Raw genomic sequence first — 111,766 nt, forward strand, 5'->3', positions numbered from 1 at the left:
CTTGGTCGTCCCCCAGCGTGTCGAGGACGGAGGTCTTGTGCAGGAATCCGTCCTGCGGGCTGACGGAGACGAGCATGCGCTCCCCCGCCAGCAGCACCGGCTGGCGCAACTGCCCGTCCCAGGCGCGGAAGGACAGGGCCTGGCCCTTGAAGGCCGCCAGCTCGAACTCCGGCCCGCGGATATAGGCCGATAGCTGCTCCGGGTCGGTGGACTTGGTGCGGCTCGCCGCCTCCCCGATGGCGCGCACGGCCACCCAGGCGGCGTGGTCGCGTTGGGTCATCCAGCGGCTGGCCAGCTTCTCGAACCGGCTGTGGAGCTGCGTCGCGCCCCATGCCTCCGTCACCCGGGACCAGGCGGTGGGGACAAGGCCATGGGTGCCCGCCACGGGGCGCGGCGACCAGGTGCGGTAGGGCAGGTACTCACCGAAGATGTCCCGCTCATCCGCCACCACCAGGATCTGGTGGTCATCGCCCTGGGTGGCCGTGGGCACCAGGGACTGGACCGTGGTGTGGCCGCTGTCGGAGCGGCGGTTGCCCTCCTCGAAGGTCCACTGCTTCTCCTCCACGATCCTCGCGCCGAACTTCTTGGCGGCGCGGCGCAGGGCGTCGGCATAGGCCTGGTCCTCCGGGTATTTCCCGGCCACCAGCATCCAGCGGTTCCACTTCTTCCAGACCAGGTACTGGGCCAGGGCATCGGCCAGCAAGCGGCGGCTGGGGATGGTGTGCAGCAGGTTGGCGCGGCAGCCCTCGTTGCGCAGGACGTCGTCCGTGGCGCGGGCGTTGAACACCAGCATGCCCTTGGCCGCCGGCTGGTCCAGGGCCTGGGCCAGCCGGTCGGCGGGCAGGTCGGCCACCAGCAGCTTCACCCCCTGGGACTGCAGCTCCCCCAGCTTGGTGGCCAGGTTCGCCGCCGGGTCGCCGGCGCGGGGGACCACCGCCTCCACCAGCCTGAACTCCTGCTTCAGGAAGCGGCCGGTCGTGTTGTTGTCGTTGATGCCCAGCCGGGCGCCCTGCACCCCCTCGTCCCGCAACTCGGGCGCCAGGAAGGTCAGGGGCGTGCGCGGCGGCTCCTCCTGCCCAAGGTAGCCCACCAGCACGGCCTGCGCCTGGGCGGGCGGCGGTGGATTGCCGGCGGGTGCCCCGGCAAGGGCCGGGGCCATGGAGACGGATGAAATGACGGCGAGCGCCGCGAGCCGCAGCACCTTCCCCATATGGACCTTCCTCCCCGGGCCGCGCGTTGGCGGCCCAAACAGCGGATGACGGTACTTTGCCGTCCTGCCTTTGTTTCCAATAGTTTGCCGGGTCGGGCCTACCCCTTCAAGCCAGAAGCGTCCCATACCCCCCATGGGGCGGCAGAAATAACCGTAAGGGGCGGGATGGATGTCCCGCCCCGGCCCACCCCATTTCGGGGCTGGGACAGGCGGGCCACCTGTGCGCACACTTCTTCGGCGACCGAACGGGGTGACCATGCCACGCCTTGCCCTGACGCTCCTGCTCCTGTTGCTGCTGCCCGGCCCCGCCTGGGCCGTGGAGCCCCTGCCGGTAACGGAGGTGGCGCCGGGCGTGTTCGTGCACCGGGGCGTGCATGAGGAATCCGGCCCGGCCAATGGCGGGGACATCGCCAACATCGGCTTCGTGGTCGGGCGGGACGCGGTGGCCGTGGTGGACAGCGGCGGCACGCCGGGGATCGCCCGGCGGCTGCTGGCGGCGGTGCGGGCGAAGACCGACCGGCCCGTGCGCTATGTCATCAACACCCACATGCACCCGGACCATGTGCTGGGCAACGGCGCGCTGGCGGGGGAGGGGGTTACCTTCGCCGGCCATGCCAACCTGCCCGCCGCCCTGTCCGCCCGGTTCGAGACCTATGTCTCCCGCGCCAAGGACCATCTGGGGGAGGCGCCGGTGCTGGTGCTGCCGACCCTGCTGGTGAAGGACCGGGCGGAGATCGACCTGGGCGGCCGGGTACTGGACCTGGCGGCCCACCCCACGGCCCACACCAACAACGACCTGACCGTGCTGGACCGCCAGACCGGCACCCTCTGGGCCGGGGACCTGCTGTTCCGGGAACGGCACCCTTCCCTGGACGGCAGCGTCAAGGGCTGGCTTGCGCTGTTGGACAGGTTGGTGACGGTGCAGGCCACCCAGGTCATCCCCGGCCACGGCCCGGTGGCGGAGTGGCCGGAGGCGGTGGAGCCCTTGCGCGCCTACCTTGCCCAGGTGGTGGGGGAGGTGCGCGCGCTGCAGAAAGAAGGGGTGGGGATCGCCCATGCCGTCCCCCGCGTGGCCGTGGAGGCGAAGACGCGGTGGGAACTGTGGGAGACCTACCACCCGCAACTGGTCACGGCGGCCTACGCCGAGCTGGAATGGGAGTGAACGCCATGAAGACCCGTACCTTGCTGCTGGCCGGCCTGCTGCTGGCGCCCCTGCCAGCCTATGCCCAGGAAGCGCCGACGCCCGAGGACCAGGAGCGTTGGGCCTATGTGCGGGAAACCCTGTTCCCCGGCCGAAAGGCGGAACCCGCCGGCGACCGCCTGGCGCTGGAGGCGCCGAACCGCGCCGCCGATGCGTCCATCGTGCCAATCGCGGTGACGGCCAAGGATGACCCCGCCGACCCGGTGACCAAACTCCACCTGTTCATCGACGACAACCCGGTGCCCCGCGCCCTGTCGGCCACCCTGGGGCCCGCCGCCGCCCGGCCGGCGCTGGAAACCCGGGTACGGGTCAACGAATACACCTGGGTCCATGCCGTGGCGGAGACCAAGGCCGGCCGCCTGCTGGAGACGGGCCGCTTCGTCAAGGCCAGCGGCGGCTGCTCCGCCCCCGCCCTGAAGGACCCGGCAGAGGCCGCGGCCCGGCTGGGCAGGATGAAGCTGAACCTGCCCGCCGACTTCCGCCCGGGGGAGCCGGTGAAGGCCCAGATCCTGGTCAGCCACCCCAACAACAGCGGCCTGCAATTCGACCAGGTCAGCCGCACCTACATCCCCGCCCATTACGTGGACAAGGTGCTGGTCCGCTACAACGGGCAGGAAGTGGCGACGGTGGAGGCCGACATCTCCCTTTCCGAGGACCCCAGCCTGCACTTCGCCTTCACGCCCGAACCCACCGGCACCCTGGAGGTGGAGGTCACCGACAGCAAGGGCGCCAGCTTCAAGCAGTCCTGGCCGGTGGCCGCGCGGGGGAGTTGACGGGGGGCAGGGCACCGATGTCACCCCGGCCTTGAGCCGTGGCCCTTGGGAAAGCGGACGTGCCAAGGAATGGCAACGGGGGACAGAATCAAGGACAACAGGGGCTTTCGGTGCTTTGCATCGACCGTTCCCGAGGGCCCCGGGTCAAGCCCGGGGTGACCTCATGTGCCTTGCACTGTTTTTCCCCTCACCGCGCCGCGTGGTCGCGGGAGAAGCATTCCAGATCGGCGTCGAGCTGGGCCTGGCGGAAGCGGTCCATCAGGTCCTTGACCCAGTTCACGTCGCGCAGCGCCCCGGCCCGCTCGCCCGGCATCTGGGCCAGGGCCATGGCGGTCTCCACCGACGTGTAGTCCTCATAACTGATCTGGCTGGCGATCACGTCGATGCTGCACGAGCATTTGCGCACGGCCTCGTGCGACTTGCCGTTGGTGGCCATGCAGCCCAGCACGTAATCCACCCGCGCCTCGGTGGGATAGTCGTTGGCAAGGGCGGGTGCCGCGGGGGCCGTGGTCGGGCCCGTGGCGGTGGCGGGGTTGGGATCGGCTGCAAGGGAAGGAACGGCCAGGAGCAGCAGGGCTCCGGCGGCGGCACTCAGCATCCTGGGCATGTCTCACTCCCGGCGGGGCGGGCGTGGGCGCCCGCCCTTCTTGTTAGACCGACCAGTCTGGGCGCAGCGGGGGCGGCTGGCAACTAGCTGTTCGGGCCCGGGCCCCCCGACCATCGGATGATGCCCCGGGAACCCAAGGGGGGTCTGCGGAGTTTTCCAGGTCCCGCCGGCAAGAGAAACCGCCGGCATGCCGCAGATGTCAGGGCAGGGCCGCATGTCTTCCGCCGTGCACCGCATATCCAGCCTTCCTAATGAACTGGTCTCCTTTATCCGAAACCCCGCTTTCCCTTGCGTGGCCGCGAAAAGTGCCGTGAGCCGGGAGCAGGTTGACATCATGGAGGCCGGGAATCTGCTGGATGGGCAGTATGACCTGGACATCCTGGCGCGCATCGGCGGCTTCGTCCGGAACTACCGCCGCCGCCGTCCCCTGTTCACCAGCTTCGCCGTGCTGTTCCGCCAGCCCACCGACCTGACGGAGGTGGCGTTCGAGAAGGCGCTGTGGCGGCGGCTGGCGGGGCTGCATGAGCTGGACCGCCGCCGCCATGGTTGGGACCCCTCGGTCAGCAGCGATCCCGCCTCGCCCGATTTCAGCTTCAGCCTGTTCCGCCAAGCCTTCTTCATCATCGGCCTGCACCCCAACAGCAGCCGCCGTTCCCGCCGTTTCCGGCGGCCGGCCCTGGTGTTCAACCTGCACGACCAATTCGAGCGGCTTCGGGCCAACGGCAGCTTCGGCCGGATGCAGACGGTGATCCGGGAGCGCGACGCCAGCTATTGCGGCCGGCCCAACCCCATGCTGGCGAACTTCGGCGACCTTTCGGAGGCGCGGCAATACAGCGGCCGCGCCGTGCCCAGGGGCTGGACCTGCCCGTTCCGCCCGCGCACCGACACGGGTGAGAGGGAGGCCGCATGAGCGACGGCATGGTCCAGGTGATCCCGCCCCGCAGCGCGGCGGCGATCGAGCTGAAGGCGGGCCAGCACCTGAAGGTCATCGACCCGGAGGGCGAGCAGGTGGCCGACCTGCTGGCCCTGAACCGCCATGACATGGCGGAGGTGCTGTCGTCCGGCCGGACCCTGGACTACCAGGAAACCATCTACCTGACCCGGGGCGACATCCTCTGGTCCAACCGCAGCCGCCAGATGCTGGCCATCCTGGAGGACACGGTGGGGCGGCATGACTTCCTGCTGACCCCGTGCAGTGCCGACACCTTCCGCATCATCTATGGACACGCCCATCCGCACCGCGGCTGCCAGGGGAACCTGCACGCCGCGCTGGCACCCTATGGGGTGGCGGCGGAGGGGCTGCCGGCCTGCTTCAACGTTTTCATGAACGTGCCGGTGGACGCCCAGACCGGCCGGCTGAAGGTGCTGCCGCCCCTGTCGAAGCCGGGTGACCATGTGCTGTTCCGGGCGGAGATGGACCTGCTGGTCGGCCTGACCGCCTGCTCGGCGGAGCAGTCCAACAACTACCGCTTCAAGCCCATCCACTATCAGGTTCTGGATTAGGGGGTGTTCGTGGACACCCGGTGCCGGCGCCGGGTGAACATGCAAAGTTCCTGATAATGATTTCCCCAGGAAAATAACGGCGATCAGGGGGTTTGACGGTTGCGGGCCGTGCCCCCACATCCCGCGGGAAGGCCATACTCCTGGGAGGTCCTTGCCGATGCGTACCCCGGTTTCCCGCCGCCGTTTCCTGGCCGGCACCAGCACCCTCGCCCTGGGCGGCGTCGCCGTCGCATCGGGCGCCGCCAGCCTGATCCCCGCCCCGGCCTTCGCCGCCGCCGGCACGGTGGGCCAGCCCGCCCCCGCCTTCAGCCTGAAGGACGTGGATGGCAAGACCGTCAGCCTGGCCGACCACAAGGGCAAGGTGGTGGTGCTGGAATGGACCAACCATGGCTGCCCCTTCGTGCGCAAGCACTACGACACCGGCAACATGCAGGCCCTGCAGAAGGAAGCCACGGGCCAGGGCGTGGTCTGGCTGACCATCGTCAGCTCTGCCGAGGGCCAGCAGGGCTATGTCACGGCGGATGAGGGCAAGAAGCGCATGGCGGAGGAGAAGTGGGCATCCTCCCACCTGCTGCTGGACCCCGCCGGCACCGCGGGCCGCGCCTATGATGCCAAGGTCACGCCCCACATGTACGTGATCGGCAAGGACGGCACCCTGCTGTACAACGGCGCCATCGACGACCGCCCGACCACCAAGAAGGAAGACGTGGCCGGCGCCACCAACTTCGTCCGCCCGGCCATCCAGGCGGCCCTGTCCGGCCAGCCCGTGCAGAACGCCACCAACAAGGCCTATGGCTGCACCATCAAGTACAGCAAGGCGTCGGCGTAAGCCGGTCCCGTTCCGATCGCGTGGATTGGCCCCTCCCCGGCTTCGCCAGGGAGGGGTTTCACTTTTTGGGCGCTTGCTGAAGGCAGGCGGCTTCGGCACCGTCCCACCCGTTGCCATCCAGCACGGACCATCCCATGCACATCACCCACGTCGCCCTCTGGACCCCCGACCTGGAGCGGGCGCGCGGCTTCTATGAGCGGTGGTTCGGGGCGAAGGCCGGGGAGAAGTACCGGAGCGCCTCCCGCCCCTTCGAGAGCTATTTCCTGTCCTTCCCCGATGGCGCCCGGCTGGAGCTGATGACCGCCCCGGACGTGGGGGGCACCCCGGCCAAGGCGGGTTGGGCCCACATCGCCATCGCGGTGGGGTCGAAGGAGACGGTGGATGCGCTGACGGCAGAAATGCGCGCCGCCGGCGTCCCCGTCACCTCGGGACCCCGCACCACGGGCGACGGCTATTACGAGAGCACCGTGGAGGACCCGGACGGGAACGTGGTGGAGATCACCGTGTAGGGTCGGGCAAGCGGCGACACCCCCTCACCCCGAGGGGGTGAGGGGGAAAGCCCCAATCCGCAGGGAAATGCTCGCCTCAGAACCCGAACATGTGGTCCAGGCTGAACGCCCCGTCGGCGCCGTCGCGGACCAGGCCGTGGTAGCCGAACAGGCGGCAGGTGGTGTCGCGGATCAGGATGTAGGCGTGCTCCCCGCCGCCGCCAGCTCATCCTCGGCGAAGGTCAGGCTGGCGCGGAAATGGTAGCTGCCGTTGCAGGCGATACGCACGCTGCGGCGCGCGATTTCCTGCCCGTCCCGGCGGGTCAGGATCAGGTGGGTGTCGCTTTCCCGGTGCCAGGGCGTGCTGGCCGGGTAGATCAGGTGGCAGAGCGTGTCCGCCCCGTCCACGCCGGTGCGCAGGAACAGCCGGGTGGTCAGGCCTGGGGCCCGGCCGGCATAGGATTGCGGCTCGTCCTTGTAGGTCAGCACCGTGTTGAACATGTGGGCGCCGAAGCTGGTCTCCGCCCCATGGCCGGTTTCCGTGTCCTCATACCGGAACAGGGCGTGCAGCCAGCCGTCCGCCTCGTCCCCAGCGGCGAAATCATAGACCAGTTCCATGTGGCCGTAGCCGGACTCCAGCCCGTGGCCGTTCACCAGCTCCGCCGCGTCCAGGGCGGTGGCATGGTCGCGGGGCAGGCTTCCCAAAGACTTGCGCGCCACCTCCGTGCCGTTGGCGTCATACAGGATGGCGGCCAGGGGCAGGGTCTGCTGGTTTCGGCCCATGGGGGTGGGCAGCGCGATGCTGCGGAACCGGTCCACCGGCAGCACGGGCGCGGGCAGGATGTAGCCCTTGCCCATCAGGTTGCCCAGCTCCGCCAGCTTCGGGTTGGTCTTCAGATCCGTCCGCTCCACGTTGGGGTGGGCGATGCGGCGGCGCTCCGGCTTGCCGGGGGCGGTGCTGACGATCTCATAGCGCGGGCGGACGAAGTGCTTGCCGGCGCGGACCTCCACCTGTTGCGGCCATTTCAGGTCGGGCAGTAAGTCAGCCACGTCCAGCGCCAGGGTGCCGAAGGCGGGCACGCCCTGTGGCAGGGCCACGGCGTCACCGTCCCGGCCCATGGGGTTCAGGGACACGGCGCCGGCGGGGATCGGGGTGGGGAAGCTGTTCTGGACCCAGAGGATCACCCGCTCCCCGTCCTGCGGCGCGGGCAGGCCGGCGTAGAAGTCGGCGGGCCAGGCGTTGGCGTCGTGGGTGCAGGACAGCACGTGCGGGTCGTCGCCATAGGTGTCCAGCGCGTACTTCACCACGTCATGGCCGGCGGCGCCGACCACGTGGATGAAGAGCTGCCCCTCGAAGTCGCCCAGCTCGAAGCGGCGGCGCACCTCGGCGCTGTCCACCACCACGGTGCCGCCGGCGGCGGGCAGGTCTTCCGTCCACTGGGCCAGCACCTCGCCCCGGGCGTCGAACAGGCACAGCCAGAACTTCGGGGCGCGGGCGCCGTAGCCGGACCAGTAGTTGGCGGTCACCACGCGGGTATGCAGCCCGTCCTTGTCCCGGAAGAAGGCGAAGTTGGTGGCCCAGTTCAGCGGCGTCAGGTAGCCGCGCGTGTCGGTCAGCAGGGTGTCCGGCAGCTTCAGGCCGTCCAGCGTGACCACCTGCATGCCCGCCGGGATCAGGTGGCGGACCTGGGCCACCAGCTTGTCCGCGTCGAAGCCCATCACCAGCAGGGACTTGGCGTCGCTGTCCGGCAGGGCGGTCACCGGCTCCGCCTCCCGGCCCAGGGTGGTGCGGCCGATGCGCTCCACGTCCTGCACGAACAGGCCGGTGATCCGCAGGGACGACAGGGGGTACAGCTCGGCGAACGCCTCTGCCAGGTTCAGGGGTCGTAGACGGCCACCGTGCCGCTCTTGCGCAGCCGGTCCAGAAGCGTCGCCGCCTTGGACGCCACCAGGGGGTGGCCCAGCGCCTTGAAGGTGCTGTTGCCGCCCGTGACGTTGCTGAAGGTCTCGATCCGCAGGGCCATGGGAATGCCGGTCTCGATCTCGATGTCGGGGTTGGGGCCTATATAGACCGCGATGCCCCCGTCAACACGCGGCGATCCTGCATGCCCCCGCGCCCCCCGCCCGGCGCATGGCCGCTGCCAACGGGGGGCGGGGCGAGGGTCACCTCACCCGAAGCTCAGCAGCTTCTTCACCTTGGACGAGATGCCATGCCGGAACTGCTCCCGGCGGACCACGCCCTCATCCGTCACCCAGTTCAGCTGGATGGCGCGGCGCGGTCCCTCCACGCTGGTGTGGCCGTGCCAGGCGGTGGGGCCGTTGCGGAAGGCCAGCAGCGTGCCCTCATCCGGGGGGACCTCCACCACGGGGTTCTCCAGGCTGTCCGGCGTGCGCAGCAGGCGCAGGCGGCCGTCGCTGCTTTCCCAGCTCGGGTTCATGTAGATCAGCACGGTGATCAGCTTGGTCTTGCTGTCCGTGTGGATCTGGCCGTCCTTGGCGCGGGCCATGCCGCGCACCGTGACCATGGTGGGATGGCCGGTCAGGTCGATGCCGAACTTCTCCTCGAACGCCCGGGTCATCTCCGGCCCCTGGATTTCCTCCATCAGTTTCTGGAAGACGGGGCCGAAGCGCAGTTCCGGCAGCGGGTGGCTGCCCGGCTTGTCAACCTGGGGATAGTCCTGGTGGATGGCGTCCCGGGCCGCGGCCTGGATGAAGCCGGGCACCACCAGATGGTCATAGGGGTCCGACGCCAGCGGGGTGGCGCGGAACTTGTCCAGGTCGATCAGGGTGGCGGTCATGGGTTGCTCGTTCGGTTGGTCCGGAAATAGCTGTCCCCAAACCATGTCCCGATCAAGGCGCCTTCCCGTGACCCCCCGTCCGGGCTGCCATGCGCCGACGCACCTCTTCGGCGATGCGGGGGGTGTCGTCCAGGGGGGCGTAGGTCCAGTGCCCCAGCTCCCCCTTGAACGGCCGGGCAACGCCGTCGGCATAGAGGTCCTCATGGAAGCGGCGGAACTTGGGCGACCCGCCCTCCAGCTCGATCACATAGACCGGCTTCCCCGTGCTCGCGGCCTCGGAGATCATGGAGACGCTGTCGCAGGTGGCCACCACGGCGTCGGCCAGGCCAAGGTAGCCGAAGTAGGGGTTCGGCCCCGTCCCGTCCCAGACCACGGCGGGCAGGTCGCGCAGGCGGGCGCGCAGGATGGCCTCGTTGTCCTCCCCGTCCGGCGGGACGGGGTGACCATCAGCCCGGCCCCGTGGCGCTTGGCGATGTCGGCCAACTGCTCCGCCACGTCGGCCATGACCGTGGGCGTCAGGCGGTAGACGCCGTTGCTCCCGCCCACCAGCACGGCGATGCGGGGGTGGGGCAGGTGGGCCAGCGTCGGGGCGAAGGCCTCCGCCTCCCGTTTCAGCCGTTCCGCCGTCACCCGGTGCAGGGCGCCGCGGGTCTGCAGCACGTTGCGGCCGGCCTTGCCGTCATGCCGGGGCAGGGCCACCAGGTCCACCCATGCGAAGGGGATGCCCGGGTCCTGGATATGGACCCAGAAGGTGCGGCCGCGGCTTTTCCGCCGGATGGCCAGGGCCGGGCCCACGGCCTGGCGGCCGCTGGTCACCAGCAGGTCGGGCCAGGGCGGGTCCAGCGGGTCGCTGTTGCCGGCCAGGGCCAGGGGCAGGGGTGTGGGCAGATAGGGGCTCAAGGACCGCCAGGGTTGGCGCAGGGCCACCCGCTTCGCCTGGGGTGCCAGCCCCACCGCCTCTGCCAGGCCCAGGCATTGGTTCTCCATCCCCGGCTTGCCGTCGGTCACCACCCAGCAGGTCTGCCTGCCCATTCCCGTCTCTTCCCACGTTGCGGACGGTCTTATCGAAAGCACGGTTCGGGCAAGCGGTGAACCCTTTGCTACGGAGGGGCAGCCGTGTAATATCCTTTCTCGACAGCCCCCTTTCGACCCCCTGGAGCATCTAGATACCACCATGCGGCGGGTTAAACTCGACCGGATCGACCGGCGCATCCTGCGCGACCTGCAGGCCGATGGCCGGATGACCAACGTGGAACTGGCCCGCCGGGCCGGCATTTCCGCCCCACCCTGCCTCCGCCGCGTCCGCGCGCTGGAAGAGGCCGGATACATCCGCGGCTACCATGCCGACATCAACCCGGAAGCCATGGGCTTCCACGTCACCGTCTTCGCGCAGGTGGGCCTGTCCTCCCAGGCGGAGGCGGACCTGAAGCGCTTCGAGTCGCTGGTCAATTCCTGGCCGGAGGTGCGGGAGTGCAACATGCTGGCGGGGGAGACGGACTTCCTGTTGAAGGTCGTCGCCGCCGACTGGGACAGCTACCAGAAGTTTCTGACCTCCAAGCTGACCGCAGCCCCCAACGTCAGCCACGTGAAGTCGGCCCTGGCCATCCGCCAGTCCAAGTATGAGCCGGGCGTTCCTATCGACGTGGAGATCGGGCCGGAGTCCAAGGACGAGGACGACGAGGAGGAGTGACCCTCCCCCTCGGTTTGTAGAGCCAGGAACAAGGGCGGGACGGCACGGGCCTCCCGCCCTTTTCGTATTTATGGGCGTGTGCCAGCCTGCCCGGAGGCGGCGATGCCGTGGTTTAAAGTACGCCCCTCACCGCCGCCCACCCCAACCCCACAAGCGCCCCCGCCAGCACCAGCCAGTGGACGGCGACCTTGAAGCGGACCAGGGCCACCAGCCCGGCGAGGGCAAGGACGACGGCGAACCAGTCCAGCACCCCCGGCTGCGGCATCAGCACATGGATGCCCAGGAAGACGCCCAGGTTCAGGATGACGCCCACCACGGCCGCGGTGATGGCGGCCAGGGCGCCGGATGCGGCGCGGTTGTGGATCAGCCGCTCCACATAGGGGGCGCCGGCGAAGATGAAGAAGAAGCAGGGCAGGAAGGTGACGTATAGGGTCAGGGCGCTGCCCAGGGTGCCGGCCCAGAAGGGGGACAGGCCCCCGGGGTTGTTCCAGCCGGCGAAGAAGCCGACATATTGGGTCACCAGGATCAGGGGGCCCGGCGTGCTCTCCGCCAGGGCCAGGCCGTTGACCATGTCCGCCGGGGTCAGCCAGCCCAGGGCCACGCCCCGCTCCGCGATGTAGGGCAGCACGGCATAGGCGCCGCCGAAGGTGACGAAGGCCGCCTTGGTGAACAGGGTGGCCACGGCCTGCCAGGGCTCCGTCCCGAACAGGGCCAGCACGGCCCCCACCGGCACCACCAGCAGCACCAGGAACAGCAGGGCCAGCTTCGCCAGGTGGCCCAGGCCCTTGGGCGGCTTCGTCTCCGCCACCTCGCCCTCGGCCCCGCCGCCATGCCCTGCCGGGGCGAACAGGTGCAGGCCGGCGCGGGCCGCCAGCCAGCCCAGCACACCCGCCCCCAACACGATGACGGGGAAGGGCACCTTCAGGAAGTACAGGCCGACGAAGGCCGCCGCCGCCAAGGCCACCGGCGCCCAGCCTTTCAGAGTCTTGGTGCCCAGCCGCCAGACGGCGGCGGCGATGATGGCCACCACCACGGGCTTCACCCCGTCGAACAGGGCATCCACCCAGGCCAGGTCGCCATGCTCCACCGCCAACCAGGACAACAGCCACAGCACCAGGGCGCCGGGCAGGATGAAAAGCAGCCCCGCCGCCAAGCCCCCGGCCACCCCATGCAGGCGCCAGCCGATATAGGTCGCCAGTTGCTGCGCCTCCGGCCCCGGGAGCAGCATGCAGAAGTTCAGCCCGTGCAGGAAGCGTGGTCCGTCGATCCAGCCGCGCCGGTCCACCAGCTCATGCTGCATCAGCGCGATCTGCCCGGCCGGCCCGCCGAAATTGATGCAGCCCAGCTTGGCCCAGAAGCGCAGCGCCTCCCCAAAGCCGGGCCGGGCCGGGCCGGGGACGTCGTCTGGGGACAGGGGCGGCGTGGTCATCCGGCGGCTCTCCTCATGGCGCGTCCGGGCATATGTCGGCTTGGTGGGGTGCTTGACAAGCCTGTCGCCCAATCGCAATGTCACCAGTGGCGACATTAAGAGCCGACACATGCTCAAACTCGCCCTTCCAATCCTGTTCAAGGTGAGGCCCGCCATGGTCTATGAGATGATCCGCAAGCAGATGGCCGGCAGCGTGCCCTATGCCACCCACACCGGCGTGGAGCTGGTCAGCATCGGTGACGGAAGGGCGGAAGCCCTGTTGCCTGACCGGCCGGAGGTCAAGAACCACATCGGCAGCCAGCATGCCGGCGCCCTGTTCACCCTGGGGGAGACGGCCAGCGGTGGCGCCATGGCCGGGGCGATGGCGCCGGTTCTGCTGTCGGTCCGCCCGGTGGCGGCCAACGCCCGCATCGCCTACACCAAGGTGGCCAAGGGCCCGATCCGCGCCTTGGCCCGGGTGGACGCGGACAGCGCCGCCCTGCGCGCCACACTTGAGGCGGACGGCAAGGTGCGCTTCGATGTGGCGGTGGACCTGCTGGACGAGGGCGGGGAGACGGTGGCGACCATGGCGGTGGAATGGCACGTGAGCAAGAAGCGGGGCTGACCCCGGCCCGGGACAGCTTCCACCATGGCAACCTGCGCGCCGCCGCGCTGGAGGCGGCGCGTCGCATCGTCGAGGAGCAAGGGCCGGAGGGGCTGAGCCTCCGCGCGGTGGCGGCGGCCACGGGCGTGAACCACCGCGCCCTTTACCGCCACTTCGCCGACCGGGACGATCTGCTGGCCGCCGTGGCGGCGGACGGGTTCGGGTTGCTGCGGGACGGCATCGCCGATGCTTTCGCCGGGGCGGGCGCGACCACGCCCCTCGCCATGGTCACCGGCTATGTCGACTTCGCCCTGGGCAACCCGCGGCTCTATGCCCTGATGTTCGGCATGGGCGGGCAGGCCTTCCTGACCCACTCGGTGCTTGCCCCCGCCGTGGCCGGGGTGACCGACCTTGCGGCAGAGGCGTTCCGGCAGCCGGGCGACCCGCCGGGCTTCAGCCTGGCCCTGCGCGACCGGGTCATGCTGGCCTGGGGCAGCGCCCACGGCCTGTGCGACCTCTGGGCCCGCGGAGCCCTCCGCGCCAAGGGCCCGGCCGAGGCGCGGGCCTATGTGCTGGGGCTGTTGGCAGGCCGGTTCGGGTAAGCTTGTCCGGGGGACAAGGTTCGAGGTGACAGGCTTGCTCACCTGACGCATCACATTCTTTCTGTTTCCCCTGCGAAAGCAGGGGCCCACAGTTCTTCAGCGGCAGTTACGTTGGAGACCGGGTCAAAAACAGTGGGCCCCTGCTTTCGCAGGGGAGGCAGTTTCTCTCGACCTGACGAAGCCAACCCCATGTACACGCCGCCCCACTTCCGCGAAGACGATCCCGCCGCCCTGCGCGCCATCATCCGCGCGGCACGCCTCGCCACGCTGGTGACCATGGGGGAGGGCGGGTTGACCGCCACGCCGCTGCCGCTGCTGGCAGAGGAAGGGCCGGAGGGCCTGCGCCTCATCGGCCACCTAGCCCGCGCCAACCCACAATGGCGGGGTTTCGACCCGGCCATCCCGGCCCTTGCGCTCTTCCAGGGGCCGGAGGCCTATGTCTCGCCAAGCTGGTACGCGACGAAGGCGGAGACCCACAAGGTCGTCCCCACCTGGAACTACGTGGCCGTCCACGCCTATGGGCGGCTGGAGGTGGTGGAGGAGCCGGACGCCCTGCATGCCATCGTCAGCCGCCTGACCGACCACCACGAATCCGGCCGCGCCACCCCCTGGGCCGTCACCGACGCGCCACCCGACTTCATCCGCGCCCAGTTGAAGGGCATCGTCGGCGTGGTGCTGCATGTGGACCGGTTGGAGGGCAAGCGCAAGCTCAGCCAGAACCGGAACGAGGCCGACCGGGCGGGGGTGCGCCAGGGCTTGTCGGCCAGCGCGGACCCAAGGGACAGGGCGGTGGGGGAGATGGTGTGAGGAGGGCACCCTGCAGGGCCCTGGAGGTCACCCCGGCCTTGAGCCGGGGCCCTTGGGAAAGCCGTCGTGCCAGGGTGCGGCAGCGGGCCCCAGGACCTGCACGAGACACGACTTTCGACTTCGAAAAATGGAGCAGAACAAGGGAAAACAGGGCTTTCGGTGCCCTGCACCCGCCGAACCCGAGGGCCCCGGGTCAAGCCCGGGGTGACCTCCTGTGCCTTGCAGGGTTCGCGTTTACTTGAACGCGATCCCGACGATCTCGTAGCTCTTGCTGCCGCCGGGGGTGGTGACCTCGACCGTGTCGCCCACCTGCTTGCCGATCAGGGCGCGGGCCAGGGGGCTGGTGATGCTGACCAGGCCCTGGCGGATGTCGCTCTCATCCTGGCCGACGATCTGGTAGGTCACCTCCTCGTCGGTGTCCTCATCGGCCAGGGTGACGGTGGCGCCGAACTTGATGGCGTTGCCGGACAGCTTGGTGGGGTCGATCACCTCCGCCCGGCTGATCTTGTCCTCCAGCTCCATCACGCGGCCCTCGATGAAGCTCTGGCGCTCCCGGGCGGCGTGGTACTCGGCATTCTCGGACAGGTCGCCATGCTCCCGCGCCTCGGCGATGGCGCGGATCACCGCGGGGCGCTCGACCCCCTTCAGGTGCTTCAATTCTTCCTGGAGCCGGTTGAAACCCCGGGCCGTCATCGGAACTTTTTCCATCGCACCCACTTCTCGCGAACTGGTTGGCCGCTGTGCCGGGAACGCGCCAGAGCCCGTCCCGGCCCTTCCCATGGAACAAAAGGCCCGGGCCGGCGCGGTCTCCCGCACCCCCGGGCCGCCTGACGGTCAGTAGGTCCCGCTCAGGTAGGACTGCAACGGGGCCACCTGCACCTCGCCGGTCCGGAGCGCGGAGATGGCTTCCACAGCCGCCCGCGCCCCCGCAACCGTCGTGTAGTAAGGGATGTTATTGGTGAGCGCCGTGCGGCGCAAGCTGAAGCTGTCCGTCAGGGCCTGGGCCCCTTCGGTGGTGTTGAAGACCAGGTGGACATCCCCGTTGATCATGGCGTCCACGATGTGGGGCTGGCCTTCCACCACCTTGTTGACGGGGGTCACCTCGATGCCCTTGGCCACCAGGAACTGGGCGGTGCCACGGGTGGCGATGACCTTGAAGCCCATCTCCAGCAGGCGCTTCGCCACCGGCACCATGGCCGGCTTGTCCCGCTCCCGCACCGAGATGAACACCGTGCCCTGCCGCGGCAGGTGGACATTGGCGCCCATCTGGCTCTTGGCGAAGGCCATGGCGAAGTCCTTGTCCAGGCCCATCACCTCGCCGGTGCTGCGCATCTCCGGCCCCAGCAGGATGTCCACGCCGGGGAAGCGGTTGAAGGGGAACACCGCCTCCTTCACCGCGGTGTGCGGCGGGAAGGGGCCGTTCAGGGTAAAGGCGGACAGCTTCTCCCCCGCCATGACCCGGGCAGCGATCTTGGCGATGGGGGTGCCGGTGGCCTTGGCGACGAAGGGCACCGTGCGGCTGGCCCGGGGGTTGACCTCCAGGATGTACACGTCGAAGCCGGCCGGGCCGGTCCCGTTCGGGTTCAGCTTCACCGCGAACTGCACGTTCATCAGGCCCACCACGCCCAGCCCCTTGGCCAGCTTCACCGTCTGCGCGGCGAGCTCGTCCACCACCGGCTTCGGCAGGGTGTAGGGGGGCAGGGCGCAGGCGCTGTCGCCGGAATGAATGCCGGCTTCCTCGATGTGTTCCATGATGCCGGCGACGTACACCGTCTCCGCATCGGCCACCGCGTCAACGTCCACCTCGATGGCGTCCTGCAGGTAGCTGTCGATCAGCACCGGGTTCTTGCCGGACACCTTCACCGCGGTGCCCATGTAGCGGCGCAGGCCGGCCACGTCGTTGACGATCTCCATGGCCCGGCCGCCCAGCACATAGGACGGGCGGATGACCACGGGGAAGCCGATCCTGTCGGCCACCGCCTCCGCCTCCTCCAGGGAGCGGGCGAGGCCGTTGGCCGGCTGCCGCAGGCCCAGCTTGTGCAGCAGCTGCTGGAACCGTTCCCGGTCCTCCGCCAGGTCGATGGCGTCGGGGGTGGTGCCCAGGATGGGGATGCCGGCGGCCTGCAGGTCATGGGACAGCTTCAGCGGCGTCTGGCCGCCCAGCTGCACCACGCAGCCCAGCACCGTGCCCTTCTGCTGCTCCTTCCGCACCAGCTCGATCACGTCCTCGGCCGTCAGCGGCTCGAAGTACAGGCGGTCGGCGGTGTCATAGTCGGTGGAGACGGTCTCCGGGTTGCAGTTGACCATGATGGTCTCATAACCGGCCTCGCGCAGGGCGTAGACGGCGTGGACACAGCAATAGTCGAACTCGATGCCCTGGCCGATGCGGTTCGGCCCGCCGCCCAGGATGACCACCTTCTTGCGGTCGCTGGGATCGGTCTCATCCTCCGCCGGCTCCAGCCCGTTCCCCTCATAGGTGGAGTACATGTAGGGGGTGCGGCTGGCGAACTCCGCGGCGCAGGTGTCGATGCGCTTGAACACCGGCGTGATGCCCAGGGCGCGGCGGGCGGCGGCCACCTCGGCCTCCGTCGTGCCGGTCAGGGTGGCCAGGCGCGCGTCGCTGAAGCCCATGGCCTTCAACCGGGCGAACTCCGGCGCGTCCAGGGCGGACAGGCCCTTGGCCCTGACATCGGCTTCCGTCTGCACGATGGCCTGGATCTGGCGCAGGAACCAGGGGTCGTACTTGCAGTACTCGTAGATCTGGTCAACGGTCATGCCGTTGCGGAAGGCCTGGGCGACGATCAGCAGCCGCTCCGGCGTCGGCGTGGACAGCTTGGCCGGCAGGGTGTTCAGGTCCAGCTCCGGCAGGTCGTCGAAGCCGGTCAGGCCCGTCTCCATGCTGCGCAGGGCCTTCTGCATGGATTCGGCGAAGGACCGGCCGATGGCCATGGCCTCACCCACCGACTTCATGCTGGTGGTCAGGGTGGGGTCGGCGCCGGGGAACTTCTCGAAGGCGAAGCGGGGGACCTTGGTCACCACGTAATCGATGGTCGGCTCGAAGCTGGCCGGGGTGGTGCCGGTGATGTCGTTGTCCAGCTCGTCCAGCGTGTAGCCCACCGCCAGCTTGGCGGCGATCTTGGCGATGGGGAAGCCGGTGGCCTTGGACGCCAGGGCCGAGGACCGCGACACGCGCGGGTTCATCTCGATCACCACCATGCGGCCGGTGTCCGGGTTGACGCCGAACTGCACGTTGGACCCGCCGGTGTCCACGCCGATCTCACGCAGCACCGCCAGGCTGGCGTTGCGCATGATCTGGTATTCCTTGTCCGTGAGCGTCAGCGCCGGGGCGACGGTCATGCTGTCGCCGGTGTGCACGCCCATGGCGTCGATGTTCTCGATGGAGCAGACGATGATGCAGTTGTCCTTGCTGTCGCGGACAACCTCCATCTCGTACTCTTTCCAGCCCAGCACCGACTCCTCGATCAGCACCTCACCCACCGGGCTGGCGCGCAGGCCGCCGCGGACGATGTCCTCGAACTCGATGCGGTTGAAGGCGATGCCGCCGCCGGTGCCGGCCAGGGTGAAGCTGGGCCGGATGATGGCCGGCAGGCCGACCACGGCCAGGGCGTCCAGCGCCTCGCCATAGCTCTTCACCACGCGGGACTTGGGGCTTTCCAGCCCGATCTTGTCCATGGCGTCGCGGAACTTCAGCCGGTCCTCGGCCTTCTCGATCACGTCGGCCTTGGCGCCGATCATCTCCACGCCCAGCCGGTCCAGCGTGCCGTCGCGGAACAGGGCCAACGCCGTGTTCAGGGCCGTCTGGCCGCCCATGGTGGGCAGCAGGGCGTCAGGGCGCTCCTTCTCCAGGATCTTCGCCACCACGGCCGGGGTGATCGGCTCGATATAGGTGGCGTCGGCCAGGCCCGGGTCGGTCATGATCGTCGCCGGGTTGCTGTTCACCAGCACGACCCGGTAACCCTCCTCCCGCAGGGCCTTGCAGGCCTGCACGCCGGAGTAATCGAACTCGCAGGCCTGTCCGATGACGATCGGCCCCGCGCCGATGATGCAGATGCTCTTGATGTCGGTGCGCTTGGGCATGGATTCAGGCCGTGGATCAGGGGATGGGGGTCGCTCTGGTCGCACGAAAACGCCCCCGGACCCACAAGGGGTGCGGGGAACGCCCGGCTGAGGCGCCTATATAGAGGGTCGATGGACCCTCGGGAAGCGCGCATCCCGCCGCGCTGGGATGCGCGGGGCGGGACGGTCTTTGTGCGCCCCCAGGCGCCGGGCACGGTCTCCGGCCGCATGCCCACCTCGGGTGCAGGACGTCCCCCGCCCCGCCCGGCCCCAAGAATGTCACAACCTCGCCGCCGAACGGTCCCGCGGACCCCCTGTTGGGGCATGCGTGTTGCAAGGCCCCTGTCGGCCTGCCGCAGACGGAGCCGAATCCATGGCCGAACGCCCGGACGCGTCGCTGTTCCCCAAGGCCCAGCACCATGCCACGACCACCCGCGAGGGTGGGGCCGTGCGTGGGGTGCCGGATGACGTCACCGAGGCCAGCGTCGAGCGCCTGTCCGCCGCCGGGGAGGAACTGCGCGTTCCCCTGGTGGAGGAGGAGGTGAGGGTCACCACCCGCAGGGTGGAGACTGGCCGAATCCGTGTCTCCAAGACCGTGATCGAGCGGGAGGAGATGGTGGAGGCCGCCCTTCGCCACGAGGGGGTGGAAGTGACCCGCGTGCCCATCAACCGGCCCGTGGACGTCGTCCCGCCCGTGCGGGAGGAGGACGGCGTCATGGTCCTTCCCGTCGTGGAGGAGGAGTTGGTGGTCAGCAGGCGCCTCGTCCTGCGGGAGGAGGTGCATGTGCGCCGCACCGCCGGCGTGGAGACGGTGCGCGAGCCCGTCACCGTGCGGCAGGAGGAAGCCACGGTGGAGCGGCTCCCGCCCCGCGGCACGACAGACCCGGCCTGACGAAACCCAGAACAAACCGAGGAACGGACCCATGACCGACAAGACCATCCTTGCCCTGTATGACGACTTCGCCAACGCCCGCCGGGCCCTGGAGCGGCTGCATGCGGAGAACGTGTCGCAGCAAGAGATCAGCGTGATCGCCGCCGACCGGGACGAGGCGGTGTCGAAGCAACTGGTCACCGCCGGCGCGTCCTCCGGCGGCAGCGGCATCCTCGGCGGGCTGCTGGGCGGCGCCAAGCCGCGGCCGGTCGGGGGGCTGGGCTCGGTCATGGCCTCCGGCCCCATCGCCGCCGGGGCGCACGGGCCGGGTGGCATCGTCCAGTCGCTGGTGAAGGCCGGTGTGCCCAACGACGATGCCCACGCCTATGCCGAGGGTATCCGCCGCGGCGGCAGCCTGGTCAGCGTCCACGCCCATGATGCCGACGCCGCGCGCATCATCTCCATCCTCCAGGCCGAGGGCCCGGTGGACATCGACCACCGCCGCAGCACCTACATGTCCAGCGGCTGGTCGCGCTTCGATGAGAATGCCGGCCCCTATACCGGCCCGGTGGGCGAGGCCCGGGTGGGCAGCGGCCTGACCGGCGCCGCCGGCGCCCTGCGCGACACGGACCGCACCACCACGACCGGCAGCACCACCTCCCGCACCACCGCCACGGGCGAGGAGCACATCCCCGTCGTGGAGGAAAGCCTGGCGGTGGGCAAGCGCGCCGTGGAGCGCGGCCAGGTCCGCATCCACTCCCGCGTGGTCGAGACGCCGGTGGAAGAGACCGTCAACCTGCGGGACGAGAGCGTGCATGTGGAGCGCCGCACGGTCAGCGACGCCTCCGGCGTGGTCCCGGAGGACGCCTTCCGCGAGCGCACCGTGGAGTTCACGGAGACGGACGAGGAAGCCGTCGTCAGCAAGCAGGCCCGCCTGACCGGCGAGGTCGTCGTCTCCAAGGACGTGGAGACCCGTGAGGAGGTGGTGCGCGACACCGTCCGCAAGACCGAGGTGGAGGTGGAGGGCGACCCGGCCACCCGTGCCAAGTCCACCACGACCAGCACCAGCACCACGAAGAAGGCCTGACCCGGGGCCCGCCCGGCGGTCACCGCCGCCGGGCGGCTCAGGGCGGCACGAACCAGCCGCGCAGGGACTCCAGCGTCGCCGTCAGCACGGTGCAACGGCTGGTGTCATGGTCGCGGAAGAAATAGACAGTGTCCCCGCGCCGCAGCCGGCCGGGGTCAACCAGGTTCGTCGCCATGTACCCGAAGGCCACGCCCAACGGCCGTTCCCCCGGCCCGAAGGCGCGGTAGCGGAAGGCGATGCGCTGGTTGAAGCGGCCCCGGCGGCACTGCGCCGTCAGGGCCGCGTCCGCCGCCAGCACCTGCGCCGCCGGGCGATCGAAGGCATAGACGATCCGTTGCAGCACCTGGTACGGCGCCCTTGGCGCCGCCCGGGCCGGGTCCCCGTCCGAATTGTAGGGCAAGGTCCCGAAATGCGCCGGGTCCGTCCGCGCCGGCGGGGGCCGGTCGTCGGCGGAGGCCGGGAGGGCGATGACGGCCGCGGCCAGGGTCAAGGCTATGATGTGGCGCATCATCCCTCAACGGTAGCACCGTTCCCTCTCCCTGGGGAGAGGGTGGCCGCGCAGCGGCCGGGTGAGGGAGGTGGGAACAGCGAAACGTGCCCCCTCTCCCCACCGGGGAGAGGGTCGGGGTGAGGGGGAAGTCGCAGAAAGACGATTGGTCCCTACGCCCACCTCCCTCACCCGCCTCGCTCCGCTCGGCACCCTCTCCCCAGGGAGAGGGAACCACGTCACTCCGCCGCCACGGCGACGGTGACCGGCACCTTCAGGCGGGATAGCATCTCCTTCGGCACCACCTGCCAGAAGCGGCCGCGGACCAGGTCCCAGTCGTTCAACAGCTGGGCGGCCCAGCGGCTCTGGGTCTCCACCACATGCTGCTGGATCAGGCCCAGCAGCTGCTCCTCGTAGAAGGGCACCTCGATGCGCTGCCAGATGACGCTTTCCGGGTTGACGTAGAGCGGGAAGGTCCCGTCCGCGTCATAGACGAAGGCCATGCCCCCGGTCATGCCGGCACCGAAATTGTCGCCCACCTTGCCCAGGATCACGGCGGTGCCGCCGGTCATGTACTCGCACCCGTTGGAGCCGCAGCCCTCCACCACCACGGTGGCGCCGCTGTTGCGCACCGCGAACCGCTCCCCCGCCTGTCCGGCGGCGAACAGCTTGCCCGCCGTGGCGCCGTACAGGACGGTGTTGCCGATGATGGTGTTCTCGTTGGTCTTCAGCGGACTGGCGGTCATGGGGCGGACGACGATGGTGCCGCCGGACAGGCCCTTGCCCACATAGTCGTTGGCGTCGCCGAACACCTCCAGCTTCAGCCCCTGCACCGCGAAGGCGCCCAGCGACTGGCCGGCGGAGCCGCGCAGCCGCACGGTCACGTGGCCCGGCTGCAGGCCGGTCATCCCGAACTTCCGCGTGATCATCGCCGACATGCGGGTGCCGATGGCGCGGTAGGTGTTCTGGATGTTGTAGGCGAGCTGCATCTTCTCGCCCTCCTCGAACAGGGACTTGGCGTCCCGGATCATCTGGGCGTCCAGCGTGTCCGGCACCTCGTTCCGGCCGACCTGGGTGCAGAAGCGGGCATACTCGCCCGGGTCGGCCTGGGCCAGCAGGGGGTTGAGGTCGAGGTCGTCCAGGTGCGCCGCCCCGCGGCTGACCTGGTGCAGCAGGTCGCTGCGGCCGATCACCTCCGTCAGGTTGCGGAAGCCGAGGGACGCCAGGATCTCGCGCACCTCCTCCGCGATGAAGCTGAACAGGTTGACGACCTTCTCCGGCGTGCCGGTGAACTTCTTGCGCAGCGCCTCATCCTGCACGCACACGCCCACGGGGCAGGTGTTGCTGTGGCACTGGCGGACCATGATGCAGCCCATGGCCACCAGGGCGGCCGTGCCGATGCCGAACTCCTCCGCCCCCAGCATGGCGGCCATCACGATGTCCCGGCCGGTCTTCAGCCCGCCGTCGGTGCGCAGCACCACCCGGTGGCGCAGCCGGTTCAGGGTCAGCACCTGCTGCACCTCCGACAGGCCCATCTCCCACGGAATGCCGGCATACTTGATGCTGGTCTGGGGGCTGGCGCCGGTGCCGCCATTGTGGCCGGACACCAGGATCACGTCCGCGCCCGCCTTGGCCACGCCGGCCGCGATGGTGCCGATGCCGCTGCGGGCCACCAGCTTCACGCAGACCTTTGCCTCGGGGTTGATCTGCTTCAGGTCGTAGATGAGCTGGGCCAGGTCCTCGATGGAATAGATGTCATGGTGCGGCGGCGGGCTGATCAGCATCACGCCCGGGGTGGCGTGGCGCAGCTTGGCGATCAGCTCGGTCACCTTGAAGCCGGGCAACTGCCCGCCCTCGCCGGGCTTGGCGCCCTGGGCCACCTTGATCTCGATCTCGCGGCACTGGTTCAGATACTCCGCCGTCACGCCGAAGCGGCCGGAGGCCACCTGCTTGATGGCGCTGTTCCAGTTGTCGCCGTTGCGGTCCGGCTTGAAGCGCTCGGGCACCTCGCCGCCCTCGCCGCTGTCGGACTTGGCGCCGATGCGGTTCATGGCGACGTTCAGGGTGCCGTGCGCCTCCGGCGACAGGGCGCCCAGGGACATGCCGGGGGTGACGAAGCGCTTGCGGATGCTGGTGATGCTCTCCACCTCATCCAGGGCCACGCTGCCCTTCTTCGCCGGGCGGAAGTCCAGCAGGTCGCGCAGGGCCATGGGCGGGCGCTTGTGCAGCGCTTCGGAGTACTTCTTGTAGCCGGAGTAGCTGTCGCTCCCCACCGCCGACTGCAGCATGTGGATCAGCCCGCCCTCCCAGGCGTGGCGGTCGCCGCCCTTGCGGAAGCGGTAGAAGCCACCCACCGGCAGGGCCACCAGCTCCTCGTCGAAGGCCAGCCGGTGCTGCTCCACCACCTCCTCCTGGATGCCGTTCAACCCTAAGCCGGAGATGCGGGACGGCATGCCGGGGAAGAACTCCGCCACCAGGGACCGGGACAGGCCGATGGACTCGAAGTTCAGGCCGCCGCGGTAGCTGCTGATGATGCTGATGCCCATCTTGGACATGACCTTCAGCAGGCCGTCATTGACCGCCTTCTTGTAGCGCTTCAGGCAATCCTCAAGGCTCATCTGCCCGAACAGGCCGCGGCGGTGGCGGTCGGCGATGGCTTCCTGGGCGATATAGGCGTTGACCGTGGTGGCGCCCACGCCGATCAGCACCGTGAAGTAATGCACGTCCAGGCATTCTCCCGACCGCACGTTCAGGGAAGTGAAAGTGCGGAGCTGCTGGCGGATCAGGTGGGTGTGCACGGCCCCGGTGGCCAGGATCATGGGCATGGGCGCGCGGCCCGGGCCCACCTTCTCGTCCGTCAGGATCACGTGGGTGGCGCCGCCGCGGACGGCGTCCTCCGCCTCCTGCCGGATGCGGCGCAGGGCGTCGCGCAGGCTGTTCTCTCCGCCGTCGGCCGGGAAGGTGCAGTCGATCTCCGCCGCCGTCTCCCCCATGTAGCCGCGCATGGCCCGGAACTCGGCCGTGGTCAGCACGGGGCTGTCCAGTTGCAGCAGCCGGGTCTGGCTGGAATCCTCGTCCAGGATGTTGCCGAGGTTGCCGAGGCGCGTCTTCAGGCTCATCACCCGCGTCTCACGAAGCGAGTCGATGGGCGGGTTGGTGACCTGGGCGAAGTTCTGGCGGAAATAGTGGTGCAGGCCGCGGTACTTGTCCGACAGCACCGCGATGGGGCTGTCGTCGCCCATGCTGCCCACGGCCTCCTTGGCGTCCTCCACCATGGGCTGGAGGATCAGCTCCAGGTCCTCCATGGTGATGCCATAGGTGGTCTGGCGGCGACGCAGCTCGTCCTTGCCCAGCTCCGCCGGCTCCACCGGGGCCTGCTTCACCAGATCGTCCAGCACGGTGATGTTGCGCACCCAGGACCCATAGGGCCGCTGGGCGGCCAGCAAATCCTTCACCTCCCGGTCGTGGTACAGCTTGCCGGTGGTCAGGTCGACGGCGATCATCTCCCCCGGGCCCAGGCGGCCCTTCTCGATGACGGAGGATTCGTCCACCTTGACCATGCCGGTCTCGGAGCCCGCGATCAGCAGCCCGTCGCCGGTGACCACATAGCGCATGGGGCGCAGGCCGTTGCGGTCCATGCCGCCCATGACCCAACGGCCGTCATACAGGGCCAGGGCCGCCGGCCCGTCCCACGGCTCCATCACCGCGTTGGCATAGGCGTACAGGTCCCGGTGGGACTGGGGCATCAGCTCCTTGTTGGAATAGGCCTCCGGCACCAGCATGGTCTTGGCCATGGGGGCGCTGCGGCCGGCCTTCACCAGCAGCTCGAACACGGCGTCCAGGGCGGCGCTGTCGGATCCGCCCACGGGGATGACCGGCTTCAGATCCTCCACCCAGGACCCGAAGGCCTCATGGTCCATCCGGGTCTCGTGCGCCTTCATCCAGTTCAGGTTGCCGCGCAGCGTGTTGATTTCCCCGTTGTGGGCCAGGCAGCGGAAGGGCTGGGCCAGGTGCCAGGTGGGGAAGGTGTTGGTGCTGTAGCGCTGGTGGTAGATGGCGAAGTTGCTGACGAACCGCTCATCCAGCAAATCCGGGTAGAAGCTGGTCAGCTGCTCCGCCAGGAACATGCCCTTGTAGATGATGGAGCGGGCGGACAGGGTGCAGATGTAGAACGCGCCGATCTGCTCCGCCGCCACGGCCTTCTCGATGCGGCGGCGGATGATGTACAGGTCGCGCTCGAACTGGTCCTCGGCCACGTCCTTGCCGTGGCCGACCAGCACCTGCTCGATCTCCGGCCGGGTGGCGTTGGCCTTCTCCCCGATGATGGAGATGTCGACGGGTACCTGGCGCCAGCCATAGATGCTGTAGCCCCAGTTCAGGATCTCCGTCTCCACAATGGCGCGGCAGCGCTCCTGCGCGCCAAGGTCGGTGCGCGGCAGGAAGACCTGGCCCACGGCGATCAGGCCCTTGGGCTCCGGATGGCCGGTGCGGGCCACGTATTCCTTGAAGAAGTCCTGGGGCACCTGGACATGGATGCCGGCGCCGTCGCCGGTCTTGCCGTCCGCGTCCACGGCGCCGCGGTGCCACAGGGCGGACAGGGCCTCCACCGCCTTGGTCACCACCGACCGGCGGGGCTTGCCGTCCAGGCTGGCGATGAAGCCCACGCCGCAGGCGTCATGCTCCATGGTGTCCACATGGGCGGTGGTGTCCAGCAGGGCCTTGTTGGCGGCATAGTCGCGCGCGAACAACTCACCGGCGTTCAGGATGGCGTCGGTCATGGCAAGGCCCTTTCAAGCGAGCGTGGCGGGGTCGTACGGCACGTCCGTGCCGACCCGGTCGGTGATCAGGATGTGGTTGGGCTGCTGGGCGAAGCGGTCGATCCAGCGGCAGACGGCGGGGTAACCGCCCAGGTCGAACCCGCCCTCGTCCGCCACATGGGTGTAGGCGTACAGGGCGATGTCGGCGATGGTGCAGTGCTGCCCAACCAGCCAGTCACGGTGGCGCAGATGGTCGTCCATCAGCTTCAGCGCGGCGTGGCCCGCCTCCCGCTTCAGCACCAGGGCGTGCACCCGCTCCGGCGTCATGGGCACCTTGTGGGTGATCCAGAACCGGGCGGTGGCGATGTTGGGCTCGTGGTTGTACTGCTCCCAGAACAGCCATTGCAGCACCGCCGCCTTGTCCCGCCGGTTGTCCGGCCAGAAGCTCGTGCCCTCCGCGATCCAGCGCAGGATGGCGTTGCTCTCCGCCAGGTAATCGCCTGGACATAAGCGCAGCAGGGGGATGCGGCCGTTGGGATTGATGGCCAGGAAGGCCGGCGTCCGGCTCTCCGCCTTGTCGATGTCCACCTCCACCCGCTCGAACGGCATGTCGAGCTGGGTCAGCAGCCAGCGGCACTTGTACCCGTTGCCGGAGGTGATGTTGTCGTAGAGGCGGAGCATGGGTCGTCCGTGGCTAATCCTGTTCCCTCTCCCTGGGGAGAGGGTGGCGCGTCAGCGCCGAGTGAGGGAGGTGGGCGTAAGGACCAACGGGAACCCGGGCGTTTCGCGGAACCCGTCTCCCTCACCCGTCCCGGCCTCGCGGCCGGTCCACCCTCTCCCCAGGGGAGAGGGGGAGGGGTGGCCTACTCCGCCGCCACGGCCACCGGGGCGGTGACCTGGGCCTGGATGTAGCGGTGGATGCCCTCGGCGGCGTCGCGGCCGTCCTTGATGGCCCAGACCACCAGCGAGGCGCCCCGCACGATGTCGCCGGCGGCGAAGACGCCGTCCAGGTTGGTCATCATGGTCCCGTACTTCACCTGCACGGTGCCCCAGCGGCTGACCTTCAGGTCCGGCACGCCGAACAGGGTGGGGACGGGGTCCGGGTCGAAGCCCAGGGCCTTCACCACCAGGTCCGCCTCCAGCATGAACTCGCTGCCCTCGATGGGGCTGGGGGTCTGGCGGCCGGTGGCGTCGGCCACGCCCATGTGCATCTTCACCGCCCGCACGTGGGTGACGCGGGCATCGCCCAGGAAGGCCTCCGGAGCGGCCTGCCAGACGAACTCCACGCCCTCCTCCTCGGCATGGGCCACCTCGCGCTGGCTGCCGGGCATGTTCTTGCGGTCGCGGCGGTACAGGCACTTGACCGACTTGGCGCCCTGGCGGATGGCGGTGCGGACGCAGTCCATGGCCGTGTCGCCGCCGCCGATGACGACGACGCTCTTGCCCTTGGCGTTCAGCTTGCCGGTCTCATAGTCCAGCACCGTGTCGCCCAGCCCGTGGCGGTTGCTGGCGGTCAAATAGTCCAGCGCCGGCACGATGCCCTCCAGGCCCGAGCCGGGGCCGCCCAGGTCGCGCGCCTTGTAGACGCCGCAGGCGATCAGCACCGCGTCGTGCTGGGCCCGCAGCACCCGCATGTCGGTGTTCCGGCCCAGCTCCACGCCCAAATGGAACTTGACCCCCGCCTCCTCCAGCAGCTTCCAGCGGCGGAGCACCACCTCCTTCTCCAGCTTGAAGCCGGGGATGCCATAGACCATCAGGCCGCCGACGCGGTCGTACCGGTCATAGACATGCACCTGGTAGCCCTTCTTGCGCAGCTGGTCCGCCGCGGCCAGGCCGGCCGGGCCGGCGCCGATGATGGCCACGCTCTGGGGGCGCTCATGCAGCGGCGTCACCGGCTTGACCCAGCCCCGCTCCCACGCCGTGTCGGTGATGTACTTCTCCACCGCGCCGATGGTCACCGTGCCGTGGGTGGACTGCTCGATGGTGCAGTTGCCCTCGCACAGCCGGTCCTGCGGGCAGATGCGGCCGCAGATCTCCGGGAAGTTGTTGGTGGCCTGGGAGATCTCATAGGCCTCCTCCAGCCGCCCCTCCGCCGTCAGCTTCAGCCAGTCCGGGATGTTGTTGGAGACGGGGCAGTGCACCTGGCAGAAGGGCACGCCGCATTGGGAACAGCGGCCCGCCTGCTCCGCGGCGCTGGCATCGCTGAAGCGGGCATAGATCTCATCGAAGTCCTGTTTGCGCAGGGCGGCCGGCCGCTTGTCCGGCATCTTCTGCCCCGTGTGCACGAAGCCGAGCATCTTTCCCTGCGCCATGGTCCGCGTCCCTCTGGTCCCACCGATCCCGCGGCGCAGCATGGGCCGGCCGCTGAAAAGCCCGCCGCGAGTAGGGAAATTCCCTTATCCCGGCGGGCTCTTCGGTGGTCATCCTGGGCAAAAAACCAGGGCCTGTCAGCACATTTTTCACTTTAGGTCAGCACAACTGACCTATGTCATGGGCGCGGGTCGATTTGCGCTCGCTCAAGCCCGCCGCATTTCCGGGCAACAAAGATCCATTAGGTCCGAAATGGGACTAATCATCCGTGTCTCGGATCGGGAAGCGGAATTCCTTCGGTGTTTTCAAGCCTTTGGCAGCCGCCTCCTCGAGCAGCCTCGCCGTCAGTTCCGGGTCGGGCCGGAACAGGGCGCTTTCCCGCAGCTCCGGTTCCAGCACCATGGCCCGCCGCACCGCGGCGGCGGCCTTGCCCGCCGGGGTCTCGGAAAAGGCCGCGGCCTCCGCCAGGGCGGGGGTGGGGACGTACCTGGCCAGGGTCTCGGCCAGGGCCTCCCGCACCGCGGGGCGGGCGATGTCCTGCAGGCTGGCGGAGGCGGCGTCCAGCTTGGCCTTCACGGCCGGGTCCAGGTCGGCGGGGATGCGCTTGCCCTGGGCCGCGGCGATGCCCTCCGCCGTGAATTGCAGGTCCAGGTTCAGCAGATTGTTGGCCGCCAGATAGCGCGCCGCCACGGCCATGGCTTCCGGCGAGGGCTTGGTTTCCGCCAGGGCGGGGGTGGCGAGGAAGCTGAGGGCCAGCAGGCCGGGGATCAGGGAACGCATCTCACTCCTCCTCCTCGACGATCTTGGCCTCGCGCAGCAGCTTGCCCAGCTCCCGCCCGCGACTGGCGAGGGAAAACATGTCGCCCAGGCCCAGCCGGTCCCGCAGGGCCTCATTGAAGTCCTTCCCGAACTTGGGCGTGTCGGTGTTGGTGGTCAGCGCCTTGCCGGCCTCGCTCCGCCGGAAGTCCAGCAACTGCCGCAGCTCCTCCGCCGACAGGGACTCGGCCAGGAAGGTGGCCTGGCGTTCCAGCAAGGCTGCCTGCCGTTCCTTCAGGGCGGGCAGGGCCACCGTGTCGAACAGGGCCTCCACCTCCGCCCGGCGGCCCTTGTTCTGCTTCTCCCAGGCCTTGACGAAGGCTTTGCGCTGGGCCTCCACCTCCCGGTCGAAGCGGGTGGTGCCGCCCTCGGCCACGATGCTTCGGGCGATCTCCATCTCCCCCGGATCGAAGCTGCCGGCCCCGGCGGGCCCGGCCATGAGCAGGGCCAGGAAGGGCAGGGGAAGCAAGGCGCGTGCTGTCATGGCGCATCCATAATGGGGGCCGGGGGCGGCCGGCCTGGTTGTCGAAGGCCCCCACTCATGCACGCGTGCCGCGGGTAAGGCTGTGACCGCCGTCGCACCCCCACCGGCCGCCTGTCGCCCGACGGGGCTTGCTGCTATAAGCGGCGCGCCCGATACCACTGCCAGGGACTGCGGACCTTGACCGACCTCGCCACCTACCTCGACGCCGTCATCCTCGGCATCGTCGAGGGCCTGCTGGAATTCCTGCCCGTCTCCTCCACCGGGCACCTGCTGCTGGCGGGCAAGCTGATCGGGTTCGAGGGGCCGCCGGGCATGGTGTTCGAGGTGGTGATCCAGCTCGGTGCCATCCTGGCGGTGCTGGTCACCTATTTCGGCCGACTCTGGAAGGTGCTGGTCGGGCTGCCGACGGATCCCTATGCCCGCCGATTCGCCGGCGTCATCCTGCTGGCCTTCCTCCCGTCGGCCCTGATCGGGGCCAAGCTGCACGGCTTCATCAAGGGGGTGCTGTTCGACCCGGTGGTGGTGTGCGTCGCCCTGATCGTGGGCGGCATCGTCATCCTGCTGGTGGAGAAGCGCCTGCCGCCCACCAAGGTCTGCGCGGTGGAGCAGTTCAGCTTCCCCCTGGCCCTGAAGATCGGCTTCTTCCAGTGCTTGGCCATGATCCCGGGCGTTTCCCGCTCCGGCGCCACCATCATCGGCTCCCTGCTGATGGGGGTGGAGCGCAAGACGGCGGCGGAGTTCAGCTTCTTCCTGGCCATCCCCACCATGCTGGGGGCCGCCACCTACGACATCTACAAGAACCGCGACGTGCTGACCGTGGACAGCACCGGCCTGATCGCCGTGGGCTTCGTGGTGGCCTTCATCGCCGCCCTGGCCTCGGTCCGGCTGCTGCTTGGCATCGTCAGCCGCTACGGCTTCGCCCCCTTCGCCTGGTACCGCATCGCCGCGGGCAGCCTGTTCCTGGCGGGGCTGTATTTGTGGGGGTAGGCCCAACCCCCAGCCGCCGAAACAAAAAGGGCCGGTCAACCGACCGGCCCTTCTGCATTCACTGGATCGCTTGCAACCTCACACCGCCCCGCCACGGCCGGTCGCGTCCGGCTTGGTGGCGAAGGGCGCGCTGGGGCGGGCGACCTGCGGGCTGGACTGGGCATAGCGGCCGCCGATGCGGAACTTGTCCAGGTAGGTGGGCAGGATCACCTCCGCCGCCGTGGGGTCGATTCCAAGGTCCGGCAGGCCGGGATAGCGGCCGGACACGACGTTGTCCGTCTTCAGCAGCTCCACCTGGTCGGGGGTCAGCAGCTTGCCCGGCAGGTATTGCAGGATGGCGCCCTGGAGCTTGGCCAGGCCGAAGGGGATGTTCAGCATCCACTTCTTGGGCTTGCCGATCTCCCGCACCGTCAGCTGCAACAGCTCCTTGAAGCTGTAGGTGAAGGGACCGCCCAGCTCATAGGTCTTTCCCTTGCTCTCCGTCGTGGACAGGGCGGCCATCACCGCGTCGGCCACGTCACCCACATAGACCGGCTGGAACCGGGTATGCCCGCCGCCGATCAGGGGCAGGAAGGGCAGGACCCGTGCCATGTGGGCGAAACGGTTGAAGAAGTTGTCCGACGGCCCGAACACGATGGAGGGGCGGAAGATCGTCGCCTCCGGGAAGGCGGCCAGCACGGCTTGCTCCCCCGCCGCCTTGCTCCGGGCATAGGCGCTGGCGGAATTGGCGTCGGCCCCCAGGGCGGACATGTGCACATAGCGCTCCACGCCCGCGGCCTTGGCGGCGCGGGCGATGCGGGCGGCGGCCTCCGCCTGCACGGCGTCAAAGGTGTTCTTCTTGCCGGACGGGGCCAGGATGCCGATCAGGTTGATGACCAAATCGGCCCCCTCCACCGCGGCGGCCACGACCTGGTCGTCATGGATGTTGGTGGCCAGCGGCACGATCTGGCCGGGCACGCCCAGGGTGCGCAGGTGGAAGCCGTCGGCCGGGTGGCGGGAGGGCACGCGGATGACGCAGCCGGTCTTGGCCAGGCGCTGGATGATGTGCCGCCCCAGGAACCCCGACCCGCCGAAAACCACCGCGCCCCGATACCGGTAGACCATCGTCTTCCTTGCCCCCTTCGCCACCCCGACGCCGCCCCTACGGCCGGCAAACCCCAGATACGCCGGCACAACAGCCGGCAGGCCGCACCGGCCCATGGGCGGCGGCGGCGGGCTGTGGTTATATACAAGGGATTAAGGCCTTTCCAGCGTCGGGACTGACGCAGGACCAAGGGGCAGGGAAGCGGCGGGGACAGGCCGCCCGAAAAATGCAAAATCGGTGTTGACTCGCCTGGGGCGCCTCTATAAACACCCCGCTCACCGGACGACGCCCAGGTGGCGGAATTGGTAGACGCGCAGGTTTCAGGTACCTGTGCCGCAAGGCGTGGAAGTTCGAGTCTTCTCCTGGGCACCACTCCGTCGTCAGGTAACGCAAGTCGGGCCGCCGGTCATCGCGCGGCCCGATGCGTTTATAGAGTAGAGAGCAAGCGTATGGGTTAAGGGCCCCCGGGCCCGCTTGGCGACGCCCAGGTGGCGGAATTGGTAGACGCGCAGGTTTCAGGTACCTGTGCCGCAAGGCGTGGAAGTTCGAGTCTTCTCCTGGGCACCAACGTCGTCAAGTCATCGCGTTTCAGGCAAGGCCGCCGGTCCCCCGGCGGCCTGAAATGTTTCCGGGCCCTGCTTTCCCTGGCATGGGATTTGGGACCCGAGGGCTGACCAGACGGGGGAGCATGCCATGCCCATCGACCTTTACGACGGTGACCTTCCGGACGGGCTGGACCTTGGCCCCGTCGTCGCCATCGATACCGAGACCATGGGCCTGAACCCGGCCCGCGACCGGCTCTGCCTCGTGCAGCTTTCCTCTGGCGACGGCCGCTCCCACCTGGTGCAGCTCCGCCAGGGTCAGTATGACGCGCCGAACCTGAAGCGCCTGCTGACCGACCCGGCCACCCTGAAGCTGTTCCACTTCGCCCGATTCGACATCGCCGTGATGAAGGCCTACCTCGGCGTCGTCTGCGCGCCGGTGTACTGCACCAAGATCGCCTCCAAGCTGGTGCGCACCTTCACCGACCGGCACGGGTTGAAGGACCTGACGAAGGACCTGCTGGGGGTCGAGATCTCCAAGCAGCAGCAGTCCAGCGACTGGGGCGCCCCGGAGCTGACGGCGGAGCAGCTGAAGTACGCCGCCGCCGACGTGCTGCACCTGCATGAGCTGAAGGCCAGGCTGGACGTCATGCTGGCCCGCGAAGGGCGGACGGAGCTGGCGCGGGCCTGCTTCGACTTCCTGCCCACCCGCGCCCTGCTGGACCTGGGCGGCTGGGAAGACCCGGACATCTTCGCGCACTGACATCCCGACTGGCCGGGACGGGTCCCCGGCCCATCGGTTAGGTCCCAAGGGCGTGCGCGCCGTCACAGACGGGGGGCGCCCTTGGTCCAAAGGGGAAGAGCCCCCAGTTTGACCGCGGAATCGCCCGTCGGGTAAAGTCCCGGCGGGCATGGTGCCCGGAACAGTGAGCTTGACGCCTCAGGCATGACCGCCCCCACACCCAGCGACGGCGCCCGGCCCGACGACCCGACCGCCCGGGCCGAGCGGCATGCCGCGGCCGCGGCGGCCATGGCGCCGCGCCGGCGGGGCGGCCCGCGGGACCCCCACGCCCATACCCGCGCCGTGAACACGGCCAAGGTGGCCCTGCCGGCCCTGGCGGCCCTGGTGCTGCTGCTGGTGGGCGCCTGGCCCCTGGTCACCGGCGACCATGAGACCCGCAAGGCCGGCCCCGAATCCGGGGAGCTGGAGATGGTGGACGCCCGCTATGTGGGTACCGACCAGACCGCCCGGCCGTTCGAGGTGCGCGCCAACCGCGTGGTGCAGACCGGCCAGGGCGGCAAGCTGGTGGAGCTGGTGGAGCCGCAGGCGGAGATCACCCTCCAGGGCGGCGACTGGCTGAGCATCACCGCCGAGCGGGGACGCTATGACCAGACCAGCGGCCATCTGTCGCTGGAAGGCAAGGTGCAGTTCTTCCATGACGGCGGCTACGAGTTCCTGACGGACCAGGCCGAGCTGGACACCACCAAGGGCTTGGCCTGGGGTGACCGGCCGGTACGCGGTCAGGGCCCCTTCGGCGACATCGACGCGGGCGGCTTCCGCATCGTCGATGACGGCAATACCATCGTCTTCACCGGCAAGGCCCGCCTGCGGCTGGACGGCAACGGCACGCGGAGACCCGGATGAGCAGCCCCCGCCCGATGAACCGCATCCTGGCGCGCACCCTGGCCCTGGCCCTGCTTGGCGGCGGGATCGCGACGCTGCCGTTGGGCCTCCGCCCCGCCGACGCCCAGCCCGCCAGCCTGGAACTTGGCGGCAAGCAGCCGGTGGACATCACCGCCCAGGGCGGGTTCGAGTTCCATGACAAGGAAAAGGTGGCCATCGCCCGCGGCGGCGCCACCGCCGTTCAGGGCGACGTCACCCTGAAGGCCCGCACCCTGGCCGCCTATTTCCGGGAGGCGCCGGGCGGCGCGAACGAGGTCTACCGACTGGCCGCCGAGGGGGGCGTGGAGATCGCCAGCCCCGACCAGACAGCCTATGGCGAGCGCGGCGTGTATGACCTGGACAAGGGCGTGGCCGTGCTCAGCGGCGGCGACCTGAAGCTGGTGACGAAGCAGGACGTGGTGACCGCCAAGGACACGCTGGAATACTGGCGCGACCAGGACTTGGCCGTGGCCCGCGGCGACGCGGTGGCCGTGCGGGAGAACAGCCGCGTTCGCGCCGACCGGCTGGTGGGCCTGATGCAGGAGAACGCGGAAGGCCAAGTGGAGCTGACCCGCATCGACGCGGAGGGCAACGTGGTCATCACCACCCCGTCGGAGGTGGCCCGCGGTGACCGCGGCACCTATGACATCGGGCAGAAGGTGGCCATCCTGACCGGCAACGTGAAGATCACCCGCGGCCGCAACCAGTTGAACGGCAACGCGGCGGAGGTGAACCTGGAGACGGGGATCAGCCGCCTGCTGTCCAACCCGCCCCGCGCCGCCGGTGCCGCCGCCCCCGCGCCGGCGGACAGCGACCGGGTCCGCGGCCTGTTCATCCCGGAAAGGCAGTCCAAGCCCGCCACCACCCCGCCTGCCGGCGGTCAAGGGAGCAACCAGCCATGAAGCGCCCCAACGACGAGCAGCCCGCCGGCACCGGCGTGGCCGAGGCTGAGCGGCCGGGCCCGCGGCTGGTGGCCAACAACACCGGCCTCGTCGCCTCCAAGCTGGGCAAGTCCTACAAGGGCCGGCCGGTGCTGCGCGACGTCAGCCTGTCCGTGAAGCGGGGGGAGGCGGTGGGCCTGCTGGGCCCCAACGGCGCCGGCAAGACCACCTGCTTCTACATCATCACCGGCCTGATCCTGCCGGACTACGGCACCATCACCCTGGACGGGTTGGCGGTGACGGAACTGCCCATGTACCGACGGGCGCGGCTGGGCATCGGCTACCTGCCGCAGGAGGCCAGCATCTTCCGCGGCCTGTCGGTGGAGAACAACATCCGCGCTGTGCTGGAGGTGGTGGAGCCCAACCGCGACACGCGGGAGCAGATGCTGGACGAGCTGCTGGCGGAGTTCAGCATCACCCACCTGCGCCGCACCCCCGCCCTGGCCCTGTCGGGCGGTGAGCGGCGGCGCGTGGAGATCGCCCGGGCCCTGGCCTCCCAGCCCCATTTCATCTTGCTGGACGAGCCCTTCGCCGGCATCGACCCCATCGCCGTCAACGATATCCGCGAGCTGGTCAGCCATCTGCGGGAGCGGGGGATCGGCGTGCTGATCACCGACCACAATGTGCGCGAGACCCTGGACATCGTGGACCGCGCCTACATCCTGCACGACGGCAAGGTGCTGATGGAGGGCGAGCCGTCGGAGATCGTCGCCCACAAGGACGTGCGCCGCGTGTACCTGGGCGAGCGGTTCAGCCTGTAACGCCTCCCGGCCCATGCGACACATTCCCCCTCTCCACCGGGGAGGGGCGGGGTAGGGGGTCACGCTTTCCCCCGGGCCCCGGGCCGGGACGCGCCCCATATCCCCGGTTGTCCAAGCCGTTCCGGCCCCGCAACCGGTCTTTCCCCAACTGTCAAGTCATATCCTATGTCCGCGCAAAGGAATTGCGCGGGGGACGGCCCCGCGGGACTGTTGCGAAGCCGGGGCGGATACCCGTAGGGTGATGCGCATCGCCTTCCCCGGTTCGGTCACCACAGCAGTCCCATGGCCCTCCAGCAACGGCTCGATATCCGGCAGTCCCAGGCGCTGGTGATGACGCCGCAGCTCCAGCAGGCGATCAAGCTGCTGCAGCTCTCCAACATGGAGTTGGCGGATTACGTGGAGCGGGAGCTGGAGCAGAACCCGCTGCTGGAACGGGATGACGGCGACCGCTGGAAAGACGCCGCCCCCGACGGTGTGGACCGGGAGGACCCGGCCCCCGTCGCCGAGACGCGGGTGCGCGACACGGTGGACCTTGCCACCAGCGACCATATCGGCGCCGCCTCCGACGCGCCGCTGGATACCGACTTCGAGAATGTCTACAGCAGCTCCAGCGCCAGCGAGGTGGGGGAGCTGACGGGGTCCTACGCCGATGGCGGCGGGGAGGCGTTCGGTACCTGGTCCGCCCATTCCGGCAGCTTCGAGGACGGGGAGTCCAGCTTCGAGGCGACGCTGAGCGAGAAGCCGAACCTGCGCGACCACCTGGCCGAACAGGTGATGATGGACATCCTGGACCCGCTGGACCGGATGGTGGCCTTCATGCTGGTGGACCAGCTCGACCCCGCCGGCTACTTCACCGGCGACGTGGGGGAGATCGCGGACGATCTGGGCTGCCTGCCGGAGCGGGTGGAGGCGGTGCTGGGCCGGCTCCAGCGCTTCGACCCGCCGGGCATCTTTGCCCGCTCGCTGAAGGAATGCCTGGCGCTCCAACTGCGGGAAAAAGACCGGCTGGACCCCTGCATGCAGGCCTTGCTGGACAATCTGCCCCTGCTGGCCGCCCGCAACCTGAACCAGTTGCTGAAGGTCTGCGGCGTGGACGCCGAGGACCTGTCCGACATGGTGGCGGAGATCAAGGCGCTGAACCCCAAGCCGGCGCTGGCCTTCGACAGCGAGCCGGTGCAGACCCTGGTGCCCGACATCACCATGCGGGCCAACCCGGGCGGCGGCTGGGTGGTGGAGCTGAACACCGACACCCTGCCCAAGGTGCTGGTCAACCAGCGCTACCACGCGAAGGTCATGACCGGGGCCAAGGGCAAGGCCGACAAGGACTACATCGCCGAGTGCTTCCAGTCGGCGAGCTGGCTGGTGAAAAGCCTGCACCAGCGGGCGAACACCATCCTGAAGGTGGCGACGGAGATCGTGCGCCAGCAGGACGCCTTCTTCCTGCACGGGCTCCAGTTCCTGAAGCCGCTGATCCTGCGCGACATCGCCGAGGCCATCGGCATGCACGAAAGCACGGTCAGCCGCGTCACCACCAACAAGTTCATCGCCACGCCGCGCGGCGTTTTCGAGCTGAAATACTTCTTCACCTCGTCAATCGCCGGGGCCGACGGGCAGGCCGCCCACTCGGCGGAGGCGGTGCGTTACCGCATCAAAGCGTTGATCGATTCCGAGAAACCGGATGACACCTTGTCCGACGACAAGTTGGTTGAAATCCTCAGGGGTGAGGGGATCGACATTGCGCGACGAACGGTCGCAAAGTATCGTGAGGGGATGAAGATCCCCTCGTCAGTCCAGCGCCGCCGGGAGAAGGCACTTGGTTTGTAGCCACCCGCGCTGACCACGGCCGGATGACCACCCTCCGGGCTCCCCAGGCAGCATGCCCCAAGGCCGGCGGGCGAGGATCAGACCTCAAGGATCTCAGCGCCTTCGCAGAATAGGTTCATCATGCAGGTCACCGTCAAAGGCAAACAGCTCGATGTGGGCGATTCCCTCCGCACCCACGTGAAGGACACGCTGTCGGCCCTGGTGGGGAAGTATTTCGGCAACCCGATGGAGGCCACGGTCATCCTGTCCCGGGACGCCCACCTGTACAAGGCGGACATCCAGGTCCATGTGGGCCGGGGCATCCTGCTGCAATCCAATGCCGAGGCGACGGAACCCTACCCCGCCTTCGATGAGGCCGCGGACCGCGTGGCCAAGCGCCTGCGCCGCTACAAGCGCCGCCTGAAGGACCACCACAACCGCGCCACGGTCGCCGATCTCCCGGTCACGCCGGCGCGCAAGTACATCATCGAGGCTGCCGCGGACGAGGCAGACACCCTTGACGATTCCGGCGAAGACACCGCGGAGGCCTTGAATGGCGACGCGCACCAGCCCATCGTTGTTGCGGAGATGCAGACCAACATCGAGATGCTGACGGTGAGCGAGGCCGTGATGCGCATGGACCTCGCCGACCTGCCGGCCCTGATGTTCCGCAACCGTGCCCATGGTGGTCTGAACATGATCTATCGCCGCCCTGACGGTAATGTGGGCTGGGTAGACCCCACCGGCGCCGTGCCTGCCGCGCGGCCGTGAGCCCTTTGGCAGCCCCATGCCGTTGACCGCCCGAACCGTTCCCGCCTCCATTTCCCCTTCGGCCCCGATGAACGACCTGATCACGCCGGAGGGCATCCTCCCGAACCTGCGCGCCGGCTCCAAGAAGCAGGCGTTGCAGGAACTTGCCCGCAAGGCCGCGGAGGTGACCGGCCAGCACGAGCGGGCCATTTTCGACGTGCTGGTGGAGCGGGAGCGGTTGGGCACCACCGGCGTGGGGCGCGGCATCGCCATCCCCCACGGCAAGCTGCCGGGCCTGCCTGGCGTGCTGGCCATCTTCGCCCGGTTGGAAAAGCCGGTGGACTTCGACGCCATCGACGAACAGCCGGTGGACCTGATGTGCCTGCTCCTCGCCCCGGAAGGGGCGGGGGCAGACCACCTGAAGGCCCTGGCCCGGGTCTCCCGCCTGCTGCGGGACCCGGTCCTGTGCGAGAAGCTGCGCGGGGCGGAGTCGGCCGACGCCCTTTACGCCCTGCTGGCCCACACGGAGCAGAGCCACGCGGCGTGATTTACCGCGTCATGCAGGGCCCATGATGTCACCCCGGGCTTGACCCGGGGCCCTCGGGTCCGGTCGATGCAGGGCACCGAAAGCCCTTTTTCCTTTGTTCTCACCATCCGTGTCGGCCAACGCCGCGCACGAGAAGCCTCATCGGCTCCTTGTCCTGCACTCCGCTGCCGCCCCTTGGCACGTCCGCCTTCCCAAGGGCCCCGGGTCAAGCCCGGGGTGACCTCCAGCGATTTGCACCAAGCCGGCAGCCCTCACTCTGCCGCCACCTTCGCCACCCGGTCCTCGGCGTCCGGATCATAGTTCAGGTTGGGGGCCAGCCAGCGTTCGCAGGTGGCGAGGTCCAGGCCCTTGCGGCGGGCGTAGTCGGCGACCTGGTCGCGTTCCACCTTGCCCACGCCGAAATACTTGGCGTCCGGGTGGGCCAGGTACCAGCCGGACACGGCTGCCGTCGGCACCATGGCGAAGCTCTCGGTCAAATTGATGCCGGCTGCGGCGGGCACGTCCAGCAGGCGGAACAGGGTGGCCTTCTCCGTGTGGTCGGGGCAGGCGGGATAGCCGGGGGCGGGGCGGATGCCGCGGTATTCCTCGGCGATCAGCTGCTCGTTGGAGAGATCCTCCCCGGCCGCGTAACCCCACAGTTCCTTGCGTACCCGCTCATGCAGCCGCTCGGCGAAGGCCTCCGCCAACCGGTCGCCCAGGGCCTTCAGCAGGATGGCGCTGTAGTCGTCATGGGCCGCCTCGAAGGCCTTGGCCCGTTCCTCCAGCCCGTGGCCCGCGGTGACGGCGAAGGCGCCGACCCAGTCGGCCACGCCGCTGCCCTTGGGCGCCACGAAGTCCGCCAGGCACTGGTGGGCGCGGTCGCGGCCGGCCTCCCGCGCCATCTGCTGGCGCAGCATGTGCAGCGTCTCCAGCACGGTGCCCCGGTCCTCGCCGGTATACAGCTCGATGTCGTCGCCCACGCTGTTGGCGGGCCAGAAGCCGACCACGCCCTTGGCGGTCAGCCACTTCTCCCCAATGATCCGCTGCAGCATGGCCTGGGCGTCGTTGTACAGGGCGCGGGCGGGGGCGCCGACCTTGTCGTCCTCCAGGATGGCGGGGAAGTTGCCGTGCAGCTCCCAGGCCTGGAAGAAGGGCTTCCAGTCGATGCGGCTGGCCAGCTCGGCCAGGTCGTAATCCTCGAAGATGGTGACGCCGGGCTTCAGCGGCGTCGGCGCCTCATACCCAGCCCAGTCCAGCTTGGCGTGGTTGGCGCGCGCCTCCGCGATGGGCAGGCGGGCGCGGCCCACCTGGTTGCGGGCGTGGGCGTCGCGCATGCGGGCATAGTCGGCCTTGATGCCGGCCACATAGTCGGCCTTGTTCTCGCCGATCAGGTTCTGGGCCACGCCCACGGCGCGGGACGCGTCGATCACGTGGACGATGGGGCCGTGGTAGTTGGGGTCGATCTTAACGGCCGTGTGGACCTTGGACGTGGTGGCCCCGCCGATCAGCAGGGGCAGGTCCAGCCCGGTGCGCTCCATCTCCTTCGCCACGAACACCATCTCGTCCAGGGACGGGGTGATCAGGCCGGACAGGCCGATGATGTCCACCTTGTGCGCTTTGGCCTCTTCCAGGATGCGGGCCGTGGGCACCATGACGCCCAGGTCCACCACCTCGAAGTTGTTGCACTGGAGCACGACGCCCACGATGTTCTTGCCGATGTCGTGCACGTCGCCCTTCACGGTGGCCATCAGCACCTTGCCGGCGCTCTGGCTCTGCCCGCCATTGCCGTTGGCGGCCTTCTCCTCCTCGATGTAGGGCAGCAGGTAGGCCACGGCCTTCTTCATCACGCGGGCGGACTTCACCACCTGGGGCAGGAACATCTTGCCGGCGCCGAACAGGTCGCCCACCACGTTCATGCCGTCCATCAGCGGCCCCTCGATCACCGACAGGGGCCGCTCCGCCTGCTGGCGGGCCTCCTCCACGTCGGTGTCGATGTACTCGTCGATGCCGTGGACCAGCGCGTGGGTCAGCCGGGCCTTCACCTCCTGGCGGCGCCAGGACAGGTCCAGCTCCTTCTTCGCCCCGCCGCCCTTGTACTTGTCGGCCACTTCCAGCAGCCGGTCGGTGGCGTCGGGCCGCCGGTTGAGGATCACGTCCTCCACCCGCTCCCGCAGCTCGGCCGGGATCTCGTCATACACGGGTAGCTCGCCCGCGTTCACGATGCCCATGTCCATGCCCGCCGGGATGGCGTGGTACAGGAACACGCTGTGCATCGCGGCGCGCACGGGGTTGTTGCCGCGGAAGCTGAAGGACACGTTGGACAGGCCGCCGCTGACATGGGCGCCCGGGCATTCCCGCCGGATGATGCGGGTCGCCTCGATGAAGTCCACGGCGTAGTTGTTGTGCTCCTCAATGCCCGTCGCCACGGCGAAAACGTTGGGGTCGAAGATGATGTCCTCGGCCGGGAAGCCCACCCGGTTGACCAGGATGTCGTAGGACCGCTTGCAGATCTCCACCTTCCGCGCGCAGGTGTCGGCCTGGCCCTGCTCGTCGAAGGCCATCACCACCACGGCGGCGCCATAGCGGCGGATCTTCCTGGCCTGGGCGATGAACGGCTCCTCCCCCTCCTTCAGGGAGATGGAGTTGACGATGGCCTTGCCCTGGACGTTCTTCAGCCCTGCCTCGATCACGCTCCACTTGGAGCTGTCGATCATCACGGGCACCCGGGCGATGTCCGGCTCGCTGGCGATCAGGCGCAGGAAGCGGACCATGGCCGCCTCGCTGTCCAGCATCGCCTCGTCCATGTTGACGTCAATGACCTGGGCGCCGTTGGCCACCTGGTCGCGCGCCACGTCCAGGGCCGCCTCGTACCGGCCCTCCAAGACCAGCTTCTTGAACTTGGCCGAGCCGGTGACGTTGGTGCGCTCGCCGATATTGACGAAGGTCGCGGTGCGGGGGGCGGTGGTCTCGGTCATCGGGGCAAGGCTCTCGACCAGGATTGCAGGGCGCTGATGTCACCCCGGCCTTGAGCCGGGGCCCTTGGGAAAGCGGTGGTGCCAAGGGGCGGCAGCGGGGCAGGGGAAGGGGAAAAAGGGGCTTTCGGTGGCCTGCATCGGCGGTTCCCGGGGGCGCAGGGCCGGGGTGACCTCTGGTGCCTTGCAGGCCTGTTGGTCAGAACGCCGGCATGGTGAAGGGCTCCAGGCCCGACAGGCGCATCACCGGTTCCACCACGGCGGGCTTGCGCGGCTTGATGCCCTTCACGGCCTGGGCGATGGCCTTGATGTGGGGCGGGGTGGTGCCGCAGCAGCCGCCGACGATGTTCACCAGCCCGTCCTGGGCCCAGCCGCGCAGATGCTCCGCCGTCTGGTCCGGCGTCTCGTCATAGCCGCCGAACTCGTTGGGCAGGCCGGCGTTGGGGTAGGCCGACACGTACACGTCCGCCACCCGGGCCAGCTCCTGCACGTACGGGCGCATCAGGTCGGCGCCCAGGGCGCAGTTCAGGCCGATGCTGAAGGGGCGTACGTGCCGCAGGCTGTTCCAGAAGGCCTCTGTCGTCTGGCCCGACAGCGTACGGCCGGACCGGTCGGTGATGGTGCCGGAGACGAGCACCGGCAGGGCCAGGCCCAGCTCCTCCAGCACCTCATCCACGGCGAACAATGCTGCCTTGGCGTTCAGGGTGTCGAAGATGGTCTCCACCATCAGCAGGTCCGCCCCACCGTCGATCAGGCCGCGGGTCTGCTCCGCGTACGCCGCCCGCAGCTCGTCGAAGTCCACGTTGCGGAAGCCGGGGTCGGTCACCACGGGGCTGATGCTGGCCGTGCGGTTGGTGGGGCCCAGCGCGCCGGCCACATAGCGCGGGCGGGACGGGTCCGCCGCCTCCGCCTCATCCGCCGCGGCGCGGGCCAGGGCGGCGCCGGCCTTGTTCAGCTCGTACGCCAGCTCGGCCATGCCGTAATCCTCCAGCGAGATGCTGGTGGAGTTGAAGGTGTTGGTCTCAATGATGTCGGCGCCGGCGGCCAGGTACTGGGTGTGGATTTCCTGGATGATGTGCGGCTGGGTCAGGCTCAACAGGTCGTTGTTGCCCTTCACGTCCCGCGGCCAGTCCTTGAAGCGCTCCCCGCGGTAGTCCGCCTCTTCCAGCTTGTGGCGCTGGATCATGGTGCCCATGGCGCCGTCGATCACCAGGATTCGCTCACGCGCGATCTCCGGCAGCTTGGCCAAGCGTTCGGCACGGGTCATGAAGAGGCCTCCGACCAGGAAATACGGGAGGGCCGGGACGCATCGCGCCCAGCCCAGGCCGGTATCTAACACCGGGGCATCAACGCATGCAAACATAAAGATGTCTTTATGTGATGGCCCGGGTTGGTCGCCCGCCTCAGCCGGCACCCCCGGGCAACAGCCGCAGGGTGAAGCGGGTGCCCCCGCCGGGCCGGTCCTCCGCGCCGATCACCCCGCCCAGGGCGCCGGTCACCAGATTGTAGGCCATGTGCAGGCCAAGGCCGGTGCGGCCATCACGGCGGCCGGTGGTGACAAAGGGCTCGAACAGCCGGCCGCGCACCTCCGCGGGCAGGCCGGTGCCGTCGTCCTCCACGGCCAGGGCCACCCGGTCCCCGTCCGGGGCCGCCGACAACCGCACCGTGCCGCCCCGGCCGGGCGGGAAGGCATGGGAAAGGATGTTGGACAGCAGCTCGTCCAGCACCTGCCCCAGGACGCCCGGGTTGCCCCGTACCTCCAGCCCCGGCGGCACTTCCACCTCCAGCCGCACGCCCGCATTGCGCAGGCGCGCTTCCTGCGCTGGCAGCAGCTCCGACAGGAATTCAGGCAGGTCGAAGCGGCGGTGCGGCCCGCCCTCCGGCTCCCCCGCCACCTGCTTGAAGCTCTGCACCACCGCCGCCGTGCGGGTCACGTTGACGGTCAGCAGCGTGGATGCCTCCCGCAGGTCCTGCAGGAAGGTGGCGAAGGCCGTGCGGGTCACCTTGCCGGACTGCAAGGCCCTCTCCAGCTCATCCACCTGCTGGGTCAGGTGGGAGGTGGTGGTGAGGGTGATGCCCAGCGGCGTGTTCAGCTCATGCGCCACGCCGGCCACCAGCCGGCCCAGGCCCGCCAGCTTCTCGGACTGGACAAGCTGGCCCTGGGTGGCGCGCAGCTCCTCCACGGCTTGACTCAGGTGCCGGGTGCGGTCGGCCACCTGGGCTTCCAGGTCGCGGTTCAGGGCGGCCAGCCGGTCGTTCAGCCGGTTGGCCTGGTCCAGCAGCCGGCGCAGGCGGTCGAACAGCAGGGCGCCCTGGATGAACAGCATCAGGCAATAGCCCGCCTCCACCACCCCGGGGAAACCCAGCCGCAGCACCAGCGCCAGGTTGGCCAGGGCCAGAACCGCCCAGGCCAACCCCATGGGCAACGCCAGACCCTGGCCCGACCGCCAGGCACGCCACGCCACCAGGGCCAGGGTCAGGGCACAGGCAGCCAGGGCCAGCCCCGCCGTCCGGGTCAGCAGCCCGGGGTGGGACAGGGTCCAGAAGGACGCCACCGGCACCGCCAGGCTCAACAGCGCGGCCGGCGCCATCCAGCGCCAGCGCACATGGCCGGGGAACAGCAATTGGGCGCTGGCCAGGCAGGACAGCCAGACGCCTGGGAACATCCAGTTGTTCACCTGCGCCAGGGCCTGGCCGGAAATCTCACCCGCCAGCAGGCTGCCCAACGGGGTGTTGCTGGTCACCTGCACCAGGGCGATGGACAGGGACATGCCGGCGAAGGCCAGGCAGGCCCGGTCGCTGGGCCGCAGCAGGAACAGGATCAGGTACAGCAGCCCCATGGAGCCGCACAGGCTGAGGAACGCCGCCCGCAGCGCCAGCTCCGCCTGCCAGGAGTCGAACAGCGTGTCCGCAGGCCCCAGCAGCAGGGGCTGGGTCATGCCGCCATAGCCGCCGAAGGCCGCCACGCGGACCAGGATGTCCAGCTCCGTCCCGCCGCCGGGCAGGGCGGCCAGCGCCTTCTGACCCGCGGTGTGGGTCCCGCCCGCGGTCAGGCCGGCCCGGCCGGTGTGCAGGGTGGGGCGGCCGTTGACGGCGACCTCCCAGGCGATGAAGCGCTGGGCCTGCCGCAGGGCCAGGGGCGGGGCGTCGGCGGGCAGCAGCACCCGCAGGCGATAGGTGCCCACCCCCTCACCGGGCAGGGGCTTCCCGCCCACCGACAGGGAGGTCCAGCGCCCCGGCACCGCCAGCAGCGTGCCGTCGCCCGGCGGGGGCTGCCCAGGGTCCAGCAGCCTGCCGGGCCAGAAGGACCAATCCCCCACCAGCCGCACCGGCCCGTCCCGGCCGAAATCCCAGCCGCGCAGGTCCAACACCCCGTCCGCGGCCCGGGGTGGCGGGGTGGCCGCCAGGGATGCCGGCCCGGCCAACACCGTCAGCAGAAATGCCAGAAGGCCGATGATGACCCGCATCCGTCCCACGCGAAACCGGTCCCGCAATCCGGGCGACTGTGGGGCAGGCCGGGCTTCTTCGCAAACGTGTATTGGTTCAGGTCCGGCATGGCAGACCGGCAGGTGGCACCCCCTGGGAAGCCATGGCCCCCCACGGCCGGGGTGGTGCCGGAATTACGTTGGCAAACGGGGGCTTGATCCCTATCTCTTGCGCATGCCGTCCCGCCCCGCGCCCCGCCGCGCCCTGCCCATCGCCCTTGCCCTGACCCTCATCGCCGCCCCGGCCTGGGCGGCGTGCACCGATCCGGCCGGGCCCGCCGTCAATTGGCGCCGCTGCTACCATGACGGGCGCGACCTCAAGGGGGTGGACATGTCCGGCGCCATGCTGCGCGAGGCCACCTTCCAGCGCAGCGACCTGTCCGGCGCCACCCTGCAGAAGGTGGACGGCTACCGGGCCAAGTTCTTCAGCGCCAAGCTGCTGGGCACGGTCCTGGACGAGTCCCGCCTGATCGAGGCGGACTTCACCCGCGCCGACCTGTCCGGGGCCAAGTTGCGCGGGGCGGACCTGCGCAATGCCAAGATGGTGGACACCATCCTGAAGCAGGCGGACCTGACCGGGGCGCGGCTGGACGGCACGGACCTGCGCAATGCCGACCTGTCCGGCGCCACCTGGACCGACGGCAAGCGGACCTGTGCCACCCCGTCCGTGGGCCAATGCAACTGACCAAGTCGTTGCGCAAACCTTAAACCATCGAAAGGACAAGGGCGGCGGCCCTTGGCGAAGTGCGAACTTGGGCCTATGCTGTTCTGTATAGGCCGGGTGGATGCGTGTCCCGGCCGGCGCGCGTGGCGGGGGCATGCAGTTGTTCATCCAGACCATCGACCAGGCCAGTCGCATCGCCCACCGGGCGATGGACCGGATGCGGGAGGAAAACATCCCGCCCAGCCCGGAAAACTACACGGTCTGGTATGCATACTACAGTGGAAACTATCCGGACCTCGTGCGGGCCGTGGATATCCTGGCCAGCAACAACCAGACCTTCACCGAGCAGCACTGCGTGGACCTGTACCGCCAGTTCTTCGCCAACGACGCGGAGGTGGAGGCGGTGCGCGACGCCGGCCAGAAGCTGCACGCCTCGGTGACGGAAGTGCTGTCGGCCCTGAAGGGCGCCGGGGCCGACGTGGACCGCTACGGCCACACCTTGCAGGCGGCGGGCGACGCGCTGGGCATCGCCCGCACGCTGGAACAGCTCAAGTCCCTCGTCCAGACCATGGCGTCGGAGACGGAGCTGATGGCTGCCCGCAACAAGTCGCTCCAGTCGGAGCTGACCAGCAGCGCCGACAAGATCGAGTCCATGCGCCGCGACCTGGACTCCGTCCGGCGGGAGGCGCTGACCGACGGGCTGACCGGCATCGCCAACCGCAAGCGCTTCGACCAGACCCTGCGCGACGCCGCCGTCGGCGCCATGGAGCGGGGGCAGCCGTTGGTGCTGCTGATGGTGGACATCGACCATTTCAAGCGCTTCAACGACACCCACGGCCATGTGGCCGGCGACAACGTCCTGAAGCTGGTGGCCCGCACCTTGACCGAACAGGTGAAAGGTAAGGACACCCCCTGCCGCTATGGCGGGGAGGAGTTCGCCATCGTCCTGCCGGAGACGCGGCTGGAGGACGCCCTGACCCTGGCGGAGCAGATCCGCAATGCCGTGGCCAGCCGCAAGATCGTCAAGCGCACCACCGGGGAGTCCATGGGCACCATCACCCTGTCGGTGGGCGCCGCCCGCTACCGCCCGGGGGAACCGCTGACCAAGCTGGTCCAACGGGCCGACGCGGCCCTCTATGCCGCCAAGACAGGGGGCCGCAACCGGGTGCTGGCGGATGCCGACGACGTGGCTGAGAAGGTGGGGTGAGGGGGGGCGCTCGGTTCCAGCAACTGCGTCAAACGCTTCCAACAATGGTGTTTCCCCCGCGAAGGCGGGGGCCCACAGTTTTTTGAACTGGCATGAGCCCTCCCTGTCGTTGAAAACCGTGGACCCCCGCCTGCGCGGGGGAGACAGTGAAGCTGGCGGAGCGTAAGGGATGTGCCCTTCCGTCGATCCTTTCAGTCCCGCGGCCCCCCCCATGACCGTCCCCGAAGCCGCCCTCCGCCCCGTCGTAAAGCGCGTCGCCGCCCTGAACCTGGGCTATTTCGGCGTGGAGTTCGCGGTGGCCCTGGCCATCGGCTCCGTCGCCCTGTTCGCCGACAGCGTGGATTTCCTGGAGGATGCCAGCGTCAACCTGCTGATCCTGCTGGCGCTGGGCTGGTCCGTGGCGGCCCGGGCGCGGGTGGGGATGGGGCTGGCGGCGCTGCTGCTGGTGCCGGGCCTCGCCACCCTCTGGACGGCGTGGGACAAGTTCATGGAACCGGTGGCCCCCGACCCGGTGCCGCTGACCCTGGCAGGGGCCGGCGCGCTGCTGGTGAACCTGGCCTGCGCCCTGATGCTGGCCCGGGTGCGCCACCATGGCGGTAGCCTGGGCAAGGCCGCCTTCCTCTCCGCCCGCAACGACGTGGCCGCCAACGCCGCCATCATCGCTGCCGGCCTGCTGACCGCCTGGACCCTGTCCCCCTGGCCCGACCTGGTGGTCGGCCTCGCCATCGCCGCCATCAATGCCGACGCCGCCTGGGAAGTGTGGGAGGAGGCGCGGGAGGAGCACAAGGAGGCGCGGGGTTAGGGCACTTCAGAACCCGTCGCCGCCGCCAGCAGCTTGTACCAGTCCTGGCGGCTGAGCTTGAGGCTCGCCGCCCCCGCCGCCCCGGCCAGCCGGTCCAGCCGCCCCGTGCCCACGATGGGGCGGATGCCGGCGGGGTGGCGCAGCAGCCAGGCCAGCGCCACCTGGTCCGCCGCCCCGCCATGGGCCTGCCCTACCTCCCACAGCGCGGTGCGCAGCCGGTCCAGCCCCGCATCGCCCCGGAACAGCCCGCCGCCGCCCAGGGGCGACCAGGCCATGGGATGCATCCCCAACTCCTGGCAGGTGTCCAGGGTGCCGTCCGCCAGGGCGTCCGTGTGCTCCAGGCTGATTTGCACCTGGTTGGCCTCCAGCTTGACCGGCACCTGGGCGGCCAGCAGCCGCATCTGGCTGGGGCTGAAGTTGGACATGCCGAAGCGCAGCACCTTGCCGCTGTCCCGCAGGTGCCCCAGCGCTTCCGCCACCTCATCCATGTCCATCAGGAAGTCCGGCCGGTGCAGCAACAGCCAGTCCAGCCGGTCGGTACGCAGGTCCCGCAATGTCCGCTCCACCCCGCCGACGATGTGGTCCCAGGACAGGTCGTAATGCTTCACCGACGTGCCCGGGTTGCCCGGCGTCGCCAGCATCACCCCCACCTTGCCGATGATCTCCACCCGCTCCCGCTGCGCCGGCGTCATGGCCGCCCCGAAGGCCGCCTGCACGCCATAGTCGCCATAGCAGTCCGCATGGTCGAAGCTGGTGATGCCCAGGTCCAGCACCCGGTCGATCCAGTCCCGCAGGCCCTGCTCGTCCAGCCCCCAGGAGAACAGGCGCATGCAGCCGACGATGATGGGGAGGGCATGGGGAATGCTCCTGTTGTGCGGGATGAGGCGGTTGGGTTTGGACAACGGGTCGGTCGGGCATGTGGCAGGTGTTGCCAGGGAACACGGACGACACGGACGCCGCTGCGCGGCAACACGGACAGGCACTGACGGGCTGTTTGCGCACTGCCTACGGCGTGCACGAATGAAAAGGATGGACACGAATGAACACGAATAAAGCGAAAGCTGCAACTCAGCAGCAACAGGCGCCGCAGGCAATCTTTACTATTTGCATTTTCTATTCGTGTTCATTCGTGTCTATTTGTGTCCATCCGTGTACGCCGTAGGCCTTCAACGGTCCGGAACAATCAGGACTATTGCGGCTCCGCCGCCCTGTCCGTGTCATCCGTGTTGCATGCACCAACGCCACCCCAAGCCCGACCGTCTCGTCCTTACCCCCCAGCAGGACCCCGCACGAACACCACCGTCGCCAGCGGCGGCACGGTGATCGCGGCGCTGAAGGGGCAGCCGTCCCAGGGCAGGTCCTCGGCGGTGATCCCCCCGCCGTTGCCCACGTTGCTGCCGCCATACACGGCACCGTCGGTGTTGATTGCCTCCCGCCAAGCCCCACCCTCCGGCAGACCGATGCGGTAGCCCTCGCGCACCACGGGGGTGAAGTTGCACACGGCCACGGCGACGCTGCCGGGCGTGGTGCCGTGGCGGCTGAAGACGAAGACGCTTTCTTCCGACGCGTTGCCCTTGATCCAGCGGAAGCCCTCCGCCTCGCAGTCCAGCTCATGCAGGGCGGGGTGGCCTTGTACAGGGCGTTCAGGTCGCGCACCGCCGCCTGCACGCCCCGGTGCCAGGGGCCGCCCTGGGCCTCGTCCAGCAGGTGCCAGTCCAGGCTGGCGTCGAAGTTCCACTCCCGCCCCTGGGCGAACTCCCCGCCCATAAACAGCAGCTTCTTGCCGGGGTGGGCCCACATGAAGCCGAAATAGGCGCGCAGGTTCGCGAACTTCTGCCAGGTGTCGCCGGGCATGCGGGCCAGCAGGCTGCCCTTGCCATGCACCACCTCGTCATGGCTCAGCGGCAGGATGAAGTTCTCGCTGAAGGCATAGAGCAGCCCGAACGTCATCTCATGATGGTGCCAGCGGCGGTGGATGGGGTCCTGGCCCATGTACTTCAAGGTGTCGTGCATCCACCCCATGTTCCACTTGTAGCCGAACCCCAGGCCGCCGACATAGGCGGGGCGGGAGACGCCGGGCCAGGCCGTGCTCTCCTCCGCGATGGTCACCGCCCCGCCGCCCTGGCCCTCCTCGCTGCCATAGACCAGCTCGTTCATCCGGCGCAGGAAGTCGATGGCCTCCAGGTTCTCCCGCCCGCCGAAGCGGTTGGGCACCCATTCCCCGTCCTTGCGGCTGTAGTCCAGGTACAGCATGGAGGCGACGGCATCCACGCGCAGCCCGTCGATGTGGAAATGCTTCAGCCAGTACAGGGCGTTGCTGACCAGGAAGTTGCTGATTTCGTTCCGGCCGAAGTTGAAGATGGCCGTGTTCCAGTCGGGGTGGTAGCCCTGCCGCGGGTCGGCATGTTCGTACAGGTGCGTCCCGTCGAACTCGTACAGGCCGTGGGCGTCGTTGGGGAAGTGGCCGGGCACCCAGTCGATGATCAGGCCGATATCGGCCTGGTGGCAGGCATCCACGAAGGCCTGGAACTCCGCCGGCGTGCCGAACCGGGCCGTGGGCGCGTAGAGGCCCAGGGGCTGGTAGCCCCAGCTCCCGTCGAACGGGTGCTCATGGACCGGCAGCACCTCGATGTGGGTGAAGCCCATGTCGCGGGCATAGGGCACCAGGTCCGCCGCCAGCTCCCGCCAGGTCAGGAACCGGTTGCCCTCGCCCCGCTTCCACGATCCCAGATGCACCTCATAGATGCTGACCGGCGCGGTGCGGGCGTTGCGGGCGGCGCGCCTGGCCAGCCAGTCCTGGTCGCGCCAGTCATGCTTGTCCAGGCGGGCGACGACGCTGGCCGTCTTCGGGCGGTACTCCGCTGCGAAGGCATAGGGGTCGGCTTTCTGGGGCAGCAAATGGCCGTCGGGGCTGACGATCTCGTACTTGTAGGCATCCCCCTCCGCCAGGCCGGGGATGAAGATCTCCCAGATGCCGGCGCCCAGGCGGCAGCGCATGGGATGCACCCGCCCGTCCCAATTGTTGAAGGCGCCGACGACGGAGACGCGCCGCGCATTGGGCGCCCAGACGGCGAACCGCACGCCGGCCACGCCGTCCACAGTGTCCAGGTGGGCACCCATCCGCTCGAACGAGCGCCAGTGCCGCCCCTCCGCCAGCAGGTACTGGTCCAGTTCCCCCAGCACGGGCGGGAAGCGGTAGGGGTCCTCCGCCTCCCAGGCATGGGCGCCGCTACGCAGGCGGAGGCGGTAGCGCGGCGCGTCGCCTGAGTCGAAGACATGCTCGAAGAAGCCGGCCTCATGCCGCCGCCGCATCTCCCCCAGCACGGACCCGTCGGCCGCCAGCACCTCCGCCGACTCGGCGTCGGGGCGGAACACGCGCAGGGCCACGCGCCCGCCCTCACCCTCGTCCGCATGGGGGCCCAGCACGGCGAAGGGGTCGGCATGGGTGCCGGCGACGATGGCGGCGATGCTGTCCGTGTCCAGGGCCATGGGCTTCCTTCCGGGCTGGTTTCTTGTCGTCGGATGATGGTTCGGGTCGGCTCAGGCGCGGGAGCCCTGCAGCCGCCGCTCCCGGATCGGCCGCTTGGCACGGGCAAGGCTTTCACGCAGGTCCAGCCCCTTGCGCAGGGCGACGGAGACCTGCAGCACGTCCATCATGGCCAGGTGGGTCAGGCGCGACGTCATGGGGGTGTAGATGCTGGTATCCTCCGGCACGTCCACCATCAGGGCCACGCTCGCCCGCTCCGCCAGGGGCGAGCCGCCCGAGGTCAGGGCGATCACCTTGGCCCCGCCCTCCAGCGCCAGGTCCACGCTGCGCAGCAGTTCCCGGGTCCGGCCCGTGTGGCTGATGGCGATGGCGGCACCCTTCGGGCCCAGGATGGCGGCGGCCATGGCCTGGACATGGAAGTCCGTGTAGGCGATGCAGGGGATGCCCAAGCGGAAGAACTTGTTCTGGGCGTCCTGTGCCACCACGCCGGACGCGCCGAAGCCGTAGAACTCCAACCGCTCCGCGGCGGCCATGATCTCCACCGCCTCCCCCAGCGCGTCGGGGTTGATGTGGTTGCGCACCCGGGCCAGCGAGGCGATGGAGCGGTTCAGCACCTTGGCGGCGATGTCGGCCACCGGGTCATCCGGGCGCACATCCTCATGCACGAAGGGCGTGCCGGTGGCCAGGTCCTGGGCCAGGCGCAGCTTGAAGTCCTGGAAGCCCGCGCAGCCGATGGAGCGGCAGAAGCGCACGACGGTGGGCTGGCTGACGCCCGCCTCCTTCGCCACCTCCGACACGGAGGCGTTCACCATGGAGTGGGGCCGTTTCAGCACCACCTCGGCGATCTTCTGCTCGGATCGCCGCAACCCCGGCAGCATGCCCCGGATTCGGTCTAGCACGTCCTGTCACTCCCCTGGTGGGTCCTTCCGGTGGCGACAGTGTAATTTCCTGACACGCCAGGGACCCTTTCTTCTTTGGAATGGCTCTAGCGAGCTTCCGTTTATGTAAGGGAATTACACACTTATTGGATCGGTTTGGCAAGAAACCGGTTAAGCGGACCACCCGTCCGCGACCGACCCACGGGTTACGGTTCCCACAATATTCTCTAATAAGTAGTCAGCAAAGGGGGCGCAGCGCCTTGTTGCGCTGCAAAATAGGTACCTCCGCACCACGATTCCGGGCAAATGCGTTCACATGGCTTCGGAAAGGGCTTGCAAGCTGCCTGCGTCTGATTTGTAATGTTACTACAAGGCAAATAGGCGACGCCAGTCCCCAACCCCTGCTGAAACGGTCCGCGGCACGAAACCGACCGCCACACCTTCCAGCAAACCGGGCGGACAAGGGTCGCGTGTGACCAGGGGGGAAGTGCTTGTCTGGGAATGCGTCCTGGTGGTCCCGTACGGTCGGGGCCGGTAAGACCGCGCGCGCCATGCTGGTGGCGGCCACGGCCCTGCTGGCCTTGCCCCTCGCCGCGGAGGCCCAGCAGAAGCCGTCCCGCCCCTGGGCGGAGGACGTGCTGTACTTCGTCCTGATCGACCGCTTCGCCGACGGCAGCAACGCGAACAACATGGATGTCCAGCGGGACAATCCCGGCGGCTTCCATGGCGGCGACCTGGTGGGCCTGACCAGGAAGCTGGACGACCTGGCCGACCTGGGCATCACCGCCATCTGGATCAACCCCGTGGCGCTGAACATCAAGGGCGCCGTCGGTGCCGGCAGCTTCATGCATTACGGTCACCACGGCTATTGGGCCGACGACCTCTCGAAGATGGACCCCCGCTTCGGCACCGAGGCGGAGCTGAAGGCCTTCGTGGATGAGGCGCACAGGCGCGGCATCAAGGTGCTGCTGGACATCGTCTACAACCACGCCGGCTATGACAGCGCCTACACCAAGCGCCCGGATGCCCGCGACATCCTCCGCACGACAGACTGGGGCACCTGCAAGGAGGAGGGGGACGACATCACCATGTGCGTCGGCGGCCTGCCCGACTTCAAGACGGAGAAGCCCGAGGTCGCCAGGATGGTGGTGGAGAAACAGATCGCCCGCGCCAAGGCGGCGGGGATCGACGGCTACCGCCTGGACACGGTGAAGCACCTGACGCCGGAATTCTGGGCCTACCACCGTAAGACCATGCGGGAGAATTTCGGCAAGGACTTCTTCCTGCTGGGGGAGATCTTCGGCGCCGACTACCTGGTGGCCGACGCCTATTTCGAGCGCGACGACATGGACGCCGCGCTGGACTTCAGCTTCAAGGGGGAGACGCTGGGCTGGCTCCAGGGCAGGGGCCGCACCGCGGCCTACAGCCGCTTCCTGCAGAAGCGGCACAAGGTGCGGCCCGGCTACATCATGTCCCACTACCTCTCCAGCCATGACGTGCCTATGGCGCTGGGGGAGCTGGGCGGCGACGTGCAGAAGTTCCGGCTGGCCGCGGCGCTCCAGATGGCCAGCGTCGGCATGCCCCAGATCTATTACGGGGAGGAGGTGGCGCGGACCGGCAACGACTGGCCCAGCAACCGCACCGACATGCCCTGGGGCAAGGACGCCACCCTGCCGGGCAAGGGCGTGAAGCGGGACGATGGGTTGCGCGACTACTACAAGCGCCTGATCGCCGCCCGCCGCGCCAACCCCGCCTTCGCCCATGGCGACTATACGGAGCTGGCGAAGGACGGCGACCTGCTGGTGTTCCAGCGCGCCATGCCCGACAGCGGCAACGCGGTGTTGGTGGCGGTGAACCGGTCAGAGAAGCCCCAGTCGGCCACCGTGGCCCTGCCCGCGTCCTGGGCGGGCAAGACGGTGACGGACGCCCTCACCGGCAAGGCCCTGGGCAAGGCGGAGGCCAGCCTGGCCCTGACGGTGGACGGGCTGACGGCCCAGTACCTGGTGGCGAACTGACCCCGCACGCAGACCAAAAGGACTGGCGGACACGATGGCCCAGATCATCTTCGACAACATCGCCAAGCGCTTCGGCGACGTCTCCGTGATCGAGAACCTGAACCTGCACATCCGGGACCAGGAGTTCATGGTGTTCGTCGGCCCGTCGGGCTGCGGCAAGTCCACGGCCCTGCGCATGATCGCGGGGCTGGAGGACATCAGCGCCGGCAGCTTGAGCATCGGCGACCGGGTCGTGAACGACGTGCACCCGAAGGACCGGGACGTGGCCATGGTGTTCCAGAGCTACGCCCTCTACCCGCACATGAGCGTGCGGGAGAACATCGCCTTCGGCCTGAAGATCCGGAAACTGCCGACGGCGGAGATCGACGGTCTCGTCAGCAAAGCCGCCAGCATGCTCGGCCTGACCGAATACCTGGACCGCAAGCCTCGTGCCCTGTCCGGCGGCCAGCGGCAGCGCGTGGCCCTGGGCCGCGCCATCGTTCGCAACCCCAAGGTCTTCCTGTTCGACGAGCCCCTGTCCAACCTGGACGCGGAGCTGCGCGTCACCATGCGGGCGGAGATCAGCAAGCTGCAGCGCCGGCTGAAGATCACCACGGTCTACGTCACCCACGACCAGGTGGAGGCGATGACCATGGGCGACCGCATCGCCGTGCTGGCCCCGCTGAAGCGCCACCCCCAGGGCAACCTGATGCAGGTGGGCACCCCGCTGGAGCTGTATGACCGGCCGCAGAACCTGTTCGTGGCCCGCTTCATCGGCACGCCGTCCATGAACATCGCCACCATGCAGGTGGAGGGCGGGGGCACGCACCTTCGCTACCACGAGCTGGTCCTGCCGGTGCCCGACCGCTTCCGTGCCGCCGCCTCCGCCTATCAGGGCAAGGCCCTGGCCGTGGGCTTCCGGCCGGAGCATGTGGGCCACGCGGAGGAGCACCAGTGGGAGCGGACCGCCCCCATCGGCGGCCCGGTGGAGATCGTGGAGACGCTGGGCCACGAGGCCGTCATCCATTTCCGCCTGGGTGAGGAGATCCTGATCGGCAAGGTGCGCGGCCACGGCATGGCCCTGCCCCGGCCGGGGGAGGGTGTGGAGCTGGTGGTCAAGGCCGACGACCTGCACCTGTTCGACCCGCAGACGGAACAGCGCCTGCCCGAGGCCTGAGCGGCCAAGGCCGACGAGACGCGATTTTCAAGGACCGGTCGCGGCCACGCGACCCTCCGGGAGGAAGAAGAAGACCATGGACCTGTCACGCCGTTCCCTGATCCGCCTGTCCGGCGCCGCCCTGCTGGGCACCACCATGCTGGCCGCCGCCCCCGCCCCGGCCCTGGCGCAGGAAGCCGCGCTCACCATCTGGCACGCCTACCGCGGCCAGGAAAAGGCGGCCTTCGACAAGGCCATCGCCCTGTTCAACGAGCAGAACAAGGGCAAGGTGGCGGTGAAGGCGCTGGCCGTCCCCTATGACGCCTATGCCGACAAGATCTCCGCCGCCGTGCCCCGCGGCACCGGCCCCGACGCCTTCATCTTCGCCCAGGACCGGCTGGGCGGCTGGGTGGAGGCGGGCGGCATCGTGGAGCCCGTGGACTTCTTCGTCGAGGACAAGACCAAGGCCCGCTTCCTGCCCAACATGATGGACGCGATGACCTATCGCGGCTCCATCTACGGCCTGCCCTTCAACTACAAGTCCATCGCCCTGATCTACAACAAGGCGAAGGTGAAGGAGCCGCCGAAGACGACGAAGGAACTGCTGGCCTGGGCCAAGCAGAACACCAACGCCAGCACCGGCCAGTATGGCTGGGCCTACCCCTACAACGACTTCTACTATCACGCCGCGGTGATGAACGCCTTCGGCGGCGGCGTCTTCAAGGATGGCGGGGCGGCGGGCATCCCCACCCCCACGGTCAACGCGCCGCAGAACGTGAAGGCGGTGGAGACGGTCATGGGCTGGTTCAAGGACCAGAAGGTCCTGCCGGCGGAGCCGTCCTCGGCCCTGATCACCTCCCTGTTCAACGAGGGCAAGACGTCGGTCGTCTTCTCCGGCCCCTGGTTCCTGGGCGAGGTGGACAAGTCCATCGAGGTGGGCGTGGCCCCGCTGCCCACGGTGGATGAGGCGGGCGGCACGCCGATGAAGCCCTGGATGACCATCGAGGGGCTCTACGTCTCCGCCAAGTCCAAGAACAAGGAGGCCGCCTACGCCCTGGCCGACTTCCTGACCACCGACCCGGTGGCCAAGATCATGGCGGTGGAAGGCCGGCAGCAGCCCACCAACAAGGACGTTTACGCCGTGCCGGAGGTGGCCAACGACCCGATCCTGGCCGGCTTCCGCAAGCAGGCGGAGACGGCGGTGCCCATGCCGAACTACGCGGTCATGACCGCCATGTGGTCCCCCGTGACCACGGCCATGAACAAGATCGTCAAGGGTTCCGCCACCGTGCCGCAGGCCTTCGAGGAAGCCCAGAAGACGCTCAGCGCGGACATCGACGCGCTGCGCAAGGGCCGGTAAGGGAGTGCGACGCGCCATGACCCGGCGGCTCCCAGGCATCCCGGCCGGCCTCGGCCTGCTCGTCTCCCTCGCCCTGTTCCTGGCCCTGGGCCTCTGGTTCACGGGCTCGGCCGGGCAGCAGGTGCGCCAGCAGGCAGAGGTGCGCAAGGCCACGGTGGCGGCCATGAGCCTCGCCACCGTGGTGGGGACCCTGGAGGCCGCCGGGGCCACGCCGGAACAGGTGGGGGCCGCCATCGCCGAATGGCGCAAGGGCGACCCCGCCATCCGCAACGTCCGGCTGGTGCGCCAGTCCGGCGCCCAGCTTGTCTTCTCCGACGTGGAGGCGGACGCCAAGTTGGGCGCCGTGCCTCGCCGTCTGGCGCGGGAGGAAAAGCCCCTGTTCGACCTGGCGCAGCAGCTCCGCGCCAATGCCGACACCAACCGGGCCGAGAACGTCAAGCGCCTGAACGAGGTGGACATCGCCGCCCCGTCCCCGGAGGTGCTCCAGGTGACGGCGCCGGTCTTCATCGGCGACAGCTATTGGGGCATCGCCCAGGTCCAGCACCTGCGGCAGGCGGGGGCGGCCCCCTCTGCCCTGGGCCGCGGCCTGTTGCTGGCGGCCATCGCCCTGGGCCTGTTCGCCGCCCTGGCGCTGGCCTTCCGCCGCCAACTCACCCGCGCGCCGGACGAGCCGGCCGGGGAGGGGGTGGAGAGCCGGGCGGGCACCTGGGCCCTCTTCGTGGGCGCCCTGGTCCTGATGCTGGGCGCCAGCCACCTGTGGAGCCGCGGCGCCCTGGACGCCGTGGCCGTCAGCCAGAACGGCTTGTCGGCTTCCGTGGCCCAGTCCTACCAGGGCCTGCTGCAATCCGGGCAGGCGGCGGCCGCCGCCACCGGGGCCAGCCTGCCCGCCGACGCCACCTGGGACGTGGACCCGTACCGCCGCCCCCTGGGCCAGATCGCCCCCGACGGCAAGGTGGACGAGGTGGCCGTCACCGTGGCGGTGAACGACATGGTGGGCGGCCTGCAGACCCAGCTCTGGGTCACCGCCGGCCTCGCCGCCCTGCTGCTGGCCCTGTTCGCCCTGGGGGCCATGCGCCGCCTGTGGCGCACCCTGGTGGACCACCGGGAAGCCTATGGCTACGTGGCCCCGGCCATCGTCGGCATGCTGGTGCTGGTGTTCTTCCCCTTCACCTATGGCGTGGTGCTGGCCTTCACCGACCGCACCCTGTTCAACCAGTCGGTGCCCATCACCGAGCTGTGGGTGGGGCTGGACAACTTCGTCCGCATCCTGGGTGACGTGAACGTCCTGCGCTGGACCCCGGACGGCTGGTCCGTCAACTACGAGAGCTTCTACTGGACCCTGTTCATCACGGTCTGCTGGACGGTCAGCAACGTGGTGGTGGGCGTTACCATCGGCCTCGCCCTGGCGCTGGCGCTCAACACGGAAGGGCTACGGGGCCGCGCCATCTACCGGGTGCTGCTGATCCTGCCCTGGGCCATCCCGAACTACATCACGGCGCTGACCTGGAAAGGCATGTTCCACCAGCAGTTCGGCGTCATCAACCAGGCCATCGTCATGTTCGGGGGCGAGCCCATCGCCTGGTTCGACGACGTGTTCAGCAGCTTCATGACCGGCCTGATCACCAACGGCTGGCTGAGCTTCCCCTTCATGATGGTGGTCAGCCTCGGCGCGCTCCAGTCCATCCCGTCGGACATGTACGAGGCGGCGGAGCTGGACGGCGCCAGCAAGTGGCAGCAGTTCTGGCAGATCACCCTGCCGCTGCTGAAGCCCGCCCTGATCCCGGCCATCATCCTGTCGGTGGTTTGGACCTTCAACATGTTCAACGTGATCTACCTGGTCTCCCAGGGTGAGCCGGCGGGCGCCAACGAGATCCTGATCACCAAGGCCTACAAGATCGCCTTCGAGCGGTACCAGTACGCCTACGCCGCCGCCTATTCGTTCGTCATCTTCCTGATCCTGCTGGCCTATGGCGTGTTCCAGAACCGCGTCTCCAAGGCCACGGAACAGGTGCGCTAGGGGAGGGCCGGGGCATGAGCAGCATCGCCACGTCAGCGCCGGTCACCGGCAGCGCGTCGAAGTCCACGGGCAAGAAGGTGGGCGTCAGCCATGTCTGGCTGCACATCGGCCTGTTGTTCTTCACCTTCATCGCCTGCTACCCGATCCTGTGGGTGCTGGCCCTGGCCTTCTCCGGCCAGCAGAGCGTGCAGATCGCCACCCTGCCGGCGGAGGCGGGCTTCCTGGACCGGCTGCGGGCGGTCACGCCCTGGCCGCAGAGCTTCAGCCTGCAGAACTTCACGGACGTGCTGACGGAGCAGCCCTTCCTCCAGTGGCTGTTCAACAGCGCCGTGGTGGCGGGGCTGACCACCATCGTCGGCGTCTTCCTGGCCTGCACCGCGGCCTACGCCTTTTCCCGCTTCCGCTTCCCCGGGCGGCAGTCCGGCATGATGGCCTTCCTGGTCAGCCAGATGTTCCCCGGCACCCTGATGATGATCCCGCTCTACATCATCGTCGTCAGCTGGCTGGGCCTGGGGAACAGCTACTTCGGCTTGGTGCTGGTATACGCGGTGACGGCGATCCCCTTCTGCGTCTGGATGCTGAAGGGCTATTTCGACACCATCCCCATCGAGATCGAGGAGAGCGCCATCATGGACGGCGCTTCCCGCTCCACGATCTTCTTCCGCATCATCCTGCCGCTGGCCAAGCCGGCGGTGGCGGTGACGGCCCTGTTCAGCTTCATGACGGGCTGGAACGAGTTCATCCTGGCCTCGGTCTTCATGACGGAGGAGGCGCGCTACACCGCCCCGGTGGGCCTGCGCTTCTTCGTCGGCGGCTTCAGCGCCCAGTGGGGCTATTTCGCGGCCGGGTCGATCATCGTCTCGCTGCCGGTCGTGATCCTCTTCCTCTACCTCCAGAAGTACCTCGTCTCCGGCCTGACGGCAGGGGGCGTGAAGGGCTAGGGCGGCCCGGACCGGCGGGGCCGCCTGCGGGCGGCTGCCGCCACAACGACCCGAAACTCAGTCAACGAATCGATCCACCAGGGAAACGGACAATGAAAAAGCACGTGAAGCTGATCGCCGGCGTCCTCGGCGCCACCTTCCTGGCCACGGCGGCCCAGGCGGCGGGCGTGACCTTCAAGGACCCCACCGGTGACGACAACGGCCCGGGCACCTACACCTACCCGACCGACGCCGCCTACCTGAAGGGCGCCTTCGACCTGACCGAGCTGAAGGTGGAGCCGTCGGGCAGCGACCTGAACGTGGCCGTCACCGTGGCCGGCGCCCTGAACGACCCGTGGGGCATGGGCGGCGGCTTCGCCACGCAGATGGTGTTCGTGTTCATCAACACCGGCACCGGCAAGTACAAGGACGGCATCCCCGGCCTGAACGTCCAGCTGAACCCCGGCTGGGACAAGGTCGTCGTCCTGTCCCCGCAGAAGAAGGCCCGCGTTGAGGCCGAGGTCGGCAACAGCGCCGCCCCGATGAAGGCGGACATCCTGGTGCCGACCCGCACCAAGGGTTCCGGCAAGACCATCTCCGGCTCCGTGAAGGCGGCGGACGTGGGCTCCGGCGACCCGGCCACCTGGTCCTACCAGGTCGTGATGCAGTCCAACGAGGGCTTCCCGGCGAAGGGCGACCTGCTGATGCGCCGGGTCAACGAGTTCGAGGGCCAGCACCGCTTCGGCGGCGGCAATGACGGCATGTGCGACCCGCACGTCATGGACATCCTGGCCGGCAGCGGCAAGGGCGGTGCCGACGAGGTGCAGGCGCAGCAGACCGCCCTGAAGGCCTTCGAGTGCGGCCCGGAGGGCGAGGCCAAGAAGCTCGCCGTCCTGCCGATGGTGAAGCAGTAAGCCACCAGGAAGGGAACCGCCCGGGGGACGCAAGAATGCCCCCGGGCCCATAAGGAGAGTACGCAATGAAAAAAAGACTATTGAGCGGGGCCGCCCTCCTGGGCCTTGCCGCGGCGCTGCCCATGGGCGGGGCCGCGGCCCAGGACCTGGGCCAGGTGAAATGGTTCGGCACGGTCTACATCAAGTTTCTTGACGGCAACCGGCAGCTGAACGGCCTGACCAACAACGTCGAGACCATCCCGGGCGAGACCAACGGTGACCAGGGCCAGGGCATCGAGGCCGACCTGAACCTGCGGGCCCAGGTGTCCCGCCAGGTGGAGGTTGGCGTCCGCCTGCAAAGCCGGTTCAACCAGAACTACTGGGCGAACTTCGGCGGCTTCGGGTACGACCCCGACCCCGATGGCGGGGTGGGCGACGAGAACAACCCCCTGCGCAACCAGTACATCAAGCTGCGCGGCGCCTTCGTCCGGATCACCCCGGGCTATGAGTGGGTCGACAGCGTCCTGATCGGCAACAGCGACTTCGGCCTGTGGGACCCGCTGACCCTGGGCAAGTTCCGCTACATCGACCGCGACAACGCCGGCGGCGTCATCGCCCAGGGCACCGCGGCCGGCGGCAACCTGAAGTGGGACCTGGCGCGCCTGTCCCTGCCGAAGCTGTTCCTGGGCCCCGGGTTCAGCAACGACGACAGCAACCTGTTCGCCAACGACGCCGCCTGGATCAGCCAGGTGAAGTTCGCCGCCACGCCCACCCTGAACCTGGGCGCCATCGTCATGCACGTGGACGACCGCGAGCGTGACGCCGACGACGGCGATGTCCGCAACGGCCGCGGCACCATCTCGCGCTACAGCAACGAGGTGTACGCCCTCAAGGCCCAGTTCACGGGCATCCCGAACCTGGACGTGTCCGGCTCGGTCTACTACTCCGACTTCAACATCGCCGACGGCGCCTGCCCCGGTGAGGGCCTGAACGGTTCCTGCCGCTTCAGCCCGACCCTGCGGCGCGACGCCAACGACTGGGCCGCCTTCCTGAACTTCGAGGTGGGCGAGATCCTGCCGAACTTCACCCTGTCGGCCCAGGCCTTCCACATCGGCTCCGACTACCTGTCGGTCCTGGCCGCCCGCCGCGAGGCGGACGTGCTGCTGACCGAGGGCCGCGAGGGCACCTGGATGTGGGGCCGGCCGGACTACAACTTCGGCAACCCCAACAACAGCAACGCGCTGCTCGGCCTGGGCTACGGCGGCTGGAACGGCACCACCCAGCAGACCGTGTCGCTCATCACCGACAACGACAACACCGACTTCGACGAGCGCGCGGCGGAGACGGTTATCGGCTGGCAGGGCGTCACCGTCGTGCCGCGCTACACGGCCGGCGACCTGGAACTGCAGGGCGAGGTGTCGTACGTCACCTTCGACACCAACTGGCAGGCCTGCGGCGGCAACGACAAGGACGTGGACTGCGCAAAGTACCCGCGCCAGGAAGGCATCCATGCCTGGGGCCTGGGCGGCGACCACCGCTCGCCCTACGCGCCCTACCAGGACCGCGACCTGATCATCGCCGCCCTCAACGCCAACTACCTGGCGGACGTGGGCAATGGCCTGCAACTCGGCGCCCGCCTGAAATACATCCGTGACCAGGACAAGCGCGTGACCCGCGCCTCCAGCCTGTCGGATGCCTATGACGGCTACCCGGACAGCCAGGACTTCGGCGACGCCGCCATCAGCAACGCCGCGTGGCGGGCCCTCATCGCCGGCAACCCGGCGCTGGGCACGATCACCAACATCGGCGACGACAACCGCAAGGCCGACTACTGGACCGCGGGCGTCTCCGCCGGCTACCAGATCACGCCGGACTTCTTCGGCCGCGTGCTGTACGAGTACCAGTACGTGGACCTGGTGGACGGCGCGGTCAACGTGGCCCCGGTCGGCCTGGGCTTCGAGGCCAGCAACAGCTACGGCTTCGCGGAGTACCTGACCGGCGAGCACACCAAGAACAAGGTGGCGTTCCAGGGCTCGTACTTCCTGTCCGGCCTCGAGGTGGGCGCGGACATCCAGTACATCTGGGGCGAGTACAAGCCGAAGTTCAAGGCGCCCACCGGCCAGAGCCTGAACAGCTACCTGGCCCCGGGCGGCGGTGCCTACATCACCCCGCTGGGCAACATCTCCACCAACACGGTGGAGCTGGACCAGTACCGCCTGAAGGTCTTCACCAAGGTGCAGTTCTGATCCTTGGAGATCAGGGCGTTTCCCCGGGCACCGGGAACACGCCCCGACGGCGACTGCCGGCGCCCGCCCGTGCGGGCGTAATCCAAGCCGCGGATGCGGCGCCGGCGTCTGAGGAACGTGAGGCAGCCAGCCCCCTTTCCGGTCATCGGAAAGGGGGCTGGCGACCCGGGGGTGGCTTCGGCCATCCCCGGCCCTTTCTTTTGCCGTGCCCCGCGTTGGCGGAAGCGGTATCAGTCTGACCGAAAAGATTGCGTGAGGCCGGCCCGCCGCCGGCCTGGAGGATGGACCCCGTGCTTGCCCCCCGCCCCCGCACCGCCGCCCGGCGGATCGCCGCCCTCGTGGCCTCCGGCCTGCTCGCCACGGCCGTCGCGGCCCCCGCCCTGGCCCAGAAGTCGGTGACCCTGTTCACCCTGACCGACCCGCGGGGCGACGACAGCGGCGCCGGTTCCCTGGCCTATCCCCTGCGGCCCGACATGCAGCGGGGCGACCTGGACCTCCTATCGCTGAGCGCGGAGATGGCCAGCGGCGGCACCTGGTTCACCGCCACCTTCGCCCAGCCCATCCGCAACCCCGCCGACGCCGTCGGCACCACGGGGCCGGAGCCGCTGGACCGCCAGGCGCGGCTGGGCTTCTACACCTTCAACCTGGACCTCTACATCGACACCGACCGCAAGCCCGGTTCCGGCAACACCGCCGTGGTCCCGGGGCGCGGCGTGACCGTCGACCGGCGCGACGCCTGGGAAAAGGCCGTCATCCTGACCCCGCGGCCGGACATCGCCCGCATCGTGATGGTGAAGAACGCCCAGCGCATCCTGGAAGAACAGCGCCGCGCCCAGACCGGCGTGGTCACCGGCCAGGACCTGTCCACCATCGAGAAGACGGTGGAGAAGACGGTGGACCAGCGCTACTTCTTCCCCACCCAGGTCCAGGTCCGGAACCGGGAGATCCGGTTCTTCGTCCCCGACCAGTTCCTGGGCGGCAAGGCCAACCCGGCCTGGGCCTATACCGGCATCGTCACCGGCGCGGCGGTGGAACAGACGCAGAGCGCGCTGGACCTGCCCTTCAAGACCGACGCCTTCTCCGTCTTCATGCTGCCCGTGGTCCAGGGCCGCAGCGAGCTGGGCTTCGGCACCGGCGGCCGCAGCGACCCCAACCAGCCGCCCGTCGTGGACGTGCTGAACGGCGACGCCGCCCTGCAGAAGCGCATGCTGGAGGATTACGACGCCGTCTCCGGCCGGCTGGCCCGCCTGGTGGGCACGGTGCCCACGGGCCGCAACCAGTCCGCCTGGGAGCCCTGGCAGGGCGCCACCGCCGTGGCCGGTGCCGGTACCGCCGGCAGCGCGCCGCAGGCGCCCAAGGCCTTGGCCCTGTCGGAACGGGAAGCGGCGGCAGCCCTGTCCGGCACGCCCCTGCTGCCGGCGCCCGCCGCCGACCTCGCCGCCCCGGCCCCTGCCGCGCCCAGCGCCGTCCAGGGGCTGGTCTCCCCGCCGGGTGAGCGCAAGACCGTGGCCCAGCGCCTGCGCGAGCTGTCCGAGCTGCGCCAGCAGAACGTCATCACCGAGGAAGAATACCAGGACGCCCGCCGCCGCATCCTGTCGGGGGTTTGATTGTAGGTCGGATTATACCAAGCACATGAGTTCCTGACTCATGTGCTTGGAGGCCGGCGACTGCCGGCCCGCGGGCCCATGCCCGCGTGAGCCAAGCCGCCGGACGGCGGCGCCCGGCGCTTGAGGGGCCGTTGATCGGTCACGATCAACGGCGGCTGGCATTAGGCGCGCAGCGCCGTAATCCGACGGCCTGATGATTGCGGCGCGGCGGTCGGATTACGCGGGCCCATGCCCGCCAATCCGACCTACATGGTTACCGCCCCGACCCCGGCGTCACCGGCTTCACCGCCGCGCCGTCCTTGCCGCGCTGGCAGGGCCACTTCTCCGACAGGGCGTCATAGAAGACCTGGCCCACGGGCTGGACCTTCTTGGCCGGGTTCTTCTCGATGTGGCGGTACACCGCCTCGATCTGGGCGCCGGTCTGGATGTTCTGCGGCATGCAGATGCCCAGCAGCATGCTGGGGTTGGTGCGCTGGAACAGTTGCCACAGCACCTCCTCGTCGATCTTGGACTGCACGGTGACCAGGCCGGCGAAGGCCAGGGCGCCCACTTGGCTGCCCACCTGCATCCCGGCCACCAGCCCCTCCGTCTGGGCGATGCAGCTCCCGATCTCAGTGTCGCCGCCCTGGCCGCCGGACAGCACCTTCATGAACACGGCGCAGTTGTCGAACCAGGGCTGGGCCGTATCGGCGGCCTGGGCGCCGGGAACGAAGGACAGGGCGCCGAGCAGGGCGACGGCGGACAGGAACTTGCGCATGGGGGCTTCCGGGCGTGGCGGCCTCGGCAAGCGGGCCGCTCTGGTTGGATTGGGCCGCACTCTACGCGCACGCGCGCGACCTTGTCCAGGCGGGCAGGGTTGTCCAATGTAGTAAAATTACACAGCATCGTTTCCCCGGGAGATGAAAATGGGACGAGAACCGGCGGGGCGCTTGCGCAAGCCGGTAACTCTGCTACATTGGGCGGTGTCCTCCCCGACCCAAGCCGCCTTGCCCCCGCAACGGGGCCCGCGGCCCGGCGGGCCGGGCCAACAGCAGCGGGCAACCCCGCGACAAGCCACCCCGCACACGGAACAGGCGCCCCATGGCCGAGATATTGCCGGTCCCCCCCTTCGACTTCGTCGTGTTCGGCGGCACGGGCGACCTGTCCCTGCGCAAGCTGATGCCGGGCCTGTTCTACCGGGAGGCGGACCGCCAGATCATCGGCGACAGCCGGATCATCGCCGTCTCCCGCACCGACCAGACGGTGGGGCAGTTCCGCAACCAGGTGGCCGGCGCCCTTGACCGCTACGTCCCCGCCGCCGACCGCCACCCGGAGGTGGTGGAGCGTTTCCTGGCCCGGTTGCATTACGTGGCCCTGGACGCCACCCGCGGCGAGGGCTGGGGCGACCTGCGCGACGCCCTGGCCCCGGCAGAGGAAAAGGTGCGGGTCTTCTACCTCGCCACCTCCCCCAGCCTGTTCGGCGCCATCTGCCGCAACCTGAAGGACGCCGGCCTGGTCAGCGATACCTGCCGCGTCGTGCTGGAAAAGCCCCTGGGCCATGACCGCAAGTCCGCCCAGGCCATCAACGAGGAGGTGGGCGCCGTCTTCCCGGAGGAGCGCATCTTCCGCATCGACCACTATCTGGGCAAGGAGTCGGTGCAGAACCTGATGGTGCTGCGCTTCGGCAACGCCCTGTTCGAGCCGCTATGGGACAGCGGCTGGATCGACCATGTCCAGATCACCGTGGCGGAGAGCATCGGGGTCGAGGGCCGGGCCGAGTATTACGACAGGGCCGGCGCCCTGCGCGACATGGTGCAGAACCACTTCCTCCAGCTCCTCTGCCTCGTGGCCATGGAACCGCCGTCCTCCCTGTCGGAGGACACCATGCGCAATGAGAAGATCAAGGTGCTGCGCGCCCTGCGCCCCATCGGTGCCGCGGAGGTGAAGCAGAAGACCGTGCGCGGCCAGTACCGCCCCGGCGCCGTCGACGGCAAGCCGGTGCCAGGATACCTGGAGGAGCTGGGCGGCAGGAACCAGTCTAACACGGAGACGCTGGTCTCCATCAAGTGCGAGATCGACAATTGGCGCTGGGGCGGGGTGCCCTTCTACCTGCGCACGGGCAAGCGCATGCCCACCCGCTGCTCCGAGATCGTCATCCAGTTCAAGGCCATCCCCCACAACGTCTTCGGCAAGGGGGCGGGGGAACTGGCGGCCAACAAGCTGGTCATCCGCCTGCAGCCGGACGAGGGCGTGCGCCTGTCCATCATGACCAAGGTGCCGGGCCCCGGCGGCCTGCGCCTGCGCTCCGTGCCCCTGAACCTGTCTTACGCGGAGGCCTTCAAGGACCGCTACCCGGAGGCGTACGAGCGGCTGTTGATGGACGTGGTCCGCGGCAACCCCGCCCTGTTCATGCGCCGCGACGAGGTGGACGCCGCCTGGGCCTGGATCGACACCATCCAGGCCGCCTGGGTGGAGACCGACATGAAGCCGGAGCCCTACAGCGCGGGGAGCTGGGGACCCATCAGCTCCGCCCTGCTGCTGGCCCGCGACAACAGGAGCTGGCATGACGCCGAGTTCTGAGCCGGCCTTCCGCGAGCACCCGGACCGCGACAGCCTGGCCGCCGCCCTGGCCGACCACATCGCCGCCCTGGTACGGGCCGCGGTGGCGGCGCGGGGATCTGCGCCCTGGTCCTGTCCGGCGGCACCACCCCGGTGGCCCTGTTCGCAAGGCTTGCGACCCTGCCGGGCCTGCCCTGGGACCGCACCGTGCTGACCCTGGCGGACGAGCGCTGGGTGGAGCCGGACGACCCCGCCAGCAATGAGGGGCTGGTCCGCCGCACCTTGGCCCCGGCCTTGGCGCAGGGGGCCCGGTTCGTCGGGCTGAAGAGCCGCGGCGCCGTCCCCGTCGACGGTCTGGCGGAGACGGAGCTGCGCCTCGCCAGCGTGCCGCGCCCCTTCGACCTGGTCCTGCTGGGCATGGGCGATGACGGCCACACCGCCAGCCTGTTCCCCGGCGGGGAGGGGCTGGCGGATGCCCTGGCCGGGCAGGGGCGGCTCGCCGCCTCCGTGGTGCCCGCCATCCCGGGGCCGCCCCGGGTCACCCTGACCCTGCCCGCCCTGCTCCAGGCGCGGGAGATCGCCCTGCTGATCACCGGCCCGTCCAAGCGCGCCGTCTACGACGCCGCCCTGCGCCCCGGCCCGGTGGAGGAATTCCCTGTCCGCGGCGTGCTGCACCAGGCGGCCGCCCCCGTCACCACCTGGTGGGCGCCGTAAGGCCCGCCCGCCTGTTTCCAGGAGGCTGAGATGCCCGTCCAGGATGCCATCCGCCGCGTCACCGACCGGATCACCGCCCGCAGCGCCGCCACCCGCGCCCAGTACCTGGAGCGCACGGCCGCGGCGCAGCGCAACGGCCCGCACCGGCAGGTGCTGGGCTGTGGCAACCTCGCCCACGGCTTCGCCGCCTGCCCCGCGTCCGACAAGGCGGCGCTGAAGGGGGCGGAGCAGGCGAACATCGCCATCGTCAGCGCCTACAACGACATGCTCTCGGCCCACCAGCCGCTGGAGCGCTTCCCCGCCATCATCAAGGAAGCCGCCCGCAAGGCCGGCGCCGTGGCCCAGTTCGCCGGCGGCGTGCCCGCCATGTGCGACGGCGTCACCCAGGGCCAGCCGGGGATGGAGCTGTCCCTGTTCAGCCGGGACGTGATCGCGCTCTCCACTGCTGTCGCCCTGTCCCACAACATGTTCGACTCGGCGCTTTACCTGGGCGTCTGCGACAAGATCGTGCCGGGCTTGCTGATCGGGGCGCTGAGCTTCGGCCACCTGCCGGCCATCTTCGTCCCCGGCGGCCCCATGCCGTCCGGCCTGCCCAACCCGGAGAAGGCCCGCATCCGCCAGCTCTACGCGGAGGGCAAGGTGGGCCGGGCGGAGCTGCTGGAGGCGGAGAGCCAGTCCTACCACGGCCCCGGCACCTGCACCTTCTACGGCACGGCCAACTCCAACCAGATGATGATGGAGATCATGGGCCTGCACCTGCCCGGCTCCAGCTTCATCAACCCCAACACCCCCCTGCGCGACGCCCTGACCGCGGCCGCCGCCGAGCGCGCCGCCCGCATCACCGCGCTGGGCGACGAGTACACCCCCATCGCGGAGGTGGTGGACGAGAAGGCCGTGGTGAATGCCATGGTCGGCCTGCTGGCCACCGGCGGCTCCACCAACCACACCATCCATCTGGTGGCCATGGCCGCCGCGGCGGGCGTGGTGGTCGATTGGCAGGACTTCAACGACCTGTCCCAGGCCGTTCCGCTGCTCTGCCGCGTCTATCCCAACGGCGTGGCGGACGTGAACCATTTCCACGCCGCCGGCGGCATGCAGTTCCTGATCGGGACCTTGCTGGACAACGGCCTGCTCCATGGCGACGTGAAGACCGTCGCCGGCCCCGGCGGGCTGGAGGCCTACCGCTCCGAAGCCTTCCTGGACGGGGAGGGCAGGGCCACTTGGCGTCCCGGGCCCACCGCCAGCGCCGACACGGCCGTCCTGCGCCCGGCGACGGAGCCGTTCGACAGCACCGGCGGCATCCGCCTGCTCACCGGCAACCTCGGCCGCGGCATCATCAAGGTCAGCGCCGTGAAGCCGCAGCACCGGATCGTGGAGGCCCCCGCCCGGGTGTTCGACGGGCAGGACGCCATGCTCGCCGCCTTCAAGGCGGGGGAGCTGAACCAGGACGTGGTGGTGGTCGTCCGCTGGCAGGGGCCGAAGTCCAACGGCATGCCCGAACTGCACAAGCTCACCCCCTCCCTGGGCGTGCTCCAGGACAAGGGCTTCAAGGTGGCCCTGGTCACCGACGGCCGCATGTCCGGCGCCTCCGGCAAGGTACCCGCCGCCATCCACGTCACCCCGGAATGCCTCGGCGGCGGCCCGCTGGCCCGGGTGCGCGACGGCGACATCATCCGCCTGGACGCGGAGGCCGGCACGCTGGAGGCCTTGGTGGACCCGGCCGCGTTCGCGGCGCGGGAGGTGGCCGTGCCCGACCTGACCCCCAACGGCTGGGGCATGGGCCGGGACCTGTTCGGCGCCTTCCGCGGCGTCGTCACCGGCGCCGAGCAGGGCGCCTCATCCTTCAGCTACGGGGCCTGACCTCATGGACACGATGATCGCCCCGCCCGCCGCCGGCATCGAGGCCATGCAGGCGGAGGTCGCCCGCCTCTGCACCCTCGCCCCCGTGATCCCCGTGATCGTGGTGGAGGACCTGTCCCAGGCCGTGCCCATGGCCCAGGCCCTGGTGGCCGGCGGCCTGCCGGTGCTGGAGGTGACGCTCCGCTCCGCCGTCGCCCTGGACGCCATCGCCCTGATGGCCAAGGTTCCCGGTGCCGTGGTCGGCGCCGGCACGGTGGTGCGGCCGGACCAGATCGCCGCCGTGCGCGCCGCCGGCGCCCGCTTCATGGTCAGCCCCGGCGCTTACCCGGAACTGGTGACCGCCGCCCTGGACAGCGGCATCCCCTTCCTGCCCGGGGCCGCGACGCCGTCGGAGATGATGGCCCTGCTGTCCCGTGGCATCCGCCACCAGAAACTGTTCCCCGCCACCGTCGTGGGCGGCCTGGACATGCTGAAGGCCCTGGCCAGCCCCCTCTCCGCCATCCGCTTCTGCCCCACCGGCGGCGTCACGGCTGAGACGGCGCCCACCTTCCTTTCCCTCCCCAATGTCCTCTGCGTCGGCGGCTCCTGGGTCACGCCCAAGCCCGCCATCCAGGCCGGCGACTGGGCCACCGTGGAACGCCTGGCCCGCGAGGCGGCGGCGCTGCGGAAATCCTCCGTGCAAGGCTCCTGATGTCACCCCGGGCTTGACCCGGGGTCCTCGGGGAAAGCGGACATGCCAATGGCGCGGCAGCGGGCCTCCTCGTGGGCGTCACTCGGGGGGCGGCGTCGCTTTTGAACGCAGAGGACGCGGATGGCCGCAGAGGACACAGAGAGGTCTGGACTTACTGGAACAGTGATGACGGTGATGGCCAGGGATGACAGTGATGGGGCGGGCTTGGGGTAAAGCCAGTCCCTAAATTGATGATTGGTTTTGTTGGCGCCTTCGGCGCCAGTAAAGAGTGAAATACGTCAGGCTCTACGGCAACGCGGCACTGAGCCCTCTGTGTCCTCTGCGGCCATCTGCGTCCTCTGCGTTCCCAAATCAACGCTGGTCACGGGTGCAGAGGGGTGCAGGTGGGGGTTACATCACTGTCATCCCTGGCCATCACCGTCATCACTGCTCCGGTAAAGTGTCCCTCGGCGCAGGGGGCCGGCGGGTGGGCTTCCGGTGATTGGCACGACGCGATCCCGAGGGCCCCGGGTCAAGCCCGGGGTGACATCCAGTGCCCTGCTTGCCTTCCTCTCAAGGTGCCTCGCACCCACAAACCCCCGTCCTGTGCCCCCTCGGCCACACCCCGTGCCATCTTCCCCGAGTCTCCCCAGAACAACCCCTTGCGTCCCACGGCGACCCGCCCTGGCCCCCATCCCTGTACCAATCCTGCCACAATCGTTCGGCACCCTTCCTGCCCAGCTCACCCGTTGCGGCTAACCTGATGGCCGTATCATACTTCCGCGTAGGCGCGGATCGGTGGTACCTCGGCCGTCGCGAAAGGCCGCGTTAACGAAGCGGGCGTAGGACTTTCCCTAAGGCGCAGGCCGGCGGGGAAGAAGGGGTTCAAGGGGCATGGCGCGGGCGCGGTGGATCCGAGGGATGGCCTGGGGCCTGACCCTGGCGATGGCCGGGGGCATCGGCGGTGCCGTCTGGTATGAGACCCGGACCTCCGTCTTGCAGGCCGAGGTGCTGGCCCGCTATGGCAAGGACCTGACCTTCAAGCTGGAACCCGGCCCCAACCCGGACGTGCGCTTCCCGCAGCAGGGCCCCTATGACCACCGGCTGGGCTACAGCCGCCTGCCCCAGTTCGTGGAGCGGTTGACCGCCGGCCCCTACAAGGTGGAGGCGCAGGCCCGCCCCAGCCCCGCCTTCCGCGACTATGTGGATTTCGGCGGCTTCGCGCCCTATCGGGAAAAGACCAGCGGCGGCTTGACCATCTATGACCGTAACCGGTCCGGCCTGTTCGACGCCCGCTTCCCCGCCCGCACCTACAGGGGTTTCCAGGACGTGCCGGCCATGGTGGCCGACACGCTTCTGTTCATCGAGAACCGGGAGCTGCTGGACCCCGCCCACCCCCACCGCAACCCGGCGGTGGAGTGGGACCGTTTCGCCCTGGCGGTCATCAACATCCCGCTGAAGATGATCGACCCGGACAACCCAAGGGCGGGCGGCTCCACCCTGGCGACCCAGATCGAGAAATACCGCCACAGCCCCGAGGGCCGCACCGGCAGCAGCGTGGAGAAGCTGCGTCAGATGATGTCCGCCTCCGTCCGCGCCTACCTGAACGGCCCGGACACCACGATGGTGCGCCACCAGATCGTGGTGGACTACCTGAACTCCACGCCCCTGTCGGCCCGCGCCGGCATCGGTGAGGTGAACGGGCTGGGCGACGGGCTCTGGGCCTGGTACGGCAGCGACTTCGCCACCGTGAACCGCATCCTCAAGACCGCCCCCCGGACGGAGGAGGAGCTGAAGGTCCAGGCCGTGGCCTACAAGCAGGTGCTCAGCCTGCTGCTTGCCCAAAGGCGGCCCAGCTACTACCTGGCCCAGGACCGCAACGCCCTGAACGAGTTGGCGAACAGCCACCTCCGCCTGCTGGAGGGTGCGGGCGTCATCAGCCCGGCCCTGGCCGACGCCGCCCGCTTCTTCCCCCTGCGCTTCCGCCCGGAGCCGCCGGACCTGCCCGAGCCCAGCTTCGTGGAGCAGAAGGCCACCAACGCCATCCGCAACCGACTGCTGGCCACCCTGGGCGTCTCCAGCCTGTATGAGCTGGACCGCTTCGACCTGACCGTGGACACCACCCTGGACCAGCCGAGCCAGGAACGGGTGACCGCCATGCTGAAGCGGCTGGCCGACCCGGCGCAGGCGAAGGAGCTGGGCCTAGTCGGCGATCGGCTGCTGAACGACGCCGATCCGTCCAAGGTGGTCTACAGCGTCACCCTGTATGAGCGCACGCCCACCGCCAACCTGGTGCGGGTGCAGGTGGACACCCTGGCCCAGCCGCTCGACCTGAACGAGGGCGCCAAGCTCGACCTGGGCTCCACCGCCAAGCTGCGCACCCTGGCCACCTACCTGGAGATCGTCGCCAAGCTGCACGACCGCCTGTCCGGCAAGGCGGAGCATGAGCTGTCGGCCGTCGCGGCCGACGCGCCGGACCGGCTGACCGAATGGGTTGCCCGCACCTTGTCCGCCCAGCCGCACCTGGACCGGGCGGCCATCCTGGACTTGGCCATGCAGCGGCAATACTCCGCCAGCCCGGCGGAGCGGTTCTTCACCGGCGGCGGCCTGCACAGCTTCGGCAATTTCGACGACAAGGACGACCACAAGGTCATGCCGGTGTGGGACGCCTTCCGGCATTCCACCAACCTGGTGTTCATCCGGCTGATGCGGGACATCGTCAACCACTACATCGCCGAGGGCCCGGCCCGGCGTGACGACGTGCTGGACGACCCCCGCCACCCCGCCCGCAAGACCTACCTGGCCCGCTTCGCCGACCAGGAAGGCACGGATTTCCTGAACCGCTTCTGGGCGGACTACCGGGACATGGACGGCGACAAGGCCCTGGACAAGCTGGGCTCCAAGATCCGCAAGACGCCGGACAAGCTCGCCACCGCCTTCCGCTCCGTCCGCCCTCAGGCGGGGGTGCGGGAGCTGTCGGCCTTCCTGGCCCGGCACCTGCCCGCCGGCGCGCCCACGCCGGGCCAGGTCCAGTCCCTCTATGACAAGTACGCCCCCGACGCCTGGTCCCTGAACGACCGGGGCTACATCGCCGGGGTGCACCCGCTGGAGCTGTGGCTGGTGGCCTATTTGCAGGACAGCCCCAAGCCCAAGCGCAAGGACATGCTGAAGGAAAGCTCCAGTAGTCGGCAGGAAAGCTACCAGTGGCTGTTCACCACCCGGCACAAGCGGGCGCAGGACAAGCGCATCGGCATCGTGCTGGAGGAGGAGGCGTTCCAGCGCCTGCACGCGGACTGGAAGCGGCTGGGCTACCCGTTCGAAAGCCTGATCGCCAGCTACGCCACCTCCATCGGCAGCTCCGCCGACCGGCCCGGCGCCCTGGCGGAGCTGATGGGCGTCATCGTCAATGACGGCGTGCGCCTGCCCACCGGCCGCATCAGCCGCCTGCACTTCGCCGAGGGCACGCCCTACGAGACTATCTTCAGCTTCGACGGGCAGGAGCGGGGCCAGCAGGTCATGGACCCGGATGTCGCCCGCACCCTGCGCCGCCACCTGATGGACATCGTGGAGAACGGCACCGCTCGCCGCGTCCGCGGTGCCTTCACCAACGCTGACGGCAGCGCCATCCCCGTGGGCGGCAAGACCGGCACCGGCGACCACCGGTTCGAACGCTACGGCCCCGGCGGCGTGGTGCTCGAAAGCCGCGTGGTCAACCGCACCGCCACCTTCGTCTTCTACATCGGCGACCGCTTCTTCGGCGTCATCACCGCCCACGTCCACGGGCAAGAGGCCGCCAAGTACCGCTTCACCTCGGCCCTGCCGTCCCAGATCCTGAAAATCCTCGCCCCGGCCCTCCAGCCCCTGATGACCAACGGCGTCCAGACGGCCGAACGGACGGAGGACCCCAAGCCCACGGCCGTGGTCCCGGTGGGGTATCCCGTGGCGCGGCCATAAGCCTGATGTTTTCGGCATTGCAGTGCACTGGATGTCACCCCGGGCTTGACCCGGGGCCCTCGGGATCGCGCCGTGCCAATCACCGAAAGCGCACCCGCCGGCCAATTGCACCCGGGTGAACTTACAAGAACAGTGATGACGGTGATGGCCAGGGATGACAGTGATGCATCCCCCACCTCCACCCCTCTGCGCCTGTGACCGGCGTTGATTTGGGAACGCAGAGGACGCAAATGGCCGCAGAGGACACAGAGGGGTCAGTGCCACGGCGCCCGTTGGGCCCGACGCTATTTCCCGTCACTGGCACCGCAGGCGCCAACAGGATCATTCTTTGATTGAGGCCCAACCTGTCCCCAAGCCCGCCCCATCACTGTCATCCCTGGCCATCACCGTCATCACTGTTCCAGTAAGTTCAATTCCTCTCTGTGTCCTCTACGGCCATCTGGGTCCTCCGCGTTCCAAAGCGACGCATCCATCGCACCAAAGCCAGTCGGGAGGCCCGCTGCCGCGCCACTGGTACGCCCGCTTTCCCGAGGAGCCCGGGTCAAGCCCGGGCTGACATCATTGCTTGGCCAGGGCCTCACACCCTCACCCCCTCGAACGCGGCCTTCAGTATCCCCGCACTCCGCGCCAGAGCCTTCTCCTCCTCCCCGGTCAGCGTTGGCTCCAGGGTCGCCACCACGCCGCTGCGGCCCACCAGCCGGGGCAGGGACAGGGCCACGTCCTTCACCCCCGCTACCTCGGGCGTGAGGATGGAGCAGGTGGCCAGGGCCTGTTCGTCGTCCTGCACCATCTGGGCCAAGCGGGCCAGGCCGGCGCCGATGCCGAACCAGGTGGCGCCCTTGCCCTTGATGATGGCGGCGGCGGCGTGGCGCACCTCATCGTCGATATGGGCCCTGTCGGCGTCGGTCAGGGGCTTGCCCAACTGCCGCCCGGCCTCCTCCACCGGCAGGCCGCCGGCCTTGGCGGTGGACCAGTGCAGCACCTCCGAATCACCATGTTCCCCCAGGACATGGGCGTGCACCGACTTGGGGCTGACGCAGAGGTGCCGGGCCAGCAGGGCGCGGAACCGGGCCGTGTCCAGGATGGTGCCGGACCCGATCACCCGGCAGGCGGGTACGCCGTGCTTGGCGGCGATGGCGGCGCTGACCTGGGTCATCACGTCCACCGGGTTGGTGGCCACCAGGAACACCGCGTCGGGGCTGGCGTCCAGCACCTGGGGGATGATCTCCCCGAAGATGGCGGCGTTGCGGGACAGCAGGTCCAGCCGGCTTTCCCCCGGCTTCTGGTTGGCCCCGGCGGACAGCACCACGATCCCGGCCCCGTCCAGCTCACCATACCCGCCCGACCGCACCCGCGCCGGATAGGCGAAGGGGGTGGCATGCAGGATGTCTCGCGCCTGGGCCTCCGCCAGCTCCGTGTTGCGGTCCACCAGCACCAGCTCGCTGCCCACGCCGCGCATCAGCATGGCATAGGCGGCGGTGCTGCCCACGGCTCCCGCCCCGACGATCCCGATCTTCATGGCATTCCTCCCGGTTCGACCTTCGGGAGATTAACCGTGCGGCGGGCGAAAGGGATTGCGCTGGGTCAATCCGGACCCATGCCGAGGGCGCATTGGACAAAATTCCTAAGAACTGTCATGCTCGACTGGTCTTGGACACAGTGAATCGTAGGTCGGATTAGGAGCCAGAGGCTCCGTAATCCGACAGCCGCCGGCGGAAGCCGTCGGAACACGCGGCCGCCCGCTTATGCGACCTATGGGTTCCCCTTAAGGTGACACGAACCCGACCCGGTCGCCTTTGTCTCCTTAAGCGGCGAACCTCAATGACTTCAATCCCATACAAGGTGACGCCGGTAACGTTAAGCGTCACCTCAAGGTCACCTTGGTCACCTTAAGGTCAACTTAGTCACCGGTCGCGAAGGCGTCCCGCCACTGCCTCAAGCCCGCCAGCACGCCGGCCGCGGGCAGGTGGGTGACCGTGTCGTGGTGCAGATCCTCGAAGCGGACCAGGTCCCCCTCCCGCACCACCTCATACACGTTGCCCACGGTGCGGAAATGCCGGCCCGGGTCGGCCAGGGCCTCTTCCAGTTCCGCCAACAGGCCGCTGTCGCCGTTCAGGTCCACCACCAGGAACATGGCCAGGTGGGACCAGTCCCCGTCCCCTTGCGCCCGCAAATGGCCTTCCTCGGTCCGGAACAGGCGCAGGGGAGGGGGGGTGGTCATGGGGTCCGCCTACCGGTCAGGGGGTCATGGGGTGGGAACGATCGGGAAGGCCGTGTTGATCCGGTCCTTGCCCTGTCCCAGCCAGGCGAACTGGATGGTGAAGGGCTGGCCCTTGCTGTCAAGGCAGTACTGGGCTCCTCCCGTCTTCGGCGCGGACGGTCCCTGCTGCCAACCATTCACCGGCTTGGAATTGGCGGCGGCGTACAGGGCCGACTCCGTGATCTGCGGGATGGTGCAGGCGTCGGGGTAGAAGCTCTTCCGGGCCAACTGCGCGCCGTTGCTGAAGGTCACCGGCCGGACCGTCAGGCCGTTGTAGGTCACGCTGGGCGCACCGACGGACTTCACGTCCGGGGATGTGGCCATGATCTGCATGGAATGGGCGCCGACGGGCTTTCCGCTCTTGTTGTACTCGCCGCAGAAGACATGGCGCAGGTTCAGGGATGGCTGGGTGGTGGACCAGCCGAACGACTTGTCCTTGCAGGACGGGGCCTCGGCCGACGCGGCGGTGGAAGCCACGATGAGCAGGGGCAGCAACAGCAGGGCGGCATGGCGCATGGGGAACCTCTCGGCAGGCGGCATAGCCGGGCGCGCGGATCGGGGTTGCAGGTGTCTGGTATATTACCACCGAAGGAGGGTTCTGTTGAGGGGGCAGCTTGCGACACTCCGCCCCTTGGGGCAGGAAGGGGATCGCCCCACATCCGGGGCCAGACCGCCTGTCGGACAGAATGCCCATGAACCGCGCCCGCCTGATCCGCATTCTCATCGCCAGCCTGCTCGGCCTCGCCCTCGCCGCCGTGGTGGCCTGGTGGACGGTGCAACAGGACCAGCGCCGCGGCGGCACCACCGCCGGCCTGTCAGTGCCCGCCGTCTCCATCGGCGGCCCGTTCAACCTGGTGGACCACACCGGCCGCCCCGTGACGAACGAGAGTTTCGCCGGCAAGTACCGGCTGGTCTTCTTCGGCTTCACCAACTGCCCCGACATCTGCCCGACGGAGTTGCAGGTGATGGGTGCCGCGTTGGGGGAACTGGGCGCCGACGCCGCCCGGGTCCAGCCCCTGTTCGTCACGGTGGACCCGGAACGGGACACGCCCCAGGCCCTGGCGGAGTATGTGGCCCTCTACCATCCCGGCATCCTGGGCCTGACCGGCTCCCCTTCCCAGGTGGACGCGGTGGTGAAGTCCTACCGCGCCCATTACGCCAAGGTGCAGCAGGGGGCCGGTGCCGGCGACTACACCATGGACCACAGCACCTACACCTACCTGATGGGCCCGCAGGGGGAGTTCCTGACCGTCTTCGCCCGCGGCACGCCCCCGGCCGAGATGGCCCAGGCCATCCGAACCCACATGAAGGGCTGACGCCATGTCCCGCCTGACCCTAGCCGCCGCCCTCGCCGCAGCCCTGCTCAGCCCCGCCGCCTGGGGTGCCGACGTGACGGCGACGGAGGCCTGGGCCCGCGCCACCACCAGCCAGGCCCGCAACGGCGGCGCCTTCCTGACCCTGTCCAACCCGGGCACCGCCCCCGACCGGCTGGTGGCCGCCGCGGCGCCCGACGTGGCGGAGAAGGTGGAGCTGCACACCCACCTGATGGAGGGCGGCGTCGCCCGCATGCGGCCCGTGGAAGGCGGGATCGAGGTGCCGGCCGGCGGGTCGGTGGTGCTGAAGCCGGGCGGCTACCACGTCATGCTCATGGGCCTGAAGCGCCCGCTGAAGCCGGGGGAAAGCTTCCCCCTGGCCCTGACGCTGGAGAAGGCCGGGACCCTGCCGGTCACCGTGCAGGTCTGGGCCCCGGGCCAGGAACCCGCCGCCCATGCCGGGCACAACCACGCCCACAAAGGTGGGCAGGGGGCCGGTACCACGGGGCGCTAGGCCTTGTTCTTTGGTCCTATCCGGCCACCCCACCCTGCGACGCAGTGCAGCATTGCCCGCGTGGCACGGCAGATTTCCAGCAATTTCAATGGTTTGGTGCTCAGGGGTACGGGCTTGACAGGGTGGGGTGCCGCCCGTATGGTGCCGCCGCTTTCGCGCGGTGGACAACTCCGGCGGACGGAGGGGCGTTGTGAGTGATGAGCGCCAACCCCCTTCCCTGGCGGAACTGGACGCCCGGCTGCGGGAAGCGAGGCGTGTCGCCGGTCTGGACCCGGTGGAGCCGTCGCCTTACGAGGCGATGGGCAACGGGTCCGGGGGCAGTGACATGGGCCTCGGCCTGCGGATCGGGGTCGAGCTGGTGGCCGGGGTCATCCTCGGGCTCCTCCTCGGGCTCGGGCTGGACAAGTGGCTGGGGATCGCCCCCTGGGGGTTGATCATCGGCGTCTTCGTCGGCGCGCTCGCAGGGTTCATGAACGTGTACCGGGTCGCCAACGGCCAGGGGTACGCGGCGGGTTTCAAGGCTTCCGGGGACGGCCCTCCCAAGGCTGGTCCCGGGGCGGAATGAACAAGGCGCCGGCCCGTCCCGGGCATGCGCGCCAACCGATCCCGGCCCAGCCGGGGCATGGGGAATGAGGGCGTCGTGGCTGATCCGTTGCACCAGTTCGAGATCCAGCGGTACATCCCCCTCCAGGTGGGCGATCTCGACCTGTCCTTCACCAACTCCGCCCTGTTCATGGTCCTCGCCGTGCTGCTCAGCGCCGGCCTGCTGATCATGGGAATGCGCGGCCGTGCCATGGTGCCGGGCCGCCTGCAGTCGATGGCGGAGATCCTCTACGAATTCGTCGCGGACATGGTGAGGGAGAATGCGGGCCCGCAGGCGCGCAGGTACTTCCCCTTCATCTTCTCGCTGTTCATCTTCATCCTGTTCGGCAACCTGCTGGGCCTGATCCCCACGGCCTTCACCTTCACCAGCCACATCATCGTGACCTTCGCGTTGGCGATGGTGGTGTTCGTGTTCGTGACCATCCTGGCCTTCGCCCGGCACGGCCTGCACTTCTTCCACTTCTTCCTTCCCGAGGGCACGCCCGGCTTCATCGCCCCGCTGATCATCCCGATTGAGGTGATCAGCTACTTCGTGCGGCCGATCAGCCTGTCCATCCGTCTGTTCGCCAACATGCTGGCGGGCCACACCATGCTGAAGGTGTTCGCCGGCTTCAGCGTGACCCTGGCGGGCCTGGGCGGCATCGGCTACGCCGCCGGCCTGATCCCGGTCGCCCTCAACGTGGCGCTGTTCGGGCTGGAGTTCCTGGTTGCCTGCATCCAGGCCTACGTCTTCGCGCTGCTCAGCTGCGTGTACCTCCGCGACGCGCTGGAACTGCACTGATCCGGCGCCGCTACCCCTTCACCTCAAGTCAACCCGACGCGCAAACCGTCAAAACCTAGAGGATCGTCAAAATGGAAGCTGAAGCCGCAAAGTTCATCGGCGCCGGCCTCGCCATGCTCGCCCTGCTGGGCGTCGGCATCGGCCTCGGCAACCTGTTCTCCGGCCTGTACCAGGCCGCGGCCCGGAACCCGGCCGCCATCCCGGCCTACCGCACCTTCATCTTCATCGGCTTCGCCCTGACCGAGGCCGCGGGCCTGTTCGCCCTCGTCATCGCCTTCCTGATCCTGTTCGGCTAAGGCCGGACGGTCCGGCCGCCGGCTCGCCGGCGGACGCGCTACAGCGCCGGGTTCGCCGCCGTCGCGACATCCTGCCCGACCGGGCAGGGCAAGCGACGGCGGTGTCTTATGGGCCTTCCCCCGGCGGGGCGGCCCTGGGCCAGCCGGTGCTGGCAAGGATCGGGCAGGGCCGGGCAACCGGCCGGCCCCCATCACGGATGGGTGCGTAGATGCGAGTGCAAAGCCTTTCGCGCTGGTGCGCCTGCCTTGCCGTCGCCGCGCTCGCGGCGGTCGCGCTGGCGGAGCCCGCCCTGGCCGAGGCCGCGGGCCAAGGGGCCGCCGGCCATGCCGCCGATGCGGCGGCCCACGGTGCCGACCATGGCTCCGGCGGCCTGCCACAGTTGAACCCTGCCAGCTACGCCTCCCAGGTGTTCTGGCTGGCGATCACCTTCGGCCTCCTGTTCTGGCTGATGTCCAAGGTGGCGCTGCCCCGCGTCGCCGAGGTGCTGGAAGCCCGGCAGGAAAAGATCACCAACGACCTGGAGAAGGCCACGGCCCTGAAGACCGAGGCCGAGGGCGTGATGCAGGCCTATGACAAGGCCCTGGCCGACGCCCGCGCCAGCGCGCAGAAGCTGATGGCCGAGACCGTTTCCGCGACGGATGCCGAGACGGCCCGCCGCAACGCGGAACTGGGCGCCGACCTGGCGCAGCGCACCCGCGCCGCGGAGGAACGCATCCTGGCGGCCAAGCAGACGGCCCTGGACAATGTCCGCGGCGTCGCCGCCGAGGCCGCCCAGGCCGCGGTGGAGCGCCTGGTGGGCGTCGCCCCCAGCGCCGATGATGCCGGTGCCGCCGTTGACAGCGTGATGCGGGGGGCTGCCTGATGATCGAGAACCCGTATTTCTGGGTTGCCCTGGCGTTCCTGATCTTCGTCGGGATCGTCATCAAGATGGCGGGCAAGAGCATCGTCGGGGGCCTGGACGCCCGTGCCGAGCGCATCCGCAACGAGCTGGAGCAGGCGCAGAAGCTGCGTGAGGACGCCCAGGCGGCCCTCGCCCAGATCCAGCGCAAGCAGCGCGACGCCCTGAAGGAGGCGGAGGCCATCATCGCTTCCGCCCGTGAGGAGGCCGACCGCCTGCGTCGCCAGGCCGCCACCGACCTGGACTCGTCCCTGCGGCGCCGCGAGGCCCAGGCCTTGGACAAGATCGCCCAGGCCGAGGCGCAGGCCCTGCAGCAGGTCCGGGACATGGCGGTGGACATCGCCGTGGCCGCCACGGAAAAGCTGCTGGTCCAGAACCTGGACCAGGCCCGCAACGACGTGCTGGTCAACCAGGCCATCGCCGAGCTGCCGGCCAAGCTGCACTGACCCCGGTCACCGCAGCCGAAGCTACCAAGGGCGCCGGAAACGGCGCCCTTTTGCTTTTCCGGCTCAACCCCACAGCGCGCATGGATTTATGCGTTCAAAAGGGGTAGTCGCCGGCTATGATCCCCTGGTCGAAGACGCGACCCCGCGGGGGTGGGGCGCCATGGACGGGGGAACCATGCGTATCGTCACGGCCATCCTGGCCCTGTTCACTTTGCTTGCCGGCCCGGCATCGGCCCAGGTGCCCGATGGCTCCGCCAAGCAGCTGTCCGACTTCAACTGGCAGACGGAGCCCAAGGCCTACAAGGTCGGCTCCATTGCCGCCAGCATGACCACAGAAGCCGATGAGGCCATCGTGACCGGCACCGAGGCCGGCGCGGTCATGTCCTTCCTCCAGGGCATCAAGGGCTACGACGATGTCGAGGGGCTGGTCGTCAAGACCGAGGGCCCATTGGCCAACAGCTTCGTGGTGATCAGCCACGATCCCATCGGCTACGTGAAGGACGATGACTGGAGCACCACTGACGCCAATTCCCTGCTGGACTCCTTCATTGAGGGCACGGAAGAGGGCAATAAGGCCCGCGCCAAGGCCGGCGTGCCGCTGTTGAAAGTCGCGGGGTGGGCTGAGCCACCGCACTATGACAAGGTCAACAACACGCTCTGGTGGGCGATTCGGGTCGAGAGCACCGATGGGCAGTCCATCAATGCCACTGCCCTGAAGCTGTCCCGAAACGGCTATTCCCGCCTGATCTGGGTAGGCGATCCCGCGCAGTTCACCAACGCGGCCGACACCATGCGCCCGACCCTGGACCGCTACCGTTTCGACCCGGGCCACCAGTATGGCGACTTCTCCGCGGGGGACGTGGTGGCTGGCGTGGGCCTCGCCGGCCTCGCGGTGGGAATCCTGAAGGGCAAGGCCGGCTTCAAGGTTGCCACTGGCATCCTGGCCCTGGCCCTGCCTTTCCTGAAGAAGTTCGGGGTGTTCCTGGTCATCCCGCTGCTGGCCGGTTTCCGCTGGCTACGCCAGCGCCTTGGCAAGGGCGGCAGCCCCGGCGTGTGAGTGCGCGGCGCTCAGCGCGACGGCGTCTGGGACAGGTCCTTGGGCCCTTCCTTCGGCCTGTCCTCCTTCAGCGTCTCGTTGCCGATTTCCGGGTCCTTGTACTCCGGCAGGGCTACGAACTGGTCCGTGGTGTGGGGGATGCGCAGGACGGTGCGGTCCTCCTGCAACTGCACCTCCTCCCACGGCACGGCCGAGGCCTTTGCCAGGGGTCCGGCCGGGCCGTCGCCGGCCACGACGATGGCGGCCCGCCGAGCCTGCAGGTCGAACAGTACGTCGGTGACGCGGCCGGCGAGGCGGCCGTCGCTGGTTTCCACCGAACGGCCCAGCAGCGACTCGGCACTGGAAAGGCCACCTTCCAGGGCCGCGTTGCCGGCCCCCATCTTCAGGTTCGGCTCCGCCCAGGCCGGGGCGGCGAGCAGGACGGGGAGGAGCAGGGACAAGGCGCGACGCATGGGTGGACCTTCCGACTGGGGGCGCTCCCCCAACCGGCCGCCAAGCCCGCCGTTCCCTCAGGCCGGGCGCCGCACCTGCGCCGCCAACCCCAGAAAGGCGGGGTAGGGGTGCGTGACAACATAGGTGGGGATGGGGCCCAGGAAGTCCCGCATCCGCCCCTTCTCCACGAAGCGCTTGCGGAAGCGGCTGTGGGTGAAGGCGGTCAGGAAGCGGGGGATGATACCCCCGGCGATGAACACCCCGCCCCGCGCACCGATGGACAGGGCCAGGTTGCCCGCCACGGTGCCCAGCATGGCGCAGAACATCTCCAGCGCCTCCACGCACACCGGGTCGCGCCTGGCCAGGGCTCGGTCGGAGATCTCCGCCGCGGTCAGCTTCTCCGGCTCCAGCCCGTCCAGGTAGGCCAGGGTGTCGTACAGGTTCACCAGCCCTGGGCCGCAGACCAGCCGCTCCGCCGAGACATGCTCATAGGTCTTGCGCAGCTGCGCCAGCACGGCGCTTTCCCGGTCGGTGATGGGGGCCATGGTCACGTGGCCACCCTCCGTCGCCAGCGCTGTCCAGCCCCCCGGGCCGGGGATCAGGGCAGACACGCCCAGGCCGCTGCCGGGGCCCAGCACGCCCACCGGGTAGCCCGCCACGGGCTCCCCGTCGCCCACCTGCACCTTGTCGGCGGCACCCAACTCGGGGATGCCCAGGGCGACCGCGGTGAAGTCGTTGATCACATCCAGCCGATCCAGCCCCAGCGCGTCGCGCACGTCGCGGATGGAGAATTCCCAGGGCAGGTTGGTCATGCGGATGCGGTCGCCGGTCACCGGCCCCGCCAAGGCGAAGGCGGCGTTCAGGGGGCGCACGCCTTGCCCGGCCAGATAGGCCCTCGCCGCCTCCGTCAGGGTGGGATAGTCGGCGCAGCGTAGCACCCGCTCCGAATGGGCGGGCCCCTCGGCCCCCACCAGGGCGAAGCGGGCGTTGGTGCCGCCGATGTCGGCGATCAGGCTGTCCGCGGCAGTCATGCCGTGCCCCCGACCTGGGACAGGGTGTCCACATACGTCTCCCGCCAATGGGTGATGTCGTTCTCGCGCAACACCTTCATCATCGCCTCGTAGCGCTCGCGCCGCTCCTGCAGGGGCATGGTCAGGCCGCGCTGCATGTTCTCCGCCACGGCCCGCACGTCATAGGGATTGACCACCAGCGCGGCGTCAAGCTCCTTCGCGGCCCCGGCGAAGCGGGACAGCACCAGCACCCCCGGATCTTCCGGGTCCTGGCAGGCCACGTACTCCTTCGCCACCAGGTTCATGCCGTCGCGCAGGGGCGTGACCAGCCCGATGCGGGCATGGCGATAGAACCCGGCCAGGGCCTTGCGGCTGAAGCTCTTGTTCAGGTAGCGGATGGGCACCCAGTCGAACTCGGCGAACTGGCCGTTGATATGGCCGGCCAGGGCTTCCAGCTCCCGCCGGATCGCCTGGTACTCGGCCACGTCCGTGCGGGACGGGGGCGCCACCTGCATGAAGCTGACCTGCCCCTGGTTGGCGGGATAGGCGTCCAGCAGCGCCTGGAACGACTCGAACCGCTGCGGCAGGCCCTTGGAATAGTCCAGCCGGTCCACGCCGATGATCAGCGCCCGGCCCACCAGGCTCTCCTTCAGCCGCCGCATCTGCACCGTGTCGGCCGCCTGCGTGGCGATGCCTGCCAGCACGTCCGTGTCGATGCTGATGGGGAAGGCGCGAGCCACCATGGTCCGGCCAAAGGCGCGGATGCGGCAGCCCTGCCCGGGGCCAAGGTCCTCCACCTCGCCTTGCGCCTCGAACCGGATGTAGTTGGCGAAGCTCAACAGGTCGCTGCCGGTCTGGAACCCGACCAGATCATAGGCGCACAGGGCCCGCACCAGCGCCTCATGGGCCGGCAAGGCCACCAGGATTTCCGCCGCGGGCCAGGGGGTATGCAGGAAAAAGCCCATGCGCTGCCCCAACCCCATGCTGCGGAGCTGCTCGGCGAAGGGGATCAGGTGGTAGTCATGCACCCAGACGATGTCGTCCGGTTGCAGCAGGGGTGCCAAGCGGCTGGCGAACAGGCTGTTGACCCGCTGGTAGCCCGAATAGGTCCGGCCACTGAACTGTGCCAGGTCCAGCCGGTAATGGAACAGGGGCCAGAGGGTGGAGTTGGCGTAGCCGTTGTAATATTCCTCCAGGTCCCGCTGGGTCAGGCCCAGCGTGGCGAAGGTGATCCGGCCGGATTGGGCCAGCGACGGCGCATCCGGCGGTGTGTCCACCGTCTGGCCGCTCCAGCCGAACCAGATGCCCCCTCGGCGCTTCAGCGCCTCCTGGATTGCCACGGCAAGGCCGCCGGCCTGGGTCTTGCCCTCCTCGACGGGGGCGACGCGGTTCGAAACGGCGACGAGTCGGCTCACGGCTTCAATCCCTGGTATCCGGGCACATACCAGGGGTAACGGCAGGGAAGCGGCCGGGTTGCACCCCGGAAGTTCCCTGATTTTGCTGCGACGCAACATCGCGGGGAGCGGCGACTACCGCCAAGTCCCTGGAGAAACAAGGTTTATGCGCGCATGCCGGTCCCGCGATTTTGCACTTGCACAACGCCGGGCGGGCGAGCATATTTTGCAGTGCGACACGGGCGCTACGGCGCTCCTCTGTCGTAACGCACTTCTTGGGCGTTTCCTCCCTAAACTCAGGCCGTCCCTCACGGGGCGGCCTTTTTCTTTGCCCGCGTCCAGCGTGCCTACCGGTGCATGCGTGGCGGCGTCAAGGAAGGGCCTTGACCATCAGCAGCAGGTCCAGTTCCTGGCCGAACTTCACCCCGATCCCCGGCAGCACGCCGGCCTCGGCGAAGCCCAACGAGCGGTGCAGCCGCACCGACCCCTCGTTCCGCCGGTCGCCGATCACGGCAACGACCTTGCGGAAGCCCAAGGTCCGGCAGCGCCCCAACAAATCCTGCATCAGCAGGCGCCCCACCCCGCGGCCTTGCGCGCCGTCGGCCACATAGACCGAGTTCTCGATGGTGAAGCGGTAGGCCGGGCGGGTGCGGAACGGGCTGGCATAGGCATAGCCCAGCACCCGTGTCCCCTCCGTCGCCACCAGCCAGGGCAGGCCCTTGGCCTGGACATCGGCCATACGGCGGGCCATCTCCGCCGCGTCGGGCGGCTCCTCCTCATAGCTGGCCGTGCCGTGCAGCACCGCGGGGGCATAGATGGCGGCGATGGCGGGGGCATCGGCGGACGTCGCCTCCCGCACGGAAAGGGGTGGTGTGCCGTGCATCGCTCCCTCAGCGCTTGGGCTTCAACCGGTGCCCCGGCAGCGCCCCCAGGGCGCCCACCACCAGCTCCATGTGCCGGGCCAGGACGGGCAAATAGGGCCGGCGCTCCAGGGTGACCTCATCCATGTACAGGCTGCGGTTCAGCTCCACCTGCAAGGCGTGGACCCCTTCCGACGGGCGGCCATAATGTCGCGTCGTGTGGCCGCCTGCATAGGGCGCGTTCCGGCTGACCGTGTAGCCCAGGGACTGGAGCGTCGCCTCCGCCGCCGCCACGATGGGGCTGGCGCAGGCGGTGCCGTAGCAGTCGCCCAGCACGATGTCGGTGGTGCCGGTCTCCGCCGCCTCGGGCGGCAGGCCGATGCTGGGCATGGAATGGCAGTCCACCAGGATGCAATAGCCGAACCGGGCCACCGTGGCGTCCACCAGCCGGCGCAGGGCGGCATGGTAGGGGTAGTAGCAGGTCTCCACCCGCTCGATCACCTCGGCGAAGCGGAGCTTGCGGCGATAGATCTCCTCCCCGCTGGCCACGACGCGGGCGATGGTACCCAGCCCGGCCGCCACGCGGGGGCTGCGGGTATTGGCATAGCCGGGGAGGGGGCCCTCCACCATGGCGGGGTCCAGCTCGAACGGTTCCCGGTTCGGGTCCAGGAAGGCCCGGGGGAACAGGGCGGCCAGCAAGGGCGCCCCCAAGGCCGCGGCGGGCGCGAAAATCTCATCCACATAACAGTCCTCGGACCGGCGCAGGGCCTTGGCGTCCAGGCGCGAGGCGGCGAGGAACGCGTCCGGGTAGGCCGACCCGCTGTGCGGCGACGCCAGCACCACGGGCAGCGTCTGGGGCGCCGGCGCCAGGATGCGGTAGACGTCGCCGATCACGGGGCTTTCTGTGGCACGGGGATGGTCCATCCATGATGATGTAGCTGAAACAGAGGGGGCCTTCCACCTGCCGCCGGGGGCGTCCTCGAAAATTCCGCCATGGAGATGCAAGCAGGGGGTTGCCAAGCCCGCCACACGGTGATACACCCCCGCTCCGCCGCCGGGGCCCGCACCCGGCCGGTTTAAGGCGAAGCCGGGCAGCCGCCCGATGGATGCCAAGGATGGGCGCGTAGCTCAGCGGGAGAGCACTACGTTGACATCGTAGGGGTCACAGGTTCAATCCCTGTCGCGCCCACCATCCTTCCCCAAGTAACATAAAGCAGTCAGCAGGTATCGGCTCCTACCCGGTCACCGGTCGGGACGGACCAGCCGCTGGTTTGCAGCATTCGGGCGTCCGCAGGCTTGGCTGGACCGGGCAGCCGTGCGGGCGAGTACGGGACAACAAGGTGCCAACGACCCACCCCCGGCGCGCGCACGGGCGCGGGGACCTTCCCCCGCGCGGTGTCGCTACCCCCTGTGGGCCCGGCGCTCCCATGGCAGGGGCCAAGCCGGCCCCCGCCACCGCGTGTGGTCGCTCAGGATGCGGGCGGCGCGATCCCGACCCTGCGGGTGCCCGTGGCACCGCCGGCCGCGGCGGCCGCGGCACCCAGCGCCAGGGCGACGAAGCCCCAAATCGCGGCGGAGCTTGCGGCATTGGCGGCGGTCTCGGCCGTCTGGCGGGCCTGCGTTTCCGCCTGTTGCAGGGCTTGGTCCACCTGGGCCCGGATCTGCTCCGCCGGGACGCCGGCGGTGCGGGCCAGGATGTCCGTGGCCTGCTGGCGGGCCTGGGCCGCCTGCTCGCCGCCGCGCAGGAACTGCGGGGCGATGCCGGCGAGTTCCCGCCTCGCCTGGGCCACTTGGTCCGGTGTGGCGTTGGGCGCTATCTGGGCCACCAGGCGGTCCGCCTGCTGGGCGACCTGGCCGCCGGTGATGCCGCTGCCCTCGGCGGCCTGCTGGGCGGCGCCGGTGGCACCCCGGACGCCACCGGCCAGCGTGCTGAACGCCCCGCCGACAAGGCCGCCGATGGCCGAGGTCAGCAGGTAGAAGGTCAGCAGCAGCAGGAATGCCCAGGTCACCAGCCCGTGCAGGATGCCGTCCCCCCGCTGGAAGACGCCTGCCAGCCGCGCGGCCGCGTAGCCGCCCACGAACATGGCTGCCAGCATGCTCAGCACCCACCAGATGGCCGCGCCGATGCCCAGGGAGCTGGCGGCGGGCGAGCCGCCGACCTGGGCCGGGTCCACGGTGGTCAGTCCGATGCCGATCCCCAGCAGGCTCAGCAGCAGGTTCAGGGCGAGGCCCAGCACCACGCCCCCGAACACGGCCCCCCAGGAGATGCGGCGGGCGGCGGGGACGACCTCCACAGCGGTCCCGCCGGTGGCATTTGCCGCCGTCGCCGTCGTTCCATAGGTGTTGACCCGGTCCATGGTCGTTCCCCCTTGTTGCCGCCGCACGTCGCGGTAGTCGCGGGGTCAACCACCGGCAAGGTCGAACGTCGCGCCGGCCCCGGGGCCCTGCGGGACAGCCCACCGCCCCGACGCGCAGGCGCGGGGGCCGCCCGTTCGGGACATTTCCATGCCGGAAGAGTGGGGCAGGCCGCCCGGCCGGGGTGCTACGGTGGGAAAGCCCCATTCCGGGGCGGGGGAATGGCGTCATGGACGGAATCCGCATCATGGTCGTCGATCCCTGCCGGCTTTTCCGGGCCGGCCTCTGCCGCCTCCTGGCGCTAGATTTCAGGATCGTGGCGGAGGCGTCGGACATCACCGCTGCGTTGCGGCTGCTGGACCCGGGCGCGGGAGCCGTCGGCCTGGTGCTGCTGGGGGCGGCGGCCGACGCGATGCCGGGGGAGGTGCTCGCGGCGCGGGCGGCCCTGCCTGGGGCGCGGGTGCTCCACCTTTCCGACAGCCCCACGGCCCAGGTCCTTGCCGCGCTGTTCTCCGCGGGCGGCGACGGCTGCTTGGGAAAGAACGTCCCCCTGGCCGCCCTGGCGCAGTCCATGCGCGTGGTGGCGCTGGGCGGGAAGGTCTTCCCGCCGGAGGCACCGGGGCTGGTGGGCCGGGGCCCGCCGGCAGCCGGCGCGCCGCCCGCTGGGCTGTCAGCCCGTGAGGCGGAGGTGGCGGGCATGCTGCCTGGGGGCGCCTGCAACAAGGCCATCGGCAAGGCGATGGGCATCACCGAGGCCACGGTGAAGGTGCACCTCAAGACCGTGATGCGGAAGATCAACGTGGCCAACCGCACCCAGGCGGCCATCTGGGCCCTGGCGAACGGCCTGGGGCCGGCCCTCGGCCCGCCGGTGCCGAGGGTGGCCGGCGGGGTCCGGCCCTGAGGGTTCCGGCCCGCGGCCCTGCCCCTGGAACAATGGGCGGGACGCCCCATATGGTTCCCATCGCCCGCCCGGTCCTGGCCGCGGGCGACTGAGGGAGATGCCGCGCCCCCGCCCGACACTGGACGGAGCGCGGCCTTGCCACTTTCCCCTGTCCTCCTGCCAGCCCCACGTCACAGCTGGGGTCGCCCGGCGAGAGGACCTTGAATGTCCATGGGACAATTGTCAGCGCCATCTTCCCCGCCGGCCCCGACGGTTGCGGGCGCGGCGCCCGCGGCGGTGCCGCTGACGGCGACGCTCGCGCGGGAGTTGGCGCGGCACTGCCGGGCCTACCGGGAACCGATGACCCGCAAGGCCATCGGCCAGCTGGCCACCACCGTGCCCCCGTTCCTGCTGCTGGTGGGGCTGATGCTCTGGGCGGCGGCGGAGGCGTGGTGGCCGGGCCTGCTGCTGGCCCTGCCGGCGGGCGGGCTGCTGGTGCGGCTGTTCACGATCCAGCACGACTGCGGCCACGGCTCCTACTTCCGCAGCCGCGCCGCCAACGACCGGCTGGGGCGGGCCCTGTCCCTGCTGACCGCCACGCCCTATGACAGCTGGAAGCGGGCGCACGCCCTGCACCACGCCACGACCGGGGACCTGGACCGGCGCGGCGTCGGCGACGTCCGCACCCTGACGGTGCGCGAGTACAGGGCCCTGCCCTGGGCGGGGCGGCTCTGGTACCGGCTGTACCGGAACCCGGTGGCGCTGGTGCTGGTGGGGTCGCCCCTGAACTTCCTGGTCCTGCAGCGCCTGCCGAACGGCATGGGCCTGCCCTGGCGCGCCGCCTGGCGGGACGTCGCCGCCCTGGACGCCGCCCTGGCCCTGGCCGTCGCCGCCCTGGCGCCCCTGGCGGGCGGGGTGGCGCCGGTGCTGCTGGCGCTGGTCCCCACGGTGTGCGTGGCCGCCTGGGTCGGCGGCTGGCTGTTCTACGTGCAGCACCAGCACGGCGACGCCGTGTGGGAGCGGGGCGGGGACTGGGACTTCCACCGGGTGGCGCCGAGCGGCAGCTCCTACTACGTGCTGCCGCGGGCGCTGCAGTGGCTGACCGGCAACGTCGGCCTGCACCACGTCCACCACCTGGACAGCCGCGTGCCCAACTACCGCCTGCAGGAATGCCTGGAGGGCCACGACGCCCTGGGGCGGATCAACCGGCTCACCCTGCTGGGAAGCCTGCGCTGCGCCCGGCTGGCCCTCTGGGACGAGGGCTCCCGGCGCCTCGTCACCTTCGCCGAGGCCTGCCGCGGGGCGCCGGTGCGGCAGTCATGACGGGCGCCGACGGGTTCGTTTGTCCCTGACGAGAACTCGGGCTGTCCCTCAGCCCGCGCTCGGGGTGAACTCCAGCTCCAGCCGCGCGCCGCCGCCCGTGACCCAGCGGTGGGTGGCCCCGACCTGCCGTGCCAGGCCCTCGATGATCTGCAGCCCGGTGCCTGTCGCCGACGGCCCCGGCGGCAGGCCCTTGCCGTCGTCCCACAGCACGATTCGCGCCAGCCCGCCGGGCAAGGCCCTGAGCATGAGCCCCAAGGTCCCGGGGCCGCCGCCGAAGGCGTGCTTCAGGCTGTTGGTGACGAACTCGTTCACCACCAGCCCCAACGGCACCGCCACGTCCACCGCCGCCCGCATGTCCTCCAGGTCCGCTTCCAGCCGCACCGCGGCCGCGCCGTCGCTACGCAACCCCACCAGCCCCTGCGCCACATCCCGCAGGTAGGGGGCGAGGTCCAGGGCGTCTACGCTTCCACCGACGTAAAGCCGCGCGTGCAGCAGCCGCATCGCCTCGACCCGCTGCCCCACGACTTCCAGCTCACGGCGCGTCTCCGCCGTCCCGGCCTGGGCGGCCTGCACCTGGACGAGGCTGGTGATGACCTGCAGGTTGTTCTTGACCCGGTGCTGAAGTTCCCGCAGCAGCCGGTCCCGCCCCTCCAGCGCGTCCCGCAGGGCGGGGAGCAGGAGCAGCCGTTCCACCGCGGAGGCCAGCAGGTTGGCGTAGGCGCGCAGGAAGTCGGTGTCCGCCGGCCCGAATTTCCGCGCCGCCCGGCTGTCCACCTGCAACAGGCCGAAGGGGGCGGCGGTGCCCGCGCCGGGGATCGGCACGTTGACGAGGGAGGACACGCCATGTGCCCGGATGAAGTCCGGCACGGTCAGCCGCGTCTCCGCCGCGACGTCGTCGATCACGAAGGGCCGGTTGGTGCGCAGGGCCTCGTGCTCGGAGGAGCCGGGCAGGTTGGGCACCACCGTGTGCCCCACCACGCCCGCCGACCAGCCCACGCCGGCCCGGACCAGCAGCGACCCGTCCGGCCGCATCTCCATGACCTTGGCCAGGTCCGTGCCCAGCCCCCGGCCGACCAGGCGGCAGGCCTCGTGGAGCACGTCCCCGAGGTCCCCGGCCCTGAGGGAGAACTCGCCGAAGTCGGCGAGCACCGAGGCGTGGCTGGTTCCGCCCGTTTCGTCCAATCCGCCGTCCCCCGTGCCCCGCCGCGTGGCCTGGGCCAACCATCACAGTACGTTAGCGTACAGGGGCCCGGCACGGGAAGCGAGCCGCCAGAAGGGGCAGGTTCGGGCCGGCCATGGGCCTCCGGGGAACCAGGGGTTTAGGGGGGCAGCCACGCCCGCTGCCAGCCCGGAATAGCCGGGGCTGCGCCGATGTCCCGCGTGACGGGCAGGTCGCGCCGGCGGTTTGGGATCTGCGGGGTCCGGGCCTGCAGCCGCGCAGCAATGATCGAGGGGAGGCCGCGAGATGGCGCCGTCCAGCACGGCCGTACGGTGGCTTGGGTTGCCGGGCAGGCCTTCCCTTCGCCGCTGCTGCTGGAGCTGCTGGCCGCCCGCGCCGACCGCCGCCCCTGACCGGGCGGCACCCGCAATCCGGAACCGTTACAAGGCCTGATGGACCCCTACATTCTCGTCATGGTCGCCGTGGGCCTGCTGGTGCTGCTGGTTGCCTGGCTGCCGATGCTCTTGCGTGAGGCACCCCTGTCCCTGCCCATCGTCTGTGTCGGGTTGGGCTGGATCTTCTCCGGGGCCATCCCCGACCCGGGCGCCCCGCTGCCGCTCGCCTATCCCGCGGCCACCGAACGGGTCACGGAATTCCTGGTGATCATCGCGCTCATGGGCAGCGGCCTGAAGCTGGACCGCCCCCCTGGCTGGCGCCCCTGGCAGGCGACGTGGCGGCTGCTGGCCGTGGCCATGCCGCTGAGCATCGCCGCGGCCGCCCTGCTCGGCTGGGCGTTGGGCGGGCTGGGTGTCGCCGCCGCCCTGCTGCTGGGCGCTGCCCTGGCTCCCACGGACCCGGTGCTGGCCGCCGACGTCCAGGTGGGGCCGCCCCGCTCCGGCGAGGAGGACGAGGTGCGTTTCAGCCTCACCTCCGAGGCCGGCCTCAACGACGGCTTGGCCTTCCCCTTCACGAACCTCGCCCTGGCCGTGGCCGCCTGGCTCGGCACGGCGCTGCCCCCGGGCGGGGTGCCGCCGGAGGGCCTGTCCTGGCTGTGGGACTGGCTCCTCGTCGACGTGGCCTGGAAGCTCGCGGCCGGCGTGGCGGTGGGCTGGGCCGTGGGGCTGGGCGTGGGCTGGCTCACCTTCCGGCTGCCGAACCGGGCGCGGCTGTCGCGCACCGGCGATGGCTTCGTCGCCCTGGCCATGACGCTGCTGAGCTATGGGATCACCGAGATGGCGCACGGCTACGGCTTCCTGGCCGTGTTCGTGACGGCGCTGGCCTTCCGCCACCTGGAGCGCGGGCATCGCTACCACGACCGGCTGCACGATTTGGCGGAGCAGGTGGAGCGGCTGCTCATGATGGCGGTGCTCGTGCTGTTCGGGGTGGCGCTCGGCCACGGGCTCCTGGCGCCGCTGACCTGGGGCGCGGCGGCGGCGGGCCTCGCCTTCCTGTTCGTCGCCCGCCCCCTGGCAGCCCTGGCCGGGTTCGCGGGACTGGGCATGCCGGGGCGGGAGGCCCTGGCGATCGGCTTCTTCGGCATCCGCGGGGTCGGCAGCTTCTACTATCTCGCCTACGCCTTGAACGAGGCGCCTTGGGCGGAGGCGGCGGATCTCTGGGCCCTGGCCGGCTTTGTCGTGCTCGTCTCGGTGCTGCTGCACGGCACCACGGTCACGCCGGCCATGCGCTGGCTCGACCGCGCCCGGGCCGATGCCAACGCCCCAAAAAGCCCCCACCGGCTGGGGCGGCGATCGGTTCCGAGCAGCCAGCCCCACCCTGACCGATGTCGGATTACTGGCGCCCTGGAAAGTTCGGGTGAAATGGCAGGGGCGTGGCTGGTGCCTGTCTGCTGGTACAACAAAGCCCGCATCACCAATGCGCAATATAACGAGAAAATGTGGCGATTCCGGAACAATATACATCCTGACTGATATAGTCATCGCAATCCATGTTGCACTGCACCACATGAGGTGATGCAACAAAAGGACTGAATGATGAATATCCATCACGCGATGAAGATCGGCCCCGCCAAGATCAATGACCTGTTCGGGCGTCTCGCCGACACCTCGGATGGCGCATCGAAGAAGCGCGAGACCATCTTCGCCGAGCTGGCATCCGAACTCCACCTCGTCGCGGAGCTTGAAGAGAAGCACCTGCTGCCGATGTTGGCCAAGCACGAGGAGACCAAGGCCCTGGCCGCGGCCGCCCGTGAGGACAACAAGGCCATCCTCCGCCAGCTCAAGGAGCTGGGCCAAGTGCCGAAGGACGGCGATGCATTTACCCAGGGTCTCGCGTCGCTGCGCAAGGCTTTCCAGCAGAGCGTCCGCGACGACCGCAAGGAATTGCTGCCGGCGGTGCAGAAGGTGCTGAGCCGCGAGGAGGCCACCAGCGTGGCCGGGAAGATGCAGTCCGGCGCTGCCCAGGCGGAGCAGGACCGCCGCGACGAGGCCAACCAGGCCAAGGCCGACGCGAAGGCCGCCCGCGAGGAGGTCCAGCGGGAGGCGGAGGCTGCCCAGGCCGTGGAGCGCACCCGTGAGGCCGCCGAGCAGGCATCCCGCGAGGCGGCGCGCCAAGCGGCCACCACCATCCGACAGGCCAGCGACGCGGTGGGGGACGCCGCCCGCGAGGGGGCCGGCCGGATGGCCGAGGGTGTCCGGCGCGCCACCGCCTCCCTGGGCGATGCGGCGGGGATCTACCGGGAAGCGGCATCCAGCACGGCCGGCGACCTGCAGGCCGTGGCCTCGGCCTCAAACGTCGCGGTACGGGGCTTGGCGGAGGTCCGCCGGCACTGGAACGAGCACTTGTCCACCACCCTCCAGGAGGGCGTCGCCCTGTCCCAGCGGCTGATGCGCTGCAAGACGGGCCGCGAGGTGGCCGAGGCGCAGCGCGACTACGCCCGGTCGGCCACGCGCGCCTGGCTGGCCTCCCAGGTCAAGATCCTGGAAGCCGCCCAGCGGATCACCGCGGACGCGCTGCCCACCCTGCAGGCCAGGCTGGGCGAGGGTCAAGGGCAGCGTGACGGCGCCACCCCCGCCGCCCGCTGACCGCAGGCCGGGCCCCCGCGCCATCCGGCGCGGGGGTGGCCGGCCCACGGCCTTCCCGGTCCTGCCCGGACCCGCCCCTGAAAGCGACACGATGAACGAGACGCAAACTTCCCCGGTCCCGGCCTTGCCGGAGCCCACCATGGCCATCCTGGCGACCACGGCCCTCCAGGTGGCAACCGCCGCGGCCTATGTCGTGGGCCGCCGGGGCCCCCTGATCGCCCAGGCGGCGGTCGCGCCCTGGTCCGCCGACCACGCGGAACTGGGCCGCATGGTGCCGGAGAAGGTCGCCGCCTTCGCTTCCGCGGCAACCGCCCTGGCCCTCGGGGTCGGGCTTGCCCAGCAGGCTGCCGCGGCGCACGCCACCGCCATGGTGCTGGCCTACGCGGCAGGGCCGACGCCCGTCGGGTTCCTGGCGCTCCTGGGCCGCACCGGGTCATACAATGCGGACAGCGTCGCCCGGGCCGTCCGCACCGCCTCCGAGGTGCTGTCGCCCATCCACCTCAGCGTGACGTCCAACGCCTCCCGCTTGGCGGCCGCGCGGTCCTGATCGGCGGGGGACGGTCCGGACGGCCCAGGAGGCCTTGGCCCGTCAGCCCTTCGCGTCCGGTGCCCGCAGGGTCTGTGCGCCCGCGGGGCCGGTCATGGCATAGCGGCGATAGCCGCGGGACTGGCCGTCCGCCACCGCCTCCAGCACCGTGGCAAAGGCCTTGTGGCCGGTGGGGCGGGCCTGGTCGGCGGCGATGACCACGATCCGGGCCCGCCGCATCATGGACAGGAAAGCCCGCCAGTCCGGCTGCGGGAAGCGGTAGGAATCGTCCACCAGCAGGTAATGCAGCGGCGCCTCCCGTTCCGGCGGGACGGGCAGGCGGGTGCCGTTGGGGCGGAGGTGGTCCTGCACCACCCGGGCCAGGGCCGCCACGGGGTCGCCGCCCGGGCCCCATGGCGGGGCCACGAACAGCAGGCGGCGGTGCCGCACCGCGCCGAACAGGCCGCCTGGGACGTCGTCGCCCATGCACAGGGCCACGTCGTCGCCCCGGCCGAAGGATCGGGCGAGGGCGCTGGCCGGCATGAAAAGGTTTTCCCGCCCGCTGCAGCAGAAGGTCAGGCCCGAGCCCTGGCGCATGGCCTCCCCCGCGAAGGCCATCAGGGTGGACCGGCGCTGTTCGGGCCGGGGGTCGGCCAGGGCCACATGGCCGGAAAGCTGCCCCCGGTCCAGCCAGACCGGCGCGCCGTCCTGGTCCCCCAGCCCGATGCGGAAACGGGTCGAATCGTCACCCGTGTCGCCGCCGCCACGGCCCAGGAGTTTGCTGAGGAGGGCGGGGAGGGCCATGGGGCTTCGCCTGTTGCGCCGCGGAAGAAGGACGTGGCCGCTTGGATGGCGCGGCGCTTGACCCAGGTCAAGGCCCGCGGCCGGTTTGGGCGCTATCTGCGACAACCGCTTCCCCTAGCCCCTTCGCGCGACGGCCCGCCATGCCCGACCACCCCAGCCGCCCCGTCCCGGGAAAGGCCGCGCCGGCCCGGGGCCGGTTGGCGGAAGAGCTGTTCGCCCCGGTGAGGCTGCGGGGGGAGGAGCTGCTGGAGCTGCTGGCCCCCTTCGGCCATGCCGCCCATGTTCGCCGCCACTCCGCCACGGTCATCATCTCCCGCGTGCGGCTGGTGGCGGCCCTGTTCGCCGTGCTGGTGCCCCTGTGGTCCGTGCTGGACTGGATGGTCTTCCCCTGGCCGCAATGGGCGGTGCTGACGGCCATGCGCCTCGCCTCCGGCGCCACCTTCCTGCTGCTGGCCTGGCCCTGGCAGGCCACCACCACGCGCATCCGGGCGGACCTGATGCTGCTGGCCCTGCTGCTGGTGCCGCCGAGCTTCTACCTGGCTTCCGAGCTGGTGCTGTCCGGGACCGAGCTGACGGAGCAAGGGCGGCTGGTGGCCCGTCTCTATGCCCTGATGCCCAACGTGGTTCTGGCCGGCCTCGCCATCTTCCCGCTGACGGCGCTGGAGGTGCTAGTCTTTTCCATCCCCGCCTTCCTGTTCACCCTGGCGGGCATCGCCATGGGCGGGGAGACGCCGTCCCTGCTGGAGCACGGGCCCACCCTGTGGCTGATGGCCCTGGTGATGGGCGCGGCCATGTTCTCCGGCATGAGCCAGTTGCACTACATGGCGGCGCTGGTGGCCAGGGCCACGACGGACCCGCTGACGGGGGCCCATACCCGCCGGTCCGGCTGCGAGACGCTGGACCTGCTGTTCCGCCTGTCCGCCCGCCAGGGCACGCCGCTGACCCTGGCCTTCTTCGACATCGACCACTTCAAGGCCATCAACGACCGCTTCGGCCATGAGGAGGGGGACAAGGCCCTGCGCCAGGTGGCCGACAGCCTGCGCCGCGGCCTGCGGACCAGCGACGTGCTGGTGCGCTGGGGCGGGGAGGAGTTCCTGGCCATCCTGAACAACACGAGCGTGGAAGGGGCCGACATCGTGATCCGCCGCCTGCGCGCCCAGGGCCTTGGCCAGCGTCCCGACGGCGCGCCCATCACCGCCTCCATCGGCGTGGCGGAGCGGGGCCATGACCGGATCCAGGACTGGCCCCATCTGGTGGAGCTGGCTGACCGCCGCATGTACGTGGCCAAGCACCAGGGCCGCGACCGGGCGGTGATGCCCGACCCGGCCCCCGCCGACGAGCCGGTCGAGAAGGCCCGCACGGTGGCGTAACGGTGGGCGACCAAAGGTGACCTTAAGGTGACCGAAGGTGACGCTTAAGGTGACACGTGTCTCATTCCGGGGCGTTGAAATCACGAGGATTTCAGGCTTAAGGAGACTAACGCGACCAGGTTCGGACCATGTCACCTTTGTCTCATTAAGGAGGATGGGATGACGCCCGGGGCGGCCCAGGCGGGATTATTCCCTGATACAGGGGGCGGTTTACACTGTCCAAGACCCGGCGGCCCCCGGGAGGGCCGCCGGGCGGCAGTATGGCACATAATAGGACAAAAGTCATCAGCGCAGGCCGCCCCCCGGCCGGCCCACGGGTTCTTCAGCCCTTCACCAGTTGCGCCCGCACGGCGTGCAGCTTCCAGCCCTTGCCGGCGCGGACCAGGACGGACTGGTTGGTGAAGCGGGCCACGGTGGTCCAGCCGCCCTGGCCGTCGGGCTTTTCCACCAGCACGTCATTCTCGCCCATGGCCATGTCGGGTGTGAGCATCTCCAGGTGCCGGATCTGGGTGACATGGCGCATCGGCCCCGGGCGGCGGGCAAAGCTCTGGGTGAAATAGGCCTGGATGCCGTCGCGGCCACGGACGGCCTCCGCGGTCTGGCCCACCCGCAGGCTGGCATCGTCGGTATAGAGCCGGGCCATGGCGGCGGCGTCGGCGACGTTCCAGGCGGTATCGCCGGCTTCCGCCAGGGCGCGCAGGGAGGCGGCGTCGGGCTCACTGGGCGGGGCGGCGAAGGCCGCGGGGACGGCCAGGGCGAGGAGGCAGAGCAGGGCGGCGGCGGTCTTGCGCATGGTGGGTCCTTCCATGGTCGGGGATGGGGCGCCGCCGGCATGATCGCCGGTGCGGACCGGCGGCCGCCCCGCTAGGATGGGTGGCAGCACTAGGGCCGGCGGGGCGGGCGGGGAAAGGCGTGTTGCGCGGATTTCCAGGGATTTTCGTGAACGGCAGTGGCGCATCGGCGCTTCGCGGGCCGCAGGGCTGGGCCTTGCCGGCCCGGAACCTGGCCATGGTGCTGGCCGTGGGGGCGTTGCTGGGCCGGATCGGGCCCTTCGGCACCTTCGCCGACCTGACCACGGCGGAGCGCTTCGCCTATTGGCTGGGGCTGACCACGGCCCTGTGGGTGCAGGTGGCGGTGGTGTTGTATGCCCTGCGGCCACGGGTCAGGCACCAGCCCCTATGGATGCAGGCGGGGCTGGCAGCCCTGCTGGGCGCCGTCCCGACCACCTTCGAGGTGGCATGGGCCGAGGCGCTGCTGCGGCTGGGCGGCGTGCTGACGCCCCTGTCCATGCTGAAGACCTATGGCGACGTCTGCCTGATCGCCCTGGCCCTGGCCATCCCGCTGGAGTACCTGCGCGGACACGTTTTGTGGCCGGAACGAACCGGGGCGGGGCCGGCGGATGTGGTTCCGGAACCGGAACAAGCGCCTGTGGCCGGGGCCATGGCGGGGCCCTGCCGGTTCCTGGAGCGGGTGCCGGCCAAGCTGCGCGGCACGTTGCTGGCGGTTCAGGCGGAGGACCATTACCTGCGGGTCCACACCGATCTGGGCTCCGACCTGATCCTCTGCCGCTTCGGCGATGCGCTGGCGGAGCTGGAGGGCACGCCGGGCCTGCGGGTGCACCGGTCCTGGTGGGTGGCGGGCCCGGCCGTGGTTCGGGCGGAGCGGGAAGGGGACCGGACGGTGCTGGTCCTCTCCAACGGCCTACGCGTCCCGGTCAGCCGCAGCTACGGGCTGGCGGTGCGGGACGCCGGGTGGGTGGGGGAGTAGGCGCCCCCGCAGCGACAGCGCAAGGCGCCGCACGGTGGTCAGGGCCAGGATGCGCATGGCTGTCTTCCCGACTGGTCGTCAGGGAAGATGGGCACGCGCATCATCAAGCGGCATTCACGCGAGTCCAGGGGCGGCGGGGAAGCTTCCCGCTCCTCGCACGCCGACACAGGCTCCGCGGCTTGGCTGAAAGGCGCATAGGGTTCCGCGGCGGCGGTCGCCGCCGGGGCACCTGAAGCCGGGCGCGTCCTAACCCTCGCCCTCCGTCTTGGTGGCCTCGGCCGGTTTCTGGTCCTTCGCCCGGGCGGGGCGGCCACGGCCATACTTGTAGACGATGGTCTCCGACCCGCCAGGCGGGTGCTTCGTGACGGACCCGCCCTTGGCCAGGAACGCGGCCGTCATCTCCTCCAGCTTGCGCCGGTCGTCGGTCTTGTCGCTCACGGGCGCTCCTTTGCTGTGCGAGGGGCAAGAGCCTAGACCATGCGGCAGGGCCGTGCCAACCCTCACCATCCGCCAAGGTTCGACTCCGCGGCCAGACCGGCTATATGGGGTGGAAACCCTGGGAAAGCGACAGAGATGCAACTGCAGTTGATGACCTGGCCCGATGTGCAGGCCTATCTCGGACGGCGGACCGACATCATCATCCCCATCGGCTCCACCGAGCAGCACGGCCCCACCGGCCTGGTGGGCACCGACGCGCTGACGGCGGAGGCCGTGGCCCGCGGGTTGGGGGAGGCGGTGGGCGCCATCGTGGGCCCGACCCTGTCGGTGGGCATGGCGCACCACCACCTGGCCTTCACCGGCACCATCACCCTGCGGCCCACCACCCTGATCGCCCTAGTGAAGGATGTGGTGGCGTCGCTGCGGCGGCACGGCTTCCGCCAGGTGCTGTTCGTCAACGGCCATGGCGGCAACATCGCCACGGTGAACGTGGCCTTCCAGGAGCTCTATGCGGAGGCATCCCTGGCGGGGGAGGGGGCGGGGGTGCGCTGCGCCCTGGTGAACTGGTGGGACGGCAGCCGCGTGCCCGCCCTCTGCCGGGAGTTCTATGCCGGCCAGGATGGCAGCCACGCCACCGCCAGCGAGATCGCCGTCACCTGGGCCCTGTTCCCGGAGACGGCGCGGGAGGGCACGGCGCATGAGCCGCCGGTGGCCCCCAGCGGCAAGGGCTGGACCGACGCCGGCGAGTACCGCCGCAACTACCCGGACGGCCGCATCGGCAGCAACCCGGGCCTGGCCACCATCGAGCAGGGCGGGCGCCTGCTGGCCGCGGCGGTGGAGGACATGGCGGAGAAGCACGCGGCGTTCCTGAAGGCGGGGGAGTAGGCCGGGTCCGTTCCCCGGGCCGCGCACGCATAATTCTATTCGCGCGCGGCACGGCGGCGGGATTGCCATGCCGGCGGTTGCAGCATAGGATAACCCCATCGCGCCAGTGCAAAAGCGCCGGCTTGGGATGGGGTTCAAAATGAACGCGACGCCCAGGCGGGAGACCGCCCCCCTGGCCGCTCCCGTGCGGGGAGGCGGCCATGCGTCTTGAGCTGCTTAGCAAGTCGGCCATCGGCAAGCTGTTTGCCGTGACCGAGCGGGTGAGCGCGCAGCGCCCCGACTGGTGGCGTGCGACGCCGCTGGACACCGGCAAAGACGATTACCAGACCTCTGCCGTCATCGTGGAGCTGTCCAAGGCGGCGAAGGTGCGTGTCGGTTCCGGGGGCGCGGCGGATGGGGTCCTGTCGCTCCCGGGAGGCCAATCCAACCGGTCCCTGTCCTCGTCGGCCATGCAGTTGGATGGGGCGACGGGCGACTTGCTGTCGGTCAGTTCCAGTGGGACGCTGTTTGGGCATCGCTCCAACTATGCCGTCAGCAAGTTCAGGGGCCAGGCCACGGGAGAGGTCACCTTGTCCGCCGCCGGCGTGGGCGGGGGTGCCACGGCGTTCGCCAGGGCCACCGTGACCTCCGGGTCCGAGATGACGGTTCAGTCCGACGGGGGCGTCAGCAATGGCGGCTACCCCGACCGCCAAGCCACCTGGGCGTCGGTGGGCATCCAGACCGGTGCATCGGCCGACGTGGTCGGCGTGACCCTGGGCAACAACCTCGCCACGGCGGGGTCGGGTGTCGTGAGCAAGTCCGTCGCCAGCATAGACACGGGCAATGGCGGCGACACGGTCAACGTCGACATGCGCATGGCCCAGGATGGGGAAGCCCGCATCTGGACGGGCGACGGCGTCGATACCGTCACGATCAACCGCTCGGCCTACGGGGGCTTGGTCGGGGTCTCCACCGGGGCCGGCGACGACGTGATCCGCTTCACCGGCGGGCGGGAGGTGACGCGGCCCTTGCCCGCGGACGCGAACAAGGCCGATCCTGCCGACTGGGATACCTGGATCGACGCAGGCGACGGCGATGACCGGATCGAGCTGGCGGCCGGCAACTACGGCGTCCGCCTGGGCTTCAACGGCGGCCATGACACCATCGACCTGGGCAAGGCGGGGGAGGCGGGGACCGTCCTGACCATCAGCACCAACTTCTACAACGACCCCCACCTGCGGGTGGAGCGGGACGGCAACAGCCTGAGGATCATCACCCAGGCCACCAGCAGCGTCACCATCACCAACATCGGGGCGGAGGACCGGATCATGCTGGACAACGGCCCCCATGGCGGCCGCACCTGGCTGTATGGCGCCCCGCCGGCCGACCCGCGCGGGGCGACGACGGACGTCCAGGCCTGATCGCGTCCCCGGGGGCCTCGCCCGCGCCGTTTCCCGCGCCAGCTTGTTGGGGCAGCAGAGTTCCAGCCAGGAGCGCCCCCATGGACAGTTTCGCCGCCATCGTCCTCGTCTGCCTGTCCTCGGTGGAGGTGCCGGCCTGCAACCAGGAGAACGCGCTGGACGTGCGCTCCGTGGAGGTGGCGAACGAGATGTCCTGCCTCTATGGCTGGCAAGAGGTGATCGCCCGCACGCCGCGGGCGGAGGACGTGGGCAAGGACACCTACGTCAAGACCTTGTGCGAGCGCATCAAGGGCCGGGACAAGGCCGCCAAGCCGCCCCGGCGGATGCGGCCCGCGACAAGGGGTAGGGCCTATACCCGCCGCCGTTGATCGTGACCGATCAACGGCCCCTCAGGCGCCCCCGGGCTCGGGGGCCGGGGCAGGCTCGCGCCGCCATCCGGCGGCTTGGCTCACGCGGGCATGGGCCCGCGGGCCGGCAGTCGGCAGCCTCCAAGCGCATGAGTGAACAACCCATGCGCTTGGTATTACTCACCCGCCTGGTCGAACTGGTAGGGGCCGCCCCGCTCGATGGCCCGACGATAGCCGGGGCGGGCCTGGATGGTCTTCAGGAACCGTTCCAGGTTGGGGAACCGGGCCAGCCCCACCATGCGGGCCGCCGCCTCCACCGGGAAGCTCATCTGGATGTCGGCGGCGGTCAGATCCTCACCCGCGAACCAGGGGTAGCGGGCCAGGGCGCCTTCCATGTAGGACAGGACGGCCGCGATTTCCCCGTCGATGCGGGGCTTCAGCGGTGCGGCGGCGTCACCCAGGCGGCCGGTATAGAGCTTCAGCAGGATCGGCAGCATGGCCGACCCCTCCGCGAAATGCATCCAGTGCAGGTAGCGCACCGCCTCCGCCGAGCCCTCCGGCGGGACCAGCCGGCCATGGCCGTGGCGCTGCACCAGGTACTCAACGATGGCGCCGGATTCGGCCAGCACCAGCTCCCCCTCCCGGATCACGGGGGACTTGCCCAGGGGATGGATGGCCTTCAGCTCCGCCGGGGCGAAGTTGGTCTTGGGGTCGCGCTCATAGCGGATGACCTTGTAGTCCATGCCCAATTCCTCCAGCAGCCACAGCACGCGCTGCGAGCGGGAATTGTTCAGGTGATGGACTTCGATCATCGTCGCCTCCCCGGCGTCTACCCCTTCGTTCTGGTGGGAGTATAAGGCCAACAGCCGAGGGCGGAACCCCATCCGCCAAGCATGGCCGTCATGCCAGGACCCTTTGTGGACACTCAAGCGCCCGCATCCGCGGGCCGGCGGTCAATCGGCCTCCGCCGCCGCCCGGGTCTTGTCCGTGACCTCGGCGCGGGTCCCGGCATGGCCGCTCACCTCCGCGCCCGCGTCACGGGGAGGGAAAGGAAGGTGGGCACGGACAGCAGCGAGACCACGCCCACCGCCAGGAAGGCCGGCCAGAAGTCCGTGGCCGCCAGCTCCTCCCGCCCCGCGTTCACCCGCGCCAGATGCAGCACCATGGCGCCCACGCCGACGCCCATCGTCAGCGACATCTGTTGGGCCACGGCGGAGAAGCTGGTGGCCCGGCTCATCAGCTCCTTCGGCATGTCGGCGAAGGCCAGGGTGTTCAGCGCGGTGAACTGGAGGGAGCGGAAAAAGCCGCTGGCCAGCAGCACCGACAGCATCAGCGCTGCCGGCGTGGTGGGGCCGAACAGGCCGAAGCTGGCCAGGAAACAGGCGCTGATCGCCCCGTTCAGCAGCAGCACCGGCTTGAAGCCGAATCGCCGCAGCACCCGGCTGGCCGCCAGCTTCATGCCGATGGCACCCAGGGCACCCGCGAAGGTGATCAGGCCGGACGACAGGGCCGACAGGCCGAACCCCGCCTGGAGCATGAGGGGCAGCAGGAAGGGCTGGGCCCCGATGCCGATGCGGAACAGGCTGCCGCCCAGGACGGAGGTGCTAAACGTGCGCACCCGCATGGGTGCCCATTGCAGGATCGGGTGCGCCGCGCGGCGGGCATGGAAGACATAGGCGGCCAGGGCCAAGGCCCCGCCGCCCAGCAGGGCCGGCACCGTCCAGGCGGGCAGGCCGCCGCGGCCCAGGCTCTCGAACCCGAACATCAGGCCGGACAGGGCGGCCCCCAGCATGATGAAGCCCACCAGGTCCAATGGCGGGGTCGCCGGCTCCCGCACGTCGGGGATGTAGCGGCTGGCCAGGAAGAAGCCCAGGAGGCCGATGGGCAGGTTGATGTAGAAGATCCAGCGCCAACTGGCGTAGGTGACGATGAAGCCGCCCAGCGGCGGCCCCAGCACCGGCCCCACCAGGGCCGGCACGGTCAGCCAGGCCATGGCGCCCACCAGCTCCGCCTTGGGGATGGAGCGCAGCAGGACCAGGCGGCCCACCGGCGTCATCATCGCCCCGCCCATGCCCTGCACGATGCGGGCGCCCACCAGCTCCGGCAGGCTCTGCGCCAGGCCGCACAGGGCGGAGCCCAGGGTGAAGACCAGGATGGCGCTGCGGAACACGGCCCTCGCCCCGAACCGGTCCGCCATCCAGCCGGACAGGGGGATGAAGACCGCCAGGCTCAGCAGGTAGGCGGTGATGGCCGTGGACAGGTGCAGCGGGTCGGTGCCCAGGCTGCGCGCCATGGTCGGCAGCGCGGTGGCGATCACCGTGCTGTCCAGATTCTCCATGAACAGGGCGCAGGCCACGATCAGCGGTACGATCCGGCTGCGCCCCGGGGCGGCGGCCATGGGCAGGCTCCGGTTCGGGGGACGTGCCCTGATCTACAGTCGGCGGACGCGGACCGTCAGCCCCCCACGCACAGGGCGCCCCCGCGCGGGATGCAGGACTGCCGGCCAGCCAGGGTGCCGCAGCCCCTTGGGCCTTGCCTGCCTGTCAGCCATATAGGCCCCATGCGCCGCCTGGACCCCTTGCCCCCGGACCTGCCCCGCCGCCGAGAGGAGCCGCGGGAGAGCCTGGGCCCCTGTCCCCTCTGCGGCCGGCCCATGCTGGCGGGGCCCAGCGTGGACCTGCACCATCTGGTGCCGAAGAGCGAGGGCGGGAAGCACACGGTGCCCATGCACCGGGTCTGCCACCGCAAGATCCACGCCGAGCTGACCGAGAAGGAACTCCGCGACCGCTACAACACGGCCGAGGCCCTGCGCGAACACCCGGCCATCGCCGACTTCATCCGCTGGGTGGCCCGCAAGCCGCCGGAATTCACCAAGGCGACGTTCCGGCGGAAAAGCCGGGAATAGGCTGGTCAGACGCCGGCGAACCGCTCCACCAGCCATTCCGCCAGGCGTGTGTTGTCGTACAGCTCCGGCATCAGCTTGATGGGGTGGCTGAACAGGGTGTCGCTGGCGTTGATGGCGGTCCAGTCAAGCTTGTCCGGGTCGGCATGGGGGACCTTTGCTGCCTGCATCACCTTCAGGAACTCCAGGGCGAGCAGCCCGTGGCCGATGGCGGAGGGGTGGACCCCGTCCAGGCTGAACAGCCCGCCGTTCAACCGCGTGCCCTTCCGGTCCACATGGTAATAGACGGTGTTGACCAGCGGCACGCCGCCATCTTCGTTGCCGGCCCGCAGCTCCGCCGGGAACGGGTAGCTGGGGTTGCCCCCGTTCCGCTTGAAGGCCGCCCGCAGCAGGGCGTCGTTGATGTCCACGATGTGCAGCCGCGGCCGGTCCAGCCTGCCGTTGGCCGCTTCCACCAGGCTGCGGATGTCCCTGTTGTAGGCGGCGATGGTCTTGTCGATGCGGTAGACTTCGTCCCGGATCAGCCGCCGGCCCGTGCGCCGGGCGAAGGACTCGTCGAACAGCACGTAGGTGTATAGCTCCGCATACTGGGCCGAGGTGCCGGGCAGCACGCCGAACGGGTCCTCCCGCCCCTCCCAGGTGCCCACGCCCTTGGCCAGGGGGGCGATGGAGACGGCGGGGACGGTGGCGACGAAAATCCGCCAGTCCTTGGCCTTGTTGTGCCGCAGGGCGGCCAGCACCTTGTCCAGCAGCAGTTCGTACTCCGCCGCGAAATGCTCGTGAGTCCACAGGTTGTAATCGTCCCGGTCCTCCACGCTGAGGTCCAGGGGCGGGACGGGGGATTGGTCGGTGCACTTGATCTTCAGGTCCAGCACGGTGCCCAGGGCGTTGTTGGAGCCCAGCCAGAGGGCCACGTTCTCCACCCCCTCATGCCTTGCATGGTGCTCCAGCCAGCCGACCTGCGACTTCCCGCCATGCACCTTGGCGCGGGACGGGTTCAGCACCGCGTGGGCGGTGCGGGCGAAACTCTTGTTCGGCAGGCCCAAGGAATTGTCGTCGATGTCCCGGTCGGAGACGATCTGGTCGACGCACCAGTCCGGCGTGACCATCCATGCGTCGCCCACGGTGAAGCCGCGGGCGGAGACGTTGGGAAAAAACTCGGTGGGCCCGGCCTGGGGCATGGCGATGTTGCCGCTGCCCCGCTCGTAATGGTCCTCCACGTCGTCCAGCATGTCCTCGATGGTCAGCAGCGCCAGGGGCCACTCGATGGGGCCGCGGATGTTGGCGCCATAGCGCCGTTCCAGCTTGCGCAGCAGCTTCTCGATGTTCAGGGGCAGGCCGCCCTTGTGCCAGGTGGGGATGGGGTAGTCCACCTCCGGGCGGAGACCCAGGACCTTGGCGACCAGGGTGGAATAGCTCAGCTCCGTCCTGGCCGCCGCCAGGGACATGAAGCCTTGCGAGATGCTGTCGCCGATGGTGAAGAGCTTCATGGGCGTCCCTCCCCCTGCCGGGCCGGACCATGCCGGCGGTGCCTTGCCGGGTACTGTGGACCCGGGCCGGGAAGGTCCCGGTGGCATCTTCGGGAGGTGACCCGCTTTTCCCCGGGGCACCGTGCCGGCAGCGGAACGGTCGGCGGGACGGGCGGTTGGGGCCCTTACCAGAATGGAGGAGCCCCATGCCGAAGAACCCGCGCAACATCGACACCGATGACGGCATCCCCGCCAAGGCCAGCCAGGGGAATGCCCCCCATGTGGGCGGCGACAAGGATGTCCGCCGGATCGAGTCGGAGCAGGCGGCGGAGGATCCCAAGGCCAAGGGCCGCGAGGGCCAGGCCAAGGGCAGCCATACCCACGGCCGGGGTGGCTGATCGCCAAGGCCCCAAAACCGACTTTCGAATTCGAAAACACCAAAAGCCGCCCTGCGAAAGCGGGGCGGCTCTGGCTCGTGACGAGCGGGCCTGTCGGCGACCGTCAGGTCCTGGAATCCCGACGGGCCGGGGTAGAACCCGGCCTTTGTCGGTCGAGGGCTGGTTAGTAGCCCTCGCGCTCCAGACGCTTGCGCAGCAGCTTGCGGGCGCGGCGGATGGCTTCCGCCTTCTCGCGGGCGCGCTTCTCAGACGGCTTCTCGTAGTTCCGGCGCAGCTTCATCTCGCGGAAGATGCCTTCGCGCTGCATCTTCTTCTTCAGCGCGCGCAGGGCCTGATCGACGTTGTTGTCACGAACCAGTACTTGCACGGGTCGTCACCACTCCAATCATGCGCGGCTCCGGCGAGGCCGGGGACACGCGGGTTTCATGTCACGAATGAACAAAGGGCAGACGCGGCCGGTAAGGACGCGCATCTGCCCGATCCAGTCGTGTGGTGCTATAACACGGTGCCGAGCGCTTTGTGAAGCCCTGGTGACGGCGGGAGAGTCGGATTCCGTGCACAGGGCGGTCATGCGCCGCCGTATCGTGACTCACGACCAGATAGGGGAACCAACGGCGGAATGCTGCTATAGGGCATCCATCTGGAAAAGGTGAAGGGGCAGGGAACAGCATGGCCATCCTGAAGATCGCCCGCATGGGTCACCCGGTGCTGCGCCGGCGGGCGGAGCCGGTGGAGCTGCCCATCCCCGCCGTGGTGCGGCAGCTTGCCATGGACATGATCGAGACTATGGTGGACGCGCCGGGCATCGGGCTGGCGGCGCCCCAGGTGCATGTAGGTTGGCGCATCATCGTCTTCCGCGTGCCGGGGGAGCGGGCCACCGGCCAGCCGGGCGACACGGCCCTGGAGCCGCAGGTGCTGATCAATCCGGAGCTTGAGCCCCTGTCGGATGAGACGGTGCTGGGCTGGGAGGGCTGCCTGTCCATCCCCGGCCTGCGCGGGGTGGTGCCGCGCTGGAACCGTATCCGCTACCGCGGCGTGGGGCTGGACGGGAACCTGGTGGAGCGGGAGGCGACGGGCACCCACGCCCGCGTGATCCAGCATGAGATGGACCATCTGGACGGCGTGCTGTACCTGGACCGCATGCCGGACATGGCCAAGCTGAGCTTCACCGAGGAGATGAAGTACTTCGGGCCGGACGTGCTCACCCCACGGTGAGGGGGCCCCTGCGGCGCGATGAAGCCTAGCCGCGGCGGCCCGGCCGTCCCATCTTCCCGGCAACCCTTTGCAACACCAGCGGAGCCTTCCGCCATGACCACCGACGCGACCCCGGATTTCGGCGACTGGCCGGAGGGTTCCTATTCCGAGGGCAGCTTCATGGACGAGCTGACCGCCCGCCGCGACGCCATCCTGGAAGCCATGCTGCCGGAGGTGGCCTTCGACGGCTGGACCCGGGCCGCCCTGCTGCGCGCCGCCGAGTCGGCCGGCTACCCCAAGGAGGAGGCGCTGGCCGCCTTCCCCGACGGCATGGCCCAGGTGGTGGAGCATTTCAGCGGTTGGGCTGACCGGAAGATGCTGGACCGGTTGGCGGAGCAGGACCTGATGGCCCTGAAGGTGCGGGAGCGGGTGACCCTGGCCGTCCGCACGCGGCTGGAGGTGCTGGGCCCGCACAAGGAGGCGGTGCGCCGCTCCGCCTCGTTCCTGGCCCTGCCGCAGGTGGCGGGGCTGGGGCCGCGCATCCTGTACCGCACGGTGGACGCCATGTGGCTGGCCGCCGGCGACACCTCCACCGACTATAATTTCTACACCAAGCGCCTGCTGCTGGGCGGGGTGGTGGCCAGCACCACGCTTGTCTGGCTGGACGACCGCAGCGAGGGCAACGAGAAGACCTGGTCCTTCCTGGATCGCCGGATCAACGACGTGATGGCGGTGGGCAAGGGCATCGGCCAGTTGAAGAACGCCGGCAGCCTCCTCTCCAAGCTTCCGACGCCGGGGCGCCTGGCCAAACATTTCCGCGCCGGGATGCGCTGACCGCCCCAGGCAAGCTGGGGCGGCCAGCTTTTTCGTTCGCCTCAAGCGCCGGCGCCGCATCCGCGGCTTGGCTTGCGCGACCACGGGGTCGCGCGGCGGCAGTCGCCGCCGAAGCGTTCCCAGCGACGCTGGGAACGCTCTTCCTCCTAGGTGACGGCGCGTTTGGCGGGACGCCCCTCTCCCCCTTGTGCGCCGGGCGAGCTAGGTCTATGCCGGAGATGTCGCCGCCGCCGGAGCCGCCATGCGCCTGACCCTCGCCGCCTGTTTGTCCGTCGCCATCCTTGCCCCCCTCGCCGCCCCCGCCGGGGCGCAGGTACAGCCCCCGCAGCGCAAGGGGGAGTATGGCTGCCAGGTCAGCCCCGCCACGCCCTGCCGCGGCCGCGTGGACTTTGAGCAGGGCAACAGCTTCGAGTTCAAGATCGCCGGACCCGGCCAGGCCGTGTTCACCAATGAGGGCAACAAGCGCTGCACGCTGGAATACAGCGTCACCGAGTCCTCCCAGGCCTCCACCGGCAAGCAGTTGAACCTGGGCCCGGGCCAGACCCTGGCCCTGCCGGTGCGGGACAAGGCCGGGATGATCGTGCGATTCTTCAGCCGCGGCCTGGGCTCCACGGCCTGCGACCTGTCCGTCACCCTCCAGGGCTGACGCCCGTCCGTCCAGGGAACACCGCCATGCGCCGCACCCGTTTCGCCTTCCTGGCTGCCACCGCCCTGCTGCTGTCGGCCCCCACCCTGCCGGCAATGGCGGCGGGGGAGGGGCTGCCCGCTTATTCCCAGGCCTTCGACCCCGCCCGCGACCCGGCTGCTGACCTGAACGCCGCCCTGGCGGACGCCAAGGCGACCGGTCGCCACGTGCTGATCGATGTGGGCGGCGACTGGTGCATCTGGTGCAAGCTGCTGGACGGGCTGTTCGAGCAGAACGCCGAGCTGCGGACCCTGCGGGACAAGAATTTCGTCCTGCTGAAGGTGCACTACGACAAGAAGGTCAACCAGAACAAGGCCTTCCTCAGCCAGTACCCCAAGGTCGCCGGCTACCCGCATCTGTTCGTGCTGGATGCCGACGGCAAGCTGCTGCACAGCCAGGACACGGGCCAGCTGGAACTGCCGAAGGAACAGGGCAAGGGCCACGACGTAACCAAGGTGAAGGCCTTCCTGGAGGCCTGGGCCCCCAAGGGCCGCGGGGTGTGAGGGCTGGCAGAGGCGGGCGATCGGGCGTATCCTGCCGTTAATGGGTGGGATGCCCTGGTGCGAAGGTCGCCGATGAACGCGCTTAAGGCCACGGTCGTGGATGGACGGGTCCTGTTGGAACTGCCTTTGGAGATGGCCGGCCGGCTCAACATCTCCGAGGGCGGCATCGTCATGGCCAATGACCATGATGGGGATGTCCGCCTGACGGCAGCCCCCGACGACTTCGCCGACCTCCTCTCTGCGGCGGAGGAGGTCATGGAGGAGAACCGTTGGGTCCTCCAGCAGCTGGCGAAATAGATGGCCGGGTGGAAATGGATCGGGGTGGAGTTTGCCCTGCTGATCCATGAGCGACAGATTGCCGAGCATGGGGGTGGGTTGGGTATCCGCGACGTCGGGTTGCTTGAGGGCGCTCTGGGACGGCCCCAGATGCTACACGCCTATGGGCAGCCCGACCTGTTCGACCTCGCGGCCTGCTATGGCTGGGGATTGGCAAAGAACCATCCCTTTGTTGATGGGAACAAGCGCACGGCCTTCGTTCTCTGCCTGGCTTTTCTCCGGGCGCACGGCTTCAAGCTGACCGCGTCGCAGGATGTGCGGTACGCCATGTTCTATGGCGTGGCAGCAGGAACAGTGAGCGAGTCCGAATTGGCGAATTGGCTTCGCGATAACTCCGTGCGGGCCTGAAAACGTCCTTACACCCCCGTTACATCCTGAAACTGTCACGTCACACCCCGCCTGCTACGGTCCGCGCCGAAATCCGGTTGGTCGGGAGAGCGCGTGATGCGGAAGGTGATGGTGGCCGCCATGGTGCTGGCGGTGATGCTGCCGGGGGCGGCGCTGGCGGGGGCGCGGCAGGACGGGACGGTCCTGATGCCTGAGAACCCGCAGATGGGGAAGGTGTTCGAGGAATGGGGTTTCGCCGAGGCGGTGGTGTCCGGCGACACGGTTTACCTGTCGGGCGTCGTGGCGGGGCTGCGGCCGGGGGAGACGGACCTGGAGGCCGCCTTCACCCGCGCCTTCGACTACATCGGCAAGACCCTGGCCCGGGCCGGCGTGGGCTGGGGCGACGTGGTGGACATCACCACCTACCACACCGACCTGAAGGCCCAACTGGACCCCATCGTGGCGGTGAAGCACCGCTACGTGAAGGCCCCGTTCCCCGCCTGGACCGCCATCCAGGTCGTGCGCCTGGTCCCGGATGGCGGGCTGGTGGAGATCAAGGTGACGGCGAGGAAAGCGAAGTAGCCCTGTTTCATGCCACTGGCTGTTGATCGTAACAGATCAACAGCCCCCTCAGTCGCCGGGCGGGCGCATCCGCGCCCTTGGCTCACGCGCACTCGAGTGCGCGGGCCGGCAGTTGCCGGCCGTCAGCGGCATGGGTCGATGACTCATGCCGCTTCCATCACTCCGCCGGGCCGATATGGCCGTCGCGGATCATGGCCTCGGCGATCTGGACGGCGTTGAGGGCGGCGCCCTTGCGGAGGTTGTCGCCCACCACCCACAGGCTCAGCCCGTTCTCCACGGTGCTGTCGTCGCGGACGCGGCTGACGAAGACCTTGTCCTCCCCCGCCACCTCCACCGGGGTGACGTAGCCCTCATCCACCCGGTGGTCGACTAGGCCGATGCCGGGTGCCTGGCGCAGGGCGGCGCGGGCCTCCTCCACGCTGATGGGGCGCTCGAACTCCACGTTGATGGCTTCCGAATGCCCGATGAAGACGGGCACGCGCACGC

General features: G+C 69.5%; 104 protein-coding genes, 3 tRNA genes and 2 pseudogenes (2 of these 109 cut by a window edge). 67 read left to right on the forward strand and 42 right to left on the reverse strand.

Features of this window, described 5'->3' with window-relative positions; genetic code table 11:
• On the reverse strand, positions 1-1,210 hold the 5' portion of the coding sequence (locus HHL28_RS01610) for an ABC transporter substrate-binding protein (protein ID WP_075771194.1). Its footprint begins 29 nt before the window's first position; 1,210 of the gene's 1,239 nt are visible here — the first part of the coding sequence; the start codon lies at positions 1,208-1,210; its stop codon lies beyond the left edge, outside the window.
• A gap of 256 nt (positions 1,211-1,466) precedes the next feature.
• Here HHL28_RS01610 and HHL28_RS01615 point away from each other — a divergent pair, with 256 nt between their 5' ends.
• Together HHL28_RS01615 and HHL28_RS01620 are read left to right on the forward strand one after the other, a co-directional pair.
• On the forward strand, positions 1,467-2,372 hold the full coding sequence (locus HHL28_RS01615; protein ID WP_075771195.1) for a quinoprotein relay system zinc metallohydrolase 2: 906 nt from the start codon (positions 1,467-1,469) through the stop codon (positions 2,370-2,372).
• Between the two features lie 5 nt (positions 2,373-2,377).
• Positions 2,378-3,184: a quinoprotein dehydrogenase-associated SoxYZ-like carrier gene (locus tag HHL28_RS01620; protein WP_075771260.1), complete on the forward strand. Its 807-nt coding sequence runs from the start codon at positions 2,378-2,380 to the stop codon at positions 3,182-3,184.
• Between the two features lie 187 nt (positions 3,185-3,371).
• On the opposite strand, the gene HHL28_RS01625 is transcribed toward HHL28_RS01620, so the two are convergent.
• Positions 3,372-3,791 (reverse strand): hypothetical protein, encoded by a 420-nt coding sequence (locus HHL28_RS01625; protein WP_075771196.1) that lies wholly within the window; start codon positions 3,789-3,791, stop codon positions 3,372-3,374.
• A 214-nt stretch (positions 3,792-4,005) separates the two neighbouring features.
• Between HHL28_RS01625 and gntA the strand changes: the two genes are divergently transcribed.
• The 4 genes from gntA to HHL28_RS01645 all read left to right on the forward strand — a co-directional run bounded on the left by gntA (position 4,006) and on the right by HHL28_RS01645 (position 6,632).
• Positions 4,006-4,701, forward strand: coding sequence for a guanitoxin biosynthesis heme-dependent pre-guanitoxin N-hydroxylase GntA (gene gntA, locus HHL28_RS01630; protein WP_075771261.1), 696 nt, complete (start codon positions 4,006-4,008; stop codon positions 4,699-4,701).
• Positions 4,698-5,294 carry a DUF1989 domain-containing protein gene (locus HHL28_RS01635; RefSeq protein WP_404326248.1) on the forward strand — a complete coding sequence of 199 codons (597 nt, stop codon included), beginning with the start codon at positions 4,698-4,700 and terminating at the stop codon, positions 5,292-5,294. Before gntA ends, HHL28_RS01635 begins: the two co-directional genes overlap by 4 nt.
• Before the next feature lie 157 nt (positions 5,295-5,451).
• Positions 5,452-6,123, forward strand: a complete 672-nt coding sequence (locus tag HHL28_RS01640) for a thioredoxin family protein (protein WP_075771197.1) — start codon at positions 5,452-5,454, stop codon at positions 6,121-6,123.
• A 134-nt stretch (positions 6,124-6,257) separates the two neighbouring features.
• Entirely contained in the window at positions 6,258-6,632 is a 375-nt protein-coding gene (locus tag HHL28_RS01645) for a VOC family protein (protein ID WP_075771198.1), read from the forward strand.
• Between the two features lie 171 nt (positions 6,633-6,803).
• On the opposite strand, the gene HHL28_RS01650 is transcribed toward HHL28_RS01645, so the two are convergent.
• The 5 genes from HHL28_RS01650 to HHL28_RS01660 form a co-directional block, all read right to left on the reverse strand.
• Positions 6,804-8,426, reverse strand: coding sequence for a hypothetical protein (locus HHL28_RS01650; protein WP_404326250.1), 1,623 nt, complete (start codon positions 8,424-8,426; stop codon positions 6,804-6,806).
• Positions 8,427-8,488: 62 nt separating this feature from the next.
• Positions 8,489-8,635 (reverse strand): hypothetical protein, encoded by a 147-nt coding sequence (locus HHL28_RS18145; RefSeq protein ID WP_404326252.1) that lies wholly within the window; start codon positions 8,633-8,635, stop codon positions 8,489-8,491.
• A gap of 144 nt (positions 8,636-8,779) precedes the next feature.
• Complete coding sequence (locus HHL28_RS01655; protein ID WP_075771200.1) at positions 8,780-9,409, reverse strand: 2OG-Fe(II) oxygenase; 630 nt, start codon at positions 9,407-9,409, stop codon at positions 8,780-8,782.
• Between the two features lie 52 nt (positions 9,410-9,461).
• Positions 9,462-9,719, reverse strand: a complete 258-nt coding sequence (locus HHL28_RS18150; RefSeq protein ID WP_404326254.1) for an ELM1/GtrOC1 family putative glycosyltransferase — start codon at positions 9,717-9,719, stop codon at positions 9,462-9,464.
• A complete protein-coding gene (locus HHL28_RS01660; RefSeq protein ID WP_404326255.1) occupies positions 9,692-10,441 on the reverse strand; it encodes a mitochondrial fission ELM1 family protein in 750 nt (249 codons plus the stop codon). Before HHL28_RS01660 ends, HHL28_RS18150 begins: the two co-directional genes overlap by 28 nt.
• A 142-nt stretch (positions 10,442-10,583) precedes the next feature.
• Here HHL28_RS01660 and HHL28_RS01665 point away from each other — a divergent pair, with 142 nt between their 5' ends.
• A complete protein-coding gene (locus HHL28_RS01665; protein WP_075771202.1) occupies positions 10,584-11,099 on the forward strand; it encodes an Lrp/AsnC family transcriptional regulator in 516 nt (171 codons plus the stop codon).
• A 112-nt stretch (positions 11,100-11,211) separates the two neighbouring features.
• Here HHL28_RS01665 and chrA read toward each other — a convergent pair whose 3' ends face one another.
• Positions 11,212-12,528 (reverse strand): chromate efflux transporter, encoded by a 1,317-nt coding sequence (gene chrA / locus HHL28_RS01670; RefSeq protein ID WP_075771203.1) that lies wholly within the window; start codon positions 12,526-12,528, stop codon positions 11,212-11,214.
• Positions 12,529-12,637: 109 nt separating this feature from the next.
• On the opposite strand from chrA, the gene HHL28_RS01675 reads away from it, so the two are divergent.
• The 3 genes from HHL28_RS01675 (at position 12,638) to HHL28_RS01685 (ending at position 14,520) form a co-directional block, all read left to right on the forward strand.
• Entirely contained in the window at positions 12,638-13,132 is a 495-nt protein-coding gene (locus HHL28_RS01675) for a DUF4442 domain-containing protein (RefSeq protein WP_404326257.1), read from the forward strand.
• Complete coding sequence (locus HHL28_RS01680; protein WP_169654571.1) at positions 13,105-13,713, forward strand: TetR/AcrR family transcriptional regulator; 609 nt, start codon at positions 13,105-13,107, stop codon at positions 13,711-13,713. Before HHL28_RS01675 ends, HHL28_RS01680 begins: the two co-directional genes overlap by 28 nt.
• A 189-nt stretch (positions 13,714-13,902) precedes the next feature.
• Entirely contained in the window at positions 13,903-14,520 is a 618-nt protein-coding gene (locus HHL28_RS01685; RefSeq protein WP_075771204.1) for an FMN-binding negative transcriptional regulator, read from the forward strand.
• Positions 14,521-14,754: 234 nt separating this feature from the next.
• Here the strand turns inward: HHL28_RS01685 and greA are convergent, their stop codons facing one another.
• Positions 14,755-15,228, reverse strand: coding sequence for a transcription elongation factor GreA (greA, locus tag HHL28_RS01690; protein WP_075771205.1), 474 nt, complete (start codon positions 15,226-15,228; stop codon positions 14,755-14,757).
• Between the two features lie 126 nt (positions 15,229-15,354).
• A complete protein-coding gene (carB, locus tag HHL28_RS01695) occupies positions 15,355-18,618 on the reverse strand; it encodes a carbamoyl-phosphate synthase large subunit (RefSeq protein WP_075771206.1) in 3,264 nt (1,087 codons plus the stop codon).
• A 352-nt stretch (positions 18,619-18,970) separates the two neighbouring features.
• Between carB and HHL28_RS01700 the strand changes: the two genes are divergently transcribed.
• A complete protein-coding gene (locus HHL28_RS01700; RefSeq protein WP_083699114.1) occupies positions 18,971-19,489 on the forward strand; it encodes a YsnF/AvaK domain-containing protein in 519 nt (172 codons plus the stop codon).
• Positions 19,490-19,520: 31 nt separating this feature from the next.
• Complete coding sequence (locus HHL28_RS01705; RefSeq protein WP_169654573.1) at positions 19,521-20,555, forward strand: YsnF/AvaK domain-containing protein; 1,035 nt, start codon at positions 19,521-19,523, stop codon at positions 20,553-20,555.
• Positions 20,556-20,592: 37 nt separating this feature from the next.
• Here HHL28_RS01705 and HHL28_RS01710 read toward each other — a convergent pair whose 3' ends face one another.
• From HHL28_RS01710 to HHL28_RS01735, 6 genes are all read right to left on the reverse strand, one after another.
• Positions 20,593-21,063: a hypothetical protein gene (locus tag HHL28_RS01710; protein WP_169654575.1), complete on the reverse strand. Its 471-nt coding sequence runs from the start codon at positions 21,061-21,063 to the stop codon at positions 20,593-20,595.
• A gap of 218 nt (positions 21,064-21,281) precedes the next feature.
• Positions 21,282-25,820: a glutamate synthase large subunit gene (gene gltB / locus HHL28_RS01715; protein WP_075771208.1), complete on the reverse strand. Its 4,539-nt coding sequence runs from the start codon at positions 25,818-25,820 to the stop codon at positions 21,282-21,284.
• A 12-nt stretch (positions 25,821-25,832) separates the two neighbouring features.
• On the reverse strand, positions 25,833-26,480 hold the full coding sequence (locus HHL28_RS01720) for a glutathione S-transferase family protein (RefSeq protein WP_075771209.1): 648 nt from the start codon (positions 26,478-26,480) through the stop codon (positions 25,833-25,835).
• 182 nt (positions 26,481-26,662) lie between these two features.
• Positions 26,663-28,111 carry an NAD(P)-dependent oxidoreductase gene (locus HHL28_RS01725; protein WP_075771210.1) on the reverse strand — a complete coding sequence of 483 codons (1,449 nt, stop codon included), beginning with the start codon at positions 28,109-28,111 and terminating at the stop codon, positions 26,663-26,665.
• Between the two features lie 256 nt (positions 28,112-28,367).
• The gene (locus HHL28_RS01730; protein WP_075771211.1) at positions 28,368-28,889 is read right to left on the reverse strand and encodes a hypothetical protein; all 522 of its coding nucleotides are present in this window, start codon (positions 28,887-28,889) and stop codon (positions 28,368-28,370) included.
• 1 nt (position 28,890) lies between these two features.
• Positions 28,891-29,409 (reverse strand): DUF2059 domain-containing protein, encoded by a 519-nt coding sequence (locus tag HHL28_RS01735; protein ID WP_075771212.1) that lies wholly within the window; start codon positions 29,407-29,409, stop codon positions 28,891-28,893.
• A 177-nt stretch (positions 29,410-29,586) separates the two neighbouring features.
• On the opposite strand from HHL28_RS01735, the gene HHL28_RS01740 reads away from it, so the two are divergent.
• Positions 29,587-30,396 carry an undecaprenyl-diphosphate phosphatase gene (locus tag HHL28_RS01740; RefSeq protein WP_075771213.1) on the forward strand — a complete coding sequence of 270 codons (810 nt, stop codon included), beginning with the start codon at positions 29,587-29,589 and terminating at the stop codon, positions 30,394-30,396.
• 78 nt (positions 30,397-30,474) lie between these two features.
• Here HHL28_RS01740 and HHL28_RS01745 read toward each other — a convergent pair whose 3' ends face one another.
• Positions 30,475-31,500, reverse strand: a complete 1,026-nt coding sequence (locus HHL28_RS01745) for a complex I NDUFA9 subunit family protein (protein WP_075771214.1) — start codon at positions 31,498-31,500, stop codon at positions 30,475-30,477.
• 267 nt (positions 31,501-31,767) lie between these two features.
• On the opposite strand from HHL28_RS01745, the gene HHL28_RS01750 reads away from it, so the two are divergent.
• From HHL28_RS01750 to ptsN, 9 genes are all read left to right on the forward strand, one after another.
• Positions 31,768-31,852 (forward strand) — tRNA-Leu (locus HHL28_RS01750).
• A 110-nt stretch (positions 31,853-31,962) separates the two neighbouring features.
• Positions 31,963-32,047: transfer RNA gene (locus tag HHL28_RS01755), tRNA-Leu, on the forward strand.
• A 126-nt stretch (positions 32,048-32,173) separates the two neighbouring features.
• Complete coding sequence (locus HHL28_RS01760; protein ID WP_075771215.1) at positions 32,174-32,785, forward strand: ribonuclease D; 612 nt, start codon at positions 32,174-32,176, stop codon at positions 32,783-32,785.
• A 183-nt stretch (positions 32,786-32,968) separates the two neighbouring features.
• Positions 32,969-33,667, forward strand: coding sequence for an LPS export ABC transporter periplasmic protein LptC (gene lptC, locus HHL28_RS01765; RefSeq protein WP_075771216.1), 699 nt, complete (start codon positions 32,969-32,971; stop codon positions 33,665-33,667).
• On the forward strand, positions 33,664-34,587 hold the full coding sequence (locus HHL28_RS01770) for an LptA/OstA family protein (RefSeq protein ID WP_404326262.1): 924 nt from the start codon (positions 33,664-33,666) through the stop codon (positions 34,585-34,587). The genes lptC and HHL28_RS01770 overlap by 4 nt, the downstream gene beginning before the upstream one ends.
• Entirely contained in the window at positions 34,584-35,387 is an 804-nt protein-coding gene (gene lptB / locus HHL28_RS01775) for an LPS export ABC transporter ATP-binding protein (protein WP_075771218.1), read from the forward strand. The genes HHL28_RS01770 and lptB overlap by 4 nt, the downstream gene beginning before the upstream one ends.
• 282 nt (positions 35,388-35,669) lie before the next feature.
• Positions 35,670-37,211 carry an RNA polymerase factor sigma-54 gene (gene rpoN, locus HHL28_RS01780; RefSeq protein ID WP_075771219.1) on the forward strand — a complete coding sequence of 514 codons (1,542 nt, stop codon included), beginning with the start codon at positions 35,670-35,672 and terminating at the stop codon, positions 37,209-37,211.
• Positions 37,212-37,331: 120 nt separating this feature from the next.
• Positions 37,332-37,961 carry a ribosome hibernation-promoting factor, HPF/YfiA family gene (gene hpf, locus HHL28_RS01785; protein WP_075771220.1) on the forward strand — a complete coding sequence of 210 codons (630 nt, stop codon included), beginning with the start codon at positions 37,332-37,334 and terminating at the stop codon, positions 37,959-37,961.
• 67 nt (positions 37,962-38,028) lie between these two features.
• Positions 38,029-38,487: a PTS IIA-like nitrogen regulatory protein PtsN gene (ptsN, locus tag HHL28_RS01790; RefSeq protein ID WP_075771221.1), complete on the forward strand. Its 459-nt coding sequence runs from the start codon at positions 38,029-38,031 to the stop codon at positions 38,485-38,487.
• 251 nt (positions 38,488-38,738) lie between these two features.
• On the opposite strand, the gene metH is transcribed toward ptsN, so the two are convergent.
• From metH to HHL28_RS01805, 3 genes are all read right to left on the reverse strand, one after another.
• Positions 38,739-41,441 (reverse strand): methionine synthase, encoded by a 2,703-nt coding sequence (gene metH, locus HHL28_RS01795; RefSeq protein WP_169654577.1) that lies wholly within the window; start codon positions 41,439-41,441, stop codon positions 38,739-38,741.
• A 196-nt stretch (positions 41,442-41,637) separates the two neighbouring features.
• On the reverse strand, positions 41,638-42,705 hold the full coding sequence (locus HHL28_RS01800) for a homocysteine S-methyltransferase family protein (protein WP_075771223.1): 1,068 nt from the start codon (positions 42,703-42,705) through the stop codon (positions 41,638-41,640).
• Positions 42,706-42,841: 136 nt separating this feature from the next.
• The gene (locus tag HHL28_RS01805; protein WP_083699115.1) at positions 42,842-44,905 is read right to left on the reverse strand and encodes a sensor histidine kinase; all 2,064 of its coding nucleotides are present in this window, start codon (positions 44,903-44,905) and stop codon (positions 42,842-42,844) included.
• Positions 44,906-45,098: 193 nt separating this feature from the next.
• Here HHL28_RS01805 and HHL28_RS01810 point away from each other — a divergent pair, with 193 nt between their 5' ends.
• The 3 genes from HHL28_RS01810 (at position 45,099) to HHL28_RS01820 (ending at position 47,596) form a co-directional block, all read left to right on the forward strand.
• The gene (locus HHL28_RS01810; protein WP_083699121.1) at positions 45,099-45,608 is read left to right on the forward strand and encodes a pentapeptide repeat-containing protein; all 510 of its coding nucleotides are present in this window, start codon (positions 45,099-45,101) and stop codon (positions 45,606-45,608) included.
• A 133-nt stretch (positions 45,609-45,741) separates the two neighbouring features.
• A complete protein-coding gene (locus HHL28_RS01815) occupies positions 45,742-46,794 on the forward strand; it encodes a GGDEF domain-containing protein (RefSeq protein WP_075771224.1) in 1,053 nt (350 codons plus the stop codon).
• A gap of 211 nt (positions 46,795-47,005) precedes the next feature.
• Complete coding sequence (locus HHL28_RS01820; RefSeq protein ID WP_075771225.1) at positions 47,006-47,596, forward strand: cation transporter; 591 nt, start codon at positions 47,006-47,008, stop codon at positions 47,594-47,596.
• On the opposite strand, the gene HHL28_RS01825 is transcribed toward HHL28_RS01820, so the two are convergent.
• The 3 genes and pseudogenes from HHL28_RS01825 to hexR all read right to left on the reverse strand — a co-directional run bounded on the left by HHL28_RS01825 (position 47,593) and on the right by hexR (position 51,982).
• Entirely contained in the window at positions 47,593-48,426 is an 834-nt protein-coding gene (locus tag HHL28_RS01825) for an aldo/keto reductase (protein WP_169654579.1), read from the reverse strand. The two genes, HHL28_RS01820 and HHL28_RS01825, sit on opposite strands and share 4 nt — an antisense overlap.
• A 437-nt stretch (positions 48,427-48,863) precedes the next feature.
• Positions 48,864-51,085, reverse strand: a pseudogene (glgB, locus tag HHL28_RS01830) (1,4-alpha-glucan branching protein GlgB).
• Positions 51,086-51,136: 51 nt separating this feature from the next.
• Positions 51,137-51,982: a transcriptional regulator HexR gene (hexR, locus tag HHL28_RS01835; RefSeq protein WP_075771228.1), complete on the reverse strand. Its 846-nt coding sequence runs from the start codon at positions 51,980-51,982 to the stop codon at positions 51,137-51,139.
• A 530-nt stretch (positions 51,983-52,512) separates the two neighbouring features.
• Between hexR and HHL28_RS01840 the strand changes: the two genes are divergently transcribed.
• From HHL28_RS01840 to HHL28_RS01875, 8 genes are all read left to right on the forward strand, one after another.
• Positions 52,513-53,976: an alpha-amylase family glycosyl hydrolase gene (locus HHL28_RS01840; RefSeq protein WP_075771229.1), complete on the forward strand. Its 1,464-nt coding sequence runs from the start codon at positions 52,513-52,515 to the stop codon at positions 53,974-53,976.
• 34 nt (positions 53,977-54,010) lie between these two features.
• Positions 54,011-55,132: an ABC transporter ATP-binding protein gene (locus tag HHL28_RS01845; RefSeq protein WP_075771230.1), complete on the forward strand. Its 1,122-nt coding sequence runs from the start codon at positions 54,011-54,013 to the stop codon at positions 55,130-55,132.
• A gap of 76 nt (positions 55,133-55,208) precedes the next feature.
• Positions 55,209-56,471, forward strand: a complete 1,263-nt coding sequence (locus HHL28_RS01850) for an extracellular solute-binding protein (protein ID WP_404326267.1) — start codon at positions 55,209-55,211, stop codon at positions 56,469-56,471.
• 16 nt (positions 56,472-56,487) lie between these two features.
• Entirely contained in the window at positions 56,488-58,488 is a 2,001-nt protein-coding gene (locus HHL28_RS18155; protein ID WP_075771231.1) for a carbohydrate ABC transporter permease, read from the forward strand.
• A gap of 14 nt (positions 58,489-58,502) precedes the next feature.
• A complete protein-coding gene (locus HHL28_RS01860) occupies positions 58,503-59,429 on the forward strand; it encodes a sugar ABC transporter permease (RefSeq protein ID WP_075771232.1) in 927 nt (308 codons plus the stop codon).
• A gap of 92 nt (positions 59,430-59,521) precedes the next feature.
• On the forward strand, positions 59,522-60,322 hold the full coding sequence (locus HHL28_RS01865) for a glucodextranase DOMON-like domain-containing protein (RefSeq protein WP_075771233.1): 801 nt from the start codon (positions 59,522-59,524) through the stop codon (positions 60,320-60,322).
• Positions 60,323-60,387: 65 nt separating this feature from the next.
• Positions 60,388-62,547 (forward strand): hypothetical protein, encoded by a 2,160-nt coding sequence (locus HHL28_RS01870; protein WP_169654581.1) that lies wholly within the window; start codon positions 60,388-60,390, stop codon positions 62,545-62,547.
• A gap of 290 nt (positions 62,548-62,837) precedes the next feature.
• Positions 62,838-64,154 carry a glucodextranase DOMON-like domain-containing protein gene (locus tag HHL28_RS01875; RefSeq protein WP_169654584.1) on the forward strand — a complete coding sequence of 439 codons (1,317 nt, stop codon included), beginning with the start codon at positions 62,838-62,840 and terminating at the stop codon, positions 64,152-64,154.
• Between the two features lie 253 nt (positions 64,155-64,407).
• On the opposite strand, the gene HHL28_RS01880 is transcribed toward HHL28_RS01875, so the two are convergent.
• The gene (locus HHL28_RS01880; protein WP_075771236.1) at positions 64,408-64,911 is read right to left on the reverse strand and encodes a Rap1a/Tai family immunity protein; all 504 of its coding nucleotides are present in this window, start codon (positions 64,909-64,911) and stop codon (positions 64,408-64,410) included.
• 323 nt (positions 64,912-65,234) lie between these two features.
• On the opposite strand from HHL28_RS01880, the gene zwf reads away from it, so the two are divergent.
• From zwf to HHL28_RS01905, 5 genes are all read left to right on the forward strand, one after another.
• Entirely contained in the window at positions 65,235-66,713 is a 1,479-nt protein-coding gene (gene zwf / locus HHL28_RS01885) for a glucose-6-phosphate dehydrogenase (protein ID WP_075771237.1), read from the forward strand.
• Between the two features lie 132 nt (positions 66,714-66,845).
• A complete protein-coding gene (pgl, locus tag HHL28_RS01890) occupies positions 66,846-67,406 on the forward strand; it encodes a 6-phosphogluconolactonase (protein ID WP_404326271.1) in 561 nt (186 codons plus the stop codon).
• 30 nt (positions 67,407-67,436) lie between these two features.
• The gene (edd, locus tag HHL28_RS01895) at positions 67,437-69,266 is read left to right on the forward strand and encodes a phosphogluconate dehydratase (RefSeq protein WP_075771239.1); all 1,830 of its coding nucleotides are present in this window, start codon (positions 67,437-67,439) and stop codon (positions 69,264-69,266) included.
• A gap of 4 nt (positions 69,267-69,270) precedes the next feature.
• On the forward strand, positions 69,271-69,957 hold the full coding sequence (eda, locus tag HHL28_RS01900) for a bifunctional 4-hydroxy-2-oxoglutarate aldolase/2-dehydro-3-deoxy-phosphogluconate aldolase (protein ID WP_404326273.1): 687 nt from the start codon (positions 69,271-69,273) through the stop codon (positions 69,955-69,957).
• A gap of 900 nt (positions 69,958-70,857) precedes the next feature.
• On the forward strand, positions 70,858-73,890 hold the full coding sequence (locus HHL28_RS01905; protein ID WP_404326275.1) for a transglycosylase domain-containing protein: 3,033 nt from the start codon (positions 70,858-70,860) through the stop codon (positions 73,888-73,890).
• A 577-nt stretch (positions 73,891-74,467) separates the two neighbouring features.
• On the opposite strand, the gene HHL28_RS01910 is transcribed toward HHL28_RS01905, so the two are convergent.
• The 3 genes from HHL28_RS01910 to HHL28_RS01920 all read right to left on the reverse strand — a co-directional run bounded on the left by HHL28_RS01910 (position 74,468) and on the right by HHL28_RS01920 (position 76,666).
• Positions 74,468-75,409 carry an L-lactate dehydrogenase gene (locus HHL28_RS01910; RefSeq protein ID WP_075771241.1) on the reverse strand — a complete coding sequence of 314 codons (942 nt, stop codon included), beginning with the start codon at positions 75,407-75,409 and terminating at the stop codon, positions 74,468-74,470.
• Between the two features lie 381 nt (positions 75,410-75,790).
• On the reverse strand, positions 75,791-76,111 hold the full coding sequence (locus HHL28_RS01915) for a hypothetical protein (protein ID WP_075771242.1): 321 nt from the start codon (positions 76,109-76,111) through the stop codon (positions 75,791-75,793).
• A 24-nt stretch (positions 76,112-76,135) separates the two neighbouring features.
• On the reverse strand, positions 76,136-76,666 hold the full coding sequence (locus tag HHL28_RS01920) for an EndoU domain-containing protein (RefSeq protein ID WP_075771243.1): 531 nt from the start codon (positions 76,664-76,666) through the stop codon (positions 76,136-76,138).
• 176 nt (positions 76,667-76,842) lie between these two features.
• On the opposite strand from HHL28_RS01920, the gene HHL28_RS01925 reads away from it, so the two are divergent.
• The 8 genes from HHL28_RS01925 to HHL28_RS01960 all read left to right on the forward strand — a co-directional run bounded on the left by HHL28_RS01925 (position 76,843) and on the right by HHL28_RS01960 (position 82,059).
• Positions 76,843-77,466 (forward strand): SCO family protein, encoded by a 624-nt coding sequence (locus HHL28_RS01925; protein ID WP_075771244.1) that lies wholly within the window; start codon positions 76,843-76,845, stop codon positions 77,464-77,466.
• 4 nt (positions 77,467-77,470) lie between these two features.
• Positions 77,471-77,977 (forward strand): copper chaperone PCu(A)C, encoded by a 507-nt coding sequence (locus tag HHL28_RS01930; protein WP_075771245.1) that lies wholly within the window; start codon positions 77,471-77,473, stop codon positions 77,975-77,977.
• A gap of 190 nt (positions 77,978-78,167) precedes the next feature.
• Positions 78,168-78,542 carry an AtpZ/AtpI family protein gene (locus HHL28_RS01935; RefSeq protein WP_075771246.1) on the forward strand — a complete coding sequence of 125 codons (375 nt, stop codon included), beginning with the start codon at positions 78,168-78,170 and terminating at the stop codon, positions 78,540-78,542.
• A 75-nt stretch (positions 78,543-78,617) separates the two neighbouring features.
• Positions 78,618-79,361 (forward strand): F0F1 ATP synthase subunit A, encoded by a 744-nt coding sequence (locus HHL28_RS01940; protein WP_404326278.1) that lies wholly within the window; start codon positions 78,618-78,620, stop codon positions 79,359-79,361.
• 71 nt (positions 79,362-79,432) lie between these two features.
• Entirely contained in the window at positions 79,433-79,657 is a 225-nt protein-coding gene (locus tag HHL28_RS01945; RefSeq protein WP_075771247.1) for an ATP synthase subunit C family protein, read from the forward strand.
• 215 nt (positions 79,658-79,872) lie between these two features.
• The gene (locus HHL28_RS01950; RefSeq protein ID WP_404326280.1) at positions 79,873-80,520 is read left to right on the forward strand and encodes a F0F1 ATP synthase subunit B family protein; all 648 of its coding nucleotides are present in this window, start codon (positions 79,873-79,875) and stop codon (positions 80,518-80,520) included.
• Positions 80,520-81,002: a F0F1 ATP synthase subunit B family protein gene (locus tag HHL28_RS01955; protein WP_075771248.1), complete on the forward strand. Its 483-nt coding sequence runs from the start codon at positions 80,520-80,522 to the stop codon at positions 81,000-81,002. The genes HHL28_RS01950 and HHL28_RS01955 overlap by 1 nt, the downstream gene beginning before the upstream one ends.
• 175 nt (positions 81,003-81,177) lie before the next feature.
• Positions 81,178-82,059: a DUF2167 domain-containing protein gene (locus HHL28_RS01960; RefSeq protein WP_075771249.1), complete on the forward strand. Its 882-nt coding sequence runs from the start codon at positions 81,178-81,180 to the stop codon at positions 82,057-82,059.
• An 11-nt stretch (positions 82,060-82,070) separates the two neighbouring features.
• Here HHL28_RS01960 and HHL28_RS01965 read toward each other — a convergent pair whose 3' ends face one another.
• The 5 genes from HHL28_RS01965 to HHL28_RS01985 all read right to left on the reverse strand — a co-directional run bounded on the left by HHL28_RS01965 (position 82,071) and on the right by HHL28_RS01985 (position 86,679).
• Positions 82,071-82,511 carry a PRC-barrel domain-containing protein gene (locus tag HHL28_RS01965; protein WP_075771250.1) on the reverse strand — a complete coding sequence of 147 codons (441 nt, stop codon included), beginning with the start codon at positions 82,509-82,511 and terminating at the stop codon, positions 82,071-82,073.
• A gap of 57 nt (positions 82,512-82,568) precedes the next feature.
• Complete coding sequence (locus HHL28_RS01970) at positions 82,569-83,522, reverse strand: glucokinase (RefSeq protein ID WP_075771251.1); 954 nt, start codon at positions 83,520-83,522, stop codon at positions 82,569-82,571.
• Positions 83,519-84,916: an alpha,alpha-trehalose-phosphate synthase (UDP-forming) gene (gene otsA / locus HHL28_RS01975; RefSeq protein ID WP_075771252.1), complete on the reverse strand. Its 1,398-nt coding sequence runs from the start codon at positions 84,914-84,916 to the stop codon at positions 83,519-83,521. Before otsA ends, HHL28_RS01970 begins: the two co-directional genes overlap by 4 nt.
• Before the next feature lie 349 nt (positions 84,917-85,265).
• The gene (locus tag HHL28_RS01980; RefSeq protein ID WP_075771253.1) at positions 85,266-85,778 is read right to left on the reverse strand and encodes a GNAT family N-acetyltransferase; all 513 of its coding nucleotides are present in this window, start codon (positions 85,776-85,778) and stop codon (positions 85,266-85,268) included.
• A 7-nt stretch (positions 85,779-85,785) separates the two neighbouring features.
• Positions 85,786-86,679 carry an N-formylglutamate amidohydrolase gene (locus HHL28_RS01985; protein ID WP_075771254.1) on the reverse strand — a complete coding sequence of 298 codons (894 nt, stop codon included), beginning with the start codon at positions 86,677-86,679 and terminating at the stop codon, positions 85,786-85,788.
• Between the two features lie 193 nt (positions 86,680-86,872).
• On the opposite strand from HHL28_RS01985, the gene HHL28_RS01990 reads away from it, so the two are divergent.
• Positions 86,873-86,947: transfer RNA gene (locus HHL28_RS01990), tRNA-Val, on the forward strand.
• A 277-nt stretch (positions 86,948-87,224) separates the two neighbouring features.
• Here the strand turns inward: HHL28_RS01990 and HHL28_RS01995 are convergent.
• Positions 87,225-88,112: a hypothetical protein gene (locus tag HHL28_RS01995; protein ID WP_075771255.1), complete on the reverse strand. Its 888-nt coding sequence runs from the start codon at positions 88,110-88,112 to the stop codon at positions 87,225-87,227.
• Positions 88,113-88,339: 227 nt separating this feature from the next.
• On the opposite strand from HHL28_RS01995, the gene HHL28_RS02000 reads away from it, so the two are divergent.
• Together HHL28_RS02000 and HHL28_RS02005 are read left to right on the forward strand one after the other, a co-directional pair.
• On the forward strand, positions 88,340-89,011 hold the full coding sequence (locus HHL28_RS02000; protein WP_075771256.1) for a LuxR C-terminal-related transcriptional regulator: 672 nt from the start codon (positions 88,340-88,342) through the stop codon (positions 89,009-89,011).
• A gap of 276 nt (positions 89,012-89,287) precedes the next feature.
• Entirely contained in the window at positions 89,288-90,313 is a 1,026-nt protein-coding gene (locus tag HHL28_RS02005; RefSeq protein WP_404326283.1) for a fatty acid desaturase, read from the forward strand.
• Positions 90,314-90,361: 48 nt separating this feature from the next.
• On the opposite strand, the gene HHL28_RS02010 is transcribed toward HHL28_RS02005, so the two are convergent.
• Positions 90,362-91,495: a sensor histidine kinase gene (locus tag HHL28_RS02010; protein WP_075771893.1), complete on the reverse strand. Its 1,134-nt coding sequence runs from the start codon at positions 91,493-91,495 to the stop codon at positions 90,362-90,364.
• Between the two features lie 261 nt (positions 91,496-91,756).
• Between HHL28_RS02010 and HHL28_RS18160 the strand changes: the two genes are divergently transcribed.
• The 4 genes from HHL28_RS18160 (at position 91,757) to HHL28_RS02025 (ending at position 95,060) form a co-directional block, all read left to right on the forward strand.
• Positions 91,757-91,885 (forward strand): hypothetical protein, encoded by a 129-nt coding sequence (locus tag HHL28_RS18160; protein ID WP_404326286.1) that lies wholly within the window; start codon positions 91,757-91,759, stop codon positions 91,883-91,885.
• A gap of 39 nt (positions 91,886-91,924) precedes the next feature.
• Positions 91,925-93,400, forward strand: a complete 1,476-nt coding sequence (locus tag HHL28_RS02015) for a cation:proton antiporter (protein ID WP_169654586.1) — start codon at positions 91,925-91,927, stop codon at positions 93,398-93,400.
• 60 nt (positions 93,401-93,460) lie between these two features.
• Entirely contained in the window at positions 93,461-94,513 is a 1,053-nt protein-coding gene (locus tag HHL28_RS02020; protein WP_083699219.1) for a hemerythrin domain-containing protein, read from the forward strand.
• A gap of 91 nt (positions 94,514-94,604) precedes the next feature.
• Positions 94,605-95,060: a hypothetical protein gene (locus HHL28_RS02025; RefSeq protein WP_075771897.1), complete on the forward strand. Its 456-nt coding sequence runs from the start codon at positions 94,605-94,607 to the stop codon at positions 95,058-95,060.
• Positions 95,061-95,102: 42 nt separating this feature from the next.
• Here HHL28_RS02025 and HHL28_RS02030 read toward each other — a convergent pair whose 3' ends face one another.
• Positions 95,103-95,843, reverse strand: a complete 741-nt coding sequence (locus HHL28_RS02030; protein ID WP_075771898.1) for a hypothetical protein — start codon at positions 95,841-95,843, stop codon at positions 95,103-95,105.
• Between the two features lie 140 nt (positions 95,844-95,983).
• Between HHL28_RS02030 and HHL28_RS02035 the strand changes: the two genes are divergently transcribed.
• Positions 95,984-97,213: a GGDEF domain-containing protein gene (locus tag HHL28_RS02035; RefSeq protein ID WP_169654590.1), complete on the forward strand. Its 1,230-nt coding sequence runs from the start codon at positions 95,984-95,986 to the stop codon at positions 97,211-97,213.
• Positions 97,214-97,535: 322 nt separating this feature from the next.
• Here the strand turns inward: HHL28_RS02035 and HHL28_RS02040 are convergent, their stop codons facing one another.
• Positions 97,536-98,006, reverse strand: coding sequence for a YybH family protein (locus HHL28_RS02040; RefSeq protein ID WP_075771899.1), 471 nt, complete (start codon positions 98,004-98,006; stop codon positions 97,536-97,538).
• Between the two features lie 194 nt (positions 98,007-98,200).
• Between HHL28_RS02040 and HHL28_RS02045 the strand changes: the two genes are divergently transcribed.
• The gene (locus HHL28_RS02045; protein ID WP_083699223.1) at positions 98,201-98,980 is read left to right on the forward strand and encodes a LytTR family DNA-binding domain-containing protein; all 780 of its coding nucleotides are present in this window, start codon (positions 98,201-98,203) and stop codon (positions 98,978-98,980) included.
• Between the two features lie 246 nt (positions 98,981-99,226).
• Here the strand turns inward: HHL28_RS02045 and HHL28_RS02050 are convergent, their stop codons facing one another.
• The gene (locus HHL28_RS02050) at positions 99,227-99,418 is read right to left on the reverse strand and encodes a hypothetical protein (RefSeq protein ID WP_075771900.1); all 192 of its coding nucleotides are present in this window, start codon (positions 99,416-99,418) and stop codon (positions 99,227-99,229) included.
• Positions 99,419-99,553: 135 nt separating this feature from the next.
• On the opposite strand from HHL28_RS02050, the gene HHL28_RS02055 reads away from it, so the two are divergent.
• The 3 genes from HHL28_RS02055 (at position 99,554) to HHL28_RS02065 (ending at position 102,071) form a co-directional block, all read left to right on the forward strand.
• A complete protein-coding gene (locus tag HHL28_RS02055; protein ID WP_075771901.1) occupies positions 99,554-100,303 on the forward strand; it encodes a creatininase family protein in 750 nt (249 codons plus the stop codon).
• A 200-nt stretch (positions 100,304-100,503) separates the two neighbouring features.
• A complete protein-coding gene (locus HHL28_RS02060) occupies positions 100,504-101,703 on the forward strand; it encodes a hypothetical protein (RefSeq protein ID WP_075771902.1) in 1,200 nt (399 codons plus the stop codon).
• 80 nt (positions 101,704-101,783) lie between these two features.
• On the forward strand, positions 101,784-102,071 hold the full coding sequence (locus HHL28_RS02065) for a hypothetical protein (RefSeq protein ID WP_404326291.1): 288 nt from the start codon (positions 101,784-101,786) through the stop codon (positions 102,069-102,071).
• A 155-nt stretch (positions 102,072-102,226) separates the two neighbouring features.
• Here the strand turns inward: HHL28_RS02065 and HHL28_RS02070 are convergent, their stop codons facing one another.
• The gene (locus tag HHL28_RS02070; RefSeq protein WP_075771904.1) at positions 102,227-102,862 is read right to left on the reverse strand and encodes a glutathione S-transferase family protein; all 636 of its coding nucleotides are present in this window, start codon (positions 102,860-102,862) and stop codon (positions 102,227-102,229) included.
• Between the two features lie 206 nt (positions 102,863-103,068).
• Complete coding sequence (locus tag HHL28_RS02075; RefSeq protein WP_169654592.1) at positions 103,069-104,448, reverse strand: MFS transporter; 1,380 nt, start codon at positions 104,446-104,448, stop codon at positions 103,069-103,071.
• A 162-nt stretch (positions 104,449-104,610) separates the two neighbouring features.
• Between HHL28_RS02075 and HHL28_RS02080 the strand changes: the two genes are divergently transcribed.
• Positions 104,611-104,955 (forward strand): HNH endonuclease signature motif containing protein, encoded by a 345-nt coding sequence (locus HHL28_RS02080; RefSeq protein WP_075771906.1) that lies wholly within the window; start codon positions 104,611-104,613, stop codon positions 104,953-104,955.
• 5 nt (positions 104,956-104,960) lie between these two features.
• Here HHL28_RS02080 and HHL28_RS02085 read toward each other — a convergent pair whose 3' ends face one another.
• Positions 104,961-106,442, reverse strand: a complete 1,482-nt coding sequence (locus HHL28_RS02085) for an SGNH/GDSL hydrolase family protein (RefSeq protein WP_075771907.1) — start codon at positions 106,440-106,442, stop codon at positions 104,961-104,963.
• Between the two features lie 185 nt (positions 106,443-106,627).
• Here HHL28_RS02085 and HHL28_RS02090 point away from each other — a divergent pair, with 185 nt between their 5' ends.
• Complete coding sequence (locus HHL28_RS02090; protein ID WP_075771908.1) at positions 106,628-106,819, forward strand: hypothetical protein; 192 nt, start codon at positions 106,628-106,630, stop codon at positions 106,817-106,819.
• Positions 106,820-106,982: 163 nt separating this feature from the next.
• Here HHL28_RS02090 and rpsU read toward each other — a convergent pair whose 3' ends face one another.
• On the reverse strand, positions 106,983-107,186 hold the full coding sequence (rpsU, locus tag HHL28_RS02095) for a 30S ribosomal protein S21 (RefSeq protein ID WP_012567245.1): 204 nt from the start codon (positions 107,184-107,186) through the stop codon (positions 106,983-106,985).
• 302 nt (positions 107,187-107,488) lie between these two features.
• Here rpsU and def point away from each other — a divergent pair, with 302 nt between their 5' ends.
• The 7 genes from def (at position 107,489) to HHL28_RS02130 (ending at position 111,280) form a co-directional block, all read left to right on the forward strand.
• A complete protein-coding gene (gene def, locus HHL28_RS02100; protein WP_075771909.1) occupies positions 107,489-108,034 on the forward strand; it encodes a peptide deformylase in 546 nt (181 codons plus the stop codon).
• A 93-nt stretch (positions 108,035-108,127) separates the two neighbouring features.
• Positions 108,128-108,847, forward strand: coding sequence for a COQ9 family protein (locus HHL28_RS02105; RefSeq protein ID WP_169654594.1), 720 nt, complete (start codon positions 108,128-108,130; stop codon positions 108,845-108,847).
• A 241-nt stretch (positions 108,848-109,088) separates the two neighbouring features.
• On the forward strand, positions 109,089-109,493 hold the full coding sequence (locus tag HHL28_RS02110; RefSeq protein ID WP_075771910.1) for a hypothetical protein: 405 nt from the start codon (positions 109,089-109,091) through the stop codon (positions 109,491-109,493).
• Between the two features lie 26 nt (positions 109,494-109,519).
• Positions 109,520-110,035 (forward strand): thioredoxin family protein, encoded by a 516-nt coding sequence (locus HHL28_RS02115; protein WP_075771911.1) that lies wholly within the window; start codon positions 109,520-109,522, stop codon positions 110,033-110,035.
• 72 nt (positions 110,036-110,107) lie between these two features.
• Positions 110,108-110,332 carry a hypothetical protein gene (locus HHL28_RS02120; RefSeq protein ID WP_075771912.1) on the forward strand — a complete coding sequence of 75 codons (225 nt, stop codon included), beginning with the start codon at positions 110,108-110,110 and terminating at the stop codon, positions 110,330-110,332.
• 24 nt (positions 110,333-110,356) lie between these two features.
• Positions 110,357-110,719: a type II toxin-antitoxin system death-on-curing family toxin gene (locus tag HHL28_RS02125; protein WP_404326293.1), complete on the forward strand. Its 363-nt coding sequence runs from the start codon at positions 110,357-110,359 to the stop codon at positions 110,717-110,719.
• Between the two features lie 96 nt (positions 110,720-110,815).
• Positions 110,816-111,280 carry a RidA family protein gene (locus HHL28_RS02130; protein ID WP_083699224.1) on the forward strand — a complete coding sequence of 155 codons (465 nt, stop codon included), beginning with the start codon at positions 110,816-110,818 and terminating at the stop codon, positions 111,278-111,280.
• Positions 111,281-111,437: 157 nt separating this feature from the next.
• On the opposite strand, the pseudogene HHL28_RS02135 reads toward HHL28_RS02130, so the two are convergent.
• Positions 111,438-111,766, reverse strand: a pseudogene (locus HHL28_RS02135) (aspartate-semialdehyde dehydrogenase); it runs 699 nt beyond the window's last position.

This window comes from Aerophototrophica crusticola, from assembly GCF_012913305.1.
Classification (GTDB): domain Bacteria; phylum Pseudomonadota; class Alphaproteobacteria; order Azospirillales; family Azospirillaceae; genus Niveispirillum; species Niveispirillum crusticola.

What these genes read in the sequence shown, in the direction of transcription:
- HHL28_RS01730 (WP_075771211.1), bottom strand. Translation starts at nt 28,889, where the DNA reads ATGCGTTCCCTGATCCCCGGCCTGCTGGCCCTCAGCTTCCTCGCCACC.
- HHL28_RS02000 (WP_075771256.1), top strand. Translation starts at nt 88,340, where the DNA reads ATGGACGGAATCCGCATCATGGTCGTCGATCCCTGCCGGCTTTTCCGG.
- HHL28_RS01905 (WP_404326275.1), top strand. Translation starts at nt 70,858, where the DNA reads ATGGCCTGGGGCCTGACCCTGGCGATGGCCGGGGGCATCGGCGGTGCC.
- HHL28_RS01965 (WP_075771250.1), bottom strand. Translation starts at nt 82,511, where the DNA reads ATGCGTCGCGCCTTGTCCCTGCTCCTCCCCGTCCTGCTCGCCGCCCCG.
- HHL28_RS01800 (WP_075771223.1), bottom strand. Translation starts at nt 42,705, where the DNA reads ATGACCCGTGCCGAACGCTTGGCCAAGCTGCCGGAGATCGCGCGTGAG.
- HHL28_RS02090 (WP_075771908.1), top strand. Translation starts at nt 106,628, where the DNA reads ATGCCGAAGAACCCGCGCAACATCGACACCGATGACGGCATCCCCGCC.
- HHL28_RS02070 (WP_075771904.1), bottom strand. Translation starts at nt 102,862, where the DNA reads ATGATCGAAGTCCATCACCTGAACAATTCCCGCTCGCAGCGCGTGCTG.
- HHL28_RS01675 (WP_404326257.1), top strand. Translation starts at nt 12,638, where the DNA reads ATGCTCAAACTCGCCCTTCCAATCCTGTTCAAGGTGAGGCCCGCCATG.
- eda (WP_404326273.1), top strand. Translation starts at nt 69,271, where the DNA reads ATGGACACGATGATCGCCCCGCCCGCCGCCGGCATCGAGGCCATGCAG.
- HHL28_RS01980 (WP_075771253.1), bottom strand. Translation starts at nt 85,778, where the DNA reads ATGCACGGCACACCACCCCTTTCCGTGCGGGAGGCGACGTCCGCCGAT.
- def (WP_075771909.1), top strand. Translation starts at nt 107,489, where the DNA reads ATGGCCATCCTGAAGATCGCCCGCATGGGTCACCCGGTGCTGCGCCGG.
- HHL28_RS01660 (WP_404326255.1), bottom strand. Translation starts at nt 10,441, where the DNA reads ATGGGCAGGCAGACCTGCTGGGTGGTGACCGACGGCAAGCCGGGGATG.
- HHL28_RS01925 (WP_075771244.1), top strand. Translation starts at nt 76,843, where the DNA reads ATGAACCGCGCCCGCCTGATCCGCATTCTCATCGCCAGCCTGCTCGGC.
- HHL28_RS18145 (WP_404326252.1), bottom strand. Translation starts at nt 8,635, where the DNA reads ATGGCCCTGCGGATCGAGACCTTCAGCAACGTCACGGGCGGCAACAGC.
- HHL28_RS01995 (WP_075771255.1), bottom strand. Translation starts at nt 88,112, where the DNA reads ATGGACCGGGTCAACACCTATGGAACGACGGCGACGGCGGCAAATGCC.
- HHL28_RS02065 (WP_404326291.1), top strand. Translation starts at nt 101,784, where the DNA reads ATGGACAGTTTCGCCGCCATCGTCCTCGTCTGCCTGTCCTCGGTGGAG.
- HHL28_RS02075 (WP_169654592.1), bottom strand. Translation starts at nt 104,448, where the DNA reads ATGGCCGCCGCCCCGGGGCGCAGCCGGATCGTACCGCTGATCGTGGCC.
- HHL28_RS01625 (WP_075771196.1), bottom strand. Translation starts at nt 3,791, where the DNA reads ATGCCCAGGATGCTGAGTGCCGCCGCCGGAGCCCTGCTGCTCCTGGCC.
- HHL28_RS01745 (WP_075771214.1), bottom strand. Translation starts at nt 31,500, where the DNA reads ATGGTCTACCGGTATCGGGGCGCGGTGGTTTTCGGCGGGTCGGGGTTC.
- HHL28_RS18160 (WP_404326286.1), top strand. Translation starts at nt 91,757, where the DNA reads ATGATCGAGGGGAGGCCGCGAGATGGCGCCGTCCAGCACGGCCGTACG.
- HHL28_RS02105 (WP_169654594.1), top strand. Translation starts at nt 108,128, where the DNA reads ATGACCACCGACGCGACCCCGGATTTCGGCGACTGGCCGGAGGGTTCC.
- HHL28_RS01805 (WP_083699115.1), bottom strand. Translation starts at nt 44,905, where the DNA reads ATGCGGGTCATCATCGGCCTTCTGGCATTTCTGCTGACGGTGTTGGCC.
- HHL28_RS02030 (WP_075771898.1), bottom strand. Translation starts at nt 95,843, where the DNA reads ATGGCCCTCCCCGCCCTCCTCAGCAAACTCCTGGGCCGTGGCGGCGGC.
- HHL28_RS01720 (WP_075771209.1), bottom strand. Translation starts at nt 26,480, where the DNA reads ATGCTCCGCCTCTACGACAACATCACCTCCGGCAACGGGTACAAGTGC.
- HHL28_RS02025 (WP_075771897.1), top strand. Translation starts at nt 94,605, where the DNA reads ATGAACGAGACGCAAACTTCCCCGGTCCCGGCCTTGCCGGAGCCCACC.
- HHL28_RS01615 (WP_075771195.1), top strand. Translation starts at nt 1,467, where the DNA reads ATGCCACGCCTTGCCCTGACGCTCCTGCTCCTGTTGCTGCTGCCCGGC.
- zwf (WP_075771237.1), top strand. Translation starts at nt 65,235, where the DNA reads ATGGCCGAGATATTGCCGGTCCCCCCCTTCGACTTCGTCGTGTTCGGC.
- HHL28_RS01635 (WP_404326248.1), top strand. Translation starts at nt 4,698, where the DNA reads ATGAGCGACGGCATGGTCCAGGTGATCCCGCCCCGCAGCGCGGCGGCG.
- HHL28_RS01665 (WP_075771202.1), top strand. Translation starts at nt 10,584, where the DNA reads ATGCGGCGGGTTAAACTCGACCGGATCGACCGGCGCATCCTGCGCGAC.
- gntA (WP_075771261.1), top strand. Translation starts at nt 4,006, where the DNA reads ATGTCTTCCGCCGTGCACCGCATATCCAGCCTTCCTAATGAACTGGTC.
- HHL28_RS01685 (WP_075771204.1), top strand. Translation starts at nt 13,903, where the DNA reads ATGTACACGCCGCCCCACTTCCGCGAAGACGATCCCGCCGCCCTGCGC.
- HHL28_RS01870 (WP_169654581.1), top strand. Translation starts at nt 60,388, where the DNA reads ATGAAAAAAAGACTATTGAGCGGGGCCGCCCTCCTGGGCCTTGCCGCG.
- carB (WP_075771206.1), bottom strand. Translation starts at nt 18,618, where the DNA reads ATGCCCAAGCGCACCGACATCAAGAGCATCTGCATCATCGGCGCGGGG.
- HHL28_RS01910 (WP_075771241.1), bottom strand. Translation starts at nt 75,409, where the DNA reads ATGAAGATCGGGATCGTCGGGGCGGGAGCCGTGGGCAGCACCGCCGCC.
- HHL28_RS01825 (WP_169654579.1), bottom strand. Translation starts at nt 48,426, where the DNA reads ATGCGCCTGTTCTCCTGGGGGCTGGACGAGCAGGGCCTGCGGGACTGG.
- HHL28_RS01680 (WP_169654571.1), top strand. Translation starts at nt 13,105, where the DNA reads ATGGCACGTGAGCAAGAAGCGGGGCTGACCCCGGCCCGGGACAGCTTC.
- HHL28_RS02060 (WP_075771902.1), top strand. Translation starts at nt 100,504, where the DNA reads ATGCGTCTTGAGCTGCTTAGCAAGTCGGCCATCGGCAAGCTGTTTGCC.
- HHL28_RS01840 (WP_075771229.1), top strand. Translation starts at nt 52,513, where the DNA reads ATGCTGGTGGCGGCCACGGCCCTGCTGGCCTTGCCCCTCGCCGCGGAG.
- HHL28_RS18155 (WP_075771231.1), top strand. Translation starts at nt 56,488, where the DNA reads ATGACCCGGCGGCTCCCAGGCATCCCGGCCGGCCTCGGCCTGCTCGTC.
- chrA (WP_075771203.1), bottom strand. Translation starts at nt 12,528, where the DNA reads ATGACCACGCCGCCCCTGTCCCCAGACGACGTCCCCGGCCCGGCCCGG.
- HHL28_RS01970 (WP_075771251.1), bottom strand. Translation starts at nt 83,522, where the DNA reads ATGACTGCCGCGGACAGCCTGATCGCCGACATCGGCGGCACCAACGCC.
- greA (WP_075771205.1), bottom strand. Translation starts at nt 15,228, where the DNA reads ATGGAAAAAGTTCCGATGACGGCCCGGGGTTTCAACCGGCTCCAGGAA.
- HHL28_RS01815 (WP_075771224.1), top strand. Translation starts at nt 45,742, where the DNA reads ATGCAGTTGTTCATCCAGACCATCGACCAGGCCAGTCGCATCGCCCAC.
- HHL28_RS01845 (WP_075771230.1), top strand. Translation starts at nt 54,011, where the DNA reads ATGGCCCAGATCATCTTCGACAACATCGCCAAGCGCTTCGGCGACGTC.
- HHL28_RS01770 (WP_404326262.1), top strand. Translation starts at nt 33,664, where the DNA reads ATGAGCAGCCCCCGCCCGATGAACCGCATCCTGGCGCGCACCCTGGCC.
- ptsN (WP_075771221.1), top strand. Translation starts at nt 38,029, where the DNA reads ATGAACGACCTGATCACGCCGGAGGGCATCCTCCCGAACCTGCGCGCC.
- HHL28_RS01710 (WP_169654575.1), bottom strand. Translation starts at nt 21,063, where the DNA reads ATGCGCCACATCATAGCCTTGACCCTGGCCGCGGCCGTCATCGCCCTC.
- HHL28_RS02035 (WP_169654590.1), top strand. Translation starts at nt 95,984, where the DNA reads ATGCCCGACCACCCCAGCCGCCCCGTCCCGGGAAAGGCCGCGCCGGCC.
- HHL28_RS01880 (WP_075771236.1), bottom strand. Translation starts at nt 64,911, where the DNA reads ATGCGCAAGTTCCTGTCCGCCGTCGCCCTGCTCGGCGCCCTGTCCTTC.
- HHL28_RS01915 (WP_075771242.1), bottom strand. Translation starts at nt 76,111, where the DNA reads ATGACCACCCCCCCTCCCCTGCGCCTGTTCCGGACCGAGGAAGGCCAT.
- rpoN (WP_075771219.1), top strand. Translation starts at nt 35,670, where the DNA reads ATGGCCCTCCAGCAACGGCTCGATATCCGGCAGTCCCAGGCGCTGGTG.
- HHL28_RS01920 (WP_075771243.1), bottom strand. Translation starts at nt 76,666, where the DNA reads ATGCGCCATGCCGCCCTGCTGTTGCTGCCCCTGCTCATCGTGGCTTCC.
- hpf (WP_075771220.1), top strand. Translation starts at nt 37,332, where the DNA reads ATGCAGGTCACCGTCAAAGGCAAACAGCTCGATGTGGGCGATTCCCTC.
- HHL28_RS01985 (WP_075771254.1), bottom strand. Translation starts at nt 86,679, where the DNA reads ATGGACCATCCCCGTGCCACAGAAAGCCCCGTGATCGGCGACGTCTAC.
- HHL28_RS01960 (WP_075771249.1), top strand. Translation starts at nt 81,178, where the DNA reads ATGCGTATCGTCACGGCCATCCTGGCCCTGTTCACTTTGCTTGCCGGC.
- HHL28_RS02040 (WP_075771899.1), bottom strand. Translation starts at nt 98,006, where the DNA reads ATGCGCAAGACCGCCGCCGCCCTGCTCTGCCTCCTCGCCCTGGCCGTC.
- HHL28_RS01955 (WP_075771248.1), top strand. Translation starts at nt 80,520, where the DNA reads ATGATCGAGAACCCGTATTTCTGGGTTGCCCTGGCGTTCCTGATCTTC.
- lptC (WP_075771216.1), top strand. Translation starts at nt 32,969, where the DNA reads ATGACCGCCCCCACACCCAGCGACGGCGCCCGGCCCGACGACCCGACC.
- HHL28_RS02110 (WP_075771910.1), top strand. Translation starts at nt 109,089, where the DNA reads ATGCGCCTGACCCTCGCCGCCTGTTTGTCCGTCGCCATCCTTGCCCCC.
- HHL28_RS01945 (WP_075771247.1), top strand. Translation starts at nt 79,433, where the DNA reads ATGGAAGCTGAAGCCGCAAAGTTCATCGGCGCCGGCCTCGCCATGCTC.
- edd (WP_075771239.1), top strand. Translation starts at nt 67,437, where the DNA reads ATGCCCGTCCAGGATGCCATCCGCCGCGTCACCGACCGGATCACCGCC.
- HHL28_RS02055 (WP_075771901.1), top strand. Translation starts at nt 99,554, where the DNA reads ATGCAACTGCAGTTGATGACCTGGCCCGATGTGCAGGCCTATCTCGGA.
- HHL28_RS01700 (WP_083699114.1), top strand. Translation starts at nt 18,971, where the DNA reads ATGGCCGAACGCCCGGACGCGTCGCTGTTCCCCAAGGCCCAGCACCAT.
- HHL28_RS01735 (WP_075771212.1), bottom strand. Translation starts at nt 29,409, where the DNA reads ATGACAGCACGCGCCTTGCTTCCCCTGCCCTTCCTGGCCCTGCTCATG.
- HHL28_RS01850 (WP_404326267.1), top strand. Translation starts at nt 55,209, where the DNA reads ATGGACCTGTCACGCCGTTCCCTGATCCGCCTGTCCGGCGCCGCCCTG.
- HHL28_RS01645 (WP_075771198.1), top strand. Translation starts at nt 6,258, where the DNA reads ATGCACATCACCCACGTCGCCCTCTGGACCCCCGACCTGGAGCGGGCG.
- HHL28_RS01620 (WP_075771260.1), top strand. Translation starts at nt 2,378, where the DNA reads ATGAAGACCCGTACCTTGCTGCTGGCCGGCCTGCTGCTGGCGCCCCTG.
- HHL28_RS01760 (WP_075771215.1), top strand. Translation starts at nt 32,174, where the DNA reads ATGCCCATCGACCTTTACGACGGTGACCTTCCGGACGGGCTGGACCTT.
- HHL28_RS02085 (WP_075771907.1), bottom strand. Translation starts at nt 106,442, where the DNA reads ATGAAGCTCTTCACCATCGGCGACAGCATCTCGCAAGGCTTCATGTCC.
- HHL28_RS01725 (WP_075771210.1), bottom strand. Translation starts at nt 28,111, where the DNA reads ATGGCGCAGGGAAAGATGCTCGGCTTCGTGCACACGGGGCAGAAGATG.
- HHL28_RS01860 (WP_075771232.1), top strand. Translation starts at nt 58,503, where the DNA reads ATGAGCAGCATCGCCACGTCAGCGCCGGTCACCGGCAGCGCGTCGAAG.
- HHL28_RS02120 (WP_075771912.1), top strand. Translation starts at nt 110,108, where the DNA reads ATGAACGCGCTTAAGGCCACGGTCGTGGATGGACGGGTCCTGTTGGAA.
- lptB (WP_075771218.1), top strand. Translation starts at nt 34,584, where the DNA reads ATGAAGCGCCCCAACGACGAGCAGCCCGCCGGCACCGGCGTGGCCGAG.
- HHL28_RS01820 (WP_075771225.1), top strand. Translation starts at nt 47,006, where the DNA reads ATGACCGTCCCCGAAGCCGCCCTCCGCCCCGTCGTAAAGCGCGTCGCC.
- HHL28_RS02015 (WP_169654586.1), top strand. Translation starts at nt 91,925, where the DNA reads ATGGACCCCTACATTCTCGTCATGGTCGCCGTGGGCCTGCTGGTGCTG.
- HHL28_RS01655 (WP_075771200.1), bottom strand. Translation starts at nt 9,409, where the DNA reads ATGACCGCCACCCTGATCGACCTGGACAAGTTCCGCGCCACCCCGCTG.
- HHL28_RS01810 (WP_083699121.1), top strand. Translation starts at nt 45,099, where the DNA reads ATGCCGTCCCGCCCCGCGCCCCGCCGCGCCCTGCCCATCGCCCTTGCC.
- HHL28_RS02115 (WP_075771911.1), top strand. Translation starts at nt 109,520, where the DNA reads ATGCGCCGCACCCGTTTCGCCTTCCTGGCTGCCACCGCCCTGCTGCTG.
- HHL28_RS02020 (WP_083699219.1), top strand. Translation starts at nt 93,461, where the DNA reads ATGATGAATATCCATCACGCGATGAAGATCGGCCCCGCCAAGATCAAT.
- HHL28_RS01640 (WP_075771197.1), top strand. Translation starts at nt 5,452, where the DNA reads ATGCGTACCCCGGTTTCCCGCCGCCGTTTCCTGGCCGGCACCAGCACC.
- HHL28_RS01705 (WP_169654573.1), top strand. Translation starts at nt 19,521, where the DNA reads ATGACCGACAAGACCATCCTTGCCCTGTATGACGACTTCGCCAACGCC.
- HHL28_RS02130 (WP_083699224.1), top strand. Translation starts at nt 110,816, where the DNA reads ATGCGGAAGGTGATGGTGGCCGCCATGGTGCTGGCGGTGATGCTGCCG.
- HHL28_RS02080 (WP_075771906.1), top strand. Translation starts at nt 104,611, where the DNA reads ATGCGCCGCCTGGACCCCTTGCCCCCGGACCTGCCCCGCCGCCGAGAG.
- gltB (WP_075771208.1), bottom strand. Translation starts at nt 25,820, where the DNA reads ATGACCGACGCCATCCTGAACGCCGGTGAGTTGTTCGCGCGCGACTAT.
- HHL28_RS01865 (WP_075771233.1), top strand. Translation starts at nt 59,522, where the DNA reads ATGAAAAAGCACGTGAAGCTGATCGCCGGCGTCCTCGGCGCCACCTTC.
- HHL28_RS01930 (WP_075771245.1), top strand. Translation starts at nt 77,471, where the DNA reads ATGTCCCGCCTGACCCTAGCCGCCGCCCTCGCCGCAGCCCTGCTCAGC.
- metH (WP_169654577.1), bottom strand. Translation starts at nt 41,441, where the DNA reads ATGACCGAGACCACCGCCCCCCGCACCGCGACCTTCGTCAATATCGGC.